Source organism: Streptomyces showdoensis (genome assembly GCF_039535475.1).
GTDB lineage: Bacteria > Actinomycetota > Actinomycetes > Streptomycetales > Streptomycetaceae > Streptomyces > Streptomyces showdoensis.
This window is the reverse complement of sequence record NZ_BAAAXG010000026.1, coordinates 2,879,747-2,995,089: the sequence shown is the minus strand read 5'-3', so window position 1 is coordinate 2,995,089 and position 115,343 is coordinate 2,879,747. Positions and strand designations below refer to the sequence as shown.

Here is a 115,343-nt window from a genome sequence, read left to right as displayed (position 1 = left end):
TGCCGCCGACCACGACGTAGCCGCCGTTGGTCAGGACCACCCGGGCCGCCTCGGTGGCGCCGGAGCCGCTGGCGTCCCGGATGGCGACGCGGGTCGCCGCGCCCTGCTCCGGAGCGGAGACCTTGCCGCCGAGGATGTCCTTGACCACGCTGTCGCCGGTGGCCTCGCTGAGCGAGCCGTCGGGCTCGACCGGCAGGACCGCCGTCTTGTAGTCGCCGACCTTGGCGTGCTCGGCCAGCTTGGCGAGGGAGGCGCCGAGGTCCTTCTCCGGCAGCGAGGGGTCGAGGATCTGGGCGAGGGTGCCGACGGTGAGCGTGGCGGCCTGGGGGTCGTCGGAGATCTTCCGCAGCACCCCGTACATGACCTGGCCGAAGCGCTGGAGCTGCTTGGCCTCGGCCTCGCCGGGCGCCCGGTAGGTGGCGTAGGCGACGGCGGCCCGGCCGTTGAGGGTCTGGTTCTCGCCCTTCTTGACCAGCGGCTCGGCACCGGGCTTGGCGCCGGGCACGTCGGTGTCGGTGGTGATGTCGATGCTGCTGACGAGCTCGACGAGGCTCTCCAGATAGGGGGTGTCGAGCCGCCAGGTGCCGGTGATCTTCGTGCCCAGGAGGTTGCCGACCGCCTCGCGGGTGCCGCTGGAGCCGTCGTCCTCGACGGACTTGGCGAGCGTGGTGGTGGAGCCCTCGTCGTCGGCGACGGCGAGGGTGTTGGGCAGCAGGACGGTGGTGCCCTGCTTGGTGGTGGTGTTGTCCACCAGGAGGGCGGTGGACGTGCCGCCGCCGGTGGTGTTGTGCAGGTGGACGATGATCGTGTCGCGCTTCTGCGGCCCGGTGGCGGCGTTCTGCTTCTGCTCGTCGCCGGAGGTGCCGGGGAGCTTGCCGGCGAACCAGAGGTAGCCGACGCCGCCGACCACGACGAGGACGAGGGCCACCACGAGGGCGACGACACGGTTGCGGCCGCGGCGCCGGGCCTCCTCGCGCCGCTCGGAGCGGCTCTCGGTGAACGCGAGCCAGTCGATGACGTCCTCGGAGTCCTCGTCGGGCTCCTCGATGAACGAGAACTGCTCGGTGCGGTACGCGCGCCCGTCGTCCTCCGGCGCCGGGCGCTGCCCGGGCACGCCGGCCTGCGGGGCGGGCGACGGGGTCTGCGGCTCGGCGGCGGGCGGCGGCACGACGGGGGCGGCCTCGGTCCGGACGGCCCACTGCTGCCCGGTGTGGTCCACGTCGAGGGACTGGACCGGCTGCACGGGCTGCTGCGGCTGCTGGACCTGCTGACCGGTGTCGTACTGCTGGTAGTCGTACGAGGTCTGCTGGGCGTACGGGTCGTACTGCGGCTGCGGCTGGACGGGCTGCTGCGGCTGGACCGGCTGTCCGTACGGGTCGTAGCCGTAGTGCTGCTGGCCCTGCGGCTGCTGCGGCTGCTGGTGCTGTTGCGGCTGCTGCTGCGCGTACGGGTCGTAGTGCTGCTGCGGGACCTGCTGCTGGTACACCGGCTGCCCGTACTCGTCGTAGCCGATGATCTGCGGCTGCGGATAGTACGGGTCGTACGGGTTCTGCTGATCGTTCACCGGTGCCCCTCCCCGAGACTCACTCGCCGCGGTACAGCTGGCGCTTGTCGATGTAGCGCACCACGCCGTCCGGGACCAGGTACCAGACGGGGTCGTCCTGTGCGACCCTCGCCCGGCAGTCGGTGGACGAGATGGCGAGCGCGGGGACCTCGACCAGCGAGACCCCGCCCTTGGGCAGGCCGTCGTCGGTGAGGTCGTGGCCCGGACGGGTGACGCCGATGAAGTGGGCGAGCGAGAACAGCTCCTCGGCGTCCCGCCAGGTGAGGATCTGCGACAGCGCGTCGGCGCCGGTGATGAAGAAGAGGTCCGAGTCGCTGTTGAGGGAAGCCAGGTCCCGCAGCGTGTCGATGGTGTACGTCGGGCCGCCGCGGTCGATGTCGATGCGGCTGACCGAGAACTGCGGGTTGGAGGCGGTCGCGATGACCGTCATCAGATAGCGGTCCTCGGCCGCCGACACGGCCTTGTGGCTCTTCTGCCACGGCTGTCCGGTCGGCACGAACACCACCTCGTCGAGGTGGAACAGGGCGGCCACCTCACTGGCGGCCACCAGGTGTCCGTGATGGATCGGATCGAACGTTCCGCCCATCACGCCGAGTCGGCGCTTGCCGCGGCCGCCAGTAGGCACTTCCTGCTCTCCCATGCGTGCAGAGCCTACTGGCACGGCGACGGACGCCGGATCAGCGGCCTCTCGGCTCAGCGGTCGCGGTTGAAGCGGGTGGTGATCCAGAGCAGAAGCAGCAGCGCGAGGAGGGCGCCGCCACCCGTGACGTACGGGCTGAGGCTTTCGTGGTTGCCGCCGTGCTCGGCACCCTCGTTCGCGAGCGTGACCAGGTTGGCGGCGGTGGCGTGGAGGCTCATCTTCGGCAGGACCTTCGATCGGGGATGGGAGCGGAGACTTCGCGCACATCGTATGCGGGACGTCGCGGCGCGCTCACGCCGACTCAGGCGTTGGCGTCACCGGCACCCTTTTCGGCAGTCCCGTTCCCGGCGGTCTCGGCGTTCCCGGCGCTCGCCGCGCCCCCGTCCGTCCCGGTGCCGCCGCCGGCGCCGTTCCCGTCCTCCGCGCCCTGCGCGTCGTCCGCGCCGCTCCCGTAGCCCCGCAGCAGGAACCAGGCCAGCAGCGCGCCGCCCACGATCGAGACGAGCAGCACGATGCGGAGGGTGTCGCCGGGGCCCTGCTGCTCCGTCGCGGCGAGCAGGGTGGTGACGGCGGTGGTCGCGTGGTCCGTCATGGCGGTCGTGCTCCTCGGTTGTCCGCAGTGCCCGAGTTATCCACAGGCTCCGGCACACGGTAGCCCCCTCGCCTAGTCTGGGTTGCGTCAGGGGGACGAGCACCGACTCGTACGAATTGGGGGCATCCATGACCGAGAACCATGACGGGAACCTTCCGGGGCGCCGACGCAAGCGCTTCGCCGGTATCTCCTCGCGGGCCTACGAGCACCCGGCCGACCGCTCGGCCCTGGTCGCGCTGCGCAAGCTGAGCGGCTTCGACACCGTCTTCAAGGCGCTGAGCGGGCTGCTGCCCGAGCGCAGTCTCCGCCTGCTGTTCCTCTCCGACTCCGTGCGGGTGAGCGACGCGCAGTTCACCCACCTCAACGACATGCTGCGGGACGCGTGTTACATCCTGGACCTGGAGAAGGTCCCGCCGATGTACGTCACGCAGGACCCGAAGCCCAACGCCATGTGCATCGGCCTGGACGAGCCGATCATCGTGGTCACCACCGGCCTGGTGGAGCTGCTCGACGAGGAGGAGATGCGGGCCGTCGTCGGACACGAGGTGGGCCACGCCCTGTCGGGCCACGCCGTGTACCGGACGATCCTGCTCTTCCTCACCAGCCTGGCCGTGAAGGTCGCCTGGATCCCGCTGGGCAACGTCGCGATCATGGCGATCGTGACCGCGCTGCGCGAGTGGTTCCGCAAGTCGGAGCTCTCGGCGGACCGGGCGGGGCTGCTCGTGGGACAGGACGTCCAGGCCTCCATGCGCGGCCTGATGAAGATCGCGGGCGGCAACCACCTGCACGAGATGAACGTGGACGCCTTCCTCGCCCAGGCCGACGAGTACGAGAAGGGCGGCGACCTGCGCGACTCCGTGCTGAAGATCCTCAATGTGCTGCCGCGCTCGCACCCGTTCACCACCGTCCGGGCGGCCGAGCTGAAGAAGTGGTCCGAGACCCGCGACTACCAGCGGATCATGGACGGGCACTACCCGAAGCGGACCGAGGACAAGGACACCTCGGTGACCGACTCCTTCCGCGAGTCGGGCCGGCACTACGCCGACACGGTGCGCAGCAGCAAGGATCCGCTGATGAAGCTGGTCAACGACATAGCCGGCGGCGCCGGGGACCTCGCGGGGGACCTGAGCGGCAAGCTGTTCGGCCGGTTCGGCGGCGGCAACAGCGGCGGGCACGGCACGGACGGCGGCCCCGAGGGCGGCACGGACGGCGGCACGGGCCGAGGCACCGACGGTGACGCCGACGGCGGCCGGGGGGCCAAGGGCGGTCAGAGCGAGGGCTGAGCGCTCGGGGCCAGCGTCCCGCAGAGCGAGGAGGCGGCGGGCCGGCCCGTGGCGTACGGGTCGGTCACGCCCTGGCGGGCCCGGTCGGTGCGCTCGCCCGCCAGCAGCGGGCGCAGCGAGCCGGTGGTGTCGGCGCCGCAGGCCTGCGGGCCGGCCTGGACGGTGCTGCTGAGCAGCTCCGCGCGGTGCATCCGCAGGTCCTCGCGGTCGAAGCGGAAGTGCAGCTCGCGGTGGACCGTGAACAGCGAGGCCTGCGCCGTCGGGCCGGTGCCGGTGCCGGCCGGGCGGACCGCGTAGGTGAAGGTGTGGTCCGCCGTGACCTCCAGGAGGTCGGTGTCGATCTCCACGACGTGCAGGGTGCCGTGGACGCGGACGGTGGGGGCGGCCAGGGCGACCCGGTGCGGGTCGAAGCGCACCAGCCAGCCGGCGACGGCGTGCCGTCCGTCGTCCTGGGACCGCTCGACGCTCCGGTCGAACTGCTCCAGCTGGTCCGGGTCGATCAGGAGCCGGGCCGGGCGGACGGTCGCGCCGGTGAGGACGCCGGGTTCGAGGGAGGAGGCGACCAGGTACTCCTTGGCTATGCCGAGGGCGGTCACGACCTGGCTCTCCGAGAAGTGGGGGGTGCGCCCGGTCAGCGGGAAGTTGATCCCGGCGGCGCCGGCGGCGTACTCGGCGGCGGGGCTGTGGGCGAAGAGGCGGTCGGGTTCGCCGCCCGTCACGGGGCCCTGGGGGGCGAGCGGGACGACCGTGGTCCGCAGGGGCTCGGCCTGCTGGTCGACCGGCGGCTGGTACGGGTTGCGGACGCCGAGGTACACCGCGGTGCCGAAGGCGAGCAGGATCAGGAGCACCAGCATCAGGGCCTGCCGGGAGCCGCTCCGGCCCTCCCAGGAGGAGCGGGACCTGACGGCCTGGGCGTGCTCGCCCATCCGTTCCCGGGCGGAGAACTCCTGGAGCCGGGCAGCACGGACGAACGCCTCGTCGAAGACGACGGATCGGTACTCGTCCTCACCGCCGGGGAGCCCCTCGGGGGTCCCCTCAGGCGGGTCGCCACGCCCTGCCATACCTTCAGGGTAGGTCGGTGGACGCCCCGGTAAACGCCGAGCCGCGGGACAACTTCCGAAGATGCCCGGCGGACGCGGGTCAGGGGGTGCCGGGCACGGCCGGGACGGCCGGCACGGAGGGCACGCCGGCGCCGGACGGGACGGCCCGGGGCTTGTCCACTCCGCTGGTGGCCGGCGGCGGGATGCGGTCCTGCCGGTTGGCCGAGGCGCCGCGGTAGACCGCGCTGAAGGCGAGGGCGACCATGCCGACGCCCATCACCAGGGCGAGCACCCAGGCGACCGGGCGGTGCCAGCGGGCGCTGCCCCGGTAGGGGCGCAGGGCGCCGCCGTGGGGGCCGTAGGGGCCGAAGTCGTCGTCGGCGGTGTCGGGGTCGTAGCCGTCCGCGTAGCGGCGCGGCTCCGGGTCGTAGCCGTCCTCGTAGAGCTCGTCGTCGGCGAGTCCTGCGACGGCCCGGGCGCGGGCCGCCTCCGCCTCGGCGCGGGCCTGGGCGGCGGCGAGCAGGCGCTCGACGGCGGTCGGTTCGTGGAAGGCGGCGGCCCGTACGAAGTCCTCGTCGAAGACCACGGTGGCGAAGTCGTCCACGCCTCCGCGGTCGACAGAGTCCTCAGGGTCTTCGCCGTCCTGGAACGGCGTGCCCCCCACGTCGTCCGGCACGGGTTCAGAGTAGACCTGGGAGGGGGTTTTGGGCAGGGAGAGCGCGAACTGTCCCCGCCCCGGACGCGGCTTTCCGGTTACCGGACGTGACCGTCGCCGGTCACGATGTACTTGGTGGAGGTGAGCTCCGGAAGGCCCATGGGGCCCCGGGCGTGCAGCTTCTGGGTGGAGATGCCGATCTCGGCGCCGAAGCCGAACTGTCCGCCGTCCGTGAAGCGGGTGGAGGCGTTCACGGCGACGGTGGTCGAGTCGACCAGCTGGGTGAAGCGGCGGGCCGCGGCCTGGGAGGTGGTGACGATGGCCTCGGTGTGGCCGGAGGACCAGAGCCGGATGTGCTCGACGGCCTTGTCGAGGGATTCGACCACGGCGGCGGCGATGTCGTAGGAGAGGTATTCGGTCTCCCAGTCCTCGGGGGTGGCCGGGACGACGGTGGCCTTGGTGCCCTCGGCGTGGGCGAGGACCCGCTCGTCGGCGTGGACGGTGACGCCGGCCTCGGCGAGGGCGTCCAGGGCGCGGGGCAGGAAGGCGGCGGCGATGTCCTGGTGGACCAGGAGGGTCTCGGCGGAGTTGCAGACGCTGACCCGGTGGGCCTTGGAGTTGATCAGGATCTCGACGGCCATGTCGAGGTCGGCCTGGGCGTCGACGTAGACGTGGCAGTTGCCGGTGCCGGTCTCGATGACCGGGACGGTGGACTCCTCGACGACGGTCTTGATCAGGGAGGCGCCGCCGCGCGGGATCAGGACGTCGACCAGGCCGCGGGCGCGCATCAGCTCGCGCACCGAGTCGCGGGACTCGCCGGGGACCAGCTGGATGGCGTCGGCGGGCAGTCCGGCGCCGCCGACGGCGTCGCGCAGGACCTTCACCAGGGCGGTGTTGGAGGAGTACGCGGAGGACGAGCCGCGCAGCAGGACGGCGTTGCCGGACTTGAGGCAGAGGGCGGCGGCGTCGACGGTGACGTTGGGCCGGGCCTCGTAGATGATGCCGACGACGCCGAGCGGGACGCGGACCTGGCGCAGGTCGATGCCGTTGGGGAGGGTGGAGCCTCGGACGACCTCGCCGACCGGGTCGGGCAGGGCGGCCACGTGACGGACGTCCTCGGCGATGGCCCGCACCCGCTCGGGGGTGAGGGTGAGCCGGTCGATGATGGCCTCGCTGGTGCCGGCCTCGCGGGCGCGCGCGATGTCCTCGGCGTTGGCCTCGACGATCTCGGCCGTGCGCACCTCCAGGGCGTCCGCGACGGCGAGCAGGGCGTCGTCCTTCGCCGCGCGCGGGAGTGGCGCGATTTCGGCGGCCGCGGCGCGGGCCCGGTAGGCGGCCTGGGCGACCGGGGACATGTTGTCGAAGGGCGTGAGCGAGGTCATGCCCGCAGGGTACTGGCACCTCTGCGGACATCCCTCACGTATGCCTCGCCCGTCCCGTACTGCGAGACGTCGGCGAGGGGCCGGCGCGACGTCAGTACGGGTGGACGCCGACCGGGGCGGCCGGCGGGGGGCCGTAGCCCTCGGCGATCCGCTGGTGGTAGGTCTCCCGGTCGATGACCTCGAGGCCGACGATCTCCCAGGGCGGCAGCTTGGCGCTCTGCCGGTGCTCGCCCCACAGCCGCAGGGCGACGGCCGCGGCGTCGTGGAGGTCGCGGGCCTCCTCCCAGTAGCGGATCTCGGCGTGGTCGTTGGCGTAGCGGCTGGTCAGCAGGAAGGGGTGGTCGTGGGCCAGCTGTTCCAGGGCACGGCGCACCTCCTTCAGCGGGGCCTCGGCGCCGGAGACGCTGAGGGTGATGTGCCAGAGCTTGGAGAGCTCCCGCTCCGGAGCCTTGGTGCCCGTCGTCTCGTCCGTGGTGTCGGACTCGTCGAACTCGTCGAAGTCGGCTCCGGCTTCGACGCTCGTCAGGGCGCGTTCGGCCGTCCCGCGGGGCAGTGCCCCTGGGCGCGCTCGTCTCACCGGCGGCCTCCTGTGTGATGCCTGTGCTGCGTGCTGCTGTGTGTGCGCGTGCTGGTGTTCCCCGCCCTCTCCGTGCCCCCGAGACAAAGTTGACCAGCCCGGGGCGGTGCGTGGGGCGGTTTTGGTAAAGGTCCCTACCGGATGACCAGACTTTCAGCCGTTTCGGTTCACAAGACCCGTTTCACAAGACCCCGTTCCACGGGACCCCGCTTCAGAGGACGTCGCTCGTCGGCCGCCGGTTGACCGCGCCCCCGGTTCACATCACGACGAGGTCGTCGCGGTGGACGATCTCCCGCTCGTACTCCGGGCCGAGTTCCCTGGCCAGCTCGTGGGTGGAGCGGCCGAGGAGCCGGGGCAGTTCCTTGGCGTCGAAGTTGACCAGGCCGCGGGCGACCGCGCGGCCGTCGGTGTCGCGGAGCTCCACGGGGTCGCCGGCCGTGAACTCGCCCTCGACGGCAGCGATCCCGGCCGCCAGGAGCGACTTCTTGCCTTCGACCACGGCCCGTACGGCGCCGTCGTCGAGGACGAGCGCGCCCCGCGGGGTGGAGGCGTGCGCGAGCCAGAGGAGCCGGTCGGCGGAGCGCCGGCCCGTCCGGTGGAAGTACGTGCCGGTGTCCCGGCCGGCGAGGGCGTCGGCGGCGCGGCTCGCGGAGGTCAGGACGACCGGGATGCCGGCGGCGGCGGCGATCCGGGCCGCCTCGACCTTGGTGACCATGCCGCCGGTGCCGACGCCCGCCTTGCCGGCCGCGCCGATCTCGACGTGGGCGATGTCCTCGGGTCCGGCGACCTCGGCGATCCGCGCGGTGCCGGGCTTGGCCGGGTCGCCGTCGTAGAGCCCGTCCACGTCGGAGAGGAGGACCAGCAGGTCGGCGCGGACGAGGTGGGCGACGAGGGCGGCGAGCCGGTCGTTGTCGCCGAAGCGGATCTCGTCCGTGGCGACGGTGTCGTTCTCGTTGACGACCGGCAGGGCGCCCATGGCGAGCAGCTGGTCGAGGGTCCGGTAGGCGTTGCGGTAGTGCGCGCGGCGGCTGGTGTCGTCGGTGGTGAGCAGGACCTGGCCGACGCGCACCCCGTAGCGCGCGAAGGAGGCCGTGTAGCGGGCGACGAGCAGCCCCTGGCCGACGCTGGCGGCGGCCTGCTGGCGGGCCAGGTCCTTGGGGCGGCGGGTGAGGCCGAGCGGGGCGAGCCCGGCGGCGATGGCGCCGGAGGAGACCAGGACGATCTCCTTCTCTCCGCCGCTGCGGACCTTGGCGAGCACGTCCACGAGGGCGTCGACCCGGTCGGCGTCGAGCCCGCCGGAGGCGGTGGTCAGCGAGGAGGAGCCGACCTTCACGACGATCCTGCGGGCTTCCGTCACGTACTGCCTTGCCACTGTCACCTGCGTCGACCCCATCGTGCCTGTCCTGCTCGCCTCGGCTGTCCGTCGCGCAATCTACGCGAGTGCGTTTCCGCGGCGCCCCTCTATTCCGCGGGCTGGACGGCGCCGCCGGTGTGCGCGGCCCAGGCCGAGGCGATCATCGAGCGGACGTCGTGGCGGGCCTTCCAGCCCAGCTCGGCGGAGATCCGCTCGGCGGAGGCGACCACCTTCGCCGGGTCGCCGGGGCGGCGGGCGGTGACCTCGGGCTCGACGGAGAGGCCGGTGACCTCGCGGATCAGGTCGATCATCTCCCGTACCGAGACGCCCTCGCCGCGCCCGATGTTGAGGGTGAGGTCGCGGTGGTCCCCGGCGGCGGCGAGCTCGGCGAGACGCCGGGCGGCGGCCAGGTGGGCCTCGGCGAGGTCGGCGACGTGGATGTAGTCGCGGACGCAGGTGCCGTCGGGGGTGGCGTAGTCGTCGCCGAAGACCAGCGGCGGCTGCCCGGCGTCGAGGCGCTGGAAGACCATGGGGACCAGGTTGAAGACGCCGGTGTCGGCGAGCTCGGGGGTGGCGGTGCCGGCGACGTTGAAGTAGCGCAGGCAGGCGGTGGCCATGGAGTGGGCGCGGCCGACGGAGCGGACCATCCACTCGCCGGCGACCTTGGTCTCGCCGTACGGGCTGAGCGGCGCGCAGGGGGTGTCCTCGGTGACCAGGTCGGTGTCGGGCGTCCCGTAGACCGAGGCGGAGGAGGAGAAGAGGAAGGAGCCGACGCCGGCCGCCGCGGCCGCTTCGAGCAGGACCGTCAGGCCCGTCACGTTCTCGCGGTAGTAGTGGAGCGGGCGCTCGACGGATTCGCCGACGGCCTTCTTCGCGGCGAGGTGGACGATCCCGCTGACGGAGTGGTCGGCGAGGACCCGGTCGAGGAAGGCCCGGTCGAGGACGGTGCCGCGCTCCAGCGGCACTCCCGCCGGGACTCTGCCCGGGTCGCCGGAGGAGAGGTCGTCCAGGACGACCACCCGCTCACCGGCCTCGGCCATGGACTTGACGACATGGGAACCGATGTAGCCGGCGCCGCCGGTGATGAGCCACGTCATTCGGGCAGCCTAACGCGAAGGGGTACGGAACGACGGCGGCCCGGCGACTCCCCGAGGGGAATCGCCGGGCCCTGTCACGGACGGGTGCGGACGGAGCGCGCGGGGCTCAGCCGCGCTCGGCCAGCGAGGCGCGGAAGGCCAGGCACTCCTCGTAGACCGGCAGGATGCCGGCCTCGCGCGCCTGCGCGAGGGTCGGGCCCTGGGTGTCCTTGGCGGACAGCTCGGGCTCGCCGTCGACCGGCCACTCGATGCCGATGGCGGGGTCGAGCGGGTGGATCGTGCGCTCCCGCTCGGGGGCGTACCCCTCGGAGCAGAGGTAGCTGACGGTCGCGTCGTCGGTGAGCGCGCAGAAGCCGTGGCCGAGGCCCTCGGAGAGGTAGACGGCCTTGCGGTCCTTGTCGTCGAGGCGCACGGCCTCCCACCGGCCGAAGGTCGGCGAGCCGACCCGTACGTCGACGATGATGTCGAGCACCGCGCCGCGGACGCAGGTCACGTACTTCGCCTGGCCGGGCGGCACGTCGGCGAAGTGGATGCCGCGCACGACGCCGGCGGAGGAGACGGAGAGGTTGCCCTGCTTCAGGTTCAGCGGGTGACCGACGGCCTCGGCCATGCGCTCGGCCTTGTACCACTCCAGGAAGAGGCCTCGGGAGTCGCCGAACTGCTGCGGGACGAACTCCCAGGCGCCCTCGATGCCAAGGGGGTTGACCTTCATGGAAACGATCGGTCCTCTCAGGCCTTCTCGGCCTCGTAGGCCAGCAGGTCGAGCAGGTAGTCGCCGTAGCCGCTCTTGGTGAGCGGCTGGGCGAGCGCGCGCAGCTGCTCGTCGTCGATGAACCCGGCGCGCCAGGCGGCCTCTTCGAGGCAGCCGATCTTCATGCCCTGGCGCTCCTCGACCACGCGGACGAACTCGGAGGCCTGGACGAGGGACTGGAAGGTGCCGGTGTCGAGCCAGACGGTGCCGCGGTCGAGGACCGAGACCTGGAGCTCGGCGCGGTCCAGGTAGTGCTTGTTGACGTCGGTGATCTCCAGCTCGCCCCGGGCGCTCGGCTCCAGGTTCTTGGCGATCTCGACGACCCGGCTGTCGTAGAAGTAGAGGCCCGGCACCGCGTAGCGGGACTTCGGGTTCTTCGGCTTCTCCTCGATGGAACGGGCCACGCCGTTCTCGTCGAAGTCGACGACACCGTAGGCGGTGGGGTCGGAGACGGCGTGGGCGAAGACCACCCCGCCCTCGGGCTTGCGGTAGTCCGCGAGCTGCCGGCCGAGGCCGGTGCCGTGGAAGATGTTGTCGCCGAGGATCAGCGCGACGGGCTCGTCGCCGATGAATTCCTCGCCGATGACGAAAGCCTCGGCAATTCCGTTGGGGTGCTCCTGAGTGGCGAACTGGATGTCGAGTCCGAAATCGGACCCGTCGCCCAGGAGCCGCTCGAACTGGGGGCGCTCCTCCGGACCGGTGATGATCAGAATGTCCTTGATCCCGGCCATCACGAGGGTGGTCAGGGGGTAATAGATCATCGGCTTGTCGAAGACCGGCATCAGCTGCTTCGACACGGCTCGGGTGATCGGCCACAGTCGGGAGCCGGTACCACCGGCAAGCAAAATTCCACGCATGGGCACGCAGCCTACGGCAGCCCCGCGGGGCCGCTCACCATCGCGACCGTGAGAACGGCCACGGAACGGTGCGCGAAGCCCACCCCATAGAATGGTGGCCCTTATGAAGATTCTCGTCACCGGCGGCGCCGGGTTCATCGGTTCACAGTTCGTGCGGGCACTGCTCTCCGAAGAGCTGCCCTCGGGCAAGGGCGCCCAGGTCACCGTCCTGGACAACCTGACCTACTCCGGCAACGAGGCGAACCTCGCCCCGGTGGCGGACAAGCCCGGCTACACCTTCGTCCACGGCGACATCCGCGACTACGCGGTCGTCGACGACGCGATGCGCGGCCAGGACGCGGTCGTGCACTTCGCGGCCGAGTCCCACGTGGACCGCTCGATCCTGGACGCCTCCCCGTTCGTGACCACCAACGTGCTCGGCACCCAGGTCCTGCTGGACGCCGCCAAGCGGCACGGCGTCGGCCGCTTCGTCCACGTCTCCACGGACGAGGTCTACGGCTCGATCTCCGAGGGCTCCTGGACCGAGGACTGGCCGCTCGCGCCGAACTCCCCGTACTCGGCCTCCAAGGCCGGCTCGGACCTGCTGGCGCTGTCGTACCACCGCACGCACGGCATGGACGTCGTCGTCACCCGCTGCTCCAACAACTACGGGCAGTACCACTTCCCCGAGAAGATGATCCCGCTGTTCACCACGAACCTGCTGGACGGGAAGAAGGTGCCGCTCTACGGCGAGGGCCTGAACATCCGCGACTGGCTGCACGTCTCGGACCACTGCCGTGGCATCGAGATGGTGCTGCGCGGCGGCCGCGCCGGCGAGATCTACCACATCGGCGGCGGCACCGAGGTCACCAACAAGGAGCTCACCGGTCTCCTGCTGGACGCCTGCGGCGCCGGCTGGGACATGGTCGAGCACGTCGAGGACCGCAAGGGCCACGACCTGCGCTACTCCCTGTCGATCGCCAAGATCCAGGAAGAGCTCGGCTACACCCCGCAGGTCACCTTCGAGCAGGGTCTCGCCACCACCGTGCAGTGGTACCGCGACAACCGCGCCTGGTGGGAGCCGCTGAAGGCGAAGGCGGCGCTGTCCGCATGAGCCGCTGGCTGATCACCGGTGCGGCCGGGATGCTCGGCCGCGACCTCGCCGAGGTGCTCGCGGCGGACGGCGTGGAGTACACCGCGCTGACCCGCCAGGAGCTGGACGTCACCGACGCCGCCGCGGTCCGCGCGGCGGTGGCCGGTCATGACGTGGTGGTCAACGCCGCCGCGTGGACCGACGTCGACGGCGCCGAGACCGAGGAGGCCGCGGCCACCCGGATCAACGGCGACGGACCCCGTGCCCTGGCGGCGGCCTGCGCCGAGACGGGCGCCGTGCTGATCCAGGTCTCCACGGACTACGTCTTCCCGGGCGACGCGACCGAGCCGTACCGGCACGACGCGCCCACCGCCCCGGTGAACGCCTACGGCCGCAGCAAGCTGGCCGGCGAGCTCGCCGTGACCGAGCTGCTGCCCGAGCGCGGCTACGTGGTGCGCACCGCGTGGCTGTACGGGGCGCACGGCCGCAACTTCGTGTCGACGATGCTGGGCCTGGCCGAGCGTCTCGACACCGTCGACGTGGTCGACGACCAGCGCGGCCAGCCGACCTGGACCCGTGCGCTGGCCCGCCAGCTGCGCGAGCTGGGCGAGGCGGCCGTGGCGGGGAAGGCCCCGGCGGGCGTCTACCACGGCACGGCCTCCGAGACGGCGACCTGGTTCGACCTGGCGCGGGCGGCCTTCGAGCTGACCGGTCTGGACCCGGAGCGGGTGCGGCCGACCACCTCGGAGAAGTTCGTGCGTCCGGCGCGCCGGCCCTCCTTCAGCGTGCTCGCGCACGAGCGCTGGGCCGAGGCGGGCGTCGCGGCGCAGCCGCACTGGCGTGACCAGCTGACCGAGGCCCTGCGGGTCATGGCTCCGGGACGGTCCGGCGCGTGAGCCTGCTCGACCGGATCGGCACGGCGCTGCCGCGCGGCACCGCCTTCGTCGGCATCGGCACCGCGGTGCTCGGCGGCGCCAACTACGTCCATCTCGCGGCGGCGGGCCACTCGCTCTCCGTCGACGACATGGCGAGCTTCTCGGTCCTGTGGACTGCGGTGGCCTCCATAGGCCTGGGTCTCTTCTTCCCGGTCGAGCAGGAGGTCACCCGGGTGGTGGCCGCCCGCGTGGTGGCCGGCGACGGGGCACTGCCCGTGCTGCGGCGCGGTGCGGTGCTCTCGTTCGGCCTGCTGGCGGCGGTGCTGCTGCCGCTGGCGCTGTTCGCCGGGCCGCTCGCGGACCTGTTCTTCCACGGGGACGAGAGCCTGATCGTCGCGGTCGGCGGCGCCTTCGCGGCGCTGGCCTGCGCCCATGTGACCCGCGGCATACTGGCGGGTCTCGGCCGCTTCGAGGCGTACGGGCTGCAGCTCGGCCTCGACGGCCTGCTGCGGATCCTGCTGTCCGTGGGCATGGCGCTGGCCGGGGTGACCTCGGCCTTCGCGTTCGCCGCGGTGATGACCGTGGCGCCGCTGATCGCGGTGGCGGTCACGCTGCCGCAGGTGTTCCGCGGGGCCAAGGCCGGCTCGACGGCGCGGTGGCGGGAGCTGATCGAGCACCTGGGGCTGCTCGTCGGTTCGACGCTGCTGGCGCAGGTGCTCGTCAACATCGCGGTGATCAGCACCAAGCTGATCGCGACGGACGACAGCGCCCTGGTGGCCGCGCTGCTGTCGGCGCTGGTCCTGGCGCGGGTTCCGCTGTTCGCGTTCGGCGCCTTCCAGGCCTCGCTGCTCGCGGGGCTCTCCACGGCGCAGGCCGAGGGCGACGCCCCCGCCTACCGCCGGCTGCTGCTGCGGGCGTGCGCGCTGACGGCGGGTCTCGGGGCGGCGTTCGGCATCGGGGCGGTCGCGCTGGGGCCGGTCCTGCTGCCGGTGCTGTTCGGTTCGCCGGACGTGCTGGGGCCGGTGGACTTCGCGTGGCTCTCGCTCGGCACGATGCTCTACATGCTGGCGATGGTGCTCGGCCAGGCCCTGCTCACGAGTGGCGCGGCGCGTCAGCAGCTGCTCGCGTGGGTGGTGGGGACGGCCGTCCTGCTGGCGGTCACTCTGAGTCCCCTCGAACTGCGCACGAGGGTCGAAATCGCCTATGCGGTGGGGTCGCTCGCGGTCGTCACCTACATGACTCTCGTCCTTCGCTCTCGTGTAGGCTACCGTTCGGTGCACTCATAGGAATGATCACCATTCCCTCACTCTCCGTGACCATCGCGACGGACAGTGGACTGCAATCCGGTGGCTCCTTCTCCAGCCGCCCACCCCTGGAAGAGTAGACAGGCCCTTTCCATGAGTCGTCCCATACACCGGAGCCATGCATGAAGTTGTGGATGCTGACTTCGGTCACCGGAGTCTTTCTCGTCGCGTGCATCGTGGAGCTGCTGCGCCGTCGCAAGCTCAAGGAGAAGTACGCGTTCCTGTGGGTGCTCACCGGCCTGGTGATCATCCCGCTCGGCTTCTTCCCGAGCGGCCTGGACTCGATCGCCCGCGCGGTGGGCGTCGCCTCCGGCGTCAGCCTCATCCTCTTCCTCAGCGTCGCGTTCCTCTTCATCGTCTGCCTCCAGCTGAGCTGGGAGGTGGGCCACCTCGAGGAGGAGGGCCGCACCCTTTCGGAGGAAGTGGCCCTGCTGCGCATCGACGTGAACGAGCTGCGCGAGGAGCTGGCGGAGAAGGCCGACACGGCCGGGCAGGGGAGCTCCAAGTGATCGACGGCAAGCGCGTACTGATCATCATGCCGGCGTGGAACGAGGCCGAGGGCGTCGCCGACGTCGTCAAGGAGGTCTACACGACCCTCCCCGGCGTCGACGTCCTCGTCGTCGACGACGGCTCCGCCGACGACACCAGCGCCGTGGCGCGGGGTGCCGGCGCGACCGTGATGACGCTCCCGTACAACCTCGGCGTCGGCGGCGCGATGCGCGCCGGCTACCGCTACGCGCACGACCGCGGCTACGACGTGGCCATCCAGGTCGACGCGGACGGGCAGCACGACCCGCGCAACGTGCCGGAGCTGCTCGCCCGCCTGGACGCCGGCGCGGACCTCGTCATGGGCGCCCGCTTCGCCGGCACCGGTGACTACGAGACCCGCGGCCCGCGCAAGTGGGCCATGCTCGTCCTCGCCTTCTGGCTGTCGCGCATGGCGAAGACCAAGCTCACCGACGTCACCTCCGGCTTCCGCGCCTCCAACCGCGACCTGATCGACGTCTTCGCGCACTGGTACCCGGTGGAGTACCTGGGCGACACGGTGGAGTCCTCCATCGCCGTGGTCCGGGCCGGCTACCGCATCGAGCAGGTGCCCGTCGCCATGCGCCCGCGCGCGACCGGCACCCCGAGCCAGTCGCCGTGGAAGGCCACGCTCTACCTGGGCCGCATCGGCATGATCCTGCTGCTGGCGCTCAGCCGCCGCTCCGCCCTCGGCCCCAAGGGGAAGGGCAAGTGACGGCGGTGGGCACGCTCGACATCATGCTGCCGCACTACGGCGACACCGGCCTGATGCAGGCCGCCGTCCGCAGTGTGCTCGACCAGACCGACGAGGACTGGCGGCTGACCGTCGTGGACGACGGCAAGGAGGAGGGCGTGCCCGAGTGGTTCGCCTCCCTCGGCGACAGCCGGGTCCGTTACCTGCGCAACGAGCAGAACCTCGGCATCACCAAGAACTTCCGCAAGTGCGTCGAGCTCGTGGAGGCCCCGTACTTCTCGATGCTCGGCAGCGACGACCTGCTGCTGCCGACCTACGTCGAGACGATGCGCGCCGCGATCGAGGCCGAGCCCGGTGCGGCGATCTACCAGCCGGGCGTCGAGGTCATCGACGAGCACGGCGCCCCGTCGACCTCGCTGGGCGACGAGGTCAAGAAGCGGCTGTACGCGCCGAAGGACGACGGCCGCCGGCTGGTCCTCTCGGGCGAGCCGCTGGCCGCCAACCTGCTCGGCGGCAACTGGCTCTACTTCCCGTCGATCGTGTGGCGCGCCGACGCCGTCAAGGCGGTCAGCTTCCGCGAGGACCTGTCGGTCATCCAGGACCTGGCGCTGATCATCGAGCTGATCCGGCGCGGCGAGAAGCTGGTGGTCGAGCCGGCCACCGCGTTCCGCTACCGGCGCCACTCGGGCAGCCTGTCGTCCTCCGAGGCCGCCACCGGGGCCCGCTTCGGCGAGGCCGTGCGCTTCTTCAACGAGGTGGCCGACGAGCTCGACCGGCACGGCTGGCCGAAGGCCGCGAAGGCGGCGCGCCGCCATCTGTCGATGCGGCTGCACGCGCTGACCATGGTGCCGGGGGCCTTGCGGCACCGGCAGTCGGCCGCCGTGCGCAAGCTGCTCGGTTATGCCCTGACCAGCTCGCAGTGACCGTCCGAGCGGGGCGGCGGGAACGATCCCGCCGCCCCGCTCGGGCGTGGTCCGCCCCGTACCCCGTGTCCAGCACACCGTCCGTCCGGAAGCACTGAAGCCCACATGACTCCCACGCAAGCAGCGCGGCGTTCCGACGCCCCCCGGTTCAGCATCGTCGTCCCGGCCTACGGGGTGGAGGCGTACCTGCGCGACTGCCTCGACTCGGTGCTGAGCCAGTCGTTCCAGGACTTCGAGCTGATCGCGGTCAACGACGCCTCGCCGGATGCCTGCGGCGCGATCATGGACGAGTACGCGGCGCTCGACCCGCGCGTGGAGGCGCTGCAGCTCGCGCAGAACGTGGGCCTGGGGCGCGCCCGCAACGCCGGCATGGCACGGGCGAAGGGCACCTACCTGCTCTTCCTGGACAGCGACGACACCCTGCTGCCCGGCTCGCTCGCGGCGATCGCCCAGCGGCTCGACGAGACCGGCGACCCGGAGCTGCTGGTCTTCGACTACTCCCGCACCCACTGGGACGGCCGGATCACCCCGAACGCCAAGGCCAAGGTGCTCGCCGACAGCCCGCGCGGGGCCGTCGCCCTGGACGACAACCCGGGCCTGCTCGGGCTGCTCCAGGTCGCCTGGAACAAGGCGTACCGCCGGGACTTCGTGGAGCGCTGGGGCTTCGAGTACCCCACCGGCTACTACGAGGACACCCCCTGGACCTACCCGGTGCTGATCGCCGCCGAGACCATCGCGGTGCTCCCCCGGGTCTGCGTGCACTACCGCCAGCGCCGCCAGGGCAGCATCCTGCACAGCACCAGCCGCAAGCACTTCGACGTCTTCGACCAGTACGGCCTGGTGTTCGCGTTCATCGACGCGCACCCCGAGTTCGACCGCTGGCGCGGCCCCCTCTTCGACCGCATGATCACCCACTTCCGGGTGATCGAGAACTCCCCGGGCCGCCTCCCCGACGAGGCCCGCGCCGAGTTCCGCACGACCTTCCAGCAGTACGAGAAGCAGTACCGCCCGGCCGGCCACGCCACCCCGCAGGGCGCCGCCTCCGCCCGCCGCAAGGCCGTCGGCAAGCTGCCCGCCCCGCTGCGCGGCGCCGCCCGGCGCGCGTACCGGACGGCCCGCAAGGTCAAGGCCGCCCCGCGTCGGCTGCGCAAGCCGCTGCGCACCGCGGTGCTGGCCGGCTACTACCGGGCGCAGCGGATGCTGCCCGTGCAGAACGACACGGCCGTCTTCGCCGCGTACTGGAACACGGACTACGCCTGCAACCCGGCCGCCGTCCACCAGAAGCTCCTGGAGCTCGCGCCGAAGGTGAAGACGACCTGGGTGCTGAAGCCCGGCTCGCGCAACACCCCGCCGCCCGGCACGAACGTCGTGCACCCCGGCTCCTTCGGGTTCTGGCGCGCGATGGCCCGGGGCAAGTACTTCGTCAACAACGTCAACTTCCCCACCCGGGTGGTCAAGCGGCCCGGCCAGATCCACGTGCAGACGCACCACGGCACCCCGCTGAAGCGGATGGGCGTCGACCTGGCCGAGTTCCCCGTCGCCCAGGGCGACCTGGACCTGCCCTCGCTCATGGAGCGGGTGGACCGCTGGGACTACAGCGTCTCCTCCAACAGCTTCACCACCGCGATCTGGGACCGCGCCTACCCGGCCGAGTACACCAAGCTGGACTACGGCTACCCGCGCAACGACGTGCTGGTCCGGGCCGGCGAGGAGGAGCGGCTGCGGGCCCGCGCCGCGCTCGGGCTGCCCGAGGACACCACGGTCGTGCTGTACGCGCCGACCCACCGCGACTACCAGAACGTGCCGCAGCCGCTGCTCGACCTGGAGCACCTGGCGGCCCGGCTCGGCGAGGGCTTCACCGTGCTGTCCCGGGCGCACTACTTCCTGCTGGACAGCCCCGGCGGCACCGGCCCGAAGGACGGCTCCGGCGTCGTGGACGTCAGCCGCCACCCCTCGGTCGAGGAGCTGTTCCTCGCCGCCGACTGCCTGCTGACGGACTACTCGTCGCTGATGTTCGACTACGCGCTGCTGGACCGGCCCGTCGTCGTCTACGCCAACGACTGGGAGGTCTACCGCGCGACCCGCGGCACCTACTTCGACATCCACGTCGAGAAGCCCGGCCACGTGGTGGCAACCGAGCCCGAGCTGCTCGACGTCTTCCTCTCGGGGCGCTGGTCGGACGACGAGTCGGCGAAGCTGCGAACGGAGTTCCGTCGGCGCTTCTGTGAGTTCGACGACGGTGCCGCGGCCGAGCGGGTGGTACGCAGGGTGTTCCTGAAGCAGGAGAATGTACCGCCGGTGGCGCTTCCTCCGGAGCGCCCGAGCCCTCGCACCCGCGGCTAGAGCTACCGTGTCCGGCGAGCCATGCGTCGCCGTCACGCACGAAACACCTTGAGGAAAGGCGCAGTACCCAATGCCTCCCCGCCTGTCAGTAATCGTTCCCGTGTACAACGTGGAGCTCTTTCTCGACGAGTGCCTGCAGTCCCTTGCCGACCAGACGTTCACCGACTGGGAGGCGATCGTCGTCGACGACGGCTCCAAGGACGGCAGCCTCGCGATCGCGGAGAGCTGGGCGGCGAAGGACGCGCGGATCCGGGTGGTCGCGCAGGAGAACCAGGGGCTGGGGCCCGCCCGTAACACCGGTGTCGCGCACCTCACGGAGGGCACCGAGTACCTCGCGTTCGTCGACAGCGACGACATCGTGCTGCCGGACGCCTACGAGCGGTTCATCGCCAAGCTGGACGAGACCGGTTCGGACTTCGCCAGCGGCAACGTGAACCTGCTCAAGGCCGGCGAGATCCTGATCTCCCCGCTGCACGAGAAGCGCCTCAACAAGGACCGCGACCGCACCCACATCTCCCACGACAAGGCACTGGTCTACGACCGCACCGCGTGGAACAAGGTCTTCCGGCGCTCCTTCTGGGAGCGGCACGCCTTCGAGTTCCCCGGCATCCTCTACGAGGACGCCCCGGTGACGCTGCCCGCGCACTTCCGGGCGAAGAGCGTGGACGTCCTCGGCGACCCCGTCTACCTGTGGCGCCAGCGGACCGGCGGCGCGCCGTCCATCACCCAGCGCCGCACCGAGCCGGTCAACGTCCGCGACCGCATAAGGTCGTGCGACTCCGTGAGCCGCTTCCTCGGCGCGCAGCCGGGCGAGGAGTTCGCGGAGCACAAGCGCTGGTACGACGAGATCTTCATCAGCGACGAGCTGCCGCTGTTCATGGGCGTGCTCGACGAGGCCGGCGAGGAGTTCCGCGAGCTGTTCATGACGGGCGCCGCCGACTTCCTCAGCCGGGTCGACCCCCGGGTGCTGCCGCGGATCGACGTGTCGCTGCGGCTCAAGTGCCACCTGATCACCGAGGGCCGGCTCGCCGAGCTCCTCGACCTGCTGGCCTTCGAGCGCGAGACCGGCCGGGCGATCCCGGTCGCCCGCCAGGGCCTGCGGCACTTCGCCGACTACCCGGTGCTCGACAAGGACAAGGGCTCGGTGCCGCGCGAGGTGCTGAAGGTCGGCGCCGAGTTCTCGGCCCGCGCCCGCGCCGAGCAGATCCTGTGGCAGAACGGCCGGCTGCACATCGACGGGCACGCCTACATCCGCAACCTGGCGGCCCCCTCGCCCAAGCCCTCGCTGCGCGTGCTGATGCTGCGCGAGAGCGGCAGCCGGCGCACCGTCCTGGTCCGCCCGACCCGCACCAAGGCGCCGAAGGCCACCCAGACCTCCGGCCAGTCGCTGCACAACTACGACTGGTCCGGCTTCTCCCTCGACGTCAACCCGGCCAAGCTCAAGGGCCGCGGCGGCTGGCGCGACGGCGTGTGGCGGCTGACCATGGCCACCGTCCAGGAGGGCGTGGCCCGCCGCACCCGGCTGAAGGCCGGCGAGAGCGGCAACGCCGAGAGCCCGTCCCCGCACTGGGTGGAGAAGGACGTCCGGGTCGTCCCGTTCGTCTCCGACAGCCACCTGTACCTGCGCGTCGAGCTGATCCGCGCCCGGCTGACCGGCCACCAGGTCGCCGACGGCGTCGTCGAGCTGTCCGGCGTCCTCGGCCACGAGGCCGCGGCCGCCGGGGCCAAGCCCGTGCTGCGCCTGACCCACGGCACCTCCGAGGCGAAGCTGGAGTTCCCGGTCACCCGGACCGGCGCCGCGTCCGCGGAGTTCTCGGTCCGGGTCCCGCTGGCCGACCTGGACGTCGAGGGCCGCGACTCCGCGGACCTGGAGGTCACCGACAAGTGGACGGCCGAGCTGGTGCTCGGCAAGCGGGCCCACCCCGTCGCGGTGAACGACCGCCAGGGCGACCTGGGCCGTCAGCACCCCGTCGACGGCTCCGTCACCACCCCGTGGGGGGCCAGGACGATCGCGGTCGCCAACGACGGCGTCGGCCGCCTGGTGCTGCGCACCCAGCCGGTCCAGCCCATGGTCGCCAAGGCGACGGTGAGCCCCGAGGGCCGGATCGTCCTGGAGGGCGCCCTGCCGGCGAGCACCGAGGAGCCGCTGGAGCTGGTGCTGCGCCACAGCCGGCACGCCGAGGAGCACCGCCACCCGGTCACCGTCGAGGACGGCGTCTTCCACGCCGACTTCCTGCCGGTGCCCGGCGGGCTCACCAAGGTGCCGCTCCGCCAGGGCCGCTGGTACCTCTTCGTCCGCACCGTCGACAGCCGCGTCGAGGTGCCGGTCCGGGCCGTCCCGACGGCCCTCGGCACCCTGCCGGTCACCTTCTCGGTGCGCGGCCGCGAGTACGCGCTGACCCACCGGTTCTACGACCGGCTGCTGGTCGACGCCTCCCCCGACCTGAACGCGGAGGAGGTCGGCTGGTTCCGCCAGCGCGAGATGCGCACCACGGTGTACCAGGAGGCCCGGACGGCGCCGCTGAAGGACACCGTGCTGTACGCCTCCTTCTCCGGCCGCCAGTTCTCCGACTCGCCGCGCGCGGTCTACGAGGAGCTGCTGCGCCAGGGCTCCGAGCTGGAGCACGTGTGGGTCGTGGAGGACCGCCGGGCCGAGATCCCGGAGGGCGTGCGGGTCATCCGCCGCTGGAGCCACGAGTGGTACGAGGCGCTCGGCAACAGCCGGTACATCGTGACCAACACCCACCTGCCGTTCTGGATCCGGCGCCGTGAGGGCCAGGTGATCGTCCAGACCTGGCACGGCACCCCGCTCAAGCGGATCGGCCACGACATCGACAGCGTGCAGTTCGCGGACCGCAAGTACCTGTCGAAGGTCGCCGAGGAGACCCCGAGCTGGAGCTTCCTGGTCTCCCCCAACCGCTTCTCGACCCCGATCATGAAGCGGGCGTTCCAGTACGACGGGGAGATCCTGGAGTCCGGTTACCCCCGCAACGACGTGCTGCTGTCGGAGAAGACCGACGACCTGGCGCGGACCGTGCGGGAGCGGATCGGGCTGCCGGAGGGCAAGAAGGTCGTGCTGTACGCGCCGACCTGGCGGGACGACCAGTTCTACCAGGCGGGCAACTACAAGTTCGATCTCCGCGTCGACATCGAGAAGGCCGCCGAGCGGCTCGGCGAGGACCACGTCCTGCTGGTGCGCAAGCACTCGAACATCGTGGACGCGGTCCCGGGCGCGGGGGACGGCTTCGTCTTCGACGTCTCGTCCTACCCGGACATCGCCGAGCTGTTCCTGATCACCGACGTGCTGGTCACGGACTACTCGTCGCTCATGTTCGACTTCGCGAACACGGGCCGTCCGATGCTGTTCTTCACGTACGACCTGGAGTACTACCGCGACCAGCTGCGCGGCTTCTACTTCGACTTCGAGAAGCGGGCCCCCGGTCCGCTGCTGCAGACGTCGGACGAGCTGATCGAGGCACTGGGTGACATCGACCGGATCAGTGCCGGCTACACCGACGCGTACCGCGAGTTCCGGGACGTGTTCTGCGACCTCGACGACGGCCACGCCGCCGAGCGCGTGATCACGCGGATGCTGGAGCTCGCCCACCCCGACAGCCCCTCCACCGATCCCGCGGAGCAGCGTTGAAGACGCCATCCATCCCCTTTGTGAACCGGATAGTCGAGCGGATCCCGGCCCAGCGGCGGCTGCCGCTGGCCGTGTACGCCGCGACGCAGCTGATCTTCCTGGTGTGGTGGGCGGCGTTCTACCCGGGCGGGATGAGCTACGACTCGATCTCGTACGTGTGGCACGTCACCACGGGTCACTGGATGTCCAACCACTCGGTGGCGTACGACGGTCTGGTCTGGCTGTCGCTCCAGCTCACCGGTGACCTGGCGCTGCTGACCTTCGCCCAGTCCGTGGCCATGGCCGCGGCGCTGGCCTACGTGGTCGTCACGCTGCGGATGTTCGGCGTGAAGGGGAAGTGGAGCTTCACGGCCGCGGTCGCGTGCGCGGTGCTGCCGTCGATCGGCACCTTCGTCATCTACGTGTGGAAGGACGTGCCGTTCGCGATCGGCGCGGTCGTCGCCTTCGGCGCGGCCGGGCGGCTCGCGGCGCGCCGGCTGCGGGGCGAGTCCCAGCTGCGGGACAAGGCCTTCCGCAACGAGATCGTCATGCTGTTCATCGGCTTCCTGGCGATGGGCCTCTTCCGCAACAACGGTCTGCTCGTCGCGGTCATCGCCGTGCCGGTGCTGCTGCTGACGCTGCCGAAGATGCGCAAGTGGCTCCTGTTCGCGACGGTCGTCCCGGTGACGATCGCGGCGCTGCTGCAGACGGTGATCTACCCGGCCATCGGCGTCATCACGCCGACCAAGGACCAGGTGTACGCGATGAACTACGCGGACATCGCGGTGGTCTACGGCAAGGTCCCGCAGACCTTCACCCAGGCCGACAAGGACCTCATGGCGAAGGTCGCTCCGCTGTCGCACTGGGGCGGGCGCGCGGCGAACTGCTACAACGCCGACTGGGCGATGAAGAAGCCCATGAACCGCAAGCTGGCGGACCAGTACAACGACCAGCTGATCGACCTGTGGTTCCGCGTCCTGAAGCGGACCCCGGACCAGATGATCGCGGCCCGCGTGTGCCGCTCGCACATCGCGTGGTCGCCGTTCCCCGGCCCGGTCGACAAGATGGGCCACACGCTGATCAGCCCGCCGTCCGTGCCGAAGAACCTGTTCGGCTGGGCGGACTGGAACCCGGAGATGGCGGACAGCCCGTACCGCCCGATCCTGAAGATCCGCCCGCTCAACGACCAGCTGCACGACGCCGCGTTCTTCGCCTGGAAGGCCAGCAAGACGCCGCAGCTGCAGTGGCTGCTGTTCCGCGGCGCGATCTGGTGCTACGCGGCGTACGCCGTGGTGCTCGCCTTCTCCCGCAGGAACCGCACCTGGGCCCCGGTGGCGCTGCTCTCCATCCCGCTGGCGCTCCAGCTCACGGTGGTCGCGGCGAACCCGGCGCCGCTGGCCCGCTACATGTTCGCCCCGATGTTCCTGGGCATCCTCACGCTGCCCCTGATCGGCGCGAAGCCCCGCTTCGGCAAGGGCTCCAAGCCGCAGCCGGAGCAGCAGGAGCCGAAGAAGGAGACCGCCACCCCGGACCCCGAACCGGAGCCGGAACCGGTCGCCTGACGGACGCCGGGCGGGACATGCGGAAGGGGCCCGCCTCCTCGATCGAGGAGGCGGGCCCCTTCCGCATGTCCGCTGCCGGCGCGGCGCGCGCTAGAACGGGTTGAACTCGTCGTACTCGCGCTGCGCCTCGTCGCGCTCGGCCTCCCTGTCGCGGCGGCGCTGGGCGGCCGGGCGGGGGGCCTCCAGGCGGTGGTCCTCGCCTCGGCGGCCGAGCATCTCCGCGCCGGCCATCATCGTGGGCTCCCAGTCGAAGACGACCGCGTTGTCCTCGGCACCGATCGCGACGCCGTCGCCGGCCCGGGCGCCGGCCTTCATCAACTGGTCCTCGACGCCCAGGCGGTTGAGGCGGTCGGCCAGGTAGCCGACGGCCTCGTCGTTGTTGAAGTCGGTCTGGCGGACCCAGCGCTCGGGCTTCTCGCCGCGCACCCGGTACACGTCCTCGGCCTCGTCGTAGGTGACGGTGAAGCCGGCGTCGTCGACCGCCTTCGGGCGGATGACGATGCGGGTCGCCTCCTCGACGGGCTTGGCCGCGCGGGCCTCGCCGACGATGCCGGCGAGGGCGTAGGAGAGCTCCTTCAGACCCGTACGGGCCACGGCGGAGACCTCGAACACCTGGTAGCCGCGCTCTTCGAGCTCCGGGCGGATCATGTCCGCGAGGTCCTGGCCGTCCGGGATGTCGATCTTGTTGAGGACGACGAGGCGCGGGCGGTCCTCGAGGCCGCCGTACTGCCGCAGCTCCTCCTCGATGATGTCGAGGTCGGAGACCGGGTCGCGGTCGGACTCCAGCGTCGCCGTGTCGAGGACGTGGACGAGGACCGAGCAGCGCTCGACGTGGCGCAGGAACTCCAGGCCCAGGCCACGGCCCTGGCTCGCGCCGGGGATCAGGCCGGGGACGTCGGCGATCGTGTAGACGGTCGAGCCGGCGGTGACCACGCCCAGGTTCGGGACGAGCGTCGTGAAGGGGTAGTCGGCGATCTTCGGCTTGGCGGCCGAGAGCACCGAGATGAGCGAGGACTTGCCGGCGCTCGGGTAGCCGACGAGCGCCACGTCGGCGACCGTCTTGAGCTCCAGGACGATGTCCCCCGCCTCGCCGGGCTCGCCGAGCAGCGCGAAGCCGGGGGCCTTGCGGCGGGCCGAGGACAGCGCCGCGTTGCCGAGGCCGCCGCGGCCGCCCTGGCCCGCGATGTAGGTGGTGCCCTGTCCGACCAGGTCGGCGAGGACGTTGCCCGCCTTGTCGAGGACGACGGTGCCGTCGGGCACGGGCAGGACGAGGTCCTGGCCGTCCTTGCCGGAGCGGTTGTCGCCGGCGCCGGGCTGACCGTTGGTCGCCTTGCGGTGCGGCGAGTGGTGATAGTCCAGGAGGGTGGTGATCGCCTGGTCGACGACCAGGATCACATCACCGCCGCGGCCGCCGTTGCCGCCGTCGGGGCCGCCGAGCGGCTTGAACTTCTCCCGGTGGACGGAGGCGCAGCCGTGGCCTCCGTTACCCGCGGCGACGTGCAGCTCGACGCGGTCCACGAAGGTGGTCATGGTTCTGTGCCTCCAGATACGTGAAACAGGTGGAATGTCTATCTAGTAACACGCGAAAGGCGGACCCGCTTCCCTGTCGGGAAGTGAGGTCCGCCTCCGCAAAGCTTCCGATCAGGCGACCGGAACGATGTTCACGACCTTGCGGCCACGGAAGGTGCCGAACTGCACCGAACCGGCCTGCAGGGCGAACAGCGTGTCGTCGCCGCCACGGCCCACACCCGAACCCGGGTGGAAGTGGGTGCCACGCTGGCGGACCAGGATCTCACCCGCGTTGACGACCTGACCGCCGAAGCGCTTCACGCCGAGCCGCTGGGCGTTGGAATCGCGACCGTTCCGGGTGGACGATGCGCCCTTCTTGTGTGCCATTGCTCAGTCCCTCTTTACTTCGCGGCCGTCGGGATGGACGTGACCTTGATCGCCGTGTACTGCTGACGGTGACCCTGGCGACGGCGGTAGCCGGTCTTGTTCTTGTAGCGCAGGATGTCGATCTTGGCGCCCTTGTGGTGGTCCACGACCTCGGCCTGGACCTTGATGCCCGCCAGGACCCACGGGTCGCTGGTCACGGCGTCGCCGTCGACGACGAGCAGGGTCGAGAGCTCGACCGTGTCGCCAACATTGGCGGTGGAAATCTTGTCAACCTCAACGATGTCGCCGACAGCAACCTTGTGCTGGCGACCACCGCTGCGCACGATGGCGTACACGCGGATCTCTCTCTCACTCGGAAATCGGGACCTCTGATGCCAGCCGCCCACGCGCGGGCCGGGGGCCCGCAGCGATCCGGAATCGGTCGAGCGGCCTCTCCCGGAGGACCGGGAGGGAGGTGCTCAGAGGTGTGGCGCAATCAGACACGCCGACGGTCTAGGTTACGGGCGGCTGCTGCGGGGGGTCAAATCCCGGCCGCGTCGCCCGCCGGGTCGGCCGCGGAGGTCTCCGCGACGAAGCCCTTGAGCCAGGCGCGGAAGTCCGGACCCAGGTCCTCGCGCTCGCAGGCGAGCCGCACGATGGCCCGCAGGTAGTCGCCGCGGTCGCCCGTGTCGTAGCGGCGGCCCTTGAAGACGACGCCGTGCACGGGGCCGCCCAGCTCCTCGTCGGCCGCCATCTTCTGGAGGGCGTCGGTGAGCTGGATCTCGCCGCCGCGGCCCGGCTCGGTCTCGCCGAGGACGCCGAAGACGGCCGGGTCCAGGACGTAGCGTCCGATGATCGCGTAGTTGCTCGGCGCCTCCGCCGGGTCCGGCTTCTCGACCAGGCCGGTGATCCGGACGACGTCGGCGTCGCCGGTCGGCTCGACGGCCGCGCAGCCGTACAGGTGGATCTGCGCCGGGTCGACCTCCATCAGCGCGACGACGCTGCCGCCGGCGGTCGCCAGGACCTCCAGCATCCGGGCGAGCAGCGGGTCGCGCGGGTCGATCAGGTCGTCGCCGAGGAGGACCGCGAAGGGCTCGTCGCCGACGTGCGGCTGCGCGCACAGCACGGCGTGGCCGAGGCCCCGCGGGTCGCCCTGGCGGACGTAGTGCATGGTGGCGAGCTCGCTGGACTCCTGCACCCGGGCGAGGCGCTCGTCGTCACCCTTGCGGGTGAGCGCCTCCTCCAGCTCGTAGTTCCGGTCGAAGTGGTCCTCGAGCGGACGCTTGTTGCGGCCCGTGATCATCAGGACGTCCGACAGGCCCGCCGAGACCGCCTCCTCCACCACGTACTGGATCGCCGGCTTGTCGACGACCGGCAGCATCTCCTTGGGCGTCGCCTTCGTGGCGGGAAGGAAGCGCGTGCCGAGACCGGCGGCGGGGATGACGGCCTTGCGCACCTGGGGGGCGGGGGTGTTGTTCATCGGGCTGGTTCCTGGTTTCCGATCCGGGGTCAAAACCGTGTGGACCGTCCCCGGGAGGAGGACGGTCCACACGGACTGCGTCGGGGACTGGGTCAGTCCTGCGCGGGGGCCGCGGTCTTCTTCACGGCCTTCTTGGCGGTCGTCGTCTTCTTCGCCGCCGTCTTCTTGGCCGCCGCCGTCTTCTTGGTGGCGGTGGCCTTCTTGGCGGTGGCCTTCTTGGCCGTCTTGCGGGCCGTCTTCTTGGCCGCCGGAGCGGCCTCGGCCTCCGCGGCGGGCTCGTCGGCCGGAGCCTCGGCGGGCGCCTCGGCGGCGGGGGCCGAAGCCACCACGAGCACGGCGGCCTCCTCGGCACCCGCCGGCGCGCCGGCCGGGGCGGTGGCCTTGCGGACCACCCGGCGGCGGGCCTTCGGCGGGGCGGCCACGGGGGCCTCCTCGACGACCGGGGCGGGCTCGGCGACGGGCGCCGGGACCTCCTCGGCGACGACCGGCTCGGCGACCGGCTCCGTCACCGGCTCGGCGGCCGGCTCCGGGGTGGAGACCACCGGGGCGGACACCTTGCGGGTGGCACGGCGGCGGGTCCGGGGCGCGGGGGCCTCGGGGGTCCGCTCCTCGGCCACCGGGGCGGCCTCGACGACCGGCTCGGGCTCGACGGCCGGCTCCGGCGTCGGTTCGGGCTTCGGCTCCGGGACGACGACCTCGAAGGTCTCCGTCTCGGTCACGGCGGGCGTCGCGACCACCGGGGCGGAGACCCGGCGGGTCGCCCGGCGGCGGCCACGGCCGCGCGTGGCGGCGGCCTCGGCCTCCGCGGCGCTGCCGTACAGCTCCTCGTCCGCGGCGATGGGCTCGGGCAGCGCCACCGGCGCGGCCAGCTCCGCCGCGAGCTCGGCCTCGGTCTCGGCCGGGGTCTCGTGGACCTCGGTCTCGTGGGCGTGCTCGTGCTCGTGGGCGTGCCCGTCGCCACCGCGGCCGCGCTTCTTCGAGCGCTTGCCGCCGCCACCGCCACCGTGGGTGGGCGGCTGCTCCATGTGGACGATGACACCGCGGCCGTTGCAGTGGACGCAGGTCTCGGAGAAGGACTCCAGGAGGCCCTGGCCCACCCGCTTGCGGGTCATCTGGACGAGGCCCAGCGAGGTGACCTCGGCCACCTGGTGCTTGGTCCGGTCACGGCCCAGGCACTCCAGGAGGCGGCGCAGCACCAGGTCGCGGTTGGACTCCAGGACCATGTCGATGAAGTCGATGACGACGATGCCGCCCAGGTCGCGCAGCCGCAGCTGGCGCACGATCTCCTCGGCCGCTTCGAGGTTGTTCCTCGTCACGGTCTCCTCGAGGTTGCCGCCCTGGCCGGTGAACTTGCCGGTGTTGACGTCGACGACGACCATCGCCTCGGTCTTGTCGATCACCAGCGAGCCGCCGGAGGGCAGCCAGACCTTGCGGTCCAGCGCCTTCATCAGCTGCTCGTCGATCCGGTACGTCGCGAAGACGTCGACCTCGCTGGTCCACTTGGACAGGCGGTCGGCCAGGTCCGGGGCGACGTGGTTCACGTAGCCGTGGATGGTCTCCCACGCGTCGTCGCCGCTGACGATGACCTTGGAGAAGTCCTCGTTGAAGATGTCGCGGACGACCCGGACGGTCATGTCCGGCTCGCCGTAGAGCAGGCTCGGCGCGGAGGTCGAGATCTGGGCGGCCTTCTTCTGGATGTCGGCCCACTGCGCCTGCAGCCGCTCGACGTCACGGCGCAGCTCGTCCTCGCTCGCGCCCTCGGCGGCGGTGCGCACGATGACGCCCGCGTCCTCGGGGACGATCTTCTTGAGGATGGTCTTCAGACGCGCGCGCTCGGTGTCCGGGAGCTTGCGGCTGATGCCGGTCATCGAGCCCTCGGGCACGTACACCAGGTAGCGGCCGGGCAGCGAGACCTGGCTGGTCAGGCGGGCGCCCTTGTGGCCGATCGGGTCCTTGGTGACCTGCACCAGGACCGACTGGCCGGACTTGAGGGCGGCCTCGATGCGGCGCGGGCCGTTGCCCATGCCGAGCGCCTCGAAGTTGACCTCGCCGGCGTACAGGACGGCGTTGCGGCCCTTGCCGATGTCGACGAAGGCGGCCTCCATGGACGGCAGCACGTTCTGGACCTTGCCCAGGTAGACGTTGCCGACGTAGGAGGTGGCCTGCTCCTTGTTGACGTAGTGCTCGACGAGCACGTTGTCTTCCAGGACGCCGATCTGGGTGCGCTCGCCGTTCTGGCGGACGACCATGACGCGCTCGACGGCCTCGCGGCGGGCGAGGAACTCGGCCTCGGTGATGATCGGGACGCGACGGCGGCCCTGCTCGCGGCCCTCGCGGCGGCGCTGCTTCTTGGCCTCCAGGCGGGTCGAGCCCTTGATGGACTGGACCTCGTCGGACGGCTCGCCCTTCTCGCGCGCGGGGCGGGGCTCGCGGACCTTGACGACCGTGCGGACGCCGTCCTCGTCGGTGCCCTCGGCCTCGGCGGAGGCGTCACCGCTGCGACGACGGCGACGACGGCGACGACGGGAGCTGCTGCTGCCCGCGGCGGTGTCCTCGTCGGCCTCGTCGGCCTCGTCCTCGGCGTGGAGCTCCTCGGTCTCCTCGCCCTCCTCGGACTCCTCCGCCTCCTCGACCTCGGCGAGCTCGCCGCGGCGACGGCGACGGCCGCCCCGGCGACGGCGGCGGGACGGGCGGTCCTCGTACTCGTCGGTGTCGTCGGCGTCGACGGCCTCCGCGCCCTCGGCCTCGGCCTCGGGGGTGGACTCGACCTCGGGCTCGTCGGCGACGGTGGCCGGCACGGGCTCCACGGCGACGGGCTCGCCACGGCGGCGACGGCGACGGCGGGAGCCGGTCTCGGCGCGCTCGGGCTCGACGGCCTCGGGGGCCTCGGCGGCCTCCACGAGCTCCTCGGTGTCCTCGATGTCCTCGGCGGCCTCGTCGAGCTCCTCCACGGCCTCGGCGGCGGCGATGTACGCGGCCGTCTCCGGGGTCTGGAACATCGGCTCGGTGAAGACCGGCGGCTGGAAGACGGCCACCGCGGGGCGGGCGGCGCGGCGGGTGCGCGGCGCCTCGGCCTCGGTGGACGGCTCGGCGGTGAACTGCGGCGAGGTGGCGCGGCGGCGGGTGCGGCCACGGGTGGCGGCCTGCTCGGCGGCGGCGACCTCGACGGCGTGCGAGGCGATCTCCTCGACGGTGTCCGCGGGCAGCGTCTCGCCGGAGGTCTCGGCCGCGATTTCGGCGGCGGCGTCCGGGGTCACCGCGGGCGCGGCGGCCTTACGGGTGGCGCGGCGGCGGGTACGGGGGGCCGGAGCGGCCTCCTCGACCACCGGCGCGGCCTCGGCTACCGGCGCGGCGGGGGCCTCGGCGACCGGGGCGGCCTCGACGGCCGGCTCCGGCGTGGTGGCCTTGCGGGTGGCACGGCGGCGGGTGCGCGGGGCCGGAGCGGCCTCCTCGACCACCGGCGCGGCCTCGGCTACCGGAGCGGCCGGAGCCGCGGGGGCCTCGGCGACCGGGGCGGCCGGGGCCTCGGCGGACGTGGCGGCGCGGGTGGCACGGCGGCGGGTGCGCGGGGCCGGAGCGGCCTCCTCGACCACCGGCGCGGCCTCGGCTACCGGAGCGGCGGGGGCCTCAGCGACCGGGGCGGCCTCGACGGCCGGCTCCGGCGTGGTGGCCTTGCGGGTGGCACGGCGGCGGGTACGCGGGGCCGGAGCGGCCTCCTCGACCACCGGCGCGGCCTCGGCGACCGGAGCCGCGGGGGCCTCGGTGGCCTCGGCGGTGCCGGAGGTCACCGGCGGACCGGCCGGGCGGGACGCTGCGCGGCGCCGACGGCGCGGAGGCAGCTTGTCACCGGGTGCGTTGTCAGGGGTTTCTTCGTGCTGTTCGAGCATGCGGGCGGTTCTCCCGTCACGCCCCCGGGCGCCGCGTCTGGTTCCGGTCCGGCGGCACGAACGCGCGAAGTGCGCGGTGCCGCCGTCCGGGGCGCGGGCGCCGCACGGGAGCTGTATGTCTGGCTCGCCGGTTCCGTACGCCCTCTGCGGACGGCCTGGCGAAAGTCTCCTGGTCAGTGCGCTGCCCGACCCAGGTGGCTCCCGAGTACGAGGGCTGCGCTACGACGACCGCTCCCTACGCGGTGCCCGCACCCGGCGCCGTCGCTGAGGCGGTCGCGGCGGCCGTGGATGGAGCGGCCGTGACTGCTTCGCGGTCGGGCGCGAGCGGGTCGGTCACCGTGCCGGACTCCTCGTCGAAGAGCCCCTGCGCCAGCCTGGTCACCGCAGCGGGGACCGGCGGCGCCAGGTCGGCCACAGCTCGGAGACCGGACAGGACGTCGTCGGGTCGCACGGCAGGTGTCACGTGCCGAACAACCAGCCGCAGTATCGCACAGGCGCTGTCCAGCGGCCTATCACCCTGGGGATCGCCCGGGGCGGCGGCCGAGGTCAGCTCGACGACGGCGGCACGGGTGTCGAAGGTGCGGATGCCGTTCTTGGTCTTGCGCTGTACTTCCACCGTCTCGGCCGCGAGAAACGTCTCGACGGCCTTCCGCGCGTCCTCGGGGTCGACGCCCTCCAGCCGCAGCTCCCACACGGAGGCGGTCAGCCGGTCGGCGAGGCCGGAGGTCCGGGCCTCGACGGCGTCGGTGATGTCGAGTCCGTCCGGCAGGGACTCGTCGAGCAGGCGCCGGAGCGTCTGCGGGTCGCGCGCCTCGGCGAGGGCGATCTCCAGGTACTCGGCCTCGGAGCCCGTGCCCGTGGGGGCGGCGTTGGCGTACGACACCTTGGGGTGCGGGGTGAAGCCGGCCGAGTAGGCCATCGGCACCTCGGCGCGGCGCAGGGCCCGCTCGAAGGCGCGCTGGAAGTCACGGTGGCTGGTGAACCGGAGGCGGCCGCGCTTGGTGTAGCGCAGTCGGATGCGCTGCACCGCCGGTGCGGGCGGCGGGCCTTCGGGCTGTCGCTTGCCCAGTGGTTCTTCTCCTCGGTGCGGGGCGGGCGCGGTGTGGCGCCGCCCACGAAATGCGGTGTGCCCTGGGGGGCCCGCCCGGCTCACCCCCGTCGGGACGGGGAGATCTCGGGTGCGGGCGCCGCGCCGGGGACGTTCGTTGTACTACCCAGAGTACGCGCCCGGGCCGCCCGTGGTTCCCCGGCCCGGTCAGCGGGGCCCGCCGAAGAGGGCCCGCCACACCTCCCGGGTGGCGGCCCGGACGGCCCGCGCGGCCTCGGCGACCGGGCGGCCGACGTAGGTGCGCAGCCAGTGGCCGACGGGGGTGAGGACCACCCGGTACGCCCAGGCGAGGGGGCGGCCCACCGCGTGCCACAGGACCAGGGCGAGGGCCCTGCCGACGGCCCGGGAGATCCGTCCGGCGATCCCCCAGGCCCAGGCGAGGGCTGCGCCCACCACCCGGCCGACGGGCGCGAACACGTGCCGCCAGAGCCATCCGATCGGGGTGACGACCAGCAGGTCGGCCACCCACCACAGGGCCCGGGCCACGGGACGGAGCACCCACTCCCACAGCCACCGCAGCGGGATCAGGAGCAGGTGCTCGACCAGCCACCACAGGGCCCGGGCGACCGGGACGACGAGCCACTCCCACAGCCACCGCAGCGGGATGAGCAGCAGGTGTTCGATCAGCCATCCGAGGGCGCGGGCGAGCGGGGCGAGGACCCAGCGCCACAGGTGCTTCAGGCAGTAGCCGAGGGCGTCCCAGACCAGCCGGACGGGGACGACGACCACGAGGGCGATCCCCCGCGCCACCGCGGTCAGGCAGCCCCCGGGCTCGTACGCGGGCTGCGAGCTGGTCTTCTCCGTGTTCATGACGGAAATGACGCGACGGCCCGGCGTGGGGTTTCCCCCGCGCCGGGCCGTCATCAAGGCGTTACGCGCCTACTTGTTCACGACCGTCAGCGGCAGCAGCGTCTTGCCGGTCGGGCCGATCTGGATGTGCGTGTCCATCTGCGGGCAGACGCCGCAGTCGAAGCACGGGGTCCAGCGGCAGTCCTCGACCTCGGTCTCGTCGAGGGCGTCCTGCCAGTCCTCCCAGAGCCAGTCCTTGTCGAGACCGGAGTCCAGGTGGTCCCAGGGCAGGACCTCCTCGTAGGTGCGCTCACGGGTGGTGTACCAGGCGACGTCGACCCCGAAGTCGGGCAGGGTCTTGTCCGCGCAGGCCATCCAGCGGTCGTACGAGAAGTGCTCGCGCCAGCCGTCGAAGCGGCCGCCGTCCTCGTACACCGCGCGGATGACCGCGCCGATGCGGCGGTCGCCGCGGGAGAGCAGGCCCTCGACGATGCCGGGCTTGCCGTCGTGGTAGCGGAAGCCGATCGAGCGGCCGTACTTCTTGTCGCCGCGGATCTTGTCGCGCAGCTTCAGCAGCCGCGCGTCGGTCTCCTCCGCGGAGAGCTGCGGGGCCCACTGGAACGGCGTGTGCGGCTTGGGCACGAAGCCGCCGATGGAGACGGTGCAGCGGATGTCGTTCTGGCCGGAGACCTTGCGGCCCTCGGCGATCACGTTGATCGCCATGTCGGCGATCTGCAGGACGTCCTCGTCGGTCTCCGTGGGCAGGCCGCACATGAAGTACAGCTTCACCTGGCGCCAGCCGTTGCCGTACGCGGTGGAGACGGTCCGGATCAGGTCCTCCTCCGAGACCATCTTGTTGATGACCTTGCGCATGCGCTCGGAGCCGCCCTCGGGGGCGAAGGTGAGGCCGGAGCGGCGCCCGTTGCGGGTGAGCTCGTTGGCCAGGTCGACGTTGAACGCGTCCACGCGGGTCGACGGCAGCGAGAGGCCGATCTTGTCCTCGGTGTAGCGGTCGGCGAGGCCCTTGGCGATCTCACCGATCTCCGTGTGGTCCGCGGAGGACAGCGAGAGCAGGCCGACCTCCTCGAAGCCGGTCGCCTTCAGGCCGCGGTCCACCATCTCGCCGATGCCGGTGATGCTTCGCTCCCGCACGGGGCGCGTGATCATGCCGGCCTGGCAGAAGCGGCAGCCGCGGGTGCAGCCGCGGAAGATCTCGACGGACATGCGCTCGTGGACGGTCTCCGCGAGCGGGACGAGCGGCTGCTTGGGGTAGGGCCACTCGTCGAGGTCCATGACGGTGTGCTTGGAGACGCGCCACGGCACACCGGACTTGTTGGGGACGACACGGCCGATGCGGCCGTCCGGCAGGTACTCGACGTCGTAGAACGCCGGGATGTACACCGAGCCGGTCTTGGCGAGGCGGAACAGGACCTCCTCGCGTCCGCCGGGACGGCCCTCGGCCTTCCACCGGCGGATGATCTCGGTCATGTCGAGCACGGCCTGCTCGCCGTCGCCGATGATCGCCGCGTCGATGAAGTCCGCGATCGGCTCGGGGTTGAAGGCCGCGTGGCCGCCGGCGAGCACGATCGGGTGGTCGACCGTCCGGTCCTTCGACTCCAGCGGGATGCCCGCCAGGTCGAGGGCGGTGAGCATGTTGGTGTAGCCGAGCTCCGTGGAGAAGCTCAGGCCGAACACGTCGAACGCGCCGACCGGGCGGTGGCTGTCCACGGTGAACTGCGGCACCTTGTGCTCGCGCATCAGCTCTTCGAGGTCCGGCCACACGCTGTAGGTGCGCTCGGCGAGGACGCCCTCGCGCTCGTTCAGCACCTCGTAGAGGATCATGACGCCCTGGTTGGGCAGACCGACCTCGTACGCGTCCGGGTACATCAGAGCCCAGCGGACGTCGGCGGACTCCCACGGCTTGACCGTGGAGTTCAGCTCTCCACCGACGTACTGAATCGGCTTCTGCACGTGCGGGAGCAGAGCTTCGAGCTGCGGGAAGACAGACTCGGCAGCAGACATCTCGAACCTTCGTGAGCTGGCAGGGGGGCGACTCTCAAGCGTACCCCGGTGCTCAGCGGGTCAGGGACGCCCGGATCTCCGGGGCCGCGGCCCACTCCCAGAGTCCGGGCAGCTCACGCTCCTGCGCGGCGGCCGCGGCCTCCTCCCGTCCGTACAGGAGTCCCCAGGTGAAGGTGGTCTCGCCGGCCGCGTGGGCCCGGGCGGCGATCTCGCGCAGGGCGGTGCGGGTGACCACGGTGTCCTGGTGCTCGCCGAGCAGGGACTGGACCGCCTTCATGCGCTTGGCGAAGCGCTTCGCCGGCTTCCCCAGAACGGGACGGGCGGCCTCGCCCGCGTACCGGGCGCGCTTGGCGGCCTTGCGGGCCTCGTGCAGCGCGAGGTCGCGCGCGGGGCCGGGGTCGAGGGCCAGGGCGTGCGCGACCCGCCCGGTGAGCCGGTCGAGGTCCTTCCGGGCGGCGCGGGCGAGCACCTCCCGGGCGTCGCGGGCGGCGGCGGGGCGCAGCGGCGGGTCCGCGAGGAGCGCGTCGAGGGCGTCCAGGAGCGCGAGGTGGCGCGGCGAGTCCAGCGCGGCGAGCACCGTGCGCCGGGCCTCCTCCGCGCGCGCCACGGCGCGCAGCCGCAGCCGGGCGCGGACGGGGCCCAGCACCAGGGTGTCGGGCAGCTCGTCGATCCGGGCGGCGAGCCGTTCGCCCAGCACCTCCTCGTCGCGGGCGGCGCCGAGCTCGCCCGCGAGCCACTTCAGTTCCTCGCCGACCGGGTCGGTGACGGTCCGGTCGAGCACCTTGCGGTAGGTCGTGAGCGCGCTGCGCAGGCGCCGGGAGGCGACCCGCATCCGGTGCACGGCGTCGGGCAGCCCGCGCCGCACGGCGGGGTCGAGCGCGACGAGCTTGTCGCGCTGGGCGCGCAGGTGGGCGAGGACGGCGTGGCCGGCGCTGCCGGGGGCGCCGGTCGCGTCCTCGGTGCTCGCCGCCCCGGCCAGGGCGCCGGTCTCGGCCAGCGCCCGGGCCAGTTTCGAGGGGGCGGCCGAGGGCCGGATCCCGGCCTTCTCCAGGCGCCGGCCGACGGCGTCGAGGACCGCCGGGTCGGCGTCGTCGGCGAGTTCGACCTCGATCTCGGTCCAGGCCGCCTCGCCGGGGCCCGTGAGGCGCTGGGCGTGGACGGTGTCGACGGAGAGCTCGGCGAGGGGGGGCGCCGTCCTTCCCGGTCAGCAGGTGCACGTCGCGGCGGGAGCGCAGGCGGACGACGGGGCGGACGGGTTCGTCGCGGACCCGGGAACGGACGAGCCCCGCCAGGGAGCCGGGGAGGGTCTCCGAGAGCGGGGCTCTGATCTCGTCGCGGATCCCGGTGGCGACCGGGAACTTCAGGTGCCAGCCGGCGTCCGCGCCGCCGGTGCGGCGGCGCAGGGTGAGCGAGGCGGCGGCGAGCCGCAGGTCGGCGGTGTCGTAGTAGACGGCGTCGAGTTCGGTGACGCCCTCGTCCGTCACCGCCGCGACCCCGGCGGCCCGGGTGAGGTCCGGGAGCACCGTCCCGTCCCCGGCCTCGTACTTGCGCTCGATCTCGCGCTTCGTCTCCGCCATACCTCGAATCTAGGCCCTGTCCGGGTCCGGCGGCAGTACGGCTCAGGCCGTTATCTTCGGCTGCACCCGGATCGACTGCAGCAGCCCGATCGCCACCCACACCGCGAACATCGACGAGCCGCCGTACGAGACGAACGGCAGCGGCAGTCCGGCCACCGGCATGATGCCGAGGGTCATGCCGATGTTCTCGAAGGACTGGAAGGCGAACCAGGCGATGATGCCGGCGGCGACGATCGTGCCGTACAGCTCGGTGGTCTCGCGGGCGATCCGGCAGGCCCGCCACAGGATCACGCCGAGCAGCACGAGGATCAGTCCGGCGCCGACGAAGCCGAGTTCCTCGCCGGCGACGGTGAAGACGAAGTCGGTCTGCTGTTCGGGCACGAACTGGCCGGTGGTCTGGGAGCCCTTGAAGAGGCCCGAGCCGAGCAGTCCGCCGGAGCCGATGGCGATCCGGGCCTGGTTGGTGTTGTAGCCGACGCCGGCCGGGTCGAGGTCGGGGTTGGCGAAGGCGGCGAAGCGGTTGATCTGGTACTCGTCGAGCATGCCGAGCGTGGTGACCAGCACCGCGCCGAGGACGCCCGCGCCGATGAGGCCGAGGACCCAGCGGTTGGAGGCGCCGGAGGCGAGCAGCACGCCGAGCACGATGACGGCCATGACCATGACGGAGCCGAGGTCAGGCATCAGCATGACGATGCCCATGGGCAGCGCGGCGAGCGCGAGCGCCTTGGCCACGGTGCCGTGGTCGGGGTGGAGCTGGTCGCCCGCGTCGACCTTCGCGGCCAGCAGCATCGCCATCACCAGGATGATCGTGATCTTCACGAACTCGCTGGGCTGGAGCGAGAAGCCGCCGCCGACGACGATCCACGCGTGCGCGCCGTTGATGGTCGCGCCGAGCGGGGTGAGGACGGCGAGGATCAGCAGGATCGACAGTCCGTAGAGGACCGGCACGGCCCCGCGCAGGGTGCGGTGGCCGAGCCAGATCGTGCCGATCATCAGGGCGAGCCCGATGCCGGTGTTCAGGACGTGCCGGAACAGGAAGTAGTACGGGTCGCCGTTGTTGAGCTCGGTGCGGCCGCGGGTGGCGGACCAGACGAGCAGGGCGCCCATGAAGGAGAGGCCGAGCGCGGAGAGCAGGATCGGCCAGTCGAGCCGGCGCAGCACGGAGTCGCGGGCGGTCAGCCGGGCCAGCGTGCCGCGTTCGGGCGCGTAGCGGGAGACGGAGAAGCCGTGGGGTGCGGTCATCGGTTCAGAGCCTCCCTCGGGTGGCGGGCGGCCCGGCGAGCGGGTCGTCGGGCTTCTTCCCCGGTACGGCGGGGTCGGCGGGATCGGCGGGCTGGTTGCCGCCCGGCTGGTCGGCGACCTGCTTGACCCCGTCGGGGTCGACCTTCCCGGCCTCGGGGTCGTACGGCTCGATCTTCGGGGCGTCGATGGAGCCGTCCGCCTCGATCTTCGGCAGGGCCTTCTGCGGCTGCGGCAGCAGGGCCCGCTTCAGGTCCTGCTTGCCGGCGTCGTCGAGCCCGTAGAGCGCGTCGTAGATGTTGCGCACGGCGGGGCCGGAGGCGCCGGAGCCCGTACCGCCCTGGGCGATCGTCATGACGATCGCGTAGTCCTTGGTGTAGGTGGCGAACCAGGAGGTCGTCTGCTTGCCGTAGACCTCCGCGGTGCCCGTCTTGGCGTGCATCGGGATCTTGTCCTGCGGCCAGCCGCCGAAGCGCCAGGCGGCGGTGCCGCGGGTGGCGACTCCCGCGAGGGCTTCGTCTATCAACTCGCGGGTGTCCGCGTCGAACGGCAGCCGCCCGTGCGACTTGGGCGCGATCTCGGTGGTCTTCTTGCCGTCGGCGCTGATGACGGCCTTGCCGACGGTGGGGTTCCACAGCGTGCCGCCGTTGGAGATGGCGGCGTAGATGGTGGCCATCTGGATGGGGGTGACGAGGGTGTCGCCCTGCCCGATGGAGTAGTTGACGGAGTCACCGGCGCGCATCAGGTTGCCTTCGAGGCAGTTCTCGTAGGAGAGCTGCTGGACGTAGCTGCCGCCCTTCTTGCCGTACTTGCACCACCAGTCCTTGTTGGCCTCCCAGAAGCTCTGCTTCCACTGGCGGTCGGGGACGCGGCCGGTGACCTCGTTGGGGAGGTCGATGCCGGTCTCGGCGCCGAGGCCGAACTGGTGGGCGGTCTTGTAGAACCAGTCCCCCGGGTTCTTCTTCGGCTTCATCCCGCCGTCCTTCTGCCACTGCTGGTGCGCCAGGGCGTAGTAGACGGTGTCGCAGGAGACCTCCAGGGCCTGCCCGATGGTGATGGAGCCGTGGCCCTGGGACTCGAAGTTCTTGAAGACCTGGTTGCCGATGGAGTACGAGGAGGGGCACGGGTAGCGCCCGTTGAAGTCGTACCCGGCGTTGACGGCGGCCGTGCTGGAGACCACCTTGAAGATGGAGCCGGGGGCGGCCTGGCCCTGGATGGCCCGGTTCAGCAGCGGGAAGTTGGAGTCCTTGCCGGTGAGGGCCGCGTAGTCCTTCGCGGAGATGCCGCCGACCCAGGCGTTGGGGTCGTAGTCGGGCTGGGAGGCCATGGCGACGATCCGGCCGGTCTTGGCCTCCATGACGACGACGGCGCCGGCGTCGGCCTTGTAGTTCTCGCTGGTGTTCTTGTCGTAGACCTTGCGGGCCTCGACCATCGCGTTGTGCAGCTCCCACTCGGCGACCGCCTGGACGCGGGCGTCGATGGAGGTGACCACGTTGGCGCCGGGCACGGCGGCGTCGCTCCTGGCCTGGCCGATGACCCGGCCGAGGTTGTCGACCTCGTAGCGGGTGACGCCGGCCTTGCCGCGCAGCTCCTTGTCGTAGGTGCGCTCCAGGCCGGAGCGGCCGACCTGGTCGGAGCGCAGGTACGGGGAGTCGCTGTCCTTGGCCTTCTCGATCTCGCCGTCGGTGACGGGCGAGAGGTAGCCGAGGACCTGGGAGGTGCGGGACTTGCCGGGGGCCGGGTAGCGGCGGACGGCGGCGGGCTCGGCGGTGATGCCGGGGAAGTCCTCGGCGCGCTCCCGGATCTGCAGGGCCTGCTGGGTGGTGGCCTCGTCGGTGACGGGGATCGGCTGGTAGGGCGAGCCGTTCCAGCAGGGCTTGGGGGTCTTGGAGTCGCAGAGCCGGATCTTGTGGACGACCTCGTCGGGCTTCATCCCGAGGACGCCGGCCAGCCGGGTGAGGACGGCCTTGCCGTCGTCCTTCATCTTCATCAGCTCGGTGCGCGAGGCGGAGACCACCAGCCGGGTCTCGTTGTCGGCGAGCGGGACGCCGCGGGCGTCCAGGATGGAGCCGCGCACGGCGGGCTGGACGACCTGCTGGACGTGGTTGTTCTTGGCCTCGTCGGTGTACTCCTTGCCGTTGCGGATCTGGAGGTACCAGAGGCGTCCGCCGAGGGTGAAGAGCAGGGAGAAGACGAGGACCTGGATGACGACGAGCCGGATCTGGACCCGGGGGGTCCGCCCGGTCTCGGGGATGTTGCTCATGCTGCCGCTGCCCCCTGGGTCACAGTCGCTTGACTCCCTTGATGCGACCGGCGCGCGAGGCGCGGGTCCGGGCGGCCTTGACGCGCAGGCCGCCGCGCTGGTTGCCGATCCGCAGGCCGGTGCCGGAGGAGAGCCAGCCGGAGGAGACGTCGGCTCCGTTGGCACCGGTGGCGTCGGCGAGCGGGTCGTTCTCGGCGCGCCGGGCCAGCGCCATGATCAGCGGCACGGTGAAGGGCGCGAGGAGCAGGTCGTAGAGGGCCGCGGTGAACAGCAGGAAGCCGAGGCCCACATGACGGGCGGCGGTGTCGCCGACGAGGGCGCCGACACCGGCGTACAGCAGGGTGGAGCCGATGGCGGCGGCGACCACCACGGCCATGGGGCCGGTGGCGGACTTCAGCCGCCCGTTGTCGGGGCGGGCCAGGCCGCAGAGGTAGCCGACGACGCAGAGCACCAGGGCGTAGCGCCCGGCGGCGTGGTCGGCGGGCGGGGCGAGGTCGGCGAGCAGCCCGGCGGTGAAGCCGACGAGGGCGCCGGTGACGTGCCCGTACACGAGGGCGAGGGCGACGACGGTGAGCAGGACGAGGTCCGGGACGGCGCCGGGGAGCTGGAGCCGGGCCAGGACGGAGACCTGGACGACCAGGGCGACGACGACCAGGGCGGCGGAGAGGAGGATGCGGTTGAGCTTCACGGTGTTGCGTCCCCCTGGTCCTGCGGCTGCTGGTCCGCCTGCTGGTTCGGCTGGTCGGCCGCCTGCCCGTCGGGCTTCTGACGGTCGGCCGCCTGGCCGTCCGGCGTCTGCCGGTCGGCCGCCTGCCCGTCGGGCTTCTGCTGGGCCTCGCCCTGCTGCCGGCCGGCCTGCTGTCCGTCCGGCGGCGGCGGGGTGACCGTGACGGTGACGGTCGGGGCGGGCTTGGGCTTCTGCGGCAGCACCATGTCGCGCGGGTCGCTGCGCGGGGCCTGGACGACGACGCCGACGATGTCGAGCTTGGTGAAGCCGACGTACGGGCGGACGTAGACGTTGCGGGTGAGGCCGCCGCCCGCGGGGTCGACGCGGACCACCTCGCCGACGGGCACGCCGGGCACGAAGGGCTTGTCGGCCTGGGAGCCGAAGGTGACGAGCCGGTCGCCCTTGTTGACCTTGGCCTTGCCGTTGAGCAGCTGGACGAGGAGCGGGCGGTCGCCCTGGCCGGTGGCGAAGCCGAGTTCGTCGGTCTTCTCCATGCGGGTGCCGACGGTGAAGTCGGGGTCGTTGGCCAGCAGGACCGTGGAGGTGGAGGGGCCGACGGTGGTGACCCGGCCGACGAGTCCGGAGCCGTTGAGGACGGTCATGTCGCGGCGGATGCCGTCGCGGGCGCCGACGTCGATGGTGACGGTCCAGGAGAAGCCCTGGGCGGCTCCTATGGCGATGACCTCGGCGCCCTTGATGCCGTACTGGCCGGCGCCGGCGGTCTTCAGCATGGCGTCGAGCTCGCGCAGCCGGTTGCGGTTGCGGTCGTCGCTGCCCAGCCTGGCCTTGAGGGCGGCGTTCTCCTGCTCCAGGGCGGCGATGCGGTTGTGCCGTTCCCCTGAGTCGCGGACCGCTCCTATGGCGTTGCCGATCGGGTCGACCGCCGAGGCGACTCCGTTCTCGACGGGACCGAAGACCGCGGCCGCGGCCTGTCGGGCACCGTCGACCGGCGACTCCTGGCCTCCTCGGATGTCCACCGTGATCAGTGCGAACGCGATGGCGATCAGCAGCACCAGGAGCAGCCGGCTCTCTCGTGTGTCCCTCACGTGCGGCGGCCGTGCCCTTCCTCGATTGGTACGGGGGGTGTGACGCGCCCCCGGGCCCGGAGGCCCGGGGGTCGGATGGAGTTGTGGGTGCCGGCCTCAGGGGCCGGTCGTGTCGGGCCGGTTCAGCGGCGCGGCTGGGCGTCGAGGACCTGCTGGAGGGCCTCGAACTCCTCGACGCACTTGCCGGAGCCGAGCGCCACCGAGTCCAGCGGGTCCTCGGCGATGTGGATCGGCATCCCGGTCTCACGGCGCAGCCGCTCGTCGAGCCCGCGGAGCAGGGCGCCGCCACCGGTGAGAACGATGCCGCGGTCCATGACGTCACCGGAGAGCTCCGGCGGGCACTTGTCGAGCGTGGTCTTCACCGCGTCGACGATCGCGTTGACCGGCTCCTCGATGGCCTTGCGGACCTCGGCGGCGGAGATGACGACGGTCTTGGGGAGGCCCGAGACGAGGTCACGGCCGCGGATCTCGGTGTGCTCGTCCTGGTCGAGGTCGTAGGCGGAGCCGATGGTGATCTTGATCTGCTCGGCGGTGCGCTCACCGAGGAGGAGCGAGTACTCCTTCTTGATGTGCTGGATGATCGCGTTGTCGAGCTCGTCGCCGGCGACCCGGATGGACTGTGCCGTGACGATTCCGCCGAGGGAGATGACGGCGACCTCGGTGGTGCCGCCGCCGATGTCGACCACCATGTTGCCGGTGGCCTCGTGGACCGGGAGGCCCGAGCCGATGGCGGCGGCCATGGGCTCCTCGATGATGTGCACCTGGCGGGCGCCGGCCTGGGTGGAGGCCTCGATGACGGCGCGGCGCTCGACTCCGGTGATGCCGGAGGGGACGCAGACGACGACCCGGGGGCGGGCCAGGTAGCGGCGCTTGTGGATCTTGAGGATGAAGTAGCGGAGCATCCGCTCCGTGATCTCGAAGTCGGCGATCACGCCGTCCTTGAGCGGGCGGACGGCGACGATGTTGCCGGGCGTCCGGCCGATCATCTTCTTCGCCTCGGCACCCACCGCGAGGATGCCGCCGGTGTTGGTGTTGATCGCGACGACGGACGGCTCGTTCAGAACGATGCCGCGACCCCTGACGTACACCAGCGTGTTGGCGGTCCCGAGGTCGACAGCCATGTCACGGCCGATGAACGACATTGAGTTCCCCTTGTTTCCCATGAGGATGCGTCGGGCCTTCCCTAGCGGAGCGTTGACGGCTTCTCAGGTCGGCGAGGTGGTGGCTGAGGATGGTACGGCGTGGAGTTTTCCATCGTAGTGCCGCCCGCCCGGATACCGCGCGGCGGACCGCCTCTGCCCACCTCTGTATAGGTGACGGTAGGACGCGGCGATCCGTTCCCGGGATTGGTGTTCATATGCCTGGGGGCGACCGAAATTCCTTCGGTCGCCCCAGGGCGTGGCGCTGATCGGCTGACGCGGGATCAACGGGAGAGCGAGGGGGGTCAGACGAGACCCGGGAAGAAGATCTTCAGCTCGCGGTCGGCGGACTCCTCGGAGTCCGAGGCGTGGATGAGGTTCTCGCGCACGATGGTGCCGAAGTCGCCGCGGATGGAGCCGGGGGCGGCGGCGATCGGGTCGGTCGGGCCGGCCAGCGTGCGCAGCCCCTCGATGACCCGCTCGCCCTCGACGACGAGCGCGACGACCGGGCCGGAGGCCATGAAGCCCATCAGCGGCTCGTAGAAGGGCTTGCCCTTGTGCTCGCCGTAGTGCTGCTCCAGCGTCTCCTGGTCCAGCGTGCGGAGCTCCAGGGCCGCGAGGGTCCAGCCGGCCTTGCGCTCGATGCGACCGATGATCTCACCGACCAGGCCACGGCGGACGGCGTCGGGCTTGAGCAGGACGAGCGTGCGCTGGCTCACGGGGGAACTCCTTCGGAAAAACGGTGCGGGCCTTGAAGGCTACAGGGCCCGCACCGGCCGCGATCACGCAGCGTCAGGCCCTGCGGAGCCTTCGCGGGCGGCCCAGCCCGCCTTGATCTCGTCGATCTTCCGGCCGTAGTGCACCGACGCCCACCACAGCACGGCGAAGACCGCGCCGAGGAAGAACATCACCGGCACGAAGAAACCGCTGGCGACCAGGCCCAGCTGGAGGACCCAGCCGAGCTGCACGCCGCCCGGACGGGTGATCATCCCGCACAGCAGCACCGACAGGACCATGGCGATCCCGCAGACCGTCCAGACCGTGGACATCTCCAGGGAGTCGTCCTTCATGGCCACCAGACCGGCGAAACCGATCACGAAGAACTCGCCGATCAGGGTCGAGGAGCAGAGCACGCGCATCGGTCAGCCCCTCTTCAGCAGCAGCCGGGCGTCGCCGACCGTGAAGATCGATCCGGTCACGAGGACACCCGCGCCGGAGAACTCCTCGTGCTCCTCGGCGAGCGTGATCGCCGCCTCCAGGGCGTCGTCCAGCCGCGGCTCGACGACCACGCGGTCCTCGCCGAAGACCTCCACCGCGATCGCGGCGAGCGCGTCGACGTCGGTGGCCCGGGGGTTGGAGTTCGCCGTGACCACGACCTCCGCGAAGATCGGCTCGAAGGCCTCCAGGAGACCGCGAGCGTCCTTGTCCCCGCTGGTGGAGACCACGCCGATCAGCCGGGAGAAGCCGAAGGACTCGGTGATGCCGTCGGCGGTGGCCCGGGCGCCGTGCGGGTTGTGCGCGGCGTCCAGGATGACCGTCGGCGAGGAGCGCACGACCTCCAGGCGGCCCGGCGAGGCCACCTGGGCGAAGGCCCGGCGGACCGTGTCGAGGTCCAGGGTGCGGGCGTGCTGGGAGCCGATGCCGAAGAAGGCCTCGACGGCGGCGAGCGCCACGGCCGCGTTGTGCGCCTGGTGCGCGCCGTACAGCGGCAGGAACACGTTGTCGTACTCGCCGCCCAGGCCGCGCAGGGTCAGCAGCTGGCCGCCGACCGCCACCTCGCGGGAGACGATGCCGAACTCCATGCCCTCGCGGGCCACGGTCGCGTCGACCTCGACGGCCTTCTTCAGGAGCACCTGGGCCGCGTCCACCGGCTGCTGGGCCAGGATGACCGTGGCGTCCGGCTTGATGATCCCGGACTTCTCGCCGGCGATGGCACCCGTGGTGTCGCCGAGCCGGTCGGTGTGGTCCAGGTCGATGGGGGTGACGACGGCGACGGAGCCGTCGATCACGTTGGTGGCGTCCCAGGTGCCGCCCATGCCGACCTCGACGACGGCCACGTCGACCGGGGCGTCGGCGAAGGCCGCGTACGCCATGCCGGTGAGGACCTCGAAGAAGGAGAGGCGGTACTCCTCGCGGGCGTCCACCAGCTCCACGTACGGCTTGATGTCGCGGTACGTCTCGACGAAGCGCTCGGCCTCGATCGGGGCGCCGTCCAGGCTGATCCGCTCGGTGATGGTCTGCACGTGCGGCGAGGTGTACCGCCCGGTGCGCAGGTCGAAGGCGCCGAGCAGGGCCTCGATCATGCGGGCGGTCGAGGTCTTGCCGTTGGTGCCGGTGATGTGGATGGAGGGGTAGGCGCGCTGCGGCTCGCCGAGCACGTCCATCAGGGCCGCGATCCGGGTGACCGAGGGCTCCAGCTTGGTCTCGCCCCAACGGGTCGACAGCTCGGTCTCCACGTCCCGCAGCGCCTTGTCGACCTCGGGGTCGAGCGGGCGGGAGGGGACGGGGTCGCCCTGCGGCGGGCCGGACATCGCGCGCAGGGTGCGGCTGCCGGCCTCGATCACCGCCAGGTCCGGGTCCCGGTCGGTCTCGGCATCGACGATGTCGTGGAACTGCTCGCTGTCGTCGAACTGGTCGCTGCGGTCGCTCGGCTCACTCACGCCCCCAGTCTACGGAGGGGGGCCGACAGGACATTGGACCCACCCCATTCGGGACTTTCGGCCCGCCGCCCGCCCGGCCGGCCGGGCAAACTTGGCGATCATGGACATAGGCATCGACCTCGGCACGGCCAACACCCTCCTCTACGCCCGGGGCCAGGGCATCGTCCTCAACGAACCGTCCGTGGTGGCGGTCCAGGCCGGCTCGCGGACGGCGCTCGCGGTCGGTGCGGAGGCGAAGGAGACCATCGGCCGCACGCCCGGTTCGATCACCGCGATCCGCCCGCTGCGGGACGGCGTGATCAGCGACTACGAGGCGGCCGAGGAGATGATCCGGCACTTCGTGCGCAAGGCCGTCCCCGGGCGCCGGCGCCCGCGCACCCGGATGGTGGTGTGCGTGCCGAGCGGCGTGACCCCGGTCGAGCGGCGGGCCATCGTGCACGCCTCGCGCTCGGCGGGCGCGCGGGCGGTCCACCTCATCGAGGAGCCGATGGCGGCGGCGATCGGCGCGGGGCTGCCGGTCTCGGACCCGCGCGGCTCGATGGTCGTCGACATCGGCGGCGGCACGACCGAGGTGGCCGTCATCTCGCTCGGCGGGATCGTCACGGCCCAGTCCCTGCGGGTGGGCGGCGACCGGCTGGACACCGCCATCGCGGACTTCGTGCGCAAGGAGCACTCGCTGCTGGTCGGCGAGCGGACCTCCGAGGACATCAAGATCGCCATCGGCTCGGCCTGGCCGGTGCCGGGCGGCGAGGAGTTCGAGCGCTCCACCTTCACCGTGCGGGGCCGCGAGAAGGTCAGCGGGCTGCCGCGCACGGTCGAGCTGACCGTGCCGGAGGTGCGGGCCGCGCTCGACGAGCCGGTGGAGGCGATCATCGCGGCGGTCCGGGTCACCCTGGAGGAGTGCCCGCCCGAGCTGTCCGGCGACGTCATGGAACACGGCATCGTCCTCACCGGCGGCGGCGCCCTGCTCCCCGGCCTGGACCTGCGCCTGGCCTCGGCGACCGGCATCCCGGTCTTCGTCGCCGACGACCCGCTGGACTGCGTGGCCCTGGGCTCGGGCCGCTGCGTGGAGGACTTCGACGCGCTCCAGCGGGTGCTGGGGAAGGCGGAGGTGGTCCGCTAGGCCGTGTCCTTCGGATCGGGCCTGATCCGGAAGACACGGCCCACGCAGGTACCCCGGGGCGAGGGGGCTCCCGGCGGCCGCGCCCTGCCGGGGTCGCCGACTGGCCCCGACCCGGGGTCAGCGGTGGCCGAAGCCCGTCGGGAGCAGTGCCGTCACCACGTACGCGCCGTGCTCGCGGCCGGCCCGCAGCGAGCCGCCCATGCTGGTGACCCGCTCCTCCATGGAGAAGAGTCCGGTGCCGGTCGAGACGGGCGCGCGGTCCGGCGGCGACTTGGGCAGCGGGTTGCGGACCTCGACGCGCAGGTCCCGGCCCTCGACCGTGATCGAGACGGTCACCGGCAGGCCGGGGGCGTGCTTGGCCGCGTTCGTCAGGCACTCCTGCACCACCCGGTGCACCGCCGTCTGCCGCAGCGGCGAGAGCGCCTTCGCCTCCTGGGCGACCGTCAGGTCCACCGGGCTGCCCATCCGCTCGCTCTCCTCGGCCAGCGCGGCGAGCCCTTCGAGGCCGGGCGTGGCGGCGGCCCCGTCGGCGCGCCGCACGATGGTCTCGTTGAGCATGTGGTGGGCGCGCCGGGCGGTGTCGGCGAGCTCCTCGAAGTCCTTCTGGTGCGCGTCCCCCCGGGCCCGCACGGCCAGCACCTCGGCCCGCACGGCGAGCACGGTCAGCTCCCGGCCCACCAGGTCGTGGACGTCCCGGCCGACCGAGATCCGCTCCTCCTGGACGGCCTGCCGGGCCGCGGACTCGCTGCGCTGGACCTGGAGGGCGAGGACGAGGTCCTGGCGGTACGCGGCGATGCCGACCCCCGCGGCCAGGGCGCCGATCGGGACGACCAGGCCCAGGAACTCGCTGAGGGTCTCGCCGTGCTTGGCGGGCCAGCCGGGCAGGTTGAACAGGACGTAGGAGGCGGCCACGTACAGCAGGGTCGCCAGCACGGCCGCCCGCCGGCCCCGGAAGCGGCCGAGCGAGTACAGCGCGAACTGGACCATCGTCAGCTCGTGCAGCCAGCCCATCAGGAACAGCGCGACCACGAACGGCACCCACGGCGCCCTGCGGCGCAGCACGAGGGTGGCCGCGCCGGCCGCGAGGACGAGGGTCGCGGTGACGCCGGTGAGCGAGTTGTCGGCACGGGCGAGTCCCGGCACGTCCAGGACCATCAGGCCGAAGGCGCTGACCGCGGCGACGACGTCCATGGCCCGCGGCGACACGGCCCACCGGTCCGCACAGCGGCGCAGCGCGGGGAGGGCGGGGAGGCGGAGCATGCCTTCCATCATCCAGGGTCCTTCGTCCCGTCGCCGTGGACCTGAAGTCCCGTCTGCTGTGAGATCGGGCACTTCGCCCAGATTGCTGTTTGACTCTGAAATGTGTACGAAGCATCCCAGGAGCAGCTGTCGCTGGCCGGCGCCGTGCTCGACGCCCTCCCCCAGGCGGCCATGCTCGTCGACCGCGAACTGCGGATCGTCCGGGTGAACCGCCGCCTCGCCGGACTGCTCCGGCTGCCCGAGGGGCTCGACCTCTCCCCCGGCACCCCCCGGGACCTGCTGCTCGACCACGTCGCCGGGATGCTCGACCGCCCGGAGGAGCGGCGCCGCTTCCTGGAGGAGGCCCGGACCCGCGCGCCCGTCACCCGGATCGCCGACTACCACCTCGGCGACGGACGGACGCTGCGCCGTCGCCGTACCCCGGTCGGCCACGGCGACGGGTTCTTCGGGCACCTGTGGCTGATCGAGGACGTCACCCGGCAGCACGAGGCCGAGGAGGACATGTACGAGCAGGTCCGGAAGCTCGCGGCGCTCGCCGACGAGCGGGCCGCGTTCGCCGGCCGCGTCCTGCACGAGCTGCGCACCCCGCTGGCGACCGTGCTGAGCTTCGCCGAACTGCTCCTGGAGCCCGCGGGCGGCCCCCTCGACCCCGAACAGGCCGCGTTCGTCGACGCCATCCACCGCAACGCGCGCCGGATGCAGCTCGTCGCCGAGAACCTGCCGAACGCGGCCGCCGGCACGCCCCCGGCCCCGCCGCACCCCTCGTCGCTCGCGGTCCACGAGCTGATCGAGCGGGTCACCCTGGAGGCCCTCCAGCGCTCCGGCGGCGCCGGCCCGTACCTCGCCGCCGACTGCCCGGCCGACGGCCCGCCGCTGGTCGCCGACGCGCACCTGCTGACCGGGGCCCTGGAGGAGCTGGTGGCCAACGCGCTGCGGTACACCCCCGAGGACGGGCGGGTCGAGATCGTCGGCCGGACGGACGGCGAGCACTGGACCATCCAGGTCAGGGACACCGGCATCGGCGTCCCGCTGGAGTACCAGGAGGAGATCTTCACCCCGTTCGTCCGGGCCCCCAACGCGCGCCGCGGCGGCTTCCCCGGCACCGGCCTCGGCCTGGCGAGCGCCCTGGACGCGGTCCGCCTGCACGGCGGCACCCTCACGGTCCGCGACCGCGAGAACCGCCCGGGCGCGGTCTTCACGGTGCGGCTGCCGGTGGGGGACGGAGGCGCGCCGGGGCGCGGGGCCTCGGGGGACGGGGGCGGGCCGGGGCGCGGGGCCGCCGGGGACGGTCCCGCGGCGCGACGCGGTACCGCCGGGGACGGAGGCGCGCCGGGGCACGGGGCCGCCGGATGACCCGGCTGCTCGTCGTCGAGGACGACCCCGACCTCTCGCTCGCCCTGCGCGTCCTCCTCGGCCGCCGCGGCTACGAGGTCTCGCTCGCCGCCGACGGCCGCGAGGCCCTGCGGCTGCTCTTCGCCGAGCACCCCTCGCTGATGGTGCTCGACCTGCTGCTGCCCGGGCTCGACGGCTGGCAGGTGCTCGACCGGACCCGGGACATGTCCGACGTGCCGGTCCTCGTCCTGTCCGGGCTCGGCGCCGTCGACGACCGGGTGCGCGGGCTGCGCTCCGGCGCCGACGACTACCTGGTCAAACCCTTCGCCCAGGCCGAACTGCTGGCCCGCGTCGAGGCCCTGCTGCGCCGCTCGGGCCCCGGCCGCTGGGCCGGCGAACCCGTCGAGGAGGACCTGCGGCTGGTCCCCGAGCGCCGCTCCGCGCTCTGGCACGGCGGCGAGATCCGGCTCAGCGACATCGAGTACCGGCTGCTCCAGCTCCTGGTCCGCAACCGGGGCCGGGTCGTCACCACCGAGCAGCTCCTCGACCAGGTCTGGGACGACACCACGGCGATCGGCCGCGACCGCGTGAAGTTCGCGGTGCTCCGGCTGCGGCGTAAGCTGCGTGCCTCGGCCGGCCCACAGGTCCGCGACCCCATCGAGGCGGTCCGGGGCATGGGCTACCGTTACGAGAGCTCCGGGTGACGAGGAACACCACCCGCCAGGGACGGAAGTCCCGGCCGTACGTCCCGAGCTCCCCGCCGCGGGCCCATCGCAACCGTCGGGCAACCGTGCGCCACCTCAGCGCGCGACCGTCGGCCCGCAGCCTGGAAGCATGAAGACCCTTCCTGCCCGCAGTGTCGTCGTCGTGCTCGGTACCCGCCCCGAGCTGGTCAAGCTGGCCGAGCTGATCCGCGTCCTCGGCCCCGCCGCCCGTGTCGTCCACACCGGGCAGCACTACGACGAGGAGCTCTCCGGCGGTTTCCTCGCCGAGCTCGGCCTGCCCGAGCCCGCGTACCTGACCGGCGTCGGCGGGCAGCCGAGGGCCGTCCAGATCGCCGCCGCGCTGCAGGGTCTGGACGCGCTCTTCGCCGCCGAGCCGCCGCTCGCCGTCGTCGTCCAGGGCGACACCAACGCGGCCCTGGCCGGCGCCCTCGCCGCCAACGCCCGCGACCTGCCCCTGGTGCACGTCGAGGCGGGGCTGCGCAGCCACGACCGGGCCATGCCCGAGGAGCACAACCGGGTCCTCATCGACCGCCTCGCCGACGTGCTGTGCGCGGCCACCCCCGACAACCGCGAGCTGCTGCTCGCCGAGGGCGTACCGGACGAGCGGATCGCCGTCACCGGCAACCCGGTCGTCGAGGCCGTGCGCGACCACCTGCCGGCGGCGGCGGAGCGCGCCCGGCTGCTCGCCGCGCACGGCCTCGACGCCGACCGCTACGTGCTGGCGACCGTGCACCGCCCCGAGAACACCGACGACGAGCTCGCGCTCACCGCCGTCCTCCACGAGCTCGCCGGTCTCGCCCGCGAGCTGCCGGTCGTGCTGCCGCTGCACCCGCGCACCCGGGCCCGCATCGAGGCCGCCGGGCTGCTGCCGCTGCTCGACGGCGTGACCGTGCTGCCCCCGGCCGGCTACGGCACCTTCCTGGCGCTGGCCCGGCACGCGGCCCTGATCGTCTCGGACTCCGGAGGCGTGCAGGAGGAGACCACCGTCCTCGGCCGGCCGCTGGTCGTCGTCCGCAACTCCACCGAGCGCCCCGAGTCGCTCGCCGACTTCGCCGAGCTGGTCGACCCCGGCCCGCAGATCGGGACCGCCGCCCGCCGCCGCCTCTCCGAGGGCGCCCCGGGCCTGCACCGCCTCGCGAACCTCCCCAGCCCGTACGGCGACGGCACCGCCTCCCGCCGCATCGCGGGCCTCATCGCGGAACTGGCCGAGGAGCGGACCGCCCACCGCTCCCCCGCGCTGGCCGCCTGACCGACGCCCCGGGCCGCCCCGCAGGCCCCGCCCCGCCACACCCCGGCGGGCGGCCGCCTCCGCCCGCTCCCCTCCCGCCACACCCCCGGAGACCCCCTTGAGCCTCCACCTCCTGCTCTACGCCTTCCCGTTCCTGCTGCTCGGCGGCTTCCTGGTCTACTGGGCCGGTGCCCGGCACGCCTACGCGCGCCGCGAGCCCGCCGAGACCGGCGACCCCACCGCGTTCGACTGGCACTTCTTCGTCCCCTGCCGTGACGAGGAGGCCGTCATCGCGACCACGGTCGCCCGGCTGCGGGCCGACTTCACCGGCTCCCACGTGTGGGTCATCGACGACGCCAGCGACGACCTCACCGCGCCGATCGTCACCGCGCTCGCCGAGCGGGACCCGAAGGTCCACCTGGTGTCCCGGCGCCGCCCCGACGCCCGCATCGGCAAGGGCGCGGCCCTCAACTCCGCCTACGACGCCCTGAACGCGCACCTCGGCGGGCACGCCGACCGCGCCCGCGTGGTCGTCTGCGTCGTCGACGCCGACGGCCAGGTCTCCCCGAACGCCCTCGCACACGTCAGCGGCCCCGACGCGTTCGCCGACCCCGACATGGGCGGGGTCCAGATCGGCGTCCGCATGCGCAACGTCGACGACGAGCGGCCGCTGCCCGACCGCGGCCGGGCCGCCAACGCGTACGCCCGGCTGCTGATCCGCATGCAGGACGCCGAGTTCGCCGTCTCCAACACCGGGATGCAGCTGCTGCGCCGCCGCACGGGCTCGGTCGGCCTGGGCGGCAACGGCCAGTTCACCCGGCTCACCGCGCTCGACCGCATCGCCGCCGCCGAGCGCCGCCCCTGGCAGCAGGACGCCCTCCTGGAGGACTACGAACTCGGCCTGCACATGCGGCTGGCCGGCTACCGCGTCACCCACGTCGCCGACACCTGGGTCTCCCAGGAGGCGCTGCCCTACACCCGCCGCTTCCTCACCCAGCGCACCCGCTGGGCCCAGGGCAACATCCAGTGCGTCCGCTACTCCGGCCGCATCATCGGCTCCCGCCACTACAAGGCGTCCGGGGTGATGGAGTCGCTCTACACCTTCTTCCAGCCGATCGCCCACCTCGCGACCCTCGTCCTGACCGCGATCATGCTGGTCGCCCTCGTCACGGGCGGCGGCGCGGCCGAGGTCCTGCTCGCCGCCTGGCCGCTGGCCCTCGCGCTCGGCCTCGCCTCGATCGCGCCCTTCCTCCTGTGGGGCCCGGTCTACCGGCGGGAGTTCGCCCCCGACCGCTCCCGCCTCAAGGGCCTGCTGTGGGGCTTCGCGCTGTGGCTGTACGCGTACCACCTCTTCATCGTCTCGGCCCGCGGCTTCGTCCGTCTGCTGCGCGGCCGCACCGGCTGGGCCAAGACCCGCCGCAACGCCGAGACCGCCGGGGTCGGCCCCATCGCCACGGAGTCCTGAGCGGGGACGACGTGCCGGGAGGGGCGGGGTACGCGGAAGGGCCCGGAACCAGTCGTGGTTCCGGGCCCTTCCGCATGGGTCCCTAGGCCTGGGGCAGCTTCTCCAGCTGCGCCTGGATGCGGGCGATGTCCTCGTCCGCCTTGGCGAGCCGGCCGCGGATCTTGTCGACCACGTTGTCCGGCGCCTTGGCCAGGAAGGCCTCGTTGCCCAGCTTGCCCTGGGCCTGCGCCTTCTCCTTCTCGGCGGCGGCGAGGTCCTTGGCGAGACGCTTGCGCTCCGCGGCGACGTCGATCGTGCCGGACAGGTCCAGCGCGACCTCGGCCCCGGCGACCGGCAGGGTGGCGGTGGCCGCGAAGCCCTCGCCCTCCGGCTGGAGGCGCAGGATCTGCCGGATGGCGGCCTCGTGCGCGGCGAGCGGGGTGCCGTCCAGGGTGAGGCGGGCGGGCACCTTCTGGGCGTCCTGGAGGCCCTGCTCCTTGCGGAACCGGCGGACCTCCGTGATGACCCGCTGGACCAGCGCGATCTCCTGCTCGGCGGCGGCGTCGCGGAAGCCGCTGTCCTTCGGCCAGTCGGCGATGACGAGGGACTCGCCGCCGGTGAGCGTGGTCCACAGGGTCTCGGTGACGAAGGGGACCACCGGGTGCAGCAGCCGCAGCATGACGTCGAGGACCTCGCCGAGGACCCGGCCGGAGACCCGCGCGCCCTCGCCGCCGGCGAAGAAGGTCGTCTTCGACAGCTCGACGTACCAGTCGAAGACCTCGTCCCACGCGAAGTGGTAGAGCGCGTCCGACAGCTTCGAGAACTGGTAGTCGTCGTAGAAGGCGTCGACGTCCGCGACCGTCTCGTTGAGCCGCGACAGGATCCAGCGGTCCGTGGCGGTCATCTCGGACGGGTCGGGCAGCTCGCCCTCGATCGTCGCGCCGTTCATCAGCGCGAAGCGCGTGGCGTTCCAGATCTTGTTGGCGAACTTGCTGGACGCCTGGACCCAGTCCTCGCCGATCGGGACGTCGACACCGGGGTTGGCGCCGCGGGCCAGGGTGAAGCGGACGGCGTCGGAGCCGTACGTGTCCATCCAGTCCAGCGGGTTGACCACGTTGCCGAAGGACTTCGACATCTTCTTGCCGTTCTGGTCACGGACCATGCCGTGCAGGGCGATGGTGTGGAACGGCGGGGTGCCGTCCATCGCGTACAGACCGAACATCATCATCCGGGCGACCCAGAAGAAGAGGATGTCGTAGCCGGTGACCAGGACGGAGTTCGGATAGAACTTCTTGAGGCTCTCGGTCTGCTCGGGCCAGCCGAGCGTGGAGAACGGCCACAGGCCGGAGGAGAACCAGGTGTCCAGGACGTCGCTGTCCTGGGTCCAGCCCTCGCCGCTCGGCGGCTCCTCGTCCGGGCCGACGCAGACGACTTCGCCGTTGGGGCCGTACCAGACCGGGATGCGGTGGCCCCACCACAGCTGGCGCGAGATGCACCAGTCGTGCAGGTTGTCGACCCAGTCGAAGTACCGCTTCTCCATCTCCTGCGGGTGGATCTTGACCTTGCCGTCGCGGACCGCGTCACCGGCGGCCTTCGCGAGCGGCCCGACCTTGACCCACCACTGCATCGACAGGCGCGGCTCGATGGTGGTCTTGCAGCGCGAGCAGTGGCCGACGGAGTGGGTGTACGGGCGCTTCTCGGCGACGATCCGGCCCTCGGCGCGCAGCGCGGCGACGATGGCGGAGCGGGCCTCCAGGCGGTCCAGGCCGAGGAACGGGCCGTGCACCGTGATGACCGCGTGCTCGTCCATGACGGCGATCGACGGCAGGTCGTGGCGCTGGCCGATCTCGAAGTCGTTCGGGTCGTGCGCCGGGGTCACCTTGACGGCACCGGTGCCGAACGCGGGGTCGACGTGGGTGTCGGCGACGATCGGGATGCGGCGGCCGGTGAGCGGGAGCTCGATCTCGGTGCCGATCATGTGCCGGTAGCGCTCGTCGTCCGGGTGGACGGCGACGGCCGTGTCGCCCAGCATCGTCTCGGCGCGGGTGGTGGCGACGACGATCTCGGAGTCGCCCTCGCCGTACCGGATGGAGACGAGCTCGCCGTCGTCGTCCTGGTACTCGACCTCGATGTCGGAGATCGCGGTGAGACAGCGCGGGCACCAGTTGATGATGCGCTCGGCGCGGTAGATCAGCTCGTCGTCGTAGAGCTTCTTGAAGATGGTCTGGACGGCCTGGGAGAGGCCCTCGTCCATGGTGAAGCGCTCACGGGACCAGGCGACGCCGTCACCGAGGCGCTTCATCTGCCCCGAGATCTGGCCGCCGGACTCGGCCTTCCACTTCCAGACGCGCTCGACGAAGGCCTCGCGGCCGAGGTCGTGGCGGGACTTGCCCTCCTTGGCGAGCTCGCGCTCGACGACGTTCTGGGTGGCGATGCCGGCGTGGTCCATGCCCGGCTGCCACAGCGTCTCGTAGCCCTGCATGCGCTTGCGGCGGGTCAGGGCGTCGATGAGGGTGTGCTCGAAGGCGTGGCCCAGGTGGAGCGAGCCGGTGACGTTCGGCGGCGGGATGACGATGGTGAACGGCGGCTTGTCGCTCTTCTCGTCCGCCTCGAAGTAGCCCCGCTCTACCCAGCGCTCGTACAGCTGCCCCTCTACTTCGGCCGGCGCGTACGCGGTCGGCAGTTCGGTGGGGGCGGCTGTCTGCTGCTGAGTGTTCTCGGTCACGGGCCCAGTTTAGGGGGCTCCGGGGGTGTCCCTGAAACTCGATTGTTCCGTAACGGTGTGCCCCCCACCGCCCCGGCGGGACACGGCTTCCGACAGGATGTTCGCTACGCATAAACATCTTGTGAGGGGAACCTGTCCATGAGCTACAACCAGCCGGGCCCGTACGGCGGCCAGCCCCAGCAGCCCGGCCCGTACGGCCAGCCCGGCCCCTACGGCCAGCAGCCGCCGCAGCCCGGCCCGTACGGTCAGCCGCCGCAGGCCCCGCAGCCCGGTTACGGCTACCCGCAGCAGGCCCCCCAGGGCGTCCCGCCCCAGCAGCAGCCGTACGGCTACCCGCCCCAGGGCCAGCCGCAGCCCGGCCCCTACGGCCAGCAGCCCCCGTACGGCGCCCCGCAGGGCCCCGGCGGCTACCTGCCCCCGCCGCCGGCCCCGAAGAAGAGCAAGGCCGGCTGGATCATCGGCGGCGTCGCGGTGGTCGCGGCCGTCGCGGTGGCCGCGTACTTCGTGATCGGCGGGGGCGGCGGCTCCTCCGTCGCGGACGACGGCCCGCACAAGCTGGTCACCCCGGAGACGGTGCTCGGCGAGTACAAGAAGTCCTCCAAGGAGGAGAGCTCCAGCGACAAGAAGTCGATGGACGCGGCCAAGACCGGCGTCAAGAACGCCAAGGAGGTCAGCGCCGGCTACGAGGTGAAGAACGAGGCCAACCCGCTGGCGGGCAAGATCCTTTCGTTCAGCGGCCTCTACGGCGAGATCGACGACCCGGAGAAGGTCCTCGACGACCTCTTCGCCGGCATCAAGGCGGAGGCCGAGAAGGACAAGGGCCAGGGCGACCAGCCGCAACTGGAGGGCAGCCCGCAGGAGTACAAGCCGGCCGACCTCGACGGGGCGGTCCTGAAGTGCCAGCAGGCCAAGACCCAGGCCGACGCCGCCAAGGGCGCCCCCGCGATGACCATGACGCTGTGCGCCTGGGCCGACCACAGCACGCTGGGCTTCGTCGTCCCCGTCGACATGGCCTCCCTGCTCTCCGGCAAGGGCGGTTCCGCCGAGGACGCCGCGGCCGTCACCGCGAAGCTCCGCAAGGAAGTCCGCGTCAAGGCGTGAGCGGTCGAGGCCGCCCCCTGAGGCGTCCGGCCGGCCACGGAAGAGCCGGCCGGACGCCTCAGAGTTCGCGGGGCGTCACCAGCCCCGACCACTGACGGAGGCGTCAGGACAGTCGGCACGCCGTGGTCGCGTGGAGGCTCTTCACCCCGATGGACACCAGGATCGGGTAACAGAGTCCCGCGTGGGTGACGCTCCCCCCGTAGCTGCACGCCTGCCTCGTCTTTGCGCCGACCTTGTAGCCGACATCGAGCAAATACTGCTGGCAATCGAACTGCGAGGCCTGAGCAGGTGCGGCGGTCGCCACAGGCGCCATGGCCGCGACACCTGCCAGGGACAGTGCGGCAATGACTCGCCCGGACTTGGAACGAAGCATGTGTTCCCCCGAGTTGCTTGAGAGTGGAACTGGTCAAGATCAAGCAGAACAGGGTCGCTTCACGCCCGCAAGGTCACTTGTTCGATACGGCTTGAACCAAGCGACGCGGTGCAACGCACGAAGGGGCGCCCCGCCGAACGGCGGGGCGCCCCTTCTCGTCGCTTCGGATCAGGCGGACTTCTCGTGCCTGCCGTCGTTCTTCACGATCCGCGGCACCAGCGTCGGGTTGACGTTGTTGCGGACCACGTCGGCCGTGATGACCACGCGGGCCACGTCCTTGCGGGACGGGACCTCGTACATCACCGACTGGAGGACCTCCTCCATGATGGCGCGCAGGCCTCGCGCGCCGGTGCCGCGGAGGATCGCCTGGTCGGCGATGGCCTCCAGGGCCGGGCGGTCGAAGTCCAGCTCCACGCCGTCGAGTTCGAAGAGGCGCTGGTACTGCTTGACCAGCGCGTTGCGCGGCTCGACGAGGATCTTCAGGAGCGCTTCGCGGTCCAGGTTGTGCACCGAGGTGATGACGGGCAGACGGCCGATGAACTCCGGGATCATCCCGAACTTCACCAGGTCCTCCGGCATGACCTCCTGGAACTGGTCGCTCGCCTCGATCTCGCGCTTGGAGCGGATGGTCGCCCCGAAGCCGATGCCCTTGGCGCCCGCACGCGACTCGATGATCTTCTCCAGGCCGGCGAAGGCGCCGCCCACGATGAAGAGCACGTTCGTCGTGTCGATCTGGATGAACTCCTGGTGCGGGTGCTTCCGGCCGCCCTGCGGCGGGACGGAGGCGGTGGTGCCCTCCAGGATCTTGAGCAGGGCCTGCTGCACGCCCTCGCCCGAGACGTCACGCGTGATCGACGGATTTTCGCTCTTACGGGCGACCTTGTCGATCTCGTCGATGTAGATGATCCCGGTCTCGGCCTTCTTGACGTCGTAGTCCGCCGCCTGGATCAGCTTGAGCAGGATGTTCTCGACGTCCTCGCCGACATAGCCGGCCTCCGTCAGCGCCGTCGCGTCCGCGATGGCGAACGGGACGTTGAGCATCCGGGCCAGCGTCTGGGCCAGGAGCGTCTTGCCGGAGCCGGTCGGGCCGAGCAGCAGGATGTTGGACTTCGCCAGCTCGATGGCGTCGTCCCGGCCCTGCGCGCCGCCGTTCTCGCCGGCCTGGACGCGCTTGTAGTGGTTGTACACCGCGACTGAGAGGGCCTTCTTGGCCGGCTCCTGGCCGACGACATAGCCCTCGAGGAACTCGTAGATCTCGCGAGGCTTGGGAAGCTCCTCCCAGCGCACCTCGCTCGTCTCCGCGAGCTCCTCCTCGATGATCTCGTTGCAGAGGTCGATGCACTCGTCGCAGATGTACACACCGGGTCCCGCGATGAGCTTCTTCACCTGCTTCTGGCTCTTTCCGCAGAACGAGCACTTGAGCAGATCGCCGCCATCACCGATGCGTGCCACGAGGTGCTTCCCCTTCGCCTGGGAGTGCTTGGTTCAGCGACTCCTGGTGCCTCATATTCGACGGTACCTTGCCGGGCCCCCCGTTCGGGCCCCCCTTGGCACGGTTCACATGGTCGGGATTCGGCCACATGCCCCGTGCCAGGGGAAGGTCGGGCGTCAGTGTGCCGCGGCGGCCGTGCTCTTGCGGGTCGAGACGATCTGGTCGATCAGGCCGTACGCCAGGGCGTCCTCGGCCGTCAGGATCTTGTCGCGCTCGATGTCGTCGCGGATCTTCTCGATCGGCGTCGAGGAGTGCTTGGCCAGCATCTCCTCCAGCTGGCTGCGCATGCGCAGGATCTCGTTGGCCGCGATCTCCAGGTCGGAGAGCTGCTCACGGCCGGTGCCGCCCGAGGGCTGGTGGATCAGCACACGGGCGTTCGGCAGGGCCATCCGCTTGCCGGGGGTGCCGGCGGCGAGCAGCACGGCCGCGGCGGAGGCCGCCTGGCCCATGCAGACCGTCTGGATGTCGGGCTTCACGAACTGCATCGTGTCGTAGATGGCCGTGAGGGCCGTGAAGGAGCCGCCCGGGCTGTTGATGTAGATCGAGATGTCGCGGTCCGGGTCCATCGACTCCAGGCACAGCAGCTGCGCCATGACGTCGTTGGCCGAGGCGTCGTCGATCTGCACGCCGAGGAAGATCACGCGCTCCTCGAAGAGCTTCGCGTACGGGTCGTACTCGCGCACGCCCTGCGAGGTGCGCTCGACGAAGCGCGGCACGACGTAGCGGTTGTCCATCGGCGCGCCGGTGTAGAGGCCGCTCGCGGAGAGGTTGTTCTGCATCTGGGTGTTCACCGTCCTGGTGGCGTTCGGGGGGCTGGGGCTCTTCGGCGGACTGCCGGCGCTCAGGCGCCCGTGCCGCCGCCGCCCGGAACACCCGCGGCGTGCGTGATGATGTCGTCGATGAGGCCGTACTCCTTGGCCTCGTCCGCGGTGAACCAGCGGTCGCGGTCGCCGTCGCGGATGATGGCCTCGACGGTCTGGCCGGAGTGGTGCGCGGTGATCTCGGCCATGCGCTTCTTGGTGCGGAGCAGGTACTCGGCCTGGATCTTGATGTCGGAGGCCGTGCCGCCGATGCCGGCGGAGCCCTGGTGCATCAGGATGTCGGTGTTCGGCAGCGCGAAGCGCTTGCCGGGGGTGCCCGCGGTCAGCAGGAACTGGCCCATCGAGGCCGCCATGCCCATACCGATGGTGACGACGTCGTTCGGGATGAACTGCATGGTGTCGTAGACGGCCATGCCGGCCGTCACGGAGCCGCCGGGGCTGTTGATGTAGAGGTAGATGTCCTTCTCCGGCTCGGCGGCCAGGAGGAGCATCTGCGCGGTGATCTTGTTGGCGATCTCGTCGTCGACCTGCTGGCCGAGGAAGACGATGCGCTCGCCGAGCAGCCGGTTGTAGACATGGTCGCCGAGGCCGCCACCGATGGACGGCTCACCCGCGGCGTAAGGCTTCAGATTCGTCACGTATCCACCTGCTCGTCTCCGACGGCCAGGGCCGTCTCAGCGTCTCGTTCAGAGGGCACTGCCCTCGTATTCATGGACCCTAACGCGCAGGTAGGACAACGCCATCCCGGTTCCCGAACTGTTCGCTGGGAGCGCAAGGTAGTTGGGGGCGCATAAACGGGTCCCGGTACGTCCACGGGCCCGGACGCACAGCAGTGCGTCCGGGCCCGTGGCACGGGGTTCGGCGGGCGGCCGGGCCGCCCGCGTCCCCCCGGGGAGACTTACTTCTCCTCGGAGACCTCGGCCTCGCCGGTGACGGCCTCGACCGTCTCGGCGGCCTGCTCCTCGTCCTCGTCGGACAGGTCGACCTCGACGCCGTTGGTGTCGACGACCTTGGCGGCCTCGACGACCAGCGCGAGCGCCTTGCCGCGGGCGACCTCGCCGACCAGCATCGGCACCTGGCCGCCCTGGACGACGGCCTGGGCGAACTGGTCGGGGGACATGCCGGAGGAGGCGGCGCGGCGCATGAGGTGCTCGGTGAGCTCCTCCTGGTCCACGTTCAGCTTCTCCTTGTTGACCAGCTCGTCGAGGATGAACTGGGTCTTGATGCCCTTGACGGCCTGGTCCTTGGTCTCGGCCTCGAACTCCTCGACCGTCTTGCCCTGGAACTCCAGGTACTTCTCCAGGCTCAGGCCCATCTGGCCGAGCTGGTGGTGCTCCAGGTTGTGCTTGCGGGTGTTGACCTCGTCCTCGAGCAGCTTCTCGGGAACGGGGATCTCCGCCAGCTCCAGGAGCTTCTCCAGGACGCGCTCCTGGGCCTGGGTGGCCTGGTCGAACTGCTTCATGTTCTCGAGGCGCTTGCGGCTGTCGGCCTTGAGCTCGTCGAGGGTGTCGAACTCCGAGGCCAGCTGCGCGAACTCGTCGTCCAGCTCGGGGAGCTCGCGGGCGGAGACGGCGGTGACCTTGACGGTGACCTCGGCGTCCTTGCCCTCGGCGGAGCCGCCCTTCAGCTGCGAGGTGAAGGTGGCCTCGCCGCCGGCCTCCAGGCCGGTGACGGCCTCGTCGATGCCGTCGAGGAGCTCGCCGGAACCGATGGTGTACGAGACGTCGCTGGCGACACCGTCGGGCAGCACCTCGCCGTCGACCTTGGCCTCCAGGTCGATGGTGACGACGTCACCCTCGGCGGCGGCGCGCTCGACCGGGTTGGTGGACGCGAAGCGCTCGCGGAGCTGCTCCACGGACTTCTCGATGTCCTCGTCGGTGACCTCGACGGCGTCGACCTCGACCTCGATGCCGGAGAAGTCCGGGATCTCGATGGCCGGGCGGATGTCGACCTCGGCGGTGAAGGCCAGCAGCTCGCCGTCCTTCAGCTCCGTGATGTCGACCTCCGGCTGACCCAGCGGGTTGACCTCGGCCTCGTTGACGGCCTCGGTGTAGAACTTCGGGAGCGCGTCGTTGACGGCCTCCTCCAGCACCGCACCACGGCCGAACCGCTGGTCGATCACGCGAGCCGGGATCTTGCCCTTACGGAAGCCCTTGACCGTGACCTGCTGGTTGATCTTCTTGTACGCCGCGTCGAGGCTGTCCTTGAGCTCCTCGAAGGGCACCTCGACAGTGAGCCGAACCCGGGTCGGGTTCAGGGTCTCCACGGCGCTCTTCACGGTTCGGTCTCCTTGGTGGCTGATTCCTGGTTTCGCCGGTACCGCCTGGGGGCGGTTCCGGCCGATCGGCCCGGTCAGAGAGACACACGGGCACGCAGCTTGCATAGTAACCGCAAGCGCCTCACGGCCCACAATGTGATCTTGGCTGGTCGGGGTGGCGGGATTTGAACCCACGGCCTTCCGCTCCCAAAGCGGACGCGCTACCAAGCTGCGCCACACCCCGTCGGTGCGACACGTAGGGTACATGGACGGAGACGGTGCGACGCCCCCTCTTTTCAAGGGGTGTGCGGGGACCTGCGAGGACCCGCTACGATGGCGTCCGTTGCCGCGGCCGATGGCCCGCGGCGCACCTTGTGCGGGCGTAGCTCAATGGTAGAGCCCTAGTCTTCCAAACTAGCTACGCGGGTTCGATTCCCGTCGCCCGCTCCATTACGGCCCAGGCCCCTCACGGACACCGTCCGGAGGGGCCTGCGTCATGTCTGTGGCCGCCCGTGGGATGCCGGGTCCGGCGCGGGGCAGAAGAATGGGCGCTGTCCGCTTTATTCCCGATTGTCCACCCGGACCGGAGGCAGTCATGAAGGATCTGAAGTTCGAGCAGAAGCGCTCCCTGTCCCGCATCGAGGCCGCCGACCAGCTGGCGGCGCTCGCCGCGGCGCTCAGGAAGGGCGGTGAGGCCGAGCTGAAGCTGGGCGCCGGGACCCTGGCGCTGCGGATCCCCGACGAGCTCGCCGGTGAGGTGGAGGTGGAGATCGAGGACGGGGAGATCGAGCTGGAGATCGAGCTCAAGTGGGCGGCGGGCAAGCCGCGGAAGTCCGACGCCAAGCCCGCGGCGAAGCCGGCCGCCAAGAAGGCGGCTCCGAAGAAACCCGACGCCAAGCCGGCCACCAAGAAGGCCGCGGCGAAGAAGGCCGTCGCCAAGAAGGCCGTCGCCGAGAAGGCGTCCGCGAAGAAGGCGTCTCCCCAGAAGGCGTCCGCGAAGAAGTCCCCCGCCAAGCCCGCGGCGAAGCCGGCCTCGAAGGCCGAGAAGGCCGCCAAGACCGCCCGTAAGAGCGCACCCGCCAAGAAGTCCGCCACGAAGTCCGTCAAGAAGTCCGGGGCGAAGGCGGGCTGAGCGGGGTCAGAACTTGATGGAGCCGACCGTCTGCGTTATCGAGTCCAGGAAGCGCTGGATGTCGTCGGCCATGCCCGTGGAGGCGAGGAAGAAGCCGAAGAGCACCGCGACGACGGCCGGGCCGGCCTTCAGGTTTCCGCCACGGATCAGCACCACCAGGATGATCGCCAACAGCAGCACCACAGACAGTGAAATGGCCACAACTGATCACACCCTCGGTCGGTCTCGCCTTGCCGCCCGGGAGCGCACGCCACAGAACACCCCCGCCGCATCTATCGTGCCACCAACTACCTGCCCCGCAGGGGTGGGTGACGAATCGTCGCCGTAGAAAACCGGCCAACATGACGAAATTCGTCTTGATCAGTTCGGCGGGGTGAGTCCCAACAGGGCCCGGACCCGGGCGTATTTGGCGGTCAGGCGGTCCCGGGTCGGGGGGTCGAGGAGGGCCAGGCGGGCCGGATCCGCGTTGTGGGCGAGGTCGGCCTCCTTGACCAGGAGGGCGCCCGGCGTGGCCAGAATCCGACCCGTGTAGGACTCCAGCTCCTCCCCCGGGCGCTTGGTGAGCGCCAGGACCATGTCCTTGACCTCCCGCGGCAGGGCCGCCTCCGCCAGCCACGCGGAGGACAGGGCCGCGTCCTCGACGGAGTCGTGCAGCCAGGCCGCCGCGATCTGCCGCTCGCCGCCGCCCCGGGCCCGTACCCCCTCGGCGACCGCCCGCAGGTGCTCCGCGTAGGGCCGTCCGGCCTTGTCGGTCTGGCCCGCGTGGGCGGCGACGGCCAGGGCCTCGATCTCGGCGAGGGTGAGGTACGGGGTGCCGGTCATGGCGGTCAGCGTAGTGCCGCCCGCGCGGGCAGGGCCGTGGCGGCCAGGCCGAGGCCGACGGTGGCCGCGGCGAAGGAGCCGTACAGCAGCGGCGGGACGTAGGGGCCCTCGCCGGTGAGGCCGTTGGTCATCGGGACCAGGGTGGCGAGCGCGATGCCGGTGCCGATGGCCAGGCCCGCGACCGTGACCAGCAGGGACTCCCAGCGGATCATGCGCAGCACCTGGCGGCGGGTGGTGCCCACCAGGCGGAGGGTGCGCAGTTCGCGGCGCCGGTCGAGGACCGTCATCACCAGGGTGTTGACGGCCGCGACGGCCGCGAACCCGCCGAGGACGGCGGCCATGGTGGTGTTGGCCCAGGCGCCCAGCGCGCGGTCGCGGCTCTGGGCCGTGGACCAGCCGGCGGCGTCGGTGACGGTGCCGAGGGGGGCCAGGGCGGCGGACGCGCCGCCGCGGACCAGGAGCTCGGTGGCGTACGGGGCGGTGACGTGCCCGGTCAGGGCGGCGGCCGGCAGGGTCACCTCGGACAGGCCGAGGCCGCGGCCGTAGGTGGCGACGACCAGGGGCTCGGTCCGGGTGCCGTCGGGCAGCCGGAGCTCCAGCCGGTCCCCGGTCCGTACGTGCTGGGCGTCGGCCAGGTTGGCGTCGACGGCGACGGTGCCGGGGCGCAGCGCGGCGAGGGAGCCGGTCCGCACGTCGAGGTCGAGGACCGGGGTGGGGTCGGCGGAGACGCCCTGCGCGGTGGCGCCGCGGAAGCCCGCGGTGCCGTCGGCGAGCAGGACGCCGGTGCGCTGGACGGTGACGGCGGCGGTGACCCCGGGGGTCCGCCCGGCGCGCTCGGCGGCGTCGGCGGGGAGCCCGGCGGGGGCGGTGACGACGTGGTCGGCGACGACCCCGGCGCGCTGCTGGCGCTCGGTGGCCCGTTCGGTGCTGGTGTGCAGGAAGACCAGGGTCGAGGCGAAGGACATCGCGAGGACGATCGGGGTGAGCGCGGAGGCGAGCCGGCGCGCGTTGCTGCGGGAGTTGGCGGCGGCCAGGTGGCCGGAGGCGCCGGAGGCGCGCAGGGGCAGTCCGATGAGGGCGGCGCAGAGCCGGGCGAGCAGGGGGCCGAGCAGGGCGACGCCCAGCATGAAGAGCATGACGACGCCGAGCGCCAGGTTGGCGGCGTCCTCGCCGGAGGCCTGGGCGGCGGCGCCGGCGAGCGAGGCGCCGCCCGCGACGGCGAGCACGCCGAAGGTGGTGCGGACCCGGCCGGTGGCGCGGCGCTCGACCTGGGACTCGGCGAGCGCGCGGCCCGGTTCGATGCGGGAGGGGCGGCGGGCGGCGGCGAGCCCGGCGAGCAGGGCGGTCAGCACGGCGGCGCCGACGGCCGCGGCGAACGGGACCGGGCCGGTGTCCAGCCGGACCCCCTCCGGGATCGCGCCCTTCTCCCGCAATTGCCCGAACCACCAGGTGGCGAGGGCGAGGCCGGGCAGGCAGCCGAGGGCGCCGGCGAGCGGGGCGACGAGCAGGGACTCGGTGGCGATGGAGCGGCGGAGCTGGCGCGGGGTCGCGCCGATCGCCCGCAGCAGGGCGAACTCGCGGGAGCGCTGGCCCACGGAGAGGGCGACGGTGCCGGCCGCGGTGAAGACGGCGACGAGCGCGGCGGTGCCGCCGAAGGAGCCGCCGAGGGCGATCAGGAACTCCTTGGCGGCCGGCAGCGCGGCGCCCTCGGCGAGGCTGCGGTCGTCGCCGGTGTGCACCTGGGCCTTGCCCTGCAGGGCCCGCTCCACCTGGGCGGCGAGCGCGGCGGGGGTGGTGCCGTCCGTGGGCAGGACGGCGATGGCGTCGACGGTGCGGGGGTGGCCGGAGAGGGCGAGGGCGCGGGCGTCGGAGAACCAGACGCCGGGGGCCGTCGCCACTCCGGACACGGTGAAGGTGCGCGGGCCGGCCGGGGTGTGCAGGGTGATCCGTTCGCCGGTCCGGCCGTGGCCGGGGCCCACGACGGCCTGGTCGGGGCCCGGGGCCGTGCCGGTGGCGAGGCGGGCGCCGGTGAAGGCGGCGGAGCCCCAGCCGGAGGCGGTGAGCGGGGCGCCGGAGGCGTCGCGTACGGGGTAGGAGACGTCCCCGACGGCGCTGGCGGCGCCCGGGGCGGTGGTGGCGGCGCGGACCAGGGAGGCGTCGAGGCGGACCCGGTCGGGCACGGCGGCGGAGAGCGTCTCCCGCTCCTCGCCGCGGCCGACGGTGGTGTGCAGCTGCTGGTCGGCGGCGGCGACCACGGGCGCGCCGGCGTAGCGCCCGGGCGGGACGGAGGCGGTGACGCCGGTCTGGAGGAGCAGGCCGCAGCCGGAGATCACGGCGGCGGCGAGCAGCAGCGCGACGAAGGTGCCGGCGAAGGCGGAGGGCTTGAAGCGGAGGGCCGCGCGGGCGAGGCCGTTGGAGCGGAGCATCAGGCGGCCGCCCCGACGCGGGTGCGGGCGGTGAGGTCGGTCATGCGGGCGGCGATGCGGTCCGGGGTGCTGCGCGGGAGGGTGTCGGCGAGGGCGCCGTCGGCGAGGAAGAGGACCCGGTCGGCACAGGCGGCGGCGACGGGGTCGTGGGTGACCATGACCACGGTGGCGCCGAGGCCGTCGACGGCGCCGCGGAGCAGGGCGAGGACCTCGGCGGCGGTCGTGGTGTCGAGGGCGCCGGTCGGCTCGTCGCCGAAGATCACGTCGGGCCGGGTGACCAGGGCGCGGGCGATGGCCACGCGCTGCTGCTGGCCGCCGGAGAGCTCGGCGGGGCGGCGGCCGCCCTTGTCGCCGAGGCCGACCTGGGTCAGGACCTCGGCGGCGCGGTGCCGGTCGGGGCGCTTGCCGGCGAGCCGCAGGGGCAGCAGGACGTTCTGCTCGACGGTGAGCGAGGGCAGCAGGTTGAAGGCCTGGAAGACGAAGCCGAGGCGGCTACGGCGCAGCTCGGTGAGCCGGTTCTCGCCGAGGCCGGTGATCTCGGTGCCGCCGAGGCGGACGGAGCCGGCGGTGGGGCGGTCGAGTCCGGCGGCGCACTGCAGGAAGGTGGACTTGCCGGAGCCGGAGGGGCCCATGACGGCGGTGAAGCTGCCGTACGGGAGGCGCAGGTCGATGCCGCGCAGGGCGTGCACGGCCCCGGCCCCCCTGCCGTACTGGCGCCGTACCCCGGCGAGTTCGACGGCTGCCGCGCCGAGGGCGGTTTCGCGGGCCATGAGTGTCCTCCGTACGTTCGTGATCGACTCTACGAACGTACGGATCCCCGCAGGTCGGGGGCGATGGAGGCGGCCGGTCTCTCCGGGGTGGGGGTGTCCCCACCCCGGAGCGGGGGACGGGCCGGGACAGCCTCCCGGCGGGTCAGCCCCGGCGGCTGATCAGGAGCAGTGCGCGGTCGTCGTTGACGTCCTTGGCGCAGGCCTCGATCAGGTGCCAGGCGGCGCCTTCGAATCCGGCGGCGACATAGCGGTCCGCCTCGCCGGTGAGGCGGTCGATGCCCTCGGCGATGTCGCGGTCGGCGGCCTCGACGAGGCCGTCGGTGAAGAGCATGAGGACGTCGCCGGGGCGCAGGGAGCCCTTGACCGGGTGGAACTCGGCGCCGTCGTAGACGCCGAGGAGGGGGCCTTCGCCGGCCTTCTCCTCCCAGCGGCCGCTGCCCGCGTGCAGCTGGAGGGCGGGCAGGTGGCCGGCGGAGAGCAGTTCGTAGTCCCCGGACTCCAGGTCGAGGACGAGGTGGATGGAGGTGGCGAAGCCCTCGTCCCAGTCCTGGCGCAGGAGGTAGCCGTTGGCGGCGGGCAGGAAGCCGTGCGGGGGCAGCGAGCCGAGGAGGCCGCCGAAGGCGCCGGAGAGCAGCAGGGCGCGGGAGCCCGCGTCCATGCCCTTGCCGGAGACGTCGGTGAGCAGGACCTCCAGGGTGCGCCCGCCGTTGGTGCGGGCGGCGACGACGAAGTCGCCGGAGAAGGACTGGCCGCCGGCCGGCCGCAGGGCCATCTCGCGGTGCCAGCCCTGCGGCAGGCGGGGCAGGGCGCTCTGGACCCGGATGCGTTCGCGCAGGTCGAAGAGCATGGTGCCGCCGCGCCGCCAGGGCACGCCGACGCGGGCCCGGAACTGGGCGATGAGCAGGCCGAAGAGTCCGCAGGCGGCGACCACCAGGACGGTGCCGGGGGTGACCCGGGCGGGCCCTTCGGTGTACGGGCCGAGGACGAGCGACTCGACGATGAGCGCGGCGGCCGACGCCGCGTACAGGCCGAGCAGGCTGGCGGGCCGCAGCAGCAGTCCGCCGGCGACGATCGGCAGGGCGAGGGCGACGGGCGAGCACCACACCGGGTTGAGCAGGGTGCCGCAGGTGATGGCGGGGACGGTGAGCAGGAGTCCGGCGAGGGCGATCCAGTCGGAGCCGTCGCCGCGGAAGTAGTCGACGCCGGAGCGGCGCAGCGCGACGCGGGCCCGGAGGGCGCTCTTGCGCATCCGGGCCGCGTACGAGTCCACTCCGCCGCGACGTCCCATTGGCCTGGACCCTATCCACCCGATCGGCGCTCGTGCAGGGGGACCCAGGTGACAATGCATTTGAAATCGGGTCGCGTCGGACGGCGGGGCGCTGATATCGATGGCATATGACGACTGAACTGCGGGTTCTCGACCCATCGGAGTGGGACCGCTGGTACGGGGTGCTGGAGCTCGCCTTCGGCGGGGTTCCGGAGGCGGACGAGGAGCGGAAGCTCTGGCAGGAGCTGACCGAGTACGAGCGGTCGATCGGCGCGTGGGACGGGGACCGGTGCGTCGGGACGGCGGGGGCGTTCTCGTTCCGGCTCTCGGTGCCGGGCGGGGCCGTGGTCCCGGCGGCGGGCGTGACGATGGTGAGCGTGGCCGCGACGCACCGGCGGCGCGGCATCCTCACCTCGATGATGCGGCGCCAGTTGGAGGACGTACGGGCGGGGGGCGAGCCGCTCGCGGTGCTGACGGCCTCGGAGCCGGAGATCTACGGGCGGTTCGGCTACGCGGTGGCGGCGTACTCGGCGCGGGCCACGATCGACACGACCCGGGTGCGGCTCGCCGTGCCGGAGGGCGCGGACGAGGTGACGCTGCGGTACGCGTCGCCGACGGAGGCGCTGGAGGCCTGCGAGGCGGTGTACGCGCGGCTGGTCCCCGGCCGGCCCGGGATGCTGGAGCGGCGGCCCGGCTGGGAGCGGCTCGCGCTGATCGACCCGCCGGGCGACCGGGAGGGCGCCTCGCCGCGGCAGTGCGTGCTGGCGGAGCGCGGGGGCGAGGTCGTGGGCTACGCGCTGTACGCGATCAAGCCCGAGTGGTCGTTCAACGGGGCCAACGGGGCGGTGGTGCTGCACCAGCTGGCGGGGCTCGATCCGGCGGCGGAGGGGGCGCTGTGGCGGTTCCTGAGCTCGGTGGACCTGACCTCGCGGGTGCTGGTCCACAGCCGGCCGGTGGATGACGCCTGGCAGCACCTGGTGAGCGATGTGCGCCGTTGTGAGCCGACGCTGCGGGACGGGCTGCACGTGCGGCTCGTGGACGTGGGGGCGGCGCTGGAGGCGCGGACGTACCAGGCGCCGGTGGACGTGGTGTTCGAGGTCGCGGACGCGTTCTGCCCCTGGAACGAGGGGCGGTGGCGGCTGACCGGGGACGCGAAGGGCGCGGTGTGCGTGCGGACCGAGGACGCCGCTGATCTCTCGTTGTCCGTACGGGAGTTGGGCTCGGTCTACCTGGGCGGCAACTCGCTCGCGTCGCTCGCCTCGGCGGGGCGGGTGCGGGAGCTGCGGGAGGGGGCGCTCGTGGAGGCGTCGGTGGCCTTCGGGTCGCCGGTCGCACCGTGGCTGCCGCACGGCTTCTAGTCGGCCGGCGGCGTCAGCGCGTCTGGCAGCCCGGGCACCAGAAGAGGTTCCGGGCGGCCAGGTCCGCCGTGCGGATCTCCGTGCCGCAGAGGTGGCAGGGGAGGTTCGCGCGGCGGTAGACGTAGACCTCGCCGCCGTGGTCGTCGACGCGGGGCGGGCGGCCCATCGCCTCGGGGGTGTGCTCGGGGCGGACCGTGTCGATCCGGTTCAGGCGGACGCCCTCGCGCATCAGGAGGACCAGGTCCGCCCAGATCGCGTCCCACTCCCCCGCGGTCAGGTCCTTGCCGGCGCGGTACGGGTCGATGCCGTGCCGGAAGAGGACCTCGGCGCGGTAGACGTTGCCGACGCCCGCGATGACCTTCTGGTCCATGAGCAGGGCGGCGATCGTGGTGCGGGACTTCGAGATCCGCCGCCAGGCCTTCTCGGGGCCGTCGTCCGCGCGCAGCGGGTCGGGGCCGAGCCGGTCGTGGATCGCCCGCTTCTCGGCGTCGGTGATCAGCGCGCAGGTGGTCGGGCCGCGCAGGTCGACGTACGCCTCGGGGTTGGCCAGGCGCAGCCGGACCGTGTCGGTGGGCGGCGGCGCGGGCGCGTCGCCGAAGCCGACCTTGCCGAAGAGGCCCAGGTGGATGTGGACCCATTCCTCGCCCGGGAAGCCGAGGAAGAGGTGCTTGCCGTGGGCCTCGGTGGCGGTGAGGACCGTGCCGTCGAGCAGGGCGGCCGAGTCGGCGAACTTGCCCTGCGGGCTGGAGGCGCGCACGGGCCGGCCGCCGAACCGTTCCCGGTAGTCGGCGGCCAGCCGGTGGATCGTGTGCCCCTCAGGCATGGGTGCGGATCAGGCCTCGTGCTGCGGGTGGTGGGCCGGGATCGCGGGGAGCTCGCCGGTCTCCTCGTAGCGGGAGAGCATCTCGATCCGGCGGGTGTGGCGCTCGTCGCCCGAGTACGGGGTGGCGAGGAAGATCTCGACGAACTTGGTCGCCTCCTCCTCGGTGTGCATGCGGCCGCCGATGGAGATGACGTTGGCGTTGTTGTGCTCGCGGCCCAGGGCGGCGGTCTGCTCGCTCCAGGCGAGGGCGGCGCGCACTCCCTTGACCTTGTTGGCGGCGATCTGCTCGCCGTTGCCGGAGCCGCCGATCACGATGCCGAGGCTGTCCGCGTCCGCGGCCGTCTTCTCGGCGGCGCGCAGGCAGAACGGCGGGTAGTCGTCGAGGGCGTCGTAGATGTGGGGGCCGCAGTCGACGGGCTCGTGGCCGTGGGCCTTCAGCCACTCGACGAGGTGGTTCTTGAGTTCGTAGCCGGCATGGTCGGAGCCGAGGTAGACGCGCATGGTTCCGAGTGTGGCACGGCGGGGACGGGGTAGCGGTCAGCGGGGTCGGGACCTTGGTCCCGCCCGGTCCGGACCTTATGTCCCGAATATGTCCTGAATCACGATCCGGAGTCGGCCCTTCCGTACTCGCCGGTCTCCGGGTTACATGTCTCCAGCTCGCGACCCGAGCAGCCCCCCACACCGAAGGAAGCGTTCATGAACACGCAACCGACCCTGGCGAAGGAAGGCGAGAACACCGGAACCACCGGTGATTCGCAGCAGTCCGACGGCTCCCACGGCCTCAAGGCAGGCCTCAAGAACCGCCACCTTTCGATGATCGCCATCGGTGGCGTGATCGGCGCCGGCCTCTTCGTCGGCTCCGGCTCCGGCATCGCCGCCGCCGGCCCCGCCATCCTCCTGTCGTACGCGCTGGTCGGCGCGATGGTCGTCTTCGTGATGCGGATGCTCGGGGAGATGGCGGCCGCCCGCCCCTCCTCCGGCTCCTTCTCCGCCTACGCGGACCGGGCGCTGGGCCGCTGGGCCGGTTTCACCATCGGCTGGCTGTACTGGTTCTTCTGGGTGGTCGTGCTCGCGGTCGAGGCGACCGCCGGCGCCAAGATCCTGGAGAGCTGGATCCCGGCCGTCCCGCAGTGGGGCTGGGCGCTCATCGTGATGGTGGTGCTCACCGCGACCAACCTCGGCTCGGTCGCCTCGTACGGCGAGTTCGAGTTCTGGTTCGCCGGCATCAAGGTCGTCGCCATCGCCGCGTTCGTCGTGGTCGGCCTGCTCGCCGTCTTCGGCGTGCTGCCGGGCTCGGACAACCCGGGCGCGGGCTTCGCGCACCTCACCGACGCCGGGGGCTTCTTCCCGATGGGCGCGGGTGCCGTGCTCACCGGTGTGCTGATGGTCGTCTTCTCCTTCATGGGCAGTGAGATCGTCACCCTGGCCGCCGGCGAGTCGGAGGACCCGCAGAAGGCCGTCACCAAGGCCACCAACAGCGTGATCTGGCGGATCGGCGTCTTCTACCTGGGCTCGATCTTCGTCGTCCTGACGCTGCTGCCCTGGAACGACAAGTCGATCCTCGAGAAGGGCTCGTACGTCGCCGCCCTCGACTCCATCGGCATCCCGCACGCCGGCCAGATCATGAACGTGATCGTCCTGACCGCCGTCCTGTCCTGCCTGAACTCGGGCCTCTACACCGCCTCCCGCATGGCCTTCTCGCTCGGCCAGCGCGGTGACGCGCCGAAGGCCTTCGCCAAGGCCAACAAGCGGGGCGTGCCGACGACGGCGATCCTCGCCTCCGTGGTCTTCGGCTTCGTCGCGGTCTTCTTCAACTACAAGTGGCCCGACACCGTCTTCGCCTTCCTGCTGAACTCCTCCGGCGCCGTCGCCCTCTTCGTCTGGCTGGTCATCTGCGTGACCCAGCTGCGGATGCGCGGGATCATCCTGCGCGAGACGCCCGAGAAGCTGGTCGTGCGGATGTGGCTCTTCCCGTACCTGACCTGGGCGACCATCGCCATGATCGTCGGCGTGCTCGGCTACATGGTCTACGACGGCGGGAGCAACCGGGAGCAGGTCGTGCTCTCGCTGCTGGTGGCCGCGCTGGTGCTGGCGATCGCGCTGGTCAAGGAGCGGCTCCTGAAGCGCGCCGACTCCGGGCCGGAGCTCGACCGGGTCTGAGTCCGGGCGCCCCGGACCTCCCGGAGCGCGTGAGGACGTGAAGAGGCCCCGCCGGTCGGCGGGGCCTCTTCGTGTTCTCACGGCTCTCCCGTACGGGGCCGGGGTCAGCCCTTGCGGCCGACCAGCTTCCACGCGGTGGGCAGGGCGCCCATCGCGAGGGCGGCCTTGAGCGCGTCGCCGATGAGGAAGGGGACAAGGCCGGCGGTGACGGCCTGGCCGAGGGTCATGCCGGTGGCCAGGGCCAGGTACGGCACGCCGACCGCGTAGATGATCGCGGAGCCCAGCACCATCGTGCCCGCGGTCCGCAGCACCGAGCGGTCGGCCCCGCGCCGGGCGAGGGCGCCGACGACGGTGGCGGCGAGCAGCATGCCGAGGATGTAGCCGAAGGACGGCATGGACCAGCCGGAGCTCCCCTCGGCGAACCAGGGCATGCCCACCATGCCGGCGACGGCGTACAGGCCGAGCGAGAGGAAGCCGCGGCGGGCGCCGAGCGCGGTGCCGACGAGCAGGGCGGCGAAGGTCTGGCCGGAGACCGGGACCGGGGAGCCGGGGACCGGGACGGAGAGCTGGGCGGCCAGGCCGGTCAGCGCGGCGCCGCCGACGACCAGCGCGATGTCGCGGGCGCGGCTGGCGGGGATCAGGTCGGCGAGGACCGTTCCGGAGCGGAGGGAACGGACGGGGGCGACGGCGGTGCTCATCGGTACTCCGCGGGGATGCAGGGGACGGGGGGACAGGCTCGACCGTATGCCAGGAGTGAACGGCCGATCACCGTCAGCCGCCCACAAAGCGTGAGTTGAGCCCTTCGTGGAGATCAAACAAACCCGCCGGATCATGCCGCGCGCCACGTGACGCTTGTCACTGGCCACTCGCGCCATGAGGTCCCTTTTGCGCCAGGGGACTCTCAGCGGAGAGACTGTGGGGTCTCCATAAACCCTCCCAGAGCGCGAGCCCCCCGCATGCACGACGCCCCCACCTCCGGACCGGAGCCGCTGGCCCCCGGACCGGAGCCCCTCACGCACGCACTGAAGCAGCGTCACCTGACCATGCTGGGGCTCGGCGGGGTGATCGGCGCCGGGCTCTTCGTGGGCTCCGGCGCGGGCATCGCGGTCGCCGGCCCCGGCATCGTCGTGTCGTACCTGATCGCCGGCGCGCTGGCGATGCTGGTCATGCGGATGCTGGGCGAGATGTCGGCGGCGATGCCGGCCTCGGGCTCCTTCTCGGTGCACGCCGAGCGGGCGCTGGGCCGCTGGGCGGGCTTCTCGGCGGGCTGGCTCTACTGGTTCCTGCTGGTGGTGGTGCTCGCGGTGGAGGCGACGGGTGCGGCCCGGATCGCGCACGGCTGGGTGCCGGGGGTCCCGCAGTGGGGCTGGGTGCTGGCCTTCATGGTGCTGTTCACCGCGACGAACCTGGCGGCGGTGAAGAACTTCGGCGAGTTCGAGTTCTGGTTCGCCGCGCTCAAGGTCGGCGCGATCGTGCTCTTCCTGGTGCTGGGCACGCTGGCGATCCTCGGCCGGCTGCCGGACACCGACCCGGTGGGGCTCGCCAACCTGACCGGTCAGGGCGGCTTCCTGCCCAACGGCTGGGCGGGGGTGGTCTCCGGGGTGCTGGCCGTGGTCTTCGCCTTCGGCGGCCTGGAGGTCGTGACGATCGCGGCGGCCGAGTCGGACGACCCGGCGCGCAACGTGGCGCGGGCGGTGCGCAGCGCGGTGTGGCGGATCCTCTTCTTCTACGTGGGTTCGATGCTGGTGATCGTGACCCTGCTGCCGTGGACCTCGATGGAGCCGGGGGAGTCGCCGTACGTGGCGGTGCTGGACTCGATCGGGGTGCCGGGGGCCGGGCAGATCATGAACGTGGTGGTGTTCGTGGCGCTGCTCTCGGCGCTCAACGCCAACCTCTACGGCTCCTCGCGGATGGTGTTCTCGCTGGCCGAGCGCGGGGAGGCGCCGAAGGGGCTGCTGCGGGTGTCCGGCGGAGGGGTGCCGCGGCGGGCGGTGCTGGCCTCGGTGGCCTTCGGCTTCGTCTCCGTGCTGCTCAATCTGAAGTGGCCGGATTCCGTGTTCCTCTACATGCTCAACGCGGTCGGCGCGGTGCTGCTCTTCGTGTGGGCGCTGATCGCGGTCTCGCAGCTGCGGCTGCGGCGCCGGATCGAGCGGGAGGCGCCCGAGACGCTGACGCTGCGGATGTGGGGCTTCCCCTGGCTGACCTGGACGGCGCTGGCGGCGATGGCCGCGGTGCTGGTGCTGATGCTGACCGACGACGGGGCCCGGCCGCAGGTGCTGTGGTCCGGCGGGGCGACCGCGCTGGTCCTGGGGGTGGCGGGGGTGCGCGAGCTGCGCACGAAGCGGAGGTGAATCTTCACCTTGTGTGAAGGTCGTGCCCGTATAGCGGACATCCGTTCCCTGTGAGCGGTGCGGGCCCACAGACTGTGGGCCACCCTCCCCGTCTCAGCTAGTGAACAGGGCTCGCCCATGTCTCGGACTCCCGCGCCCGCGCCGGCCGACCGCAAGGACGCCGCCACCAGCGCCACCGCCCCTGCCGGGGGCCTCACGCACGGCCTCAAGCAGCGCCATCTGTCGATGATCGCCCTCGGCGGCGTGATCGGCGCCGGGCTCTTCGTCGGCTCCGGCGCCGGCATCGCCGCCGCCGGTCCCTCGATCGTCCTCGCGTACGCGATCTCCGGTGTGCTCGTCATGCTCGTGATGCGCATGCTGGGCGAGATGTCGGCGGCGAACCCGGCCTCCGGCTCCTTCTCCGTCCACGCCGAGCGCGCGCTCGGCCCCTGGGCCGGCTTCACCGCGGGCTGGGCCTTCTGGTTCCTGCTCTGCGTGGCCGTCGGCCTGGAGGGCATCGGCGCGGCGAAGATCATGACCGGCTGGTTCCCCGGCACCCCGGAGTGGGCCTGGGTGGCCCTGTTCATGCTGGTCTTCTGCGGCACCAACCTGGCGGCGGTGAAGAACTTCGGCGAGTTCGAGTTCTGGTTCGCCGCGCTCAAGGTCGGCGCGATCGTCCTCTTCCTCGGCATCGGCGTGCTCGCCATCACCGGCGTCCTGCCGGGCACCGACGCCCCGGGCACCACCAACCTCACCGGCGACGGCGGCTTCTTCCCGAACGGCTCCGAGGGCCTCATCGTCGGCCTGCTGGCCTCCGTCTTCGCGTACGGCGGTCTGGAGACCGTCACCATCGCCGCGGCCGAGTCGGAGCACCCCGTGCAGGGCGTCGCCAAGGCGGTCCGTACGGCGATGTGGCGGATCGCGCTCTTCTACATCGGTTCGATGGCCGTCATCGTCACCCTCGTCCCGTGGGGCGACAAGGCCGTCGTCGAGAAGGGCCCGTACGTGGCCACCCTCGACCACCTGGGCATCCCGGCGGCCGGCCAGATCATGAACGTGGTCGTCCTGGTCGCGCTGCTCTCGGCGATGAACGCCAACGTGTACGGCGCCTCCCGCATGGCCTGCTCGCTGGTCGCCCGCGGCCAGGGCCCGAAGGCGCTCGGCCGGACCTTCGGCGGCGTGCCGCGCCCGGCGGTGCTGGTCTCCTCCGTCTTCGGCTTCGGCTGCGTGCTGCTCAGCTACTGGCGCCCGGACGACGTCTTCATCTGGCTGCTCAACACCATCGGCGCGATCATCCTGGTCGTCTGGTTCTTCATCGCCGCCTCCCAGCTGGTGCTGCGCCGCCGCACCGAGCGCGAGGCGCCCGAGAAGCTGGTCGTGAAGATGTGGGGCTTCCCGGTGCTGACCTGGGTGGCGCTGGCCGGCATGGCCGCCATCTTCTTCCTGATGGCCCGCGAGGAGGGCACCCGGGTCCAGCTCTACGCGACCGGCGCCCTGACCCTGCTGCTCGCGGCGGTGGGCTTCGCGCTCCAGAAGGCGCGCGCCGCGCGCGGGACGGCGGTCGAGGAGGCCTGAGGCCCGTACCCCCGCGAGAACCCCGTCACCGCGCCCCGCCGAGCACGAGCTCGGCGGGGCGCGCTGTCGTGTCCGGGGTCCCCTGTGCTCCGTCCGGTCCTGGGCCCACGCTCTGACGGCCCACTGATCAATTTGGACAGCATCTACTGTTAGCCTGCACCTGCAAGTAGGTTGCAATTAGAAGACGTCGGCGAGAGGCTCGGCACATGGCCATCTACACCCTTCCGGAACTGCCGTACGACTACGCGGCCCTGGAGCCGGTGATCAACCCGCAGATCATCGAGCTGCACCACGACAAGCACCACGCCGCGTACGTGAAGGGTGCCAACGACACCCTGGAGCAGCTGGAAGAGGCTCGGGAGAAGGACGCCTGGGGCGCCATCAACGGCCTGGAGAAGAACCTGGCCTTCCACCTCTCCGGCCACATCCTCCACTCCATCTACTGGAACAACATGAACAGCCCGAAGGACGGTGGCGGCGGCGAGCCGCTGGCGGCCGACGGGGTCGGCGACCTCGCCGACGCGATCACCGAGTCCTTCGGTTCCTTCGCCAAGTTCAAGGCCCAGCTCACCAAGGCCTCGGCGACCACGCAGGGCTCCGGCTGGGGTGTCCTCGCCTACGAGCCGATCAGCGGCCGCCTGATCGTCGAGCAGGTCTACGACCACCAGGGCAACGTCGGCCAGGGCTCGGTCCCGGTCCTCGTGTTCGACGCCTGGGAGCACGCCTTCTACCTGCAGTACAAGAACCAGAAGGTCGACTTCATCGAGGCCATGTGGCAGGTCGTCAACTGGCAGGACGTGAACAAGCGCTACCAGGCCGCCAAGGCGAGCATCCCGCTGATCTCGTTCTGACACCCCCTGTTCGTCCTGCTCGTGATCGTCTTCTCAACCTTCACCTGCGGGCGTAAAGAGGAAGAACCCCCGTGATGACGTGAATCACGGGGGTTCTTCTGTACCTGCGGGCCGCGGCTACTCGAAGCTGGGCGCCGCCGTCCGGGTGCGCTTGATCTCGTAGAAGCCGGGGGTCGCCGCCACCAGCAGCGTGCCGTCCCAGAGCCGGGCGGCGGCCTCGCCGCGCGGGGTCGGGGTGACGACCGGACCGAAGAAGGCCACCTCGTCGCCGTCCGGGCCGGGGACCGCGATCACCGGGGTGCCGACGTCCTGGCCGACCTTCTCTATGCCCTCCTTGTGGGAGGCGCGCAGCTCGGTGTCGTAGGTGTCCTGGTCGGCGAAGTCCGCCAGCTCCTCCGGCAGGCCGACGTCGGTCAGGGCGCCGACGATCGCCTCGCGGGTCGGACCCTCGCCCTCGTTGTGGAAGCGGGTGCCGAGCGCCGTGTAGAGCTTGCCGACGACCTCGTCGCCGTGCAGCTGCTGGGCGGCGATCACCACGCGGACCGGGCCCCAGGCCTTCGTCTCCAGCATCTCGCGGTACTCCGCCGGCACCTCGTCGAGCCGGTTCTCGTTGAGGACCGCCAGGCTCATGACCTTCCAGCGCACGTCGACCGGGCGCACCTTCTCCACCTCCAGCATCCAGCGGGAGGTCATCCAGGCCCACGGGCACAGCGGGTCGAAGAAGAAGTCGGCGGTGGTCCTGCTCTCGGACATGTCTCTCCTCGGAAGATCGCTCAGGTCGCCCGGAAGGCGGTGTGGGTGCGCCTGGCGGCAACACCACCGGACAGCCGCGCATTCCCCGGGTACGCGCGGTCATGTGCACATGGGAGGATCGGTGCTGTTTCGAACGAGCCACGAAGGAGTGACCGTGCCCGGTGAGAACCTGTCCCGCGACGAGGCCCATGAGCGGGCGGAGCTGCTGTCCGTCGACGGGTACGAGGTCTACCTCGACCTGCGGTCGGCGGTCGGCGAGTCCACGGAGGACGTGCGCACGTTCCGTTCCGTGACGACGCTGCGCTTCCGCCGCACCGGCGCGGGCGACACCACGTTCGTCGACCTGATCGCCCCCGCGGTCGACGCGGTCACCCTCAACGGGCGCGCGCTGGACCCGGCCGTCGTCTTCGACGGGGCCCGGATCGCGCTGGACGGCCTGGCCGACGAGAACGAGCTCGTGGTCGACGCCCGCTGCGCCTACAGCCGCACCGGCGAGGGCATGCACCGCTTCGTCGACCCCGAGGACGGCGAGGTCTACCTCTACACGCAGTACGAGCCGGCCGACGCCCGCCGGGTCTTCGCCACCTTCGAGCAGCCGGACCTCAAGGCGCCGTTCCGCTTCTCGGTGGACGCGCCCGAGGGCTGGACCGTGTGGTCCAACGGGGCGGGCGCGCAGGACGCCGAGGGGGTGTGGCGGTTCGCCGAGACGGCGTCCATCTCCACGTACATCACCTGTGTCGTGGCCGGCCCGTACCACTACGTGACGGACAGCTACACGCGGTCGTTCGCCGACGGCACCGAGCTGGAGATCCCGCTCGGCGCGATGTGCCGCAAGGGCCTCGCGAAGCACTTCGACGCGGACGACGTCTTCCTGGTCACCAAGCAGGGCCTCGACTTCTTCCACGACAACTTCGACTTCCCGTACCCCTTCGGGAAGTACGACCAGGCCTTCGTCCCCGAGTACAACCTCGGCGCGATGGAGAACCCGGGCATGGTGACCTTCCGCGAGGAGTACATCTACCGCGGCAAGGTGACCCAGGCGGCGTACGAGCGCCGGGCCAACGTGATCCTGCACGAGATGGCCCACATGTGGTTCGGCGACCTGGTCACCATGGTGTGGTGGGACGACCTGTGGCTGAAGGAGTCCTTCGCGGACTTCATGGGCTCGTTCTCGCTGGCCGAGGCGACCCGCTTCACCAACAGCTGGGTGACCTTCGCCAACAACCGCAAGGCCTGGGCGTACCGCGCCGACCAGCTGCCGTCCACCCACCCGATCACGGCCGACATCCGTGACCTGGAGGACGCCAAGCTGAACTTCGACGGCATCACCTACGCCAAGGGCGCCTCCGTCCTGAAGCAGCTCGTCGCGTACGCGGGCAGGGACGCGTTCCTGGAGGGCGCGCGCGTCTACTTCAAGCGCCACGCCTACGGCAACACGCGCCTCGCGGACCTGCTGACCGTCCTGGAGGAGACCTCCGGCCGGGACATGAAGGGCTGGGCCAAGTCCTGGCTGCAGACCTCCGGCGTCAACAGCCTCACCCCGGCCGTCACCTACGACGCCGAGGGCCGGATCACCGAGCTCGCCGTCCTCCAGGAGGGCGACGAGCTGCGCCCGCACCGCGCCGCCGTCGGCCTCTACCGGCTCTCCGGCGGGGAGCTCGTGCGGTACGCGCGGGCCGAGGCCGACATCACCGGCGTCTCCACCGTCGTGGCGGAGCTGGCCGGTGCCGAGAAGCCGGACCTGGTGCTGGTCAACGACGACGACCTCACCTACTGCAAGGTCCGCTTCGACGAGGGCTCGCTGGCCACCCTGCGCGCCCACCTCGGCGACATCACCGACCCGCTGGCCCGCGCCCTGTGCTGGTCGGCGCTGTGGAACCTGACCCGCGACGGACTGATGCCGGCCCGGGACTTCGTCCGGATCGCGCTCGAGTTCGCGGGCCGCGAGACCGACATCGGCGTGCTCCAGATGGTGCACGCGTGGACCCGGACCGCCGTCACCGAGTACGCGGCGCACGACTGGCGGCCCGAGGGCGGGCGGCTGCTCGCCGAGGCGGGGCTGCGCGAGCTGCGGCAGGCCGAGCCGGGCAGCGAGCACCAGCTGACCTGGGCGCGCTTCCTCGCCTCGGTGTCCTCCTCCGACGCCGACCTCCAGCTCCTGGAGGGCCTGCTCGACGGCAGCGCGGTGATCGACGGGCTGGAGGTCGACCAGGAGCTGCGCTGGTCCCTGCTGGAGCCGCTCACCGTGCACGGCCGCGCCGACGAGGCCCGGATCGGCGCGGAGCTGGCCCGCGACGACACGGCGACCGGCAAGCGCCACCAGGCGCGCTGTCTGGCCGGCCGGCCCTCGGCCGCGGTCAAGGCGCAGGCCTGGGCGCAGGTCGTCGAGTCGGACGCCCTGTCCAACGCCCTGGTGGAGGCGACCATCTCGGGCTTCACCCAGCCCTCGCAGCGCGAGCTGATCGCGCCCTACGCCGAGAAGTACTTCGCGGCGATCGAGCGGATCTGGGCGGAGCGCTCCATCCAGATCGGCATGGACGTGGTGCGGGGCCTGTTCCCGGCGCTCCAGGACCGCGCGGAGACGCTGGCGGCGACGGACGCGTGGCTCGCCGCGCACGCCTCGGCCGCCCCGGCGCTGCGCCGGCTCGTGCTGGAGTCGCGCGACGACCTGGCGCGGGCGCTGCGCGCGCAGGAGTGCGACGGGCGCGCGTCGTAGTCGCCGTCCGATGAACGACGGCCCCCGGTGGACCCCCACCGGGGGCCGTTGTTCATCGGCACTCGAACGCGCGTACTTTAGTGCGGAGTTGTCCGGATTGTGCGACCGCTTCGTAACAGCGGTTAGGGGCGGTCCGTCCGGCGGAAGACCGACGACATGAACCCCAACACCCCCAAGACCCCCCTCCCGCCCCTCCCCCGCACCGGGGACGACCGGTTCCGGGAGGCACTGCGCTACGCCCGCGCCGAGGCGATGCTCACCGGGCTCGCCGCGCTCTCCCTGCACCGCTTCACCGCCGCCCCGCCCGCCGGACTCATCGACCGGGTCGACGTCCTGGTCCCGCGCGCCCGGCGGCTGCGGTCCACCGGTCGGGTCCGGGTGGTGCGGAGCGCCGAGCCGCCGCAGCCGGCCGAGATCGACGGCTTCCCGGTCGCCCCGGTCCCGCGGGCGCTGGCCGACGCCGTCGCGGCGCTGACCGACCCGGGCACGGTGCGCCGGCTGCTCACCGAGGCCGTGAGCGGCGGTCATTGCGAACCGGCCGCCGTGGTGCGGGAGTTGAACCGGGCCCGGCTGCTCAACCGTCCGCACGTGGTGGACGCGGTCGACGCCCTCCTCGCCGAGGGGCGCTCGCTCGCCGAGGACCGGCTGTACGCGATGGTGCGCGAGTTCGCGCTGCCGGACCCGCTGTGGAACGTGGACCTGCGGCTGCCGGGCGGCCCGCACCTCGGCGGCCTGGACGCCTACTGGCCGGACCAGGCGGTCGCCGTGGAGCTGGACACCCGGGCGCCGCGGCAGGACGACGACGCGCTCTGGTCCGAGTACACGCGCAAGCGCGAGCACCTGGAGCGGCTGGGCATCACCGTCGTCCACCTCACCCCGCGCAAGCTGCGCGAGGCGATGGACCAGCAGGCGGCCGTGGTCCGCACGGCGCTGATGGCCGCGTCCGACCGGCAGCCGGCCGCCTACGTGGTCGTCCTGCCCCGCTGAGCGGCCCCGCCGGACCCCCGTACCCGCGAGGCCGCCGCCGCGGGGGCTACTTCTTCGGGACCGTCCCGCAGAACTCGGCCTCGATCAGCGCCTGGCTGTCGCCCGTCCAGTCCGCGTTGAGGTTCCCGGCGAGGGAGTGCTCGCCGTCCCGGGTGACGACCGCCTGGGAGCTGGAGCCGTGGATGCCGCCGCCGTGGCCCCACACCTCCTTGCCGCAGCTGAGCTTCTGCTGCATGAGCCCGAGTCCGTAGCCCAGTTCGGGCGTGACCCGGACGGTGTCCGTCATCTCCTTCAGCTCGGCCGCCGGCAGCAGCCGGCCCTTGAGCAGGGCCCGGTAGAAGGTCTGCAGGTCGTTGGAGTCGGAGATCATCTCCCCCGCCGCGCCCGCGATGCTCGGGTTGAGCGCGGTCACGTCGTAGGTCGGTCCGCTCGCGTCGGACGCGAGCTTCGAGTACGCGCCGGAGTGCGGCCTCGGCATCCGGGAGTCGGTGCCGGGGACGCTGGTGGCGCGCAGCTTGAGCGGCTTGACGATCCTGTTCTCGACCGCCTTGGCGTAGGAGCGGCCGGTGACCTTCTCGATCACCATGCCGGCCAGGACGAAGTTGGTGTTGGAGTAGTTCCAGGAGGTGCCGGGGGCGAAGTCGGGCTCGTGGGCCATGGCGACGTCGACGAGCTGCTTCGGGGTCCAGGTGTCGTAGCGGTGCTGGAGGAACCCGGCCCCGAACACGCGCTCCTGGAAGGCCGGGTCGCTCGTGTAGCTGTAGATGCCGCTGGTGTGGTTGAGCAGCTGCCGGACGGTGATCCCGCGCCCGTCGTGCCCGTGGCCGCTGACGACCCCGGGCAACCACTTCTCCACCGGGTCGTCGAGGTCGATCCGCCCCTCGGCCTGCAGCTGGAGCAGGACGGTCGCGGTGAAGGTCTTGGTGATGGAGCCGACCCTGAAGCGGTCGTTCCCCTTGCGCTCGCCGGCGGTGCCGGTCCAGCGGCCCTTGCCGTCCCGGGCCTGGGCGACGGCGCCGGGCACGCCCGCCGCCACCGCCGCGTCCAGCGCCTGCTGGGTGGCGGCGTGCGAGGGCTTCGGAGGCGCGGCGGCGACGGCGGGCGCGGCGAGGGCGGTGGCGGCGAGGCCGGCCACGAGGGTGGCGGCCAGGACGGTACGGGCGGTGCGTGCGGCTGACATGTGCGGGCTCCCCTGACGTACGTACAGCTGCGTACTGCTTCGGTCACGGGAGGGGACCACGGGGCACGGGCGGCGGGTTGAGCGCGTCCGTGACGGTTGAGCCGTTTTCAGCCGTTCGCCGGATCGTGCAGCGGCGAGTGCCCCAGCGGGGGCCGGTCGCGCCAGAGCTGGAGGCCGATGTCGACGAGCTCGACCCGGGTGAGCGAGGGCACGGACTCCAGCGGATGCCAGGCGGCGAGGTCGGTGGAGCCGTCCTCCTCGTTGCGCAGCTCGCCGCCGGTGACCCGGACCTCGTAGACGATCCGCAGCCCCTGCCAGTCGTAGGCCCCGCCGAGCGCACGGGTCCGCCGCCGCCGGATGGAGTCGATCCCGAGCAGCGCGGTCGCCTCGGCGAGGTAGCCGGTCTCCTCCTCGACCTCCCGCACGACGGCCCCCACCGGCAGCTCACCGTGGTCCATCCCGCCGCCGGGCAGCGTCCACCGCTTCACCCCCTCCCGGTCCACCCAGCGCGCCAGGAGTATCTGCCCGTCCCGCACACACACGGCGTAGGCCGCCACCCGCAACTCGGTCTGCATGGGAGGAGGTTAAGGGCATCAGATCCAGTACGAGGGGTAGCGCCGCCCGGTGAGGCGCGCGCCGGCGAGGCCGGTGGCGACCAGGACGAGGGCGGCGAGGGCGAGGAGCCCGAGGAAGAGCCAGAACGGCGGGTTCTGGAGGGTCACGATCACCGCGGTCGCCGCGGCCGGGGAGTGCGGGGTGCGGGCCGCGGACATCACCCCGAGGGCGAGGCCGCCGGCGACGGCGGCGCCCCACGGGCCCGGGCCGGTGACCGCGAGGACGGCGAAGCCGGTGAGGGCGGAGAGCAGCTGGCCGCCGACGACGGAGCGGGGCTGGGCGAGCGGCAGGTCGGGCGCGCCCGCGACCAGGGCCATGCTCGCGGCGAGCGGCGGGATGAGCAGCGGCTCGTGGAGCAGGGTCCCGATCGCGACGAGCAGGAGCAGCGCGGTGACGCTGACGGCGGTGGAGGCGAGCAGCACGCGGGGCCGGGGGCGGGCGGGGGCGGTGGCGCGGGCGGGCGCGGGGGCCGGGGCGGTGGCGGGGGTGGCCTCGGCGGCCGGAGCGGTGGTCATGGGCGGTCCTTCGTGACGGGCGGGCGGGACGGGTCCGGACGGACGGGCAGGCGGGACGAGTGGGACGGGGTCTGCGGGGCCACGGGGCCACGGGGCCACGGGGCTACGGGGCCACGGGGCTACGGGGCCACGGGGCTACGGGGAGTGCTCGGGGGCCGACCAGCGCAGGGGGCTGGCCGCTTCGGTCTCCGCCACCGCGTCCAGGCGGAAGCGGACCGCACGGCCCTCGGGGCCGTACTCGGTGTGGGCGACGCCGGAGAGCTGGAGGGTGGTGCCGGTGGCCCAGTCGAGGAAGAGGAGTCCTGCGCGGCCGTCCTCCTCCAGGTTGCCGAGGGTGAGGAACATGGCGTTGCCGGGGTAGTCGGGCCAGCGCAGTTCGGTGGGCGAGACGAGCTCGACGAAGCCGGGGGGGCCGCCGCGGTGGCTGGCGTCGACGCCGTCGGGGGCGGCGGTGGCGACGAAGAAGGTGTCGGCGGCGCGGATCAGGCGTTCCTGGTCCGGGGTGAGGGAGCCGGTGCGGCGGACGGCGCCGGAGCCCGGGCCGGGAATCGGCGCCCAGCCGCGCAGCGCGCGCCGCGTGAGGTGCTTCGGGCAGTTCGAGAAGACCTGCTCCGTCTCGACGACCAGGCCCCGGGCGCTGGGGCGCGCGGTCCCGTTGAGGCGGAGCCGGCGGCGGGTGCGCGGGTCGAGGGCGATCGTCCCGACGGGGGTGCCGGCCTCGGTGACGGCCTGCGCGAGCGGGTCGCGGGAGGGGATGCCGCCCGCGACGGAGAGGGTGTGCGGGCCGGTCGCCCGGGTGAAGCCGGGGAGGCCGGTGAGCAGGCTCGCCCAGACCCGGCCGTCCGGGGCGGCGGCGCCCAGCACGAGCATCGGCTGGGCCTCCAGGAAGGCGGCGGCGACGGGGCGGATGCCGGGGGCGATGGATCTGCCGACGTGCTCGGCGAGGTCGCGGACTCCGACGCGGGTCTGAACGGCGAGGGAGCCGGAGTGGTAGGCGCGCATGGTGGGCGGACCTCCTCGGGTGCGAGTCGTTCGGGGCGGTTCCGGGCGGGAGCGGATTCCCGGACGGAGCTAACCTCTCACTTAGACTTTAGAGGTTAGACAGCGCAGCGCGCAACCGGTCACGTAACCTTGAGGGGTTAGTCCGGAATCCGTCGCCGAGGAGGGCCTCCGCCATGACCGTTCACGACCCGCGGCCCCTCGTCGGCGAGCCCGTCTCCCTCGACCTGCTCAACACCCGCTGGATGGCCGACGGCGTACGGCAGGACCTGCTCACCGGCGTCGAGGGGCTCGGCGTCTGGCTCGGCTCGAACGGGCTCGACGGCCGGTTCCGCGCCGACGCGGCCACCCTGCGGCACACCCTCGCCGCGCGGGAGGCGCTCGGCGGCCTGGTCGACCGACCCGGCGACCCGGGGGCCACCGCCGAGGTCGACGCGGTCCTCGGACACGGCCGGATCCGGGCCACGCTCACCCTCGAAGGGCCGGGCGAGGAGGCCGAGTTCGCGGACCTCGCCTGGGGGCCGGGGTGGACCGCCGCCCGCGACTACCTCGACCTGCTGCGGGCGAATCCGGAACGCATCCGCAAGTGCGCCCACGAGGCGTGCATCCTGCACTTCTTCGACACCTCGCGGAACGGCACCCGCCGCTGGTGCTCGATGGCGGCCTGCGGCAACCGGGCCAAGGCCTCGCGCCACTATGCCCGTACAAAGGACAACTAGTCGCCCACGGCAGGGCCGTCGGCTCGCCCCCCTTGGAGACCTTTCGTCCCCCGTGGCGCATCTTCCGCAGTGGCGGATGTGTGCCACGCGCGCATTCCGCCCCTCGGTAACTCTCCCCAAACCCCTGTCATTTGCGAAAGGCTGAGCGGTCATCCGGTACCGGAATCCGGACCCTCTTCTTTCACAATCAGGGATGTAAATGACCACCCCCGAAACGCAGAGCTCCATACCCGGGCGCTCCACCTCCGGGACCAGACGAGCGGCCCGCATCGCGGCCGCCGCCGGCCTCGTGACCGCGCTCGTCGCGGCCGGTGCCGCCCCGGTCCTGGCCGCCGACGACCCGGCGGCCGGCAGCAACCCGGTGAAGATCGCCGATCCCGCCGACAAGCTCGGCGCCACCGACGCCCAGCGCCTCTCCGAGGCCGAGGCCTCCGGCCAGGCCAACGTCACCGTGCTCGTCGCCACCGCCCCCGGCGCCACCGAGCAGGTCGCGGGCCAGCTCGACGCCGTCCCCGGCGCCTCCGTCGGCAAGCAGGACGACGAGCTCGGCTACGTCCGCGCCACCCTGCCGACCGCCAAGGCCGACGCCGCCATCAAGGCCGCCACCAAGCTGTCCTCCGTGCAGTCGGTGGACCTCCAGGCCGAGATCAAGCAGGACGACCCGACCCCGGACGCCGGCACCACGGGCGCGGTCGACGGCACCACCGTCACCAGGACCTACCCGGCCCCGGGCAAGAGCACCCCGGCGAAGAACCCGTACAACCCGTCCTACGAGACCGGTGCGGTGGACTTCGTCAAGGAGCACCCCAAGGCCGACGGCCGCGGCGTGACCATCGGCATCCTCGACTCCGGTGTCGACCTCGGCCACCCGGCCCTGCAGAAGACCACCACCGGCGAGCGCAAGATCGTCGACTGGGTCACCGCCACCGACCCGCTCACCGAGAGCGACGGCACCTGGCGCGCCCAGATCACCCCGGTCACGGGCACCGCGTTCACCGCCGGCGGCCAGAGCTGGAAGGCCCCCGAGGGCTCGTACCAGTGGAGCCGGTTCAGCGAGTCGGTCACCGCGGGCGGCGACCCGGCGGGCGACATCAACCGGGACGGCGACACCACCGACCGCTTCGGTCTGCTGTACGACCCGGTCGCCGGCACCGTGCGCGTGGACACCGACCAGGACGGTGACTTCACCAACAACGAGCCGATGAAGCCGTACAAGGACGGCAACCAGATCGGCTACTTCGGCACGGACAACCCGGCCACCGAGGTCGTCGAGAAGACCCCGTTCGTCGTGCAGATCCGCAAGGACGTGCCGATGGACCCGCTGGGCGGCACGTGGGTCGGCAAGAAGGCCGACTTCGTGAACGTCGGTCTCGTCGAGTCCTCGCACGGCACCCACGTCGCCGGCATCACGGCCGCCAACGGCCTGTTCGGCGGCAGGATGAACGGCGCCGCCCCCGGCGCGAAGATCGTCTCCGCCCGCGCCTGCACCTGGACCGGCGGCTGCACCAACACCGCGCTGACCGAGGGCATGATCGACCTCGTCGCCAACCGCGGCGTCGACATCGTCAACATGTCGATCGGCGGCCTGCCGCTGCAGAACGACGGCGACAACGTGCGCGCCCGCCTCTACACGCGTCTCATCGACACGTACGGCGTGCAGCTGGTCATCTCGGCCGGCAACGAGGGCCCCGGCATCAACACGATCGGCGACCCCGGCCTGGCCGACAAGGTCCTGTCGGTCGGCGCGGCCGTCTCCCAGTCCACCTGGGCGGCCAACTACGGCTCCGCCGTCGAGAAGAAGTACGCCATGTTCCCCTTCTCCTCGCGCGGCCCGCGTGAGGACGGCGGCTTCACCCCGACCATCACCGCCCCCGGCTCGGCCGTGAACACCATCCCGACCTGGCAGCCCGGTGCGGGCGTGGCCGAGGCCGGTTACGCGCTGCCCGCCGGCTACGGCATGCTCAACGGCACCTCGATGTCCTCGCCGCAGGCGGCGGGCGCGAGCGCGCTGCTGATCTCCGCGGCCAAGCAGAAGCGCATCGCGCTCTCCCCGCTCACCCTGCGCACCGCGCTCACCTCGACCGCCAAGCGGATCCCGGGTGTCGCGGCCCACGAGCAGGGCGCCGGCCTCATCGACATCGAGGACGCCTGGGAGTCGATCAAGGACGGCGCGACCGCCCACGACTACAAGGTCGAGGCCCCGGTCGACACCGCGATCTTCCCGGCCCCGCACACCGGCACCGGCGTGTACGACCGCCAGGGCGGCCTCAAGGTCGGCCAGAAGAAGGTCTACGACGTCACCATCACGCGCACGAACGGCCCGGACCGGCCGATCGAGCACGAGCTGGACCTGAAGTACAACGACGGCACCTTCCGCATCCTCGGCGACGACGAGGTCTACCTGCCGCTGAACAAGCCGGTCACCGTCAAGCTCCAGGCCCGTCCGACCACCTCCGGCGTGCACAGCGTCATCCTGGAGGCCGACGACGAGCGCACCGAGGGCGTCGACAAGCAGATCCTCGCCACCTCGGTCGTCTCCAACGACCTGGTCGGCCCGGGCTACGGCTTCTCCGCCACCAGCACGACGCAGCGCAACAGCAGCAAGTCGTACTTCGTCACCGTGCCGAAGGGCGCCAAGACCCTCGAGGTCTCCCTGAGCGGGCTGAAGGAGAAGAGCCAGACCCGGTTCATCACCCAGCACCCGTACGGCGTGGCCCTCGAGGACAACGCGACGAACCAGTGCTACCCGCACTACAACCCGGCGAACACCTGCCGTCCGGACCTGCGCTCCTACGCCAACCCGATCCCGGGCGTGTGGGAGATCATCGTCGAGTCCCGCCGCACCTCGCCGGACCTGGACAACCCGTTCAAGCTGAACGTGTCGGTGCTCGGCGCCACCTTCGACCCGGCCGTCCAGACGGTCCCCGAGGCGAAGATCGGCACCCCGGCCGCCGTGCAGTGGAACGTCTCCAACGAGTTCGCGGCCCTGGACGGACGCCTGAAGGGCGGCTCGCTCGGCTCGCAGAAGTCCGAGAAGGCGACCATCCAGCACCACGAGCAGCAGATCAAGACCGTCACCATCGGTGAGGGCGTCGAGCGCCTCGACATCGCCATCGGCAACACCTCCGACCTGTCGGCCGACCTCGACCTCACGGTCAAGCTGGGCGACACCCAGGTCGGCCAGTCCGCCGACGGCGACTCCGAGGAGTCCGTCAGCCTGGTCAAGCCCGCCCCGGGCACCTACACCGTCATCATCGACGGCTACTCGGTGCAGGCCGCCGGCGGCACCAGCTACGACTACAAGGACGTGTACTACTCGTCCGCGCTCGGCTCCGTGAAGGTCGACGAGTCGAAGCAGGTCAAGCTGGCCAACGGCGCCTCCGCCCAGGTCGCCGCCGAGGTCGTCGTGAACGCCGCGGCCCCCGAGGGCCGCCGGTTCTTCGGCGAGGTCCAGCTGCTCAACGCCCGCGGCACCGCCGCCGGCACCGGCAGCGTCGTGATCGGGAACGTCGTCCCGTAACGCCTGACGATCAAGGAGGGGCGGTCGCCGGAAACCGGCGGCCGCCCCGTCGGCGTCTCCGGCTCCGTGCGGGATCCGTCCGGGATCCGTCCGGCGACCGTCCGACCCTTGGACAATGGATTGGACAAGCCGGGCCGGGACACCCGCATCATGGATCCGGCAGCACCCTGCACATACGTACGGAGGAGTCCCCGTGAAGGTCGGAATCGTCGGAGCCACCGGTCAGGTCGGCACAGTCATGCGCAGGATCCTGGCCGAGCGGAACTTCCCGGTCGACGAGCTGCGCCTCTTCGCCTCCGCCCGCTCCGCCGGCTCCGTCCTGGACGGCGTCACCGTCGAGGACGCCGCCACCGCCGACTACACCGGCCTGGACATCGTGCTCTTCTCCGCGGGCGGCGCCACCTCCAAGGCCCTCGCCGAGAAGGTCGCCTCCCAGGGCGCCGTCGTGATCGACAACTCCTCCGCCTGGCGCAAGGACCCCGAGGTCCCGCTGGTCGTGTCCGAGGTCAACCCGCACGCGATCAAGGACCGCCCCAAGGGCATCATCGCCAACCCGAACTGCACCACGATGGCCGCCATGCCGGTCCTCAAGCCGCTCCACCAGGAGGCCGGCCTGGTCGCCCTGGTCGCCACCACCTACCAGGCCGTGTCCGGCTCCGGTGTGGCCGGCGTCGCCGAGCTCGACGGCCAGATCAAGGCCGTGGCCGAGGGTGCCGCCGGGCTGACCCACGACGGCGGGGCCGTCGACTTCCCCGAGCCGGGCGTCTACAAGCGTCCGATCGCCTTCAACGTGCTGCCGCTGGCCGGCGCGATCGTCGACGACGGCTCCTTCGAGACCGACGAGGAGCAGAAGCTCCGCAACGAGTCCCGCAAGATCCTGGAGATCCCGGAGCTCAAGGTCTCCGGCACCTGCGTGCGCGTCCCGGTCTTCTCCGGCCACTCGCTCCAGGTCAACGCCCGCTTCGAGCGCCCGATCAGCGTCGAGCGCGCCTACGAGCTGCTGAAGGACGCCGAGGGCGTCGAGCTCTCCGAGATCCCCACCCCGCTCCAGGCCGCCGGCAAGGACGCCTCCTTCGTGGGCCGCATCCGCGTCGACGAGACCGTCGACCACGGCCTCGCGCTCTTCGTCTCCAACGACAACCTGCGCAAGGGCGCCGCCCTGAACGCGGTGCAGATCGCGGAGCTGGTCGCGGCCGAGCTCAAGGGCTGATGCTCCCGGCCGAAACCGGTACGAACGGCATCTAAGGGCGGCCATCCGTGGGATGGCCGCCCTTCGCTTGTTCGCCCTGGGAAATGCGCCGTGCGTCGCCGACACACCCCGTGGAAGGATGGCCCAAACGTCACGAAACCGAGGAGTTGACCGGGTGCCTGGCACAAACCTGACCCGTGAAGAGGCGGCGCAGCGGGCGAAGCTGCTGTCCGTGGACGCGTACGAGGTCGACCTCGACCTCACCGGTGCGCAGGAGGGCGGCACCTACCGGTCCGTCACCACCGTCCGCTTCGATTCCGCCGAGGCCGGGGCCGAGACCTTCATCGATCTCGTCGCCCCCGCCGTCCACGAGGTCGTGCTCAACGGGCACGCCCTCGACGTCGCCGCCGTCTTCCGGGACTCCCGGATCGCGCTCCCGCGCCTCGTCCAGGGTCGCAACGAGCTGAAGGTCGTCGCCGACTGCGCGTACACCAACACCGGTGAGGGCCTGCACCGGTTCGTCGACCCGGTCGACGGCCAGGCCTACCTCTACACGCAGTTCGAGGTGCCGGACGCCCGCCGCGTCTTCGCCTCCTTCGAGCAGCCCGACCTCAAGGCGACCTTCCAGTTCACCGTGAAGGCCCCGTCCGGCTGGTCGGTCATCTCCAACTCCCCCACGCCGGAGCCCAAGGACGACGTGTGGGTCTTCGAGCCGACCCCGCGCATCTCCACGTACATCACCGCGCTGATCGTCGGCCCGTACCACTCGGTGCACTCGACGTACGAGGGCCCCGACGGCCAGGTCGTGCCGCTGGGCATCTACTGCCGTCCGTCGCTGGCGGAGTTCCTCGACGCGGACCACATCTTCGACGTGACCCGCCAGGGCTTCGGCTGGTTCCAGGAGAAGTTCGCGTACGACTACCCGTTCGCCAAGTACGACCAGCTGTTCGTGCCGGAGTTCAACGCGGGCGCGATGGAGAACGCGGGCGCGGTCACCATCCGCGACCAGTACGTCTTCCGCTCGAAGGTGACGGACGCCGCGTACGAGCGCCGCGCCGAGACCATCCTGCACGAGCTCGCCCACATGTGGTTCGGCGACCTCGTCACCATGGAGTGGTGGAACGACCTGTGGCTGAACGAGTCGTTCGCCACCTACACCTCGGTCGCCTGCCAGGCCTCCGTCGAGGGCACCCGCTGGCCCAACGCCTGGACCACCTTCGCCAACGCGGAGAAGACCTGGGCCTACCGCCAGGACCAGCTGCCGTCGACGCACCCGATCATGGCGGAGATCAACGACCTGGAGGACGTGCTCGTCAACTTCGACGGGATCACGTACGCCAAGGGCGCCTCCGTCCTGAAGCAGCTCGTCGCCTACGTCGGCCAGGACGAGTTCTTCAAGGGCGTGCAGGCCTACTTCAAGGCCCACGCCTTCGGCAACACCCGTCTGACGGACCTGCTGGGCGCCCTGGAGGAGACCTCCGGGCGTGACCTGAAGGCCTGGTCGAAGGCGTGGCTGGAGACCGCCGGCATCAACGTGCTGCGGCCCGAGATCGAGACCGACGAGAACGGCTCCATCACCTCCTTCGCCGTCCGCCAGACCGCCCCGGCGCTGCCGGCCGGCGCCAAGGGCGAGGCCGTCCTGCGCCCGCACCGGATCGCGATCGGCTTCTACGACCTCGACGCGGCCGGCAAGCTGGTCCGCACCGAGCGGGTCGAGCTGGACATCGAGGCGGCCGAGCTGACCTCCGTGCCGCAGCTCGCGGGCAAGACCCGTCCGGCGGTCGTGCTGCTCAACGACGACGACCTGTCGTACGCCAAGGTCCGCCTCGACGAGGTGTCCCTGAAGAACGTCACCGCGCACCTGGGCGACTTCACCGAGTCCCTGCCGCGGGCGCTGTGCTGGGCCTCGGCCTGGGACATGACCCGGGACGGCGAGCTGGCCACCCGCGACTACCTGGCGCTGGTGCTCTCGGGCATCGCCAAGGAGACCGACATCGGCGTGGTCCAGTCGCTGCAGGGCCAGGTCAAGGCGGCCCTCGACCTGTACGCGGCGCCGGAGTGGCGCGCCGAGGGCCTGGCCCGCTGGGGCGCCTTCTCCCAGGAGCAGCTGCGCGCGGCGGCTCCCGGCAGCGACCACCAGCTGGCCTGGGCGCGGGCCTTCGCGGCCACCGCCCGCGAGGACGCCGAGCTCGACGTGCTCGCCGGTCTGCTCTCCGGTGACGTGACGGTCGACGGCCTCGCCGTCGACACCGAGCTGCGCTGGGCGTTCGTGCAGCGGCTCGCGGCGACCGGCCGGTTCGACGAGCCGGAGATCGCGGCGGAGCTGGAGCGCGACCGGACCGCCGCGGGCGAGCGCCACGCGGCGACGGCCCGCGCGGCCCGTCCGACGGAGGCGGCGAAGGCCGAGGCGTGGGCCGCGGTCGTCGAGGGCGACACCCTCGCGAACGCGGTGCAGGAGGCCGTGATCGGCGGCTTCGTGCAGGCCGACCAGCGTGAGCTGATCGCCCCGTACACCGAGAAGTACTTCGCCTCGATCAAGGGCATCTCGGAGACCCGCAGCCACGAGATCGTGCAGCAGATCGTGGTCGGCCTCTACCCGTCGCTCCAGGTCTCGCAGGCCACCCTGGACGCCACGGACGCCTGGATCTCCGCGAACGACCCGGCCCCGGCGCTGCGCCGTATGGTGACCGAGTCCCGCGCGGGCGTCGAGCGCGCGCTGAAGGCGCAGGCGGCGGACGCCGCTGCCGCCTGACGGCTCGGATGACGGAAGAGGGGCCCCGGACCGGTCACGGTCCGGGGCCCCTCGCCGTGGCGGGCGGGTCAGCTCAGGTGCGTGAGCCACTGCCAGCCGCCGGTGCCGATCGTCGTCGGGAGGCCGAGGCCGGTCGCGGTGCCCGGCAGGAGCTCCAGGTTCTCGGCCGTGCCCGCGGTGCGGGTGGTCCACAGGTCCGGCAGGCCGTCGCCGGTGACGTCGCCGGGCGAGACGACCAGGCGCCGGTCGGCGACGGTCCAGGGGCCGCCGGTCGGCGGCGTCGGGTCGGCGGTGAGCGGGGCCGCGCCCTGGCTCACGTACCGCTTGATCTCGCCGGTGGCGCGGTCGCGGCCCCAGACGTCCGCCTTGCCGTCGCCGGTGACGTCGCCGGGCAGGATCACGTCGTAGCCGGCCCATTCGGCGCCGCCGACCTTGACGGCGGCCCGGGGGGCGAAGGTGGGCTTGCCGTCGACGGCCGGGCCGCCGCGGTGCAGCCAGAGGCCGGTGGTGCTGCGGGCGAGCACGTCGGGCAGGCCGTCGCCGTCCACGTCGCCCGCGGCCAGCGGGAGGACGCCGCCGTTCGACCAGCCGGTGGGGCGGCCGCCCATGGCGATCCGGGCGCCGAGCTCTCCGTTGACGGTGTTCGGGTAGACCCACAGCTCGTCGCCGATGCGGGCGAGGACGTCCTCGCGGGCGTCGCCGGTCCAGTCGCCGCGGTGGCTGACGGCGGCGCCGGCCCAGCCGGTGCCGATCTGGCGCATGCCGGAGACGGCTCCGGTGCCGGTGCCGGGGTAGAGGCGCAGGGCGCCGTCGTCCTTGACCGCGAGGAGGTCGGGCCGGCCGTCGCCGGTGAGGTCGCCGGGCCGGTACGTCGGGTACGCGGCGGCGCGCAGCAGCTTGTGGTCGGAGAGCGCGGTGGTGCCCTCGGGTTCGGGTTCGAGGGCGTCGGCGCGGACGGTGCGGAAGTCGCGGGCGGTCAGGAAGACGTGGTCGAACTTCTTGCCGGAGGCGACGGTGGGCTCGCCGGAGTGGCAGGTGGTGGCGTGGGCCGCCGCGCAGGCCGGGGTGAAGTGGTCGACGTCGTTCTCGTCGGCCTCGATGAGCGGGCCGGTGCCGGGCAGGCCGTTGCGGACCGGGTCGAGCATCGGGTCGTAGGTCTGCTCCGTACCGGCGTTGAAGTCGCCGCCGAAGATCACCGGGAGTCCGGCCGCCCAGGTCTCCGCGTGGGCGAGGGCCTCGGCGGAGCCGTTGTCGGGGGTGATCTTCTGGTCCAGGTGGACGTTGCAGACGAGGGTGGGCCGGCCGTCGACCGGGCCGCGGGCGCAGAGGACCGGGCGGGGCTCGGTGCCGGGGGTGGTCAGGTTGGCGGTGTAGCGGTCGACCGCGCCGGCCTTGGCGAAGACGCCGAGGCCGAAGCCGTTGTCGGTGCCGCCCCAGGCGCCGCAGTTGGGGGTCTTCGTGGCGAAGCCCCAGACGGCGGTGTAGCCGGCGTCGGCCAGTGCGTCGCGCACCGCCGTCCACTGGGTGAAGCACAGCTCCTGGAGCATCAGGGCGTCGGCGTCCCAGGCGAGGGTCTGCGCCTTGACCTTGGCGGTCCAGGTGGGCAGGTCCAGTGCGCTGCGGCAGGTGGGGGAGGCCCCGCAGACGTTGTAGGAGATGACGCGCGTCGGCGGTGCCGTGGCCGGGTCGACGAGGTCGGCGGCGGCCGGTCCCGCGGTCGTGAGGACCGCGGTGACCAGCAGCGCGAGCGCGGCCATCGCTCTCTGGAGAAGTCTCATGCCCGAGAGCCTAATGATCGTTTGCCGTGGACCTGCCAGGTGGCCCGTCAGCCGGTCAGCCGCGCGTAGCGGGCCCGGAGTTCCGAGGCGCCCCGGTCCGTGAGGCTGCCGTGCAGCCGCATCCGGGCGACGCCGCCGTCGGGGAAGGCGTCGAGCCGGACGTGGGTGACGACGGCCCGGGCGGGGAGCGTGAAGCGGTGCAGGGTGTCGGGCTGGAGGCGGGTGCGGGGGATGATCTCGAACCACTCGCCGGCTCCCGAGGGGTCGCCGTTGCAGCCCTGGAGGGCGATCCAGCCGGCCGAATTGCCCTTGAGGTAGGCGGTGTCGATCTCGACCGCCCGTACGGCGCCCTGGGCGGCGAGCCGGAAGCGCACCCAGTCGTTGGTGCCGCGGACCCGGCGGCGGCGGTTCTCCCAGCCGTCGTCCATCTTGCGGGAGGTGCCGGGCAGGATGATCTGGGTCGGCGAGGAGTAGAAGCGGTCGGAGGCGTCCTCGTACACGCCGCCGTTGAGCACGGAGGCCAGGTCGAGGGTGCCGAGGGCGTCCAGCCACTCGGGGTCGGGGACGACCTCGCCGTGGACCCGCAGGCGGGCGATGCCGCCGTCGGGGTGCTGGCGGAGCCGCAGGTGGGTGTAGCGGCGCTCGGCGGTGACGGTGAAGCCGTTGGCGGCGTGGCCGCGGACCGGGGTGGGCGGGACGAGCTCCTCCCAGGTCGCGTCCAGGAGCTCCTCGGGGCCGGGCGTGCCCTCGACGGCGGCGGCCTGGACGCTCACCCGCTGCGGGTAGTTGCCGCGGAAGTGGGCGGTGTCGACGACGATGCCGCGGATGACGCCGGGGGCGCCGAGGCGGACGATCGCCCAGTCGTGGTCCTCGGGGGCCGGGAAGGGGTGCTCGGCGTCGGCGCCGCGGCGGCGGCGGGTCTCCCAGCCGTCCATGATCTTGCCCTTGTGGCCGAAGTGCTCGGGGTCGAAGACGGCCCGCTCGCGGACGAGCAGGTTCTCCCGCTCGGCGAAGAACTCGTCGTTGGCCGCGACCACGCCGGCGCCGAGCCGGCGGTCGGCGAGGTCGACCAGCTCGGTGTACGGGAAGTCTCCGGTCCGGTAGTCGGCGTAGGGGTCGCCGCCCGCGTAGGGGGCGGCGTCGTTGGCGTGCGGGTCCTGGGCGGTGGCGTGGTCGAGGCTCATGCGTTCGACTGTGCCGCCGGGGCCTTGCCCGGGTCCATCGAATGTTTCCGACGTCGCCGTTCAGTTCTGCTGAAAGGTTTCCCGGGTCTCCCGCTGCGCGGCGGCCTGCCGCAGCGCCGCCAGGACCCGGGCCACGGCCGGCCCCTCCTCCGCCCCGCGGCGCACCGCCGCGACGACGTGGCGGCGCGGCTGGTCGGCGGAGAGCACCCGCATGACGACCCCGGTGCGGCGCTCGGCGGCGGCCATCCGGGGGACCAGGGCCACGCCGAGACCGGCCTCGACCATGGCGAGGATCGCGGTCCAGCCGGCCGCGCTGTGCGCCTGCTCGGGGACGAAGCCGGCGGCCTCGCAGGCGGCGGTGGTGATCTCCGACCAGGGACCCGATCCGCCGTAGATCCAGGGCTCGGCGGAGAGGTCGGCGAGCCGCAGCCCGGGCGCCTCGGCGAGCGGGTGCCCGGCGGGCAGGGCCACGTCGAGCGGGTCGGCCGGCAGCGGGACCCGGCTGTACTTGGGGTCGCGGGCGGTGGGCGCGTGGGCGGCGAGCGAGAGGGCCAGGTCGACCTCGCCCGCGGTGAGCAGCTCGTACGCCTCGGCCGCCTCGGCCTCCCGGATCCGTACGTCGAGCCCGGGGTGCGCGGTGCGCAGGGCCTGGACGGCGGGGACGACGAGGGCGGGCACGGCGGTGGAGAAGGCGGCGACCCGCACCCGCCCCGCCTCGCCCCGCAGATGGGCGTCGAGTTCGGCCTCGGCCCGCTCCAGCTGGGCGAAGACCGCCTCGGCGTGCCGCAGCACCAGGTGCGCGGCGTCGGTGAGCCGCACCCGGCGGCCGTGCGCCTCCAGGAGCTGCACGCCGAGTTGCTTGGAGAGGTTGGTGAGCTGCTGGGAGACGGCCGAGGGGGTCATCCGCAGCGCCTCCGCGCTCGCGGTGACGGTGCCGCGGTCGCGGAGGGTGCGGAGGATCTGGAGCTTCTTGATGTCCCACTCGGTCATGGGGCGCAACCTACCTGGGAGTCCCCCCTGCGCGAGGCCCGGAGCTCGGGGCGGAGGCGAGGGCCACTCCGCCGAGGATGAGCGCCATGCAGGCGACGCCGAGCAGGCCGAGCCGTTCGCCGAGCAGCGCGTACGAGAGGAGGGCGACGCAGACGGGCTGGAGGTAGTAGACGACGCCCGCGCGGGCCGCGCCGATGAGGGAGACCGCCTTGTTCCAGGCGAAGAACGCGACGGCGGAGGAGAGCACGCCGACGTAGAGGAGGGGTCCGACGGTGCCGGTGCCGACGGTGAAGGCGCCCTGGACGGCGAGGGAGACCGCGTACGCGGGGGCGAGCATCAGCGCGCCGAACAGGAAGGTGGCGAAGAGGAAGGCGAGCTGGTCGATCCCGGCGGGCTTGCGCTTGAGCAGGGCGCTGTACGAGGCGAAGGACAGGGCCGCGGCGAACATCCACAGGTCCCCGGCCGAGAGGTCGACGGCGAGGGAGCCCTTGCCGACGAGCAGCAGCACGCCCAGCGCGGCGACCAGCGTCCCGAGGACGCGGCGGACCCCGAGGCGTTCGCCGCCGAGCCGGGCGTAGCCGGCCATGAGCACCGGGGAGGCGGCCATGATCATGCCCATGGTGGAGGCGGAGGTGGTCAGCCCGGCCTGGTGCACCAGGGTGTTGTAGAGGGCGACGCCGAACAGCGAGGCGAGGGCGACGAAGCCGAGGTGCCGGCGGATCGTCCGGCGCCGGCGCCAGAACGGGCGGGCGGCGAACGGGGCGACGGCGAGGAGCGCGATGATCCAGCGCCAGAAGACGGCCTGGACGGGCGGGACGCCGTCGGCCATGTCCCGGGTGGCGACGAAGCTGCCGGACCAGACGACGGTGGCGAGCAGGGCGAGCAGCACACCGAGGCCGGCGCCCTTCGCGAGCTTCCTCGCGGGCGCCGGCCTCTCGGTGGGGTGGCGGACGGTGATCGTGGTCGGTGTCATGCGGCTTACCGTCGCACCGCCGAACCCTCCAGGTCCATCGAAACTTCCTGACCGTTCTGTTCAGCAGAGCTGAACGATTCAGTGGTCCCGGGGGCTGCCTCCAGGGTGGCCTCGGCAGCGGCCTCGGCTGCGGCCTCCTTCTCCGTCCCGGCGGTGCGCGGCCCCATCTGGGCGACCAGGGTGGCGCCGAAGGCGATCACCATGCCGAGCAGCTGCACCGGGCCGAGCGCCTGGCCGAGCGCGGCCCAGCCGATGACGGCGGCGGTGATCGGGGAGAGCGGGCCGAGCAGGGTGACCGAGGAGGCGCTCAGCCGCTCGATGCCGCGGAACCAGAGGAAGTAGGAGATCGCGGTGTTGCCGAAGGCGAGGTAGGCGTAGCCGGCCAGGTTGGTGCCGGTCAGGGCGGGCGGGGCGCCCTCGACCAGGAAGGCGACGGGCAGGATGATCAGACCGCCCGCGGTGAGCTGCCAGCCGGTGAGGGCGAGCGCGCCGACGCCCTCGGGGCGGCCCCAGCGCTTGGTGAACACGGTGCCCGCGGACATCGAGAGCGCGGAGAGCAGCCCGGCGACGACACCGATCGCGTCGAGCGCGGCTCCGGCCTTGAGGACCACGAGGCTGACGCCGAAGGCGGCGGTGATGGCGGTGAGCAGCCCCTTCACGGTGGGCTTGTCGCCCAGGAAGAGGGCGGCGAGGCCGACGACGAAGAGCGGGCCGACCGAGCCGACGACGGCGGCCACACCGCCGGGCAGGCGGTAGGCGGCGAGGAAGAGGAGCGGGAAGAAGGCTCCGATGTTGAGGGCGCCGAGCACCGCGGACTTCCACCACCAGGCACCCTGCGGCAGCTTGCGGGTGAGGGCCAGGAGCAGCAGCCCGGCCGGCAGGGCGCGCAGCAGACCGGTGAGGAGCGGCCGGTCGGGGGGCAGGAACTCCGTGGTCACGAAGTAGGTGGAGCCCCAGGAGATCGGGGCGAGCGCGGTCAGTGCGACGGTTGCGGCCTTGCGGGACATGACAGGTTCCCCCCTGGTCGGGTCGGCGGGCCGATCGGCTTGCCGGTAACTAACTTAGCACTAAGCTACTTACTTGCAAGTGGCTTTCTTGCCATCGAGTCAGCGAAGAGGGGAAACTGAGGTCATGGAGAAGCAGACACCCGCCCCGGGGCCCGCCCACGACGCCGTCGACGCCATCGCCGATCAGTGGGCCGTCGTGCGCCCCGACCTGGACACCCTGCCGATGGCCGTCTTCGGGCGGATCTACCGGCTCGCCGGCGCCATGCGGGGCAAGGTGGACAAGGCGTACGCGCCGTACGGGGGGATGTCGCTCGGCGAGTTCGACGTGCTCGCCACGCTGCGGCGCTCCGGGGAGCCGTACACCCTCTCACCGCGCCAGCTGACCGCCACCCTGATGATCACGACCGGCGGGATGACGGGCCGCCTGGACAAGCTGGAGCGGGCCGGGCTGATCACCCGCAGCCCCGACCCGAACGACCGGCGCGGACTGCGGGTCACGCTCACCGAGGAGGGCCGCGCCCTCGTGGACCAGGCCGTCGGCGCCGGGCTCGCCCAGCAGCGCGCGGCCGTGGAGGCGGCGCTCACCCAGGAGGAGTCGGAGCAGCTGGCGGCCCTGCTGCGCAAGCTGCTCGCCACGACCGCCTAGAACGCCGGGCGTCCGGATTCCCGGCGCCCGGACGCATGCGAGGGCGCCGCCCGGTACCTCGTACCGTGCGGCGCCCTCGTGAAGGAACGGGTGGGGCTTACGCCTTCTTCCTGGACTTGTCGAGCACCATCACCAGGCCGCAGATCACCAGGAAGAGCACCAGCGGTGCGGCGACGAACAGGCCGAGGGTCTCGGCCACACTCAGCTTGGGGGCCGGGTCGTCACCGTCGTCGCGGGTGAGCGCGAGCGCGGGGGACGACATGAGCAGCATCATCAGCGTCGTACCGGCCGCGACAGCACCGGCGCGCAGGGCGTTCTTCTTGTCCACGGTGCAAAAGTAGCGAACACCTAAACGGACCGCGCGCCCGGGGGTGCCGTACGGGCCCCGAGCTCCTCCGCGAGCACCCGCAGCAGGGCGTGCGCGCGGGGCGAGGCGGCCAGTTCCTCCAGGGTCAGCGGCTGTCCGTCGGGGCCCGCGACCGGCAGCCGCCAGTTGGGGTACTGGTCCCAGGTGCCCGGCAGGTTCTGCGGCCGGCGGTCCCCCACCGCGTCCGGCAGCCACACCCCGACCATCCGCGCCGGGGTGGCGGCCAGGAAGCGGTGGAAGGCCCGGATCTCCGCGGCCTCCTCGCCCGGCCCCTCCGGCAGCAGTCCGAGCCGCTGCAGCAGCCCCAGCCACTCGGCGGTCTCCGCGGCGTCCCTGGTCCGCTCCCGCTCCAGCTCGCCGGTGAGCAGCCCGAGCCGGTGACGCAGCGCCACATGGGAGCCGGAGAGCCGGGCGGCGGTGGAGGGCAGGTCGTGGGTGGTGGCCGTGGCCACGCAGTCGGCCCGCCACGCCTCCGGGGGCAGCGGCCGGCCGGTCCCGGCCCAGTCCCGTTCGAACCAGAGCACCGAGGTGCCGAGCACCCCGCGCCGGGCGAGGGCCTCCCGCACCCCCGGCTCGACCGTGCCGAGGTCCTCGCCGACGACCGCGGCCCCGGCCCGGTGGGCCTCCAGGGTGAGGACGGCGAGCATGGCCTCGGCGTCGTACCGGACGTAGGTCCCCCCGGTCGGCTCGCCGCCCTCGGGCACCCACCAGAGCCGGAACAGACCCATGACGTGGTCGATCCGCAGCGCGCCCGCGTGCCGCAGCAGTTCGCGCAGCAGACCGCGGTACGGGGCGTAGCCCTCGGCGGCGAGCACGTCGGGGCGCCAGGGCGGCAGGCCCCAGTCCTGGCCGCGGGCGTTGAAGGCGTCGGGCGGGGCGCCCACCGACATGCCGGCGGCGAAGACGTGCCGCTGGGCCCAGGCGTCGGAGCCGTCCGGGTGGACGCCGACGGCCAGGTCGTGGACGATCCCGACCGCCATCCCGGCCTGCCGGGCGGTGTCCGCGGCGGCGGCGAGCTGGCCGTCCGTCAGCCAGGCGAGCCGGCAGTGGAAGTCGACCCGGGCGGCGAGCTCCGCGTCGGCCCGGACCGCCGCCTCGGCCGTCCGCGGGTCGCGCAGCCCCTCGGGCCAGCGGCGCCAGTGGTGGCCGTGCCGCTCGGCGAGCGCCTGGTAGGTGGCGTGGTCCTCCAGGGCGCGCCCGCGCTCGGCGAGGAAGTCGCGGTAGGCGGCGCGGCGGCCGGGGCCGAGCTCCACGGTGTGGACCAGTTCGAGGGCCCGCCGCTTGGCCTCCCACACGGCGTCCCGGTCGATCAACGCGCCCTTGCCGAGGACCCGTTCGCGCAGCTCCGCCGCGTCGGCGAGGACCCGGTCGAGCTCCTCGCGGCGGGCCGGGTCGACGTGCGCGTACTCGGGGACGTCCTCGATCCGCAGGTGCACCGGGTCGGGGAAGCGGCGCGAGGAGGGGCGGTACGGGGAGGGGTCGGTGGGCGCCCCCGGCACGGCCGCGTGCAGCGGGTTGACCTGGACGAAGCCGGCGCCGTGCGTCCGGCCCGCCCAGTCGGCCAGCTCGCGCAGGTCGCCGAGGTCGCCCATGCCCCAGGAGCGGGTGGAGAGCAGCGAGTAGAGCTGGACCAGCAGTCCGTGGGCCCGCCCCTCGGGCCCCGGCGCGTGCGCGGGCGCGACGATCAGGGTGGCGGTGCAGCGGCGCCCGTCGGGGGCCTCGGCCGCGAGCCGGTGCACGCCGAGCGGGAGGCCGCTCCAGTCGGGGCCCTTCCCGGCGGCCCCGGCGGGTCCGGTGACGGTCGTCCCGTCCTCGGTGGTCACCGCGAGCCGGGTGCCGGGCAGCAGGCCCAGGTCCGGGCGGGCGGGCCCGTCCTGCCAGTGGACGAGGGTCGGCGGCAGGAGCCGCTCGCGGGCGGCCCGTTCCGCCGCGCCGAGCGCGGCGGCGACGGCCTCGGGCGTGGACGCGTCGACGTCCAGGGCGCGCAGGACGGCCACCACCGTGGCCTCGGGCACGGTGACCGTGACGCCCTCGGAGGGGGCGTACGCGGTGGCGACGCCGTGCAGTTCGGCGAGACGGGCCAGGGTCACTTCACACTCCGGGTGACTCCGTGCCGCCCGCGGTGCCCCGGGCGGTGGGTTCGCTGGTCAGGGGGGCCGCCTCGATCAACGGCGGCTCGCTGGTGAGGGGCGCGGCGTCGGCGAGGGGCGGTTCGCTGGTGAGCGGGCCCTGCCGCGGGATCCGGATCGGCGCGGGGGTCTGCTCGCGTATCCGGGGTGCGGAGTGGTCGGTCGCGTTCACGGGATCTCCCGGGTCGTCTCGACGGTCTCGACAGGTAAGACAGGTGGGACAGCACGGGAAGCCTTACCCATCACTCCCCGTTTTACCGGCGGAAGTTGACGAATGGGTGCCACCTCGCCGAAAGGCCGGGAGGCAAACAGGACAGTTCGACCGCTCGCATTGACACTCCGTCGGCCCGGATGGTGGGCTCGTCATCCGATCGTTACCCAAGGGACCGGAGGGGGCACCCGTGCACCTCGGACACAGGAGGCGGACGGCGACCGCGGTGGCCGTCGCGGTCATCGGCGGACTCCTCGGCGGTGGCGCGGTCCCGGGCCCGGCCCAGGCGGCACCCCGCGCCCCGGTCGCACCGGCCCCTCCCGCCCCTCTCGCCCCTCCCTTCACCGCCCCGACCGCGGGTGCGGCCGCACTCCCCTCCGTCTGGCCGCGGCCCCAGTCGCTGACCGCCACGGGCGGCGCCGTGGCGCTCGGCGCCGAGGTGACGCTGCTGACCGCCCCGGACGCCGACCCGTACGCCGTCGCCGCGCTGCGCGAACTGCTGCGGGCGGCCGGGGTGCGCACCGTCCACGAGGCGCTGCCGGGACGGGGACCGGTGGTCCGGGTCGGCGAGGACGCCGAGGGGGCGCGGGAGGCGCTGGAGGCCCTGCGGGTGGCCGGGCGGGGCGATCTGCCCGACGGCGGTTACCGGCTGGCGACCGGCCGCTTCCGGGGCCGGGACACCCTCGTGCTCGACGGGGCGGGCGAGGACGGCCTGTTCCACGCGGTCCAGACGCTGCGTCAGCTGGTCCGGGCCGACGGGAGCCTGCCGGGCGTCCGGGTGCGCGACTGGCCCGGCACCGCCGTGCGCGGGATCACCGAGGGCTTCTACGGGCGCCCCTGGAGCCGCGAGCAGCGGCTGGCCCAGGTCGACTTCCTGGGCCGCACCAAGCAGAACCGCTATCTCTACGCGCCCGGGGACGACCCGTACCGCCGGACGCTGTGGCGCGAGGCCTACCCCGCCGCCGAGCGGGCCGCGTTCCGCGAGCTGGCCGCCCGGGCCCGGGCCAACCACGTCACGCTCGCGTGGGCGGTCGCCCCGGCCCAGGCGATGTGCCTGTCCTCGGACCGGGACCTGGAGGCGCTCACGGCGAAGCTCGACGCCATGTGGGAGCTGGGGGTGCGCGCCTTCCAGGTCCAGTTCCAGGACGTCAGCTACAGCGAGTGGCACTGCTCCGCGGACGCCGACGCCTTCGGGCGCGGGCCCGGGGCCGCCGCCCGGGCGCACGCGCGCGTGGCGGGGGCCGTCGCCCGGCACCTGGCCGAGCGCCACCCGGGGGCGGAGCCGCTGTCGCTGATGCCGACGGAGTACTACCAGGACGGCGCGACGGAGTACCGCGAGGCGCTGGCGGAGGCCCTCGACCCGCGGGTGCAGGTGGCGTGGACCGGCGTCGGGGCGGTGCCGCGGAGCATCACCGGGCGCGAGCTGGCCGGGGCCCGTGACGCGCTGCGCCACCCGCTGGTCACCATGGACGACTACCCGGTCAACGACTACGCCCAGGACCGGCTCTTCCTCGGCCCCGCCACGGGCCGGGAGCCGGCCGTCGCCGCGGGCAGCGCCGCGTACCTGGCCACCGCCATGGAGCAGGCCGCCGCCTCGCGCGTGCCGCTGTTCACGGCCGCGGACTTCGCCTGGAACCCGAAGGGCTACCGGCCGCAGGAGTCCTGGCGGGCCGCCGTGGACGACCTGGCGGGACCGGACCCGGCCGCGCGGACGGCGCTGGCGGCGCTCGCCGGGAACGGCGCCTCCTCGCTGCTCGCCCCGGACGCCGAGTCGGCCTATCTGAAGCCGCTGGCGGACGCCTTCTGGGCGAGCCGCACCGGCGCCGACGCGGCCGCCCGGGAGCGGGCGGCGCGCGAGCTGCGGGCCGCGTTCACGGTGATGCGCGAGGCGCCCGGACGGCTGGCCGTGACGGCGGGCGGCGCCCTGCGCGCGGAGGCGGGCCCGTGGCTGGAGCAGCTGTCCCGGTACGGGCGGGCGGGCGAGACGGCCGTGGACATGCTGCTCGCCCAGGCGCGCGGCGACGGCGCCGGGGCCTGGCGGGCCCAGCTGGACCTGGAGCGGCGGCGCGAGGAGCTGAAGGGGAGTCCGGCGACCGTCGGCAAGGGCGTGCTCGACCCGTTCCTGGCGCGGGCGGTGACGGAGTCGGCGGCCTGGACGGGCGCGGACCGGGAGCGGGGCCCCGGGCTGACCTCGGACGTGGCGGAGGACGCGTACACGGTGCGGCTGGAGCGCGCGCGGCCGATGGAGACCGTCACCGTGATGACCGAGCCCGGCACCGGCTCCGGTGGCACCCTGGAGGCCTTCGTGGCCGGCGAGGGCTGGCGGGCGCTGGGCCCGCTGGCGGCCTCGGGCTGGACGCAGGCGGACCTGGCGGGGCTGCGCGCGGACGCGGTGCGGATCGTGTGGAGCGGCCCGGCGGGGCGGGTGCGGTCGCTGGTGCCGTGGTTCGCCGACGGGCCGCGGGCCGGGCTGGAGCTGGCCCGTGCGGAGACCGACGCGGAGATCGGCGGCCCTGCCGTCCGCGTGAACGCGGCCCTGGAGGGGCGGCGGGCGGCCGAGGTGCGCGGGGCGCTGGCCGCGCGGGCGCCGAAGGGGATCACGGTGCGGCTGCCCAAGGAGGCGCTGGTGCCGCGCGGCACGCGCACGACGGTGCCGCTGGAGGTGTCGGTCGCCGCGGGCACGCCGGCCGGCTCGTACCGCGTCCCGGTGTCGTTCGCGGGCGAGCAGCGGGTCCTGACGGTGCGGGCGTTCCCGCGGACGGCGGGCCCCGACCTGGCGCCGGCGGGCACGGCCTCGTCCTCGGGCGACGAGACGCCCGACTTCCCGGCCCCGCTCGCGGTGGACGGCGATCCGGCGACCCGCTGGTCCTCCCCCGCGGAGGACGGCGCCTGGTGGCAGCTGGAGCTGGCGGAGCCGGCCCGGGTGGGCCGGGTGGTGCTGCACTGGCAGGACGCCTACGCGAGCCGCTACCGGGTGCAGGTCTCCGGCGACGGGCGGAGCTGGCGTACGGCCGCCACGGTCCGGGACGGGCGGGGCGGGCGCGAGTCGGTGCGGATGGACGCGCCGGACACCCGTTTCCTCCGGGTGCAGGGCGACGCGCGGGCGACGGAGTACGGCTACTCGCTGTGGTCGGTGGAGGCCTACGCGGTGGCGGAGCCGCCGGGGAAGGCGCCCGGCACCCCGGCTCCCGGCACCCCGCCGGACGCCCCGGCGACCTCGCCGGACGCCTCCGCGGACGGCTCGGCGGACACCGCGCCGGACGGCTCGCCCGAAGGGGAGCGGGGCGGGGCCCCCGGCTCCCCCTGACCCCCGGGCCGTCCGGGGCCCGGGAACGCGAAAGGCCCGGCTCAACTCGCCGTCACGACCCCCTGGGGGGCGGTCACGGCCGAGTCGATCCGGGCCAGCGCGTCGTCCGCGCCGTACGGCTGGAGGTAGGGCAGCCACCGCGGGTCGCGGTGGCCGGTCCCGATGATCCGCCAGGCCAGTCCGGTCGGCGGGGCGGGTTGGTGCCGCAGCCGCCAGCCCAGTTCCCGCAGGTGCCGGTCGGCTTTGACGTGGTTGCAGCGGCGGCAGGCCGCCACGACGTTCTCCCAGGCGTGCGTCCCCCCGCGGCTGCGCGGAATGACGTGGTCGACGCTGGTTGCGACGCCACCGCAGTACATGCAGCGCCCGCCGTCGCGGGCGAAGAGGGCTCTGCGGGTCAAGGGAACGGGCCCCCGGTAGGGGACCCGCACGAACCGCTTGAGGCGCACCACACTGGGTGCGGCCATGACGCGGCTCTCGCTGTGCAGGAAGGCGCCGGACTCCTCGAGGCAGAGTGCCTTGTTCTCCAGGACGAGGACGAGCGCGCGGCGGAGCGGTACGACGCCGAGCGGCTCGTACGACGCGTTGAGGACCAGGACATGCGGCACGGATGCCTCCTATGACGCCGGCGGCGCGTGGCTCGCGCCGGGACGAAACTGCTCTCAGTCTCTCCTCCTGCCTGGTCGGCGCGCCACCACGTGGGGGTAACGGGCCCGAGGTGTTCTCGACCACATCGGCAGGCATCCGGGAGTCTTCCCCCGCCGTGGTCCGTCTTCCCCTGTGCACACGCCGACCGGGGCACGCCGTGTCCCCCGTTAGTGTGGACGGATTGCCCGCCCCTGCCCTGGAGGTCTCCCCGTGCCCCCCGTGCTCTGGTCCGCCCTGCCGACCGCCGACGCCCCGCCCACCGTCCCGGTGACGCTGGACGAGGCCGCCGAGACGGCGACGAACGCCGCGGGCTGGGTGGAGCAGAACTGGTCCACCTGGCTGAACACGGGCCTGCGGATCGTGCTGATCCTGGTCGTGGCGCTGACGTTGCGGATGCTCATACGGCGGGCGCTGACCCGGCTCATAGAGCGGATGAACCGCTCGGCCCAGGCGGTGGAGGGGACGGCCCTCGGCGGACTGCTGGTCAACGCCGAGCGGCGCCGCCAGCGCTCCGAGGCCATCGGCTCGGTGCTGCGCTCGGTCGCGTCCTTCCTCATCCTCGGCACGGCCGGACTGATGGTCCTGGGCGCCTTCAAGATCGACCTGGCGCCGCTGCTCGCCTCGGCCGGTGTGGCGGGTGTGGCGATCGGTTTCGGCGCGCGCAACCTCGTGACGGACTTCCTCTCCGGCGTCTTCATGATCATGGAGGACCAGTACGGGGTGGGCGACTCGATCGACGCGGGGGTCGCATCGGGCGAGGTGGTCGAGGTGGGCCTGCGGGTGACGAAGCTGCGCGGCGTCGACGGCGAGATCTGGTACGTCCGCAACGGTGAGATCAAGCGGATCGGCAACCTCAGCCAGGGCTGGGCGACCGCCGGGGTGGACGTGACGGTCCGCCCGACGGAGGACCTGGACCGGGTGTCGGCGGTCATCGGCGAGGCGGCCGAGGCGATGTCCAAGGAAGAGCCCTGGAACGAGCGCCTGTGGGGCCCGGTGGAGATCCTGGGCCTGAGCGAGGTGCTGCTCGACTCGATGACGATCCGGGTCTCGGCGAAGACGATGCCGGGCAAGAAGCTGGGCGTGGAGCGCGAGCTCCGCTGGCGCATCAAGCGCGCCCTGGACGCGGCGGGCATCCGCATCGTCGGCGGCGCCCTGCCGGCCCAGGCCGAGGACTCCCCCGCCGACCCGTCGGCGGGCATGGCGGCCCCGTCGGCCTTCGCCTCCCCGACCTCGCCGCAGTCGGCGGCGGCCACCCCGCTGCCGAAGCCGGACCTCACGAAGTAGCGGTTCCCGCACGGCCGAAGGGGCGTCCCGCCGATGATGGCGGGGCGCCCCTTCGCCGCGCCGGGGCCCGCGGGCGACGACGGCCCTCTTGACGCCCCGGTGACGTGGGTCTTACCTTCCTCCCAACCCAATAGGAAACTTTCCTAACAGTGCAGCGGGACAAGGCGGACTCCGACATGGCAGGTACGACCCCGGGAACCCCCGGTACCCCGCGCGTCCTGCGCGCCATGAACGACCGGGCCGCACTCGAACTGCTCCTGGAGCACGGCCCGCTCTCGCGGACCCGGATCGGCAAGCTCACCGGGCTCTCCAAGCCGACCGCCTCGCAGCTGCTCGCGCGGCTCGAAGCGGCCGGGCTCGTGGTCGAGACCGGGACCACCGCGGGGCGGCCGGGTCCCAACGCGCAGCTGTACGCGGTGAACCCGCGGGCCGCGCACGCGGCGGCCCTCGACGTCACGCCCCGCCGGATCCGCGCGGCGGTCGCCGACGTCACCGGCCGGGTGGTCGGCGAGTTCCTGCTGCCGACGCCCGGCCGCACGGCGGAGGGCGGCGTGGTCCGCCAGGTCGTCGAGGCGCTCGCCGGGGCCGTGAAGGACGCCGGGCTCGGCGGGCTCGGGGAGGTGCACCGGCTGGTCATCGGCACCCCCGGCGCCTTCGACCCCGCCACCGGCCGCCTGCGGTACGCCTCCCACCTGCCCGGCTGGCACTCCCCCACCCTGCTGGAGGAGCTGGCCGTCGCCCTGCCGATGCCGTTCGAGTACGAGAACGACGTCAACCTGGTCGCCGTCGCCGAGCAGCGCCTGGGAGCCGCCCAGGGCCACGAGGACTTCGTGCTGCTGTGGAGCGAGACCGGCGTCGGTGCCGCCCTCGTCCTCGGCGGCCGGCTGCACCGCGGCTTCACCGGCGGGGCCGGCGAGGTCGGCTTCCTGCCCGTACCCGGCACCCCGCTCGTACGGCAGGTCGCCAAGGCCAACTCCGGCGGCTTCCAGGAGCTCGCCGGCGTCCAGGCGATCCCCCGGATCGCCAAGGCCCTCGGGATCGAGACCCGCGAGCAGCCGTACGTGGAGACCGCCGCCGGGCTGCTCGCGCACGCCGTCGCCCACCACGCCGGGGACGAGCGGTACGCCCGGCTCCTCGACGAGTACGCCGAGCGGCTCGCCACCGGTCTCGCCTCCCTCGTCGCCGTGCTCGACCCGGAGCTCCTCGTGCTGGCCGGCGATGCGATCACCGCGGGCGGCGAGCCGCTGCGCGCCCGCGTCCAGAGCCAGCTCGCCGACCTGGCCGCGTCCCGGCCACGGCTCGTCCTCGCCACCGTGGAACCGACCCCCGTGCTGCGCGGCGCGCTCGAGAGCGCCCTGGCCGCCACCCGGGACGAGGTCTTCGACACCTCCCGGTAGCCCCGAAACCGCCACACCGTCCGCCCCCGCCCCCGCCCCGCCCGTTCCAGGGAGACCCGCCATGCCCGCACGCCAGCGCCGGCTCGCCGCCTCGCTCGCCGCCACCGCGTCCATAGCCCTCTTCGCCTCCGCCTGTACCGGCTCGGCGAGCAACGGCGCCACCGACGACCCGAACGCCAAGACCACGATCACCTTCTGGCACGGCTGGAACACCCCGTCCGAGGTGAAGGCGATCAACGACAACATCGCCCGCTTCGAGAAGGCCCACCCGAACATCAAGGTCGACGTCGTCGGCAACATCAACGACGACAAGCTCAACCAGGCGCTGCGCACCGGCGGTTCGAAGGGACCGGACGTCGTCTCGTCCTTCACGACCTCCAACGTCGGCAAGTTCTGCTCCTCCGGCGCCTTCGCCGACCTGAAGCCCTTCATCGAGAAGTCGAAGCTCGACCTCGAGAAGATCATCCCGAAGACGCTGCTCCAGTACACCCAGTTCGAGGGCAAGCGCTGCGCCATGCCGCTGCTCACCGACGCCTACGGCCTCTACTACAACAAGACCGCCTTCAAGGCGGCCGGCCTGGACCCGGAGAAGCCGCCGCGGACCTATTCCGAGCTGCTGGCGACCGCCAAGCGGCTGACCAAGCCCAAGGGCGACTCGTACGAGCAGCTCGGCTTCATGCCGAACTACCACGGCTACGAGACCACCACCGAGCACTACCTGGGCAGCTGGGGCCCCTCCTACTTCGACGCGAACGGCAGGTCGACGGTCGGCACCGACCCCGCCGTCGCCGAGATGATGACCACGCAGAAGAAGATGGTCGACGAGCTCGGCGGCTACGAGAAGCTGGAGAAGTACCGCACCACCTTCGGCGACGAGTGGGGCTCCAAGCACCCCTTCCACACCGGCCAGGTCGCCATGCAGATGGACGGCGAGTGGCGGCTCGGCATGGCCACCGACGCCAAGGTGCCCTTCGACATCGGCGTCGCCCCCATGCCCGTACCGGACGGCCAGGCCGCCGACTACGGCAAGGGCTTCCTCTCCGGCACCATCATGGGCATCGCCCCGCAGAGCAAGAAGCAGAACGCCGCCTGGGAACTGGTCAAGTTCATGACCACGGACACCGAGGCCGTCGTCGGCTTCGCCAACGGCATCCGCAACGTGCCCTCCACCTTCGAGGCCCTGAAGTCGCCGAACCTGAAGTTCGACCCGCGCTTCAAGACCTTCCTCGACATCGCCGGGCACGCGAAGTCCAACACCCCGGCCGGCGCGGTCAACGGCGCCTCCTACCTCAACACCCTCCAGGACTTCGCCCTCCAGTACGAGAAGGGCTCGGTGACCGACCTCAAGGCCGGTCTGGCGAAGACCGCCGCGCAGATCGACACCGACATCGCCAAGGCGAAGTAGCCGTCCGATGAGCACCAACACCCTTCGCGCGAAGCGCCGCAGATCGGCGCTCCGGACGGCCGCCTTCATGTCCCCGTGGCTGATCGGGTTCGGCGTCTTCTTCGCCTACCCGATGGTCTCCACCGTCTACTTCTCGTTCACGCACTACGACGGCTTCGCCGCCCCGACCTTCAACGGCCTGGACAACTGGACGTACGTCTTCCAGGACTACCCGATGTTCTGGCCGGCCCTGCGCAACACCCTGTGGCTGGTCGTGGTGATGGTCGCCTGCCGGGTCGTCTTCGGCCTCGGCGTCGGCCTGCTCATCACCAAGATCAAGACCGGTGCCGGGGTCTTCCGCACCCTGTTCTACCTGCCCTACCTGGCCCCGCCGGTCGCCGCCACGCTCGCCTTCGTCTTCCTGCTCAACCCCGGCACCGGACCGGTGAACTCGCTGATCGACGGGGTCGGCCTCTCCGGACCCGGCTGGTTCACCGACGCCGCCTGGTCCAAGCCCGCGCTCACCATGCTCGCGGTGTGGGGCGTCGGCGACCTGATGGTGATCTTCATGGCCGCGCTGCTCGACGTGCCGAAGGAGCAGTACGAGGCGGCCGAGCTGGACGGGGCCTCGGCCTTCCAGCGGTTCCGGTTCGTGACCCTGCCGAACATCTCGCCGATCGTGATGTTCGCCGTGGTCACCGGCGTGATCCAGGCGATGCAGTACTACACCCAGCCGCTGGTGGCCGGGAAGGTCGCCTCCGGCGTCATCGGCGGCTCCGGCCAGCAGTTCGAGCCCGGCTACCCGGACAAGTCCACGCTGACCCTGCCGCAGCTCGTCTACAACCTCGGCTTCCAGCGCTTCGACTACGGAGCGGCCTGCGCCATCGCCCTCATCCTCTTCGCCCTGGCCATGCTCTTCACCGGGCTGCTCATGCGCCGCCGCGGCGGTCTGATCCAGGCAGGTGACTGACCCGTGAGCCAGGTACTCGACCCCCCGAAGGCGCCGGCCCGGCCGGACGACGAGGTCACCCCCGCCGCCCGGACCGCCCGCCGCAAGGCGCTGCTGCACTGGATCGCGGTGCACTCGCTCGGCGTCGCCGCCGCGCTGTTCTTCGTGCTGCCGTTCGTCTTCGTCCTGTTCACCTCGCTGATGAGCGACCAGCAGGCGCTCACCCGCGACCTCACCCCGAACACCTGGGAGTGGGGCAACTACGTCCGCGTCTTCGAGACCCCCGGCTTCCTCACCTGGTGGCGCAACACCCTGCTGTACGCGGGGCTCGGCACCGTCCTGACGGTGGTCTCCTCGATCCCCGTGGCGTACGCGCTCGCCAAGTTCCGCTTCCGCGGGCGCAACCTCTCCCTGATCCTCGTGATCTCGATGATGATGCTGCCGCCGCAGGTCGTGATCATCCCGATGTACCTGTTCTGGGCCAAGGAGCTGGACCTGTCCGGCACGCTCTGGCCGCTGATCATCCCGATGGCCTTCGGCGACGCGTTCTCCATCTTCCTGCTGCGCCAGTTCCTCATGACCATCCCGAACGAATACCTCGACGCGGCCCGTGTGGACGGCTGCGGCGAACTGCGCACCCTCGTCAGGGTCGTCCTGCCGATGGCGAAGCCGGGGATCGCGGCCGTCGCGCTCTTCCAGTTCTTCGCCGCGTGGAACGACTACTTCGGACCGCAGATCTACGCCTCGGAGAACCCGGCCGCGTGGACCCTGAGCTACGGCCTGGAGTCCTTCAAGGGCGCACACCACACCGACTGGAATCTGACCATGGCCGCGACCGTACTGGTCATGGCCCCCGTGATCCTCGTCTTCTTCTTCGCCCAGAAGGCGTTCGTCGAGGGTGTCACGCTGACCGGAGTGAAGGGCTAGCCGACTGTTATGAAGCTCGCTGTCGTGGGGGGCGGCTCCACCTACACCCCCGAACTGATCGACGGGTTCGCACGCTTGCGCGACACCCTGCCCATCACCGAACTCGTCCTCGTCGACCCGGCCGCCGAGCGGCTCGACCTGGTCGGCGGCCTCGCCCGGCGGATCTTCGCCAAGCAGGGGCACCCGGGGCGGATCGTCACCACCTCGGACCTCGACGCGGGAGTGGAGGGCGCGGACGCCGTGCTGCTCCAGCTGCGCGTCGGCGGGCAGGCCGCCCGCGAGCAGGACGAGACCTGGCCGCTGGAGTGCGGCTGCGTCGGCCAGGAGACCACCGGTGCCGGCGGCCTCGCCAAGGCGCTGCGCACGGTCCCCGTGGTCCTGGACATCGCCGAGCGGGTGCGCCGCACCAACCCGGACGCCTGGATCATCGACTTCACCAACCCGGTCGGCATCGTCACCCGGGCCCTGCTCCAGGCCGGGCACAAGGCGGTCGGCCTGTGCAACGTGGCGATCGGCTTCCAGCGGAAGTTCGCCGCGCTCCTGGACGTCACCCCCGGCGAGGTCCACCTCGACCACGTCGGCCTCAACCACCTGACCTGGGAGACCGGGGTACGGCTCGGCGGCCCCGAGGGCGAGGACGTGCTGCCGCGGCTGCTCGCCGAGCACGGCGAGGCCGTCGCCGCCGACCTGCGCATGGACCGCGAGCTCGTGGACCGGCTCGGCGTCGTCCCCTCGTACTACCTGCGCTACTTCTACGCCCACGACGAGGTCGTGAAGGAGCTCGGCTCCAAGCCCTCGCGGGCGGCCGAGGTCGCCGCGATGGAGAAGCAGCTCCTGGAGATGTACGGGGACCCCGCGCTCGACGAGAAGCCGGCGCTGCTCGGCAAGCGCGGCGGCGCCTTCTACTCGGAGGCGGCCGTGGACCTGGCCGCCTCGCTGCTGGGCGGCGGAGGTTCCCCGTACCAGGTGGTGAACACGTACAACAACGGCACGCTGCCGTTCCTGCCGGACGACGCGGTGATCGAGGTGCAGGCGGCGGTGGGCCCGGCCGGTGCCTCGCCGCTCGCGGTGCCGCGGCTCGACCCGCTCTTCGCGGGGCTGATCGCCAACGTCACCGCCTACGAGGACCTGGCCCTGGAGGCGGCCCTCAAGGGCGGCCGGGACCGGGTGTTCAAGGCGCTGCTCGCCCACCCGCTGGTCGGGCAGTTCGGGTACGCCGAGGCGCTCACGGACCGTCTGATCGCGCACAACCGGGAGCACCTCGCGTGGGCGTGAGAGGGGTCGCGCTGGCCGTCGACGCCGGCAACAGCAAGACCGACGTCGCCGTCGTCGGCGGGGACGGCACCGTCCTCGGCGCGGCGCGCGGCGGAGGGTTCCAGCCGCCCGTGGTGGGGGTGGACACGGCCGTCGGCGCGCTGGCCGAGATCGTCGGCCGGGCCTGCGCCGAGGCCGGCGTCCCGGCCGAGTTCGAGGTGGTCGCGGCCTGTCTGGCCAACGCCGACCTGCCGGTGGAGGAGGCGGAGTTGAAGGCGGCGCTGGAGGCGCGCGGCTGGAGCCGCTCGGTCCACGTCCACAACGACACCTTCGCCATCCTGCGGGCCGGGATCGACGAGCCGCGCGGCGTGGCCGTGGTGTGCGGGGCGGGCATCAACTGCGTCGGCATGCTGCCGGACGGGCGGACCGCGCGGTTCCCGGCGATCGGCAAGATCTCCGGCGACTGGGGCGGGGGCGGCGGACTCGCCGACGAGGCCCTGTGGTTCGCGGCGCGCGCCGAGGACGGGCGGGGCGAGCCCACGGAGCTCGCCCGCACGCTGCCCGCGCACTTCGGGCTGCCGACGATGTACGCGCTGATCGAGGCGCTGCACCTGGGGCGGATCCCGGTGGAGCGCAAGCACGAGCTGACGCCGGTGCTCTTCCGCACCGGTGCGGCGGGCGACCCGGTGGCGCAGGCGCTGGTGGACCGGCTGGCCGACGAGGTGGTGGCGCTCGCCTCGGTCGCCCTCGGACGGCTCGGGCTGCTCGACGAGGAGGCTCCGGTGGTGCTGGGCGGCAGCGTGCTGGCCGCCCGCCATCCGCGGCTCGACGCCCGGATCGCCGACCTCCTGGCGGCGAAGGCGCCGAAGGCGGTGATCGGCGTGGTGACCGCCCCGCCGGTGCTGGGCGCGGGGCTGCTGGCCCTGGACGCCTGGGGCGCGGGGCCGGAGGCGGCGGCGCGGCTGCGGGCGCACTACGGGGCCTGACCGGCGCGCGCACGGAAGCGCACGGATGCGGGGCGTTCCCTCACGGGGCGCCCCGCAC

93 protein-coding genes, 2 tRNA genes and 1 pseudogene (1 of these 96 cut by a window edge) are annotated in these 115,343 nt (G+C 72.4%); 38 read left to right on the top strand and 58 right to left on the bottom strand.

Translation table 11 applies throughout. From position 1 onward, the window contains the following. The 4 genes from ABD981_RS26540 to ABD981_RS26525 all read right to left on the bottom strand — a co-directional run. Positions 1 to 1,564: the 5' portion of an LCP family protein gene (locus ABD981_RS26540; RefSeq protein ID WP_046905624.1), read on the bottom strand. 188 nt of this gene lie to the left of the window's left edge; 1,564 of the gene's 1,752 nt are visible here — the first part of the coding sequence; its start codon is at positions 1,562 to 1,564; its stop codon lies off the left edge, out of view. 19 nt (positions 1,565 to 1,583) lie between these two features. After that, complete coding sequence (gene nadD, locus ABD981_RS26535; protein WP_046905623.1) at positions 1,584 to 2,204, bottom strand: nicotinate-nucleotide adenylyltransferase; 621 nt, start codon at positions 2,202 to 2,204, stop codon at positions 1,584 to 1,586. 53 nt (positions 2,205 to 2,257) lie between these two features. Further along, positions 2,258 to 2,422 carry a hypothetical protein gene (locus ABD981_RS26530; protein WP_046905622.1) on the bottom strand — a complete coding sequence of 55 codons (165 nt, stop codon included), beginning with the start codon at positions 2,420 to 2,422 and terminating at the stop codon, positions 2,258 to 2,260. A gap of 83 nt (positions 2,423 to 2,505) precedes the next feature. Continuing rightward, positions 2,506 to 2,796 carry a hypothetical protein gene (locus ABD981_RS26525; protein WP_046905621.1) on the bottom strand — a complete coding sequence of 97 codons (291 nt, stop codon included), beginning with the start codon at positions 2,794 to 2,796 and terminating at the stop codon, positions 2,506 to 2,508. 128 nt (positions 2,797 to 2,924) lie between these two features. On the opposite strand from ABD981_RS26525, the gene ABD981_RS26520 reads away from it, so the two are divergent. Next, entirely contained in the window at positions 2,925 to 4,079 is a 1,155-nt protein-coding gene (locus ABD981_RS26520; RefSeq protein WP_046905620.1) for a M48 family metallopeptidase, read from the top strand. Here the strand turns inward: ABD981_RS26520 and ABD981_RS26515 are convergent. From ABD981_RS26515 to rfbA, 8 genes are all read right to left on the bottom strand, one after another. Next, positions 4,064 to 5,140, bottom strand: a complete 1,077-nt coding sequence (locus tag ABD981_RS26515; protein WP_046905619.1) for an SCO2583 family membrane protein — start codon at positions 5,138 to 5,140, stop codon at positions 4,064 to 4,066. The two genes, ABD981_RS26520 and ABD981_RS26515, sit on opposite strands and share 16 nt — an antisense overlap. Positions 5,141 to 5,219: 79 nt before the next feature. Next, positions 5,220 to 5,795: an SCO2584 family spore wall biosynthesis protein gene (locus ABD981_RS26510; RefSeq protein WP_046905618.1), complete on the bottom strand. Its 576-nt coding sequence runs from the start codon at positions 5,793 to 5,795 to the stop codon at positions 5,220 to 5,222. Between the two features lie 77 nt (positions 5,796 to 5,872). Then, positions 5,873 to 7,156, bottom strand: coding sequence for a glutamate-5-semialdehyde dehydrogenase (locus ABD981_RS26505; protein WP_046905617.1), 1,284 nt, complete (start codon positions 7,154 to 7,156; stop codon positions 5,873 to 5,875). 91 nt (positions 7,157 to 7,247) lie between these two features. After that, positions 7,248 to 7,733 (bottom strand): hypothetical protein, encoded by a 486-nt coding sequence (locus tag ABD981_RS26500; RefSeq protein ID WP_046905616.1) that lies wholly within the window; start codon positions 7,731 to 7,733, stop codon positions 7,248 to 7,250. Between the two features lie 256 nt (positions 7,734 to 7,989). Then, complete coding sequence (proB, locus tag ABD981_RS26495; RefSeq protein WP_123954101.1) at positions 7,990 to 9,126, bottom strand: glutamate 5-kinase; 1,137 nt, start codon at positions 9,124 to 9,126, stop codon at positions 7,990 to 7,992. Between the two features lie 68 nt (positions 9,127 to 9,194). Next, entirely contained in the window at positions 9,195 to 10,184 is a 990-nt protein-coding gene (gene galE / locus ABD981_RS26490) for a UDP-glucose 4-epimerase GalE (protein ID WP_046905614.1), read from the bottom strand. Between the two features lie 106 nt (positions 10,185 to 10,290). Then, positions 10,291 to 10,896 carry a dTDP-4-dehydrorhamnose 3,5-epimerase gene (rfbC, locus tag ABD981_RS26485; protein ID WP_046905613.1) on the bottom strand — a complete coding sequence of 202 codons (606 nt, stop codon included), beginning with the start codon at positions 10,894 to 10,896 and terminating at the stop codon, positions 10,291 to 10,293. 17 nt (positions 10,897 to 10,913) lie between these two features. After that, complete coding sequence (gene rfbA / locus ABD981_RS26480) at positions 10,914 to 11,792, bottom strand: glucose-1-phosphate thymidylyltransferase RfbA (RefSeq protein WP_046905612.1); 879 nt, start codon at positions 11,790 to 11,792, stop codon at positions 10,914 to 10,916. 103 nt (positions 11,793 to 11,895) lie between these two features. On the opposite strand from rfbA, the gene rfbB reads away from it, so the two are divergent. The 9 genes from rfbB to ABD981_RS26435 all read left to right on the top strand — a co-directional run bounded on the left by rfbB (position 11,896) and on the right by ABD981_RS26435 (position 24,715). Beyond that, a complete protein-coding gene (gene rfbB / locus ABD981_RS26475; protein WP_046905611.1) occupies positions 11,896 to 12,885 on the top strand; it encodes a dTDP-glucose 4,6-dehydratase in 990 nt (329 codons plus the stop codon). After that, positions 12,882 to 13,760 (top strand): dTDP-4-dehydrorhamnose reductase, encoded by an 879-nt coding sequence (rfbD, locus tag ABD981_RS26470; RefSeq protein ID WP_046905610.1) that lies wholly within the window; start codon positions 12,882 to 12,884, stop codon positions 13,758 to 13,760. Before rfbB ends, rfbD begins: the two co-directional genes overlap by 4 nt. After that, positions 13,757 to 15,025, top strand: a complete 1,269-nt coding sequence (locus ABD981_RS26465; protein WP_123954100.1) for a lipopolysaccharide biosynthesis protein — start codon at positions 13,757 to 13,759, stop codon at positions 15,023 to 15,025. Before rfbD ends, ABD981_RS26465 begins: the two co-directional genes overlap by 4 nt. Before the next feature lie 152 nt (positions 15,026 to 15,177). Further along, entirely contained in the window at positions 15,178 to 15,552 is a 375-nt protein-coding gene (locus tag ABD981_RS26460; RefSeq protein WP_240495072.1) for a DUF2304 domain-containing protein, read from the top strand. After that, a complete protein-coding gene (locus tag ABD981_RS26455) occupies positions 15,549 to 16,283 on the top strand; it encodes a glycosyltransferase family 2 protein (RefSeq protein WP_046905608.1) in 735 nt (244 codons plus the stop codon). The genes ABD981_RS26460 and ABD981_RS26455 overlap by 4 nt, the downstream gene beginning before the upstream one ends. Further along, positions 16,280 to 17,185 carry a glycosyltransferase family 2 protein gene (locus ABD981_RS26450; protein WP_240495071.1) on the top strand — a complete coding sequence of 302 codons (906 nt, stop codon included), beginning with the start codon at positions 16,280 to 16,282 and terminating at the stop codon, positions 17,183 to 17,185. Before ABD981_RS26455 ends, ABD981_RS26450 begins: the two co-directional genes overlap by 4 nt. A 105-nt stretch (positions 17,186 to 17,290) precedes the next feature. After that, complete coding sequence (locus ABD981_RS26445; RefSeq protein ID WP_046905607.1) at positions 17,291 to 19,528, top strand: bifunctional glycosyltransferase/CDP-glycerol:glycerophosphate glycerophosphotransferase; 2,238 nt, start codon at positions 17,291 to 17,293, stop codon at positions 19,526 to 19,528. A 109-nt stretch (positions 19,529 to 19,637) separates the two neighbouring features. After that, positions 19,638 to 23,174 carry a bifunctional glycosyltransferase/CDP-glycerol:glycerophosphate glycerophosphotransferase gene (locus tag ABD981_RS26440; protein WP_165590880.1) on the top strand — a complete coding sequence of 1,179 codons (3,537 nt, stop codon included), beginning with the start codon at positions 19,638 to 19,640 and terminating at the stop codon, positions 23,172 to 23,174. 20 nt (positions 23,175 to 23,194) lie between these two features. Further along, positions 23,195 to 24,715: a DUF6020 family protein gene (locus tag ABD981_RS26435; RefSeq protein ID WP_046905605.1), complete on the top strand. Its 1,521-nt coding sequence runs from the start codon at positions 23,195 to 23,197 to the stop codon at positions 24,713 to 24,715. A gap of 90 nt (positions 24,716 to 24,805) precedes the next feature. Here the strand turns inward: ABD981_RS26435 and obgE are convergent, their stop codons facing one another. The 17 genes and pseudogenes from obgE to folC all read right to left on the bottom strand — a co-directional run bounded on the left by obgE (position 24,806) and on the right by folC (position 46,527). Continuing rightward, positions 24,806 to 26,245: a GTPase ObgE gene (gene obgE / locus ABD981_RS26430; RefSeq protein WP_046905604.1), complete on the bottom strand. Its 1,440-nt coding sequence runs from the start codon at positions 26,243 to 26,245 to the stop codon at positions 24,806 to 24,808. Positions 26,246 to 26,356: 111 nt separating this feature from the next. Beyond that, positions 26,357 to 26,611: a 50S ribosomal protein L27 gene (rpmA, locus tag ABD981_RS26425; RefSeq protein WP_030494090.1), complete on the bottom strand. Its 255-nt coding sequence runs from the start codon at positions 26,609 to 26,611 to the stop codon at positions 26,357 to 26,359. A 14-nt stretch (positions 26,612 to 26,625) separates the two neighbouring features. Then, entirely contained in the window at positions 26,626 to 26,946 is a 321-nt protein-coding gene (rplU, locus tag ABD981_RS26420) for a 50S ribosomal protein L21 (protein WP_046905603.1), read from the bottom strand. A gap of 185 nt (positions 26,947 to 27,131) precedes the next feature. Beyond that, the gene (galU, locus tag ABD981_RS26415; protein ID WP_046905602.1) at positions 27,132 to 28,070 is read right to left on the bottom strand and encodes a UTP--glucose-1-phosphate uridylyltransferase GalU; all 939 of its coding nucleotides are present in this window, start codon (positions 28,068 to 28,070) and stop codon (positions 27,132 to 27,134) included. A gap of 92 nt (positions 28,071 to 28,162) precedes the next feature. Next, positions 28,163 to 31,957, bottom strand: a complete 3,795-nt coding sequence (locus ABD981_RS26410) for an Rne/Rng family ribonuclease (RefSeq protein ID WP_345530391.1) — start codon at positions 31,955 to 31,957, stop codon at positions 28,163 to 28,165. Between the two features lie 235 nt (positions 31,958 to 32,192). Then, positions 32,193 to 32,984, bottom strand: a complete 792-nt coding sequence (locus tag ABD981_RS26405) for a TIGR03936 family radical SAM-associated protein (RefSeq protein ID WP_046905600.1) — start codon at positions 32,982 to 32,984, stop codon at positions 32,193 to 32,195. A gap of 228 nt (positions 32,985 to 33,212) precedes the next feature. After that, positions 33,213 to 33,875 (bottom strand): hypothetical protein, encoded by a 663-nt coding sequence (locus ABD981_RS26400; protein ID WP_240495070.1) that lies wholly within the window; start codon positions 33,873 to 33,875, stop codon positions 33,213 to 33,215. Between the two features lie 69 nt (positions 33,876 to 33,944). Beyond that, entirely contained in the window at positions 33,945 to 35,876 is a 1,932-nt protein-coding gene (locus tag ABD981_RS26395) for a TIGR03960 family B12-binding radical SAM protein (RefSeq protein WP_046905599.1), read from the bottom strand. A gap of 52 nt (positions 35,877 to 35,928) precedes the next feature. Continuing rightward, positions 35,929 to 37,453, bottom strand: a pseudogene (locus tag ABD981_RS26390) (CYTH and CHAD domain-containing protein). A 42-nt stretch (positions 37,454 to 37,495) separates the two neighbouring features. Next, the gene (gene rodA, locus ABD981_RS26385) at positions 37,496 to 38,695 is read right to left on the bottom strand and encodes a rod shape-determining protein RodA (RefSeq protein ID WP_046905597.1); all 1,200 of its coding nucleotides are present in this window, start codon (positions 38,693 to 38,695) and stop codon (positions 37,496 to 37,498) included. Between the two features lie 4 nt (positions 38,696 to 38,699). After that, on the bottom strand, positions 38,700 to 40,955 hold the full coding sequence (mrdA, locus tag ABD981_RS26380) for a penicillin-binding protein 2 (protein ID WP_046905596.1): 2,256 nt from the start codon (positions 40,953 to 40,955) through the stop codon (positions 38,700 to 38,702). 19 nt (positions 40,956 to 40,974) lie between these two features. Further along, on the bottom strand, positions 40,975 to 41,643 hold the full coding sequence (mreD, locus tag ABD981_RS26375) for a rod shape-determining protein MreD (protein ID WP_046905595.1): 669 nt from the start codon (positions 41,641 to 41,643) through the stop codon (positions 40,975 to 40,977). Beyond that, positions 41,640 to 42,728, bottom strand: coding sequence for a rod shape-determining protein MreC (gene mreC / locus ABD981_RS26370; protein WP_046905594.1), 1,089 nt, complete (start codon positions 42,726 to 42,728; stop codon positions 41,640 to 41,642). The genes mreD and mreC overlap by 4 nt, the downstream gene beginning before the upstream one ends. 122 nt (positions 42,729 to 42,850) lie before the next feature. Continuing rightward, positions 42,851 to 43,870: a rod shape-determining protein gene (locus ABD981_RS26365; RefSeq protein ID WP_046905593.1), complete on the bottom strand. Its 1,020-nt coding sequence runs from the start codon at positions 43,868 to 43,870 to the stop codon at positions 42,851 to 42,853. Positions 43,871 to 44,172: 302 nt separating this feature from the next. Further along, complete coding sequence (ndk, locus tag ABD981_RS26360; RefSeq protein WP_046905592.1) at positions 44,173 to 44,586, bottom strand: nucleoside-diphosphate kinase; 414 nt, start codon at positions 44,584 to 44,586, stop codon at positions 44,173 to 44,175. A gap of 63 nt (positions 44,587 to 44,649) precedes the next feature. Continuing rightward, positions 44,650 to 45,006 (bottom strand): DUF4233 domain-containing protein, encoded by a 357-nt coding sequence (locus ABD981_RS26355; RefSeq protein WP_046905591.1) that lies wholly within the window; start codon positions 45,004 to 45,006, stop codon positions 44,650 to 44,652. 3 nt (positions 45,007 to 45,009) lie between these two features. Continuing rightward, a complete protein-coding gene (folC, locus tag ABD981_RS26350; protein ID WP_046905590.1) occupies positions 45,010 to 46,527 on the bottom strand; it encodes a bifunctional tetrahydrofolate synthase/dihydrofolate synthase in 1,518 nt (505 codons plus the stop codon). A gap of 100 nt (positions 46,528 to 46,627) precedes the next feature. Here folC and ABD981_RS26345 point away from each other — a divergent pair, with 100 nt between their 5' ends. Further along, positions 46,628 to 47,650, top strand: a complete 1,023-nt coding sequence (locus tag ABD981_RS26345; protein ID WP_165590879.1) for a rod shape-determining protein — start codon at positions 46,628 to 46,630, stop codon at positions 47,648 to 47,650. Positions 47,651 to 47,767: 117 nt separating this feature from the next. Here the strand turns inward: ABD981_RS26345 and ABD981_RS26340 are convergent, their stop codons facing one another. Then, positions 47,768 to 48,910, bottom strand: a complete 1,143-nt coding sequence (locus ABD981_RS26340) for a sensor histidine kinase (RefSeq protein WP_046905731.1) — start codon at positions 48,908 to 48,910, stop codon at positions 47,768 to 47,770. A 102-nt stretch (positions 48,911 to 49,012) separates the two neighbouring features. Between ABD981_RS26340 and ABD981_RS26335 the strand changes: the two genes are divergently transcribed. From ABD981_RS26335 to ABD981_RS26320, 4 genes are all read left to right on the top strand, one after another. Continuing rightward, the gene (locus ABD981_RS26335; protein ID WP_123954099.1) at positions 49,013 to 50,263 is read left to right on the top strand and encodes a sensor histidine kinase; all 1,251 of its coding nucleotides are present in this window, start codon (positions 49,013 to 49,015) and stop codon (positions 50,261 to 50,263) included. Next, entirely contained in the window at positions 50,260 to 50,946 is a 687-nt protein-coding gene (locus tag ABD981_RS26330; protein ID WP_046905588.1) for a response regulator transcription factor, read from the top strand. The genes ABD981_RS26335 and ABD981_RS26330 overlap by 4 nt, the downstream gene beginning before the upstream one ends. Before the next feature lie 130 nt (positions 50,947 to 51,076). Continuing rightward, positions 51,077 to 52,216, top strand: a complete 1,140-nt coding sequence (gene wecB, locus ABD981_RS26325; RefSeq protein ID WP_046905587.1) for a non-hydrolyzing UDP-N-acetylglucosamine 2-epimerase — start codon at positions 51,077 to 51,079, stop codon at positions 52,214 to 52,216. A gap of 97 nt (positions 52,217 to 52,313) precedes the next feature. Further along, the gene (locus ABD981_RS26320; RefSeq protein ID WP_046905586.1) at positions 52,314 to 53,660 is read left to right on the top strand and encodes an XrtP-associated glycosyltransferase; all 1,347 of its coding nucleotides are present in this window, start codon (positions 52,314 to 52,316) and stop codon (positions 53,658 to 53,660) included. An 82-nt stretch (positions 53,661 to 53,742) separates the two neighbouring features. Here ABD981_RS26320 and ABD981_RS26315 read toward each other — a convergent pair whose 3' ends face one another. Further along, the gene (locus tag ABD981_RS26315; protein ID WP_046905585.1) at positions 53,743 to 56,364 is read right to left on the bottom strand and encodes a valine--tRNA ligase; all 2,622 of its coding nucleotides are present in this window, start codon (positions 56,362 to 56,364) and stop codon (positions 53,743 to 53,745) included. Between the two features lie 138 nt (positions 56,365 to 56,502). Here ABD981_RS26315 and ABD981_RS26310 point away from each other — a divergent pair, with 138 nt between their 5' ends. Continuing rightward, the gene (locus ABD981_RS26310) at positions 56,503 to 57,465 is read left to right on the top strand and encodes a hypothetical protein (protein ID WP_046905584.1); all 963 of its coding nucleotides are present in this window, start codon (positions 56,503 to 56,505) and stop codon (positions 57,463 to 57,465) included. Between the two features lie 541 nt (positions 57,466 to 58,006). Here ABD981_RS26310 and clpX read toward each other — a convergent pair. From clpX to ABD981_RS26285, 5 genes are all read right to left on the bottom strand, one after another. Further along, entirely contained in the window at positions 58,007 to 59,290 is a 1,284-nt protein-coding gene (gene clpX / locus ABD981_RS26305; protein ID WP_030494070.1) for an ATP-dependent Clp protease ATP-binding subunit ClpX, read from the bottom strand. Positions 59,291 to 59,446: 156 nt separating this feature from the next. Next, a complete protein-coding gene (locus tag ABD981_RS26300) occupies positions 59,447 to 60,109 on the bottom strand; it encodes an ATP-dependent Clp protease proteolytic subunit (RefSeq protein WP_046905729.1) in 663 nt (220 codons plus the stop codon). A 62-nt stretch (positions 60,110 to 60,171) separates the two neighbouring features. Further along, on the bottom strand, positions 60,172 to 60,789 hold the full coding sequence (locus ABD981_RS26295; RefSeq protein WP_046905582.1) for an ATP-dependent Clp protease proteolytic subunit: 618 nt from the start codon (positions 60,787 to 60,789) through the stop codon (positions 60,172 to 60,174). A gap of 260 nt (positions 60,790 to 61,049) precedes the next feature. Beyond that, the gene (gene tig, locus ABD981_RS26290; protein WP_046905581.1) at positions 61,050 to 62,429 is read right to left on the bottom strand and encodes a trigger factor; all 1,380 of its coding nucleotides are present in this window, start codon (positions 62,427 to 62,429) and stop codon (positions 61,050 to 61,052) included. A gap of 146 nt (positions 62,430 to 62,575) precedes the next feature. Next, a tRNA-Pro gene (locus ABD981_RS26285) sits at positions 62,576 to 62,652 on the bottom strand. A 132-nt stretch (positions 62,653 to 62,784) separates the two neighbouring features. Between ABD981_RS26285 and ABD981_RS26280 the strand changes: the two genes are divergently transcribed. Together ABD981_RS26280 and ABD981_RS26275 are read left to right on the top strand one after the other, a co-directional pair. Further along, positions 62,785 to 62,858: transfer RNA gene (locus ABD981_RS26280), tRNA-Gly, on the top strand. Between the two features lie 145 nt (positions 62,859 to 63,003). Continuing rightward, positions 63,004 to 63,540 carry an amphi-Trp domain-containing protein gene (locus ABD981_RS26275; protein WP_123954098.1) on the top strand — a complete coding sequence of 179 codons (537 nt, stop codon included), beginning with the start codon at positions 63,004 to 63,006 and terminating at the stop codon, positions 63,538 to 63,540. A gap of 6 nt (positions 63,541 to 63,546) precedes the next feature. Here ABD981_RS26275 and ABD981_RS26270 read toward each other — a convergent pair whose 3' ends face one another. The 5 genes from ABD981_RS26270 to ABD981_RS26250 form a co-directional block, all read right to left on the bottom strand. Next, entirely contained in the window at positions 63,547 to 63,741 is a 195-nt protein-coding gene (locus ABD981_RS26270; protein WP_046905580.1) for a hypothetical protein, read from the bottom strand. Positions 63,742 to 63,900: 159 nt separating this feature from the next. Then, positions 63,901 to 64,362 carry an HD domain-containing protein gene (locus ABD981_RS26265; RefSeq protein ID WP_046905579.1) on the bottom strand — a complete coding sequence of 154 codons (462 nt, stop codon included), beginning with the start codon at positions 64,360 to 64,362 and terminating at the stop codon, positions 63,901 to 63,903. A gap of 5 nt (positions 64,363 to 64,367) precedes the next feature. Next, the gene (locus ABD981_RS26260; RefSeq protein WP_046905578.1) at positions 64,368 to 66,788 is read right to left on the bottom strand and encodes an ABC transporter permease; all 2,421 of its coding nucleotides are present in this window, start codon (positions 66,786 to 66,788) and stop codon (positions 64,368 to 64,370) included. Beyond that, a complete protein-coding gene (locus ABD981_RS26255) occupies positions 66,788 to 67,558 on the bottom strand; it encodes an ABC transporter ATP-binding protein (protein WP_046905577.1) in 771 nt (256 codons plus the stop codon). Before ABD981_RS26255 ends, ABD981_RS26260 begins: the two co-directional genes overlap by 1 nt. Before the next feature lie 142 nt (positions 67,559 to 67,700). After that, positions 67,701 to 68,846 carry a PP2C family protein-serine/threonine phosphatase gene (locus ABD981_RS26250; RefSeq protein WP_046905576.1) on the bottom strand — a complete coding sequence of 382 codons (1,146 nt, stop codon included), beginning with the start codon at positions 68,844 to 68,846 and terminating at the stop codon, positions 67,701 to 67,703. Positions 68,847 to 68,953: 107 nt separating this feature from the next. Between ABD981_RS26250 and ABD981_RS26245 the strand changes: the two genes are divergently transcribed. Beyond that, positions 68,954 to 70,183: a GNAT family N-acetyltransferase gene (locus ABD981_RS26245; protein WP_046905575.1), complete on the top strand. Its 1,230-nt coding sequence runs from the start codon at positions 68,954 to 68,956 to the stop codon at positions 70,181 to 70,183. Positions 70,184 to 70,196: 13 nt separating this feature from the next. Here the strand turns inward: ABD981_RS26245 and ABD981_RS26240 are convergent, their stop codons facing one another. Next, entirely contained in the window at positions 70,197 to 71,006 is an 810-nt protein-coding gene (locus ABD981_RS26240; protein WP_046905574.1) for an Fpg/Nei family DNA glycosylase, read from the bottom strand. A gap of 9 nt (positions 71,007 to 71,015) precedes the next feature. After that, positions 71,016 to 71,507, bottom strand: a complete 492-nt coding sequence (locus ABD981_RS26235) for a ribose-5-phosphate isomerase (RefSeq protein WP_046905573.1) — start codon at positions 71,505 to 71,507, stop codon at positions 71,016 to 71,018. A gap of 195 nt (positions 71,508 to 71,702) precedes the next feature. Between ABD981_RS26235 and ABD981_RS26230 the strand changes: the two genes are divergently transcribed. Continuing rightward, the gene (locus ABD981_RS26230; RefSeq protein WP_046905572.1) at positions 71,703 to 73,166 is read left to right on the top strand and encodes an amino acid permease; all 1,464 of its coding nucleotides are present in this window, start codon (positions 71,703 to 71,705) and stop codon (positions 73,164 to 73,166) included. Positions 73,167 to 73,270: 104 nt separating this feature from the next. On the opposite strand, the gene ABD981_RS26225 is transcribed toward ABD981_RS26230, so the two are convergent. Next, positions 73,271 to 73,864: a biotin transporter BioY gene (locus ABD981_RS26225; RefSeq protein ID WP_046905571.1), complete on the bottom strand. Its 594-nt coding sequence runs from the start codon at positions 73,862 to 73,864 to the stop codon at positions 73,271 to 73,273. 258 nt (positions 73,865 to 74,122) lie between these two features. Between ABD981_RS26225 and ABD981_RS26220 the strand changes: the two genes are divergently transcribed. From ABD981_RS26220 to ABD981_RS26210, 3 genes are all read left to right on the top strand, one after another. Continuing rightward, positions 74,123 to 75,517, top strand: a complete 1,395-nt coding sequence (locus ABD981_RS26220) for an amino acid permease (protein WP_046905570.1) — start codon at positions 74,123 to 74,125, stop codon at positions 75,515 to 75,517. Positions 75,518 to 75,634: 117 nt separating this feature from the next. Beyond that, entirely contained in the window at positions 75,635 to 77,071 is a 1,437-nt protein-coding gene (locus ABD981_RS26215) for an amino acid permease (protein ID WP_046905569.1), read from the top strand. Between the two features lie 206 nt (positions 77,072 to 77,277). Continuing rightward, positions 77,278 to 77,922: a superoxide dismutase gene (locus ABD981_RS26210; protein ID WP_046905568.1), complete on the top strand. Its 645-nt coding sequence runs from the start codon at positions 77,278 to 77,280 to the stop codon at positions 77,920 to 77,922. Positions 77,923 to 78,039: 117 nt separating this feature from the next. Here the strand turns inward: ABD981_RS26210 and ABD981_RS26205 are convergent, their stop codons facing one another. Continuing rightward, on the bottom strand, positions 78,040 to 78,675 hold the full coding sequence (locus tag ABD981_RS26205; RefSeq protein WP_046905567.1) for a mycothiol-dependent nitroreductase Rv2466c family protein: 636 nt from the start codon (positions 78,673 to 78,675) through the stop codon (positions 78,040 to 78,042). A 154-nt stretch (positions 78,676 to 78,829) separates the two neighbouring features. Between ABD981_RS26205 and pepN (ABD981_RS26200) the strand changes: the two genes are divergently transcribed. Then, positions 78,830 to 81,391: an aminopeptidase N gene (gene pepN / locus ABD981_RS26200; RefSeq protein ID WP_205628097.1), complete on the top strand. Its 2,562-nt coding sequence runs from the start codon at positions 78,830 to 78,832 to the stop codon at positions 81,389 to 81,391. A gap of 156 nt (positions 81,392 to 81,547) precedes the next feature. Further along, complete coding sequence (locus tag ABD981_RS26195) at positions 81,548 to 82,378, top strand: hypothetical protein (protein ID WP_046905565.1); 831 nt, start codon at positions 81,548 to 81,550, stop codon at positions 82,376 to 82,378. Positions 82,379 to 82,424: 46 nt separating this feature from the next. On the opposite strand, the gene ABD981_RS26190 is transcribed toward ABD981_RS26195, so the two are convergent. The 4 genes from ABD981_RS26190 to ABD981_RS26175 form a co-directional block, all read right to left on the bottom strand. Further along, positions 82,425 to 83,558 (bottom strand): serine hydrolase domain-containing protein, encoded by a 1,134-nt coding sequence (locus ABD981_RS26190; RefSeq protein ID WP_205628096.1) that lies wholly within the window; start codon positions 83,556 to 83,558, stop codon positions 82,425 to 82,427. A gap of 107 nt (positions 83,559 to 83,665) precedes the next feature. After that, positions 83,666 to 84,133, bottom strand: a complete 468-nt coding sequence (locus ABD981_RS26185) for an NUDIX hydrolase (RefSeq protein ID WP_046905564.1) — start codon at positions 84,131 to 84,133, stop codon at positions 83,666 to 83,668. A gap of 18 nt (positions 84,134 to 84,151) precedes the next feature. Then, positions 84,152 to 84,688: an HPP family protein gene (locus ABD981_RS26180; protein WP_046905563.1), complete on the bottom strand. Its 537-nt coding sequence runs from the start codon at positions 84,686 to 84,688 to the stop codon at positions 84,152 to 84,154. A gap of 135 nt (positions 84,689 to 84,823) precedes the next feature. Then, positions 84,824 to 85,690 (bottom strand): pyridoxamine 5'-phosphate oxidase family protein, encoded by an 867-nt coding sequence (locus ABD981_RS26175; RefSeq protein WP_046907243.1) that lies wholly within the window; start codon positions 85,688 to 85,690, stop codon positions 84,824 to 84,826. 173 nt (positions 85,691 to 85,863) lie between these two features. Here ABD981_RS26175 and ABD981_RS26170 point away from each other — a divergent pair, with 173 nt between their 5' ends. The 4 genes from ABD981_RS26170 to pepN (ABD981_RS26155) all read left to right on the top strand — a co-directional run bounded on the left by ABD981_RS26170 (position 85,864) and on the right by pepN (ABD981_RS26155) (position 93,867). Continuing rightward, positions 85,864 to 86,406 (top strand): CGNR zinc finger domain-containing protein, encoded by a 543-nt coding sequence (locus ABD981_RS26170; protein ID WP_046907242.1) that lies wholly within the window; start codon positions 85,864 to 85,866, stop codon positions 86,404 to 86,406. Positions 86,407 to 86,605: 199 nt separating this feature from the next. Next, complete coding sequence (locus ABD981_RS26165) at positions 86,606 to 89,926, top strand: S8 family serine peptidase (protein WP_123954381.1); 3,321 nt, start codon at positions 86,606 to 86,608, stop codon at positions 89,924 to 89,926. 193 nt (positions 89,927 to 90,119) lie between these two features. Beyond that, complete coding sequence (locus tag ABD981_RS26160) at positions 90,120 to 91,136, top strand: aspartate-semialdehyde dehydrogenase (protein WP_046907241.1); 1,017 nt, start codon at positions 90,120 to 90,122, stop codon at positions 91,134 to 91,136. Positions 91,137 to 91,290: 154 nt separating this feature from the next. After that, positions 91,291 to 93,867 (top strand): aminopeptidase N, encoded by a 2,577-nt coding sequence (gene pepN / locus ABD981_RS26155; RefSeq protein WP_046907240.1) that lies wholly within the window; start codon positions 91,291 to 91,293, stop codon positions 93,865 to 93,867. 68 nt (positions 93,868 to 93,935) lie between these two features. Here pepN (ABD981_RS26155) and ABD981_RS26150 read toward each other — a convergent pair whose 3' ends face one another. The 5 genes from ABD981_RS26150 to ABD981_RS26130 are packed head-to-tail and all read right to left on the bottom strand — an operon-like array spanning position 93,936 to position 99,799. After that, on the bottom strand, positions 93,936 to 95,645 hold the full coding sequence (locus ABD981_RS26150; protein WP_123954380.1) for an FG-GAP-like repeat-containing protein: 1,710 nt from the start codon (positions 95,643 to 95,645) through the stop codon (positions 93,936 to 93,938). A gap of 47 nt (positions 95,646 to 95,692) precedes the next feature. Further along, positions 95,693 to 96,829, bottom strand: coding sequence for an allantoicase (alc, locus tag ABD981_RS26145; protein ID WP_046907239.1), 1,137 nt, complete (start codon positions 96,827 to 96,829; stop codon positions 95,693 to 95,695). Positions 96,830 to 96,889: 60 nt separating this feature from the next. Further along, the gene (locus ABD981_RS26140) at positions 96,890 to 97,819 is read right to left on the bottom strand and encodes a LysR family transcriptional regulator (RefSeq protein WP_046907238.1); all 930 of its coding nucleotides are present in this window, start codon (positions 97,817 to 97,819) and stop codon (positions 96,890 to 96,892) included. Positions 97,820 to 97,829: 10 nt separating this feature from the next. Next, a complete protein-coding gene (locus ABD981_RS26135) occupies positions 97,830 to 98,792 on the bottom strand; it encodes a DMT family transporter (RefSeq protein ID WP_046907237.1) in 963 nt (320 codons plus the stop codon). Positions 98,793 to 98,797: 5 nt separating this feature from the next. Then, the gene (locus tag ABD981_RS26130) at positions 98,798 to 99,799 is read right to left on the bottom strand and encodes an EamA family transporter (protein ID WP_046907236.1); all 1,002 of its coding nucleotides are present in this window, start codon (positions 99,797 to 99,799) and stop codon (positions 98,798 to 98,800) included. A 124-nt stretch (positions 99,800 to 99,923) separates the two neighbouring features. Here ABD981_RS26130 and ABD981_RS26125 point away from each other — a divergent pair, with 124 nt between their 5' ends. Beyond that, entirely contained in the window at positions 99,924 to 100,445 is a 522-nt protein-coding gene (locus ABD981_RS26125; protein WP_046907235.1) for a MarR family winged helix-turn-helix transcriptional regulator, read from the top strand. 97 nt (positions 100,446 to 100,542) lie between these two features. On the opposite strand, the gene ABD981_RS26120 is transcribed toward ABD981_RS26125, so the two are convergent. Genes ABD981_RS26120 through ABD981_RS26110 form a run of 3 tightly spaced genes read right to left on the bottom strand, consistent with a single transcriptional unit; the run spans position 100,543 to position 103,083 of the window. Continuing rightward, entirely contained in the window at positions 100,543 to 100,773 is a 231-nt protein-coding gene (locus tag ABD981_RS26120; RefSeq protein WP_046907234.1) for a hypothetical protein, read from the bottom strand. 20 nt (positions 100,774 to 100,793) lie between these two features. Next, positions 100,794 to 102,902 (bottom strand): 4-alpha-glucanotransferase, encoded by a 2,109-nt coding sequence (gene malQ / locus ABD981_RS26115; protein ID WP_046907233.1) that lies wholly within the window; start codon positions 102,900 to 102,902, stop codon positions 100,794 to 100,796. A gap of 1 nt (position 102,903) precedes the next feature. Then, positions 102,904 to 103,083 (bottom strand): hypothetical protein, encoded by a 180-nt coding sequence (locus ABD981_RS26110; protein WP_046907263.1) that lies wholly within the window; start codon positions 103,081 to 103,083, stop codon positions 102,904 to 102,906. A 259-nt stretch (positions 103,084 to 103,342) separates the two neighbouring features. Here ABD981_RS26110 and ABD981_RS26105 point away from each other — a divergent pair, with 259 nt between their 5' ends. After that, entirely contained in the window at positions 103,343 to 106,459 is a 3,117-nt protein-coding gene (locus ABD981_RS26105; RefSeq protein WP_123954379.1) for a glycoside hydrolase family 84 protein, read from the top strand. A gap of 41 nt (positions 106,460 to 106,500) precedes the next feature. Here the strand turns inward: ABD981_RS26105 and ABD981_RS26100 are convergent, their stop codons facing one another. Continuing rightward, complete coding sequence (locus ABD981_RS26100; protein WP_046907232.1) at positions 106,501 to 107,064, bottom strand: HNH endonuclease; 564 nt, start codon at positions 107,062 to 107,064, stop codon at positions 106,501 to 106,503. A gap of 259 nt (positions 107,065 to 107,323) precedes the next feature. Between ABD981_RS26100 and ABD981_RS26095 the strand changes: the two genes are divergently transcribed. The 7 genes from ABD981_RS26095 to ABD981_RS26065 all read left to right on the top strand — a co-directional run bounded on the left by ABD981_RS26095 (position 107,324) and on the right by ABD981_RS26065 (position 115,285). Beyond that, the gene (locus ABD981_RS26095) at positions 107,324 to 108,388 is read left to right on the top strand and encodes a mechanosensitive ion channel family protein (RefSeq protein ID WP_046907261.1); all 1,065 of its coding nucleotides are present in this window, start codon (positions 107,324 to 107,326) and stop codon (positions 108,386 to 108,388) included. Positions 108,389 to 108,564: 176 nt separating this feature from the next. Further along, positions 108,565 to 109,785 carry an ROK family transcriptional regulator gene (locus ABD981_RS26090; protein ID WP_046907260.1) on the top strand — a complete coding sequence of 407 codons (1,221 nt, stop codon included), beginning with the start codon at positions 108,565 to 108,567 and terminating at the stop codon, positions 109,783 to 109,785. Between the two features lie 61 nt (positions 109,786 to 109,846). After that, positions 109,847 to 111,190 (top strand): ABC transporter substrate-binding protein, encoded by a 1,344-nt coding sequence (locus ABD981_RS26085; RefSeq protein WP_046907231.1) that lies wholly within the window; start codon positions 109,847 to 109,849, stop codon positions 111,188 to 111,190. Between the two features lie 7 nt (positions 111,191 to 111,197). Next, positions 111,198 to 112,139, top strand: coding sequence for a carbohydrate ABC transporter permease (locus ABD981_RS26080; protein ID WP_046907230.1), 942 nt, complete (start codon positions 111,198 to 111,200; stop codon positions 112,137 to 112,139). Between the two features lie 3 nt (positions 112,140 to 112,142). Continuing rightward, complete coding sequence (locus ABD981_RS26075) at positions 112,143 to 113,045, top strand: carbohydrate ABC transporter permease (RefSeq protein WP_046907229.1); 903 nt, start codon at positions 112,143 to 112,145, stop codon at positions 113,043 to 113,045. 9 nt (positions 113,046 to 113,054) lie between these two features. Further along, positions 113,055 to 114,320 carry a 6-phospho-beta-glucosidase gene (locus tag ABD981_RS26070; RefSeq protein ID WP_046907228.1) on the top strand — a complete coding sequence of 422 codons (1,266 nt, stop codon included), beginning with the start codon at positions 113,055 to 113,057 and terminating at the stop codon, positions 114,318 to 114,320. After that, positions 114,311 to 115,285, top strand: a complete 975-nt coding sequence (locus ABD981_RS26065; RefSeq protein ID WP_046907227.1) for an N-acetylglucosamine kinase — start codon at positions 114,311 to 114,313, stop codon at positions 115,283 to 115,285. The genes ABD981_RS26070 and ABD981_RS26065 overlap by 10 nt, the downstream gene beginning before the upstream one ends. The last annotated feature ends 58 nt before the right edge of the window (positions 115,286 to 115,343 follow it).

Bases quoted from the DNA above. Each gene is read 5' to 3' on its own strand.
- nadD (WP_046905623.1), bottom strand. From the start codon at position 2,204: ATGGGAGAGCAGGAAGTGCCTACTGGCGGCCGCGGCAAGCGCCGACTC.
- ABD981_RS26530 (WP_046905622.1), bottom strand. From the start codon at position 2,422: ATGAGCCTCCACGCCACCGCCGCCAACCTGGTCACGCTCGCGAACGAG.
- ABD981_RS26525 (WP_046905621.1), bottom strand. From the start codon at position 2,796: ATGACGGACCACGCGACCACCGCCGTCACCACCCTGCTCGCCGCGACG.
- ABD981_RS26520 (WP_046905620.1), top strand. From the start codon at position 2,925: ATGACCGAGAACCATGACGGGAACCTTCCGGGGCGCCGACGCAAGCGC.
- ABD981_RS26515 (WP_046905619.1), bottom strand. From the start codon at position 5,140: ATGGCAGGGCGTGGCGACCCGCCTGAGGGGACCCCCGAGGGGCTCCCC.
- ABD981_RS26505 (WP_046905617.1), bottom strand. From the start codon at position 7,156: ATGACCTCGCTCACGCCCTTCGACAACATGTCCCCGGTCGCCCAGGCC.
- proB (WP_123954101.1), bottom strand. From the start codon at position 9,126: ATGGGGTCGACGCAGGTGACAGTGGCAAGGCAGTACGTGACGGAAGCC.
- galE (WP_046905614.1), bottom strand. From the start codon at position 10,184: ATGACGTGGCTCATCACCGGCGGCGCCGGCTACATCGGTTCCCATGTC.
- rfbC (WP_046905613.1), bottom strand. From the start codon at position 10,896: ATGAAGGTCAACCCCCTTGGCATCGAGGGCGCCTGGGAGTTCGTCCCG.
- rfbA (WP_046905612.1), bottom strand. From the start codon at position 11,792: ATGCGTGGAATTTTGCTTGCCGGTGGTACCGGCTCCCGACTGTGGCCG.
- rfbB (WP_046905611.1), top strand. From the start codon at position 11,896: ATGAAGATTCTCGTCACCGGCGGCGCCGGGTTCATCGGTTCACAGTTC.
- rfbD (WP_046905610.1), top strand. From the start codon at position 12,882: ATGAGCCGCTGGCTGATCACCGGTGCGGCCGGGATGCTCGGCCGCGAC.
- ABD981_RS26460 (WP_240495072.1), top strand. From the start codon at position 15,178: ATGCTGACTTCGGTCACCGGAGTCTTTCTCGTCGCGTGCATCGTGGAG.
- ABD981_RS26445 (WP_046905607.1), top strand. From the start codon at position 17,291: ATGACTCCCACGCAAGCAGCGCGGCGTTCCGACGCCCCCCGGTTCAGC.
- obgE (WP_046905604.1), bottom strand. From the start codon at position 26,245: ATGACCACCTTCGTGGACCGCGTCGAGCTGCACGTCGCCGCGGGTAAC.
- rpmA (WP_030494090.1), bottom strand. From the start codon at position 26,611: ATGGCACACAAGAAGGGCGCATCGTCCACCCGGAACGGTCGCGATTCC.
- galU (WP_046905602.1), bottom strand. From the start codon at position 28,070: ATGAACAACACCCCCGCCCCCCAGGTGCGCAAGGCCGTCATCCCCGCC.
- ABD981_RS26410 (WP_345530391.1), bottom strand. From the start codon at position 31,957: ATGCTCGAACAGCACGAAGAAACCCCTGACAACGCACCCGGTGACAAG.
- ABD981_RS26400 (WP_240495070.1), bottom strand. From the start codon at position 33,875: ATGAACACGGAGAAGACCAGCTCGCAGCCCGCGTACGAGCCCGGGGGC.
- ABD981_RS26395 (WP_046905599.1), bottom strand. From the start codon at position 35,876: ATGTCTGCTGCCGAGTCTGTCTTCCCGCAGCTCGAAGCTCTGCTCCCG.
- rodA (WP_046905597.1), bottom strand. From the start codon at position 38,695: ATGACCGCACCCCACGGCTTCTCCGTCTCCCGCTACGCGCCCGAACGC.
- mrdA (WP_046905596.1), bottom strand. From the start codon at position 40,955: ATGAGCAACATCCCCGAGACCGGGCGGACCCCCCGGGTCCAGATCCGG.
- ABD981_RS26365 (WP_046905593.1), bottom strand. From the start codon at position 43,870: ATGTCGTTCATCGGCCGTGACATGGCTGTCGACCTCGGGACCGCCAAC.
- ABD981_RS26355 (WP_046905591.1), bottom strand. From the start codon at position 45,006: ATGCGCGTGCTCTGCTCCTCGACCCTGATCGGCGAGTTCTTCGTGATC.
- ABD981_RS26345 (WP_165590879.1), top strand. From the start codon at position 46,628: ATGGACATAGGCATCGACCTCGGCACGGCCAACACCCTCCTCTACGCC.
- ABD981_RS26340 (WP_046905731.1), bottom strand. From the start codon at position 48,910: ATGCTCCGCCTCCCCGCCCTCCCCGCGCTGCGCCGCTGTGCGGACCGG.
- ABD981_RS26330 (WP_046905588.1), top strand. From the start codon at position 50,260: ATGACCCGGCTGCTCGTCGTCGAGGACGACCCCGACCTCTCGCTCGCC.
- wecB (WP_046905587.1), top strand. From the start codon at position 51,077: ATGAAGACCCTTCCTGCCCGCAGTGTCGTCGTCGTGCTCGGTACCCGC.
- ABD981_RS26310 (WP_046905584.1), top strand. From the start codon at position 56,503: ATGAGCTACAACCAGCCGGGCCCGTACGGCGGCCAGCCCCAGCAGCCC.
- ABD981_RS26300 (WP_046905729.1), bottom strand. From the start codon at position 60,109: ATGCAGAACAACCTCTCCGCGAGCGGCCTCTACACCGGCGCGCCGATG.
- ABD981_RS26275 (WP_123954098.1), top strand. From the start codon at position 63,004: ATGAAGGATCTGAAGTTCGAGCAGAAGCGCTCCCTGTCCCGCATCGAG.
- ABD981_RS26265 (WP_046905579.1), bottom strand. From the start codon at position 64,362: ATGACCGGCACCCCGTACCTCACCCTCGCCGAGATCGAGGCCCTGGCC.
- ABD981_RS26260 (WP_046905578.1), bottom strand. From the start codon at position 66,788: ATGCTCCGCTCCAACGGCCTCGCCCGCGCGGCCCTCCGCTTCAAGCCC.
- ABD981_RS26255 (WP_046905577.1), bottom strand. From the start codon at position 67,558: ATGGCCCGCGAAACCGCCCTCGGCGCGGCAGCCGTCGAACTCGCCGGG.
- ABD981_RS26250 (WP_046905576.1), bottom strand. From the start codon at position 68,846: ATGGGACGTCGCGGCGGAGTGGACTCGTACGCGGCCCGGATGCGCAAG.
- ABD981_RS26245 (WP_046905575.1), top strand. From the start codon at position 68,954: ATGACGACTGAACTGCGGGTTCTCGACCCATCGGAGTGGGACCGCTGG.
- ABD981_RS26240 (WP_046905574.1), bottom strand. From the start codon at position 71,006: ATGCCTGAGGGGCACACGATCCACCGGCTGGCCGCCGACTACCGGGAA.
- ABD981_RS26235 (WP_046905573.1), bottom strand. From the start codon at position 71,507: ATGCGCGTCTACCTCGGCTCCGACCATGCCGGCTACGAACTCAAGAAC.
- ABD981_RS26230 (WP_046905572.1), top strand. From the start codon at position 71,703: ATGAACACGCAACCGACCCTGGCGAAGGAAGGCGAGAACACCGGAACC.
- ABD981_RS26225 (WP_046905571.1), bottom strand. From the start codon at position 73,864: ATGAGCACCGCCGTCGCCCCCGTCCGTTCCCTCCGCTCCGGAACGGTC.
- ABD981_RS26220 (WP_046905570.1), top strand. From the start codon at position 74,123: ATGCACGACGCCCCCACCTCCGGACCGGAGCCGCTGGCCCCCGGACCG.
- ABD981_RS26215 (WP_046905569.1), top strand. From the start codon at position 75,635: ATGTCTCGGACTCCCGCGCCCGCGCCGGCCGACCGCAAGGACGCCGCC.
- ABD981_RS26210 (WP_046905568.1), top strand. From the start codon at position 77,278: ATGGCCATCTACACCCTTCCGGAACTGCCGTACGACTACGCGGCCCTG.
- ABD981_RS26205 (WP_046905567.1), bottom strand. From the start codon at position 78,675: ATGTCCGAGAGCAGGACCACCGCCGACTTCTTCTTCGACCCGCTGTGC.
- ABD981_RS26195 (WP_046905565.1), top strand. From the start codon at position 81,548: ATGAACCCCAACACCCCCAAGACCCCCCTCCCGCCCCTCCCCCGCACC.
- ABD981_RS26190 (WP_205628096.1), bottom strand. From the start codon at position 83,558: ATGTCAGCCGCACGCACCGCCCGTACCGTCCTGGCCGCCACCCTCGTG.
- ABD981_RS26185 (WP_046905564.1), bottom strand. From the start codon at position 84,133: ATGCAGACCGAGTTGCGGGTGGCGGCCTACGCCGTGTGTGTGCGGGAC.
- ABD981_RS26180 (WP_046905563.1), bottom strand. From the start codon at position 84,688: ATGACCACCGCTCCGGCCGCCGAGGCCACCCCCGCCACCGCCCCGGCC.
- ABD981_RS26175 (WP_046907243.1), bottom strand. From the start codon at position 85,690: ATGCGCGCCTACCACTCCGGCTCCCTCGCCGTTCAGACCCGCGTCGGA.
- ABD981_RS26170 (WP_046907242.1), top strand. From the start codon at position 85,864: ATGACCGTTCACGACCCGCGGCCCCTCGTCGGCGAGCCCGTCTCCCTC.
- ABD981_RS26165 (WP_123954381.1), top strand. From the start codon at position 86,606: ATGACCACCCCCGAAACGCAGAGCTCCATACCCGGGCGCTCCACCTCC.
- ABD981_RS26150 (WP_123954380.1), bottom strand. From the start codon at position 95,645: ATGAGACTTCTCCAGAGAGCGATGGCCGCGCTCGCGCTGCTGGTCACC.
- alc (WP_046907239.1), bottom strand. From the start codon at position 96,829: ATGAGCCTCGACCACGCCACCGCCCAGGACCCGCACGCCAACGACGCC.
- ABD981_RS26140 (WP_046907238.1), bottom strand. From the start codon at position 97,819: ATGACCGAGTGGGACATCAAGAAGCTCCAGATCCTCCGCACCCTCCGC.
- ABD981_RS26135 (WP_046907237.1), bottom strand. From the start codon at position 98,792: ATGACACCGACCACGATCACCGTCCGCCACCCCACCGAGAGGCCGGCG.
- ABD981_RS26130 (WP_046907236.1), bottom strand. From the start codon at position 99,799: ATGTCCCGCAAGGCCGCAACCGTCGCACTGACCGCGCTCGCCCCGATC.
- ABD981_RS26125 (WP_046907235.1), top strand. From the start codon at position 99,924: ATGGAGAAGCAGACACCCGCCCCGGGGCCCGCCCACGACGCCGTCGAC.
- ABD981_RS26090 (WP_046907260.1), top strand. From the start codon at position 108,565: ATGGCAGGTACGACCCCGGGAACCCCCGGTACCCCGCGCGTCCTGCGC.
- ABD981_RS26085 (WP_046907231.1), top strand. From the start codon at position 109,847: ATGCCCGCACGCCAGCGCCGGCTCGCCGCCTCGCTCGCCGCCACCGCG.
- ABD981_RS26080 (WP_046907230.1), top strand. From the start codon at position 111,198: ATGAGCACCAACACCCTTCGCGCGAAGCGCCGCAGATCGGCGCTCCGG.
- ABD981_RS26070 (WP_046907228.1), top strand. From the start codon at position 113,055: ATGAAGCTCGCTGTCGTGGGGGGCGGCTCCACCTACACCCCCGAACTG.